The organism is Candidatus Protochlamydia sp. R18, from assembly GCF_000648255.1.
Classification (GTDB): Bacteria; Chlamydiota; Chlamydiia; order Chlamydiales; family Parachlamydiaceae; genus Protochlamydia; species Protochlamydia amoebophila.
In genome coordinates this window covers 1-115343 of record NZ_BASL01000611.1, presented here as the reverse complement: position 1 = coordinate 115343, position 115343 = coordinate 1, and the positions used below count along the sequence as shown (strand labels likewise).

Sequence of the window (115343 nt, the reverse complement as noted above, 5' to 3'; positions counted from 1 at the left end):
ACCTTGGCTGTTTTTTTATGCAACTATAAAACTTCTTAAAAAACCTTAATTTTCAAAGTCCGTCATCCCAGATTATTAACTTTTCAACAGACAGGGTTTAATAATTTTCAAATATTACCCATGAACGGCTTTTCCCAGAGCTTGCAGAGCAGCCTCTTTGATAGTTTCACTGAGAGTCGGATGAGCTTGCACGGTTTCGGCTAAATCTTTTAAATTGATTTGCTTTTGAATGGCAAGAGTTCCTACTGCGATGAGCTCAGATGCATGAGCCCCTATGATATGCATTCCCAATAGACGGCCCGATTTTTTTTCGCCAATCAATTTCACAAATCCTTCTATTTCATCCGTGCAACGAGCCCGAGAATTACCTCTAAAATAGGTTGTTCCTGTTAAAAGAGTGAGTCCTAATTCGCTAGCTTCTTGCTCTGTCAGTCCCACAGAAGCAACTTCTGGATTCGTATAGACTACATTTGGAATAGCTAGATAATTGATGCTTTGCCTTTCTCCTTTTAGCCATTCCACAACAGTGATTCCTTCTTGAGAAGCTCGATGAGCAAGCATCACACCTTCAATAAGGTCTCCAATCGCAAAGATATGTGGTTGAGATGTACGAAAAAATCCATCAACGGGAATAAATCCTTTTTTATCTATTTGAATTCCAACTTTATCTAAAGATAATCCTTGGGTATAGGGTCTTCGACCAACAGCAACTAATACCACTTCCCCGCTAATATTTTGCAATTGTTCGTTTTGTTCAATGGTTAAAATCGTTTCATTAGGTTGCAAAACAGCTGTCATCATTTTCGTCGACAACTTAATTTCAATCCCCTGCTTTTTGAGAATTTGGAATAGGTATTTTGATAATGCGATGTCCATGGCAGGACAAAGGCGATCTGACATTTCAATAATTGTCACTGAAGACCCCAGACGATTATAAACAGAAGCGAGTTCTACCCCAATCACTCCACCTCCAATGACGAGTAAGCGTGGAGGGACAGTAGCGAGATTTAAGGCCCCTGTTGAAGAAACAATATTTTTTTCGTCAAAAGGCAAATGAGGTAATGAAGTAGACTCCGATCCTGTTGCCAATAAAATATAATTAGCTTTAATTTCATCTATATGAGTTCCATTTTTCACTTGAAGCGTATGAGCATCCAAAAATTGCGCTTCTCCTTTTAAATAAATCACCCCATTTTTTTTAAAAAGTAAAGCAATCCCTTCAATCAATCCTTTGACAACATTTCTTTTACGTTCCATTAATTTTGTAAAATTGACTTTTAAATCAGATACTTCAATGGCTTGTTCGAGTCCATGTTGTTTCAGTGTTGAGTAAAGATCTGTAGAATGAAGAAGAGTTTTAGAGGGAATACATCCCACATTTAAACACGTTCCTCCTAGCGTTTCTCGTTTATCAATACAAATCGTTTTTAAACCCATTTGAGCGGCTCGAATAGCTGCCACATACCCACCTGGTCCAGCTCCAACAACTGCTAAATCATAGTGTTCAACCATATTTGTGATTTCCTTACATTTTAAAGATTTAACAATAAGCGAGAAGGATCTTCTAAAGCATTTTTAATATGAACTAAAAATGCGACAGACTCTTTTCCATCAATCAAACGATGATCATAGCTTAAAGCAAGGTACATCATCGGCCGAATCACAATTTGATCTTCCATGACAACCGGCCTTTTTTCAATCTTATGCATGCCTAAAATTGCGCACTGAGGTGGATTTAAAATGGGAGTGGAAAGAAGAGAACCATATACACCTCCATTCGTAATCGTAAAACCACCTCCTTGAAGATCATCCATAGCAATTTTTCCATCTCTTGCTTTTTTAGCAAAAAGATCAATCGCTAATTCAATTTGAGCAAAGCTTTGTTGATCACATTGTCTGACCACAGGCACAAATGTTCCTCTATCTGTTCCAACTGCAATTCCTATATCGTAGTAATGTCTTTCTACAATATCCTGATGATCGAGGTAGGAATTGACTGTGGGAAAAGCTTTTAAAGCAGAGACAACAGCTTTTACAAAAAAAGACATAAATCCTAATTTTATTCCATATTTTTTTATAAAAATCTCTTGATGCTTTTCTCTTAGAGAAATGATTTCTGACAAATCTACTTCATTAAACGTTGTCAACATCGCCATAGTTTGCTGAGCTTCTATTAAACGATTTGCAATCACTTGTCGAATTTTAGACAATGGTTGCCTTGTTTCTTGACGTTCAAAAGTTTTTGCAGTTTGCTCCAAATCTTGAGATATTTGCGAGGGTGAAAGCTCTTCTATTTGTAAATCAGAAAGATAAGATTCTTTCGTTAGCCGCAAAGTTCCCAACGCATCCTTTTCTACAGTTTCAAAAGAGGGTTTACTAGATGTTATACTATCTTTTTGTTCAAGAATTTCAGCAGAAATTTCTTTGTCCTCTTTTTGAGGGACGTTCTTTTCTATTTGAGACTCTTCCTCAATAAATCCAATCAAAGCTCCAATTTTAACGCGATCTCCAGTTTGTACAGATAAGGTTATTACTCCCGTTTTTGGGGCAAATAACACTTGATTAACCTTATCGGTTTCTAGCTCTAAAATTTCGGCGTCAGTTTTAACGAAAGTTTCATTAGTCACTAAAATTTGACCAATCATTACTTCTGTAATCGACTCGCCCATAGAGGGGACTTTAATGTCAGTTCTCATGTTTTGAAGACCTGTTTTAAAATATTTGTATGTTCCTGATTGTGAAGGCAATAAGATCCGGTTGCTGGAGTGGCACTTCGCTCCCGACCTACGTAACTTAGCTGAATAGAAGATGAAATTAACTCGTTAAGATAAGGAAACATAAAGCTCCATGCCCCCATATTTTGAGGTTCTTCTTGAGCCCAAACAACCTCTTGAATATGAGGATATTGAAAAATTAATTTTTTTAGCTCTTCCATATGCAAAGGATACAATTGCTCAATCCGAATAAAACCTATCTCTTTTCGATTCAATTTCTCTCTTTCAGCTAATAAATCATAATAAATTCTTCCCGAACATAAAACCAGACGTTTAATTTCTGATTGATTGACAAAAACATCATCAATAATTTCTCGAAATGTACCTTGTGTGAATTCATGCAATGCACTGACACATTTCGGATAGCGAAGGAGACCTTTAGGGGTAAATACAATCAAAGGTTTTTCAAATTGATGTTTCACCTGTCTACGGAGTAAGTGAAAGAACTGAGCGGGAGTTGTTGTATTAACGATTTGAAGATTGTCATGTCCTGCAAGAGTTAAAAATCGCTCAAGTCGACCTGAAGAATGCTCAGGCCCTTGCCCTTCAAGTCCATGAGGAAGAAAGAGAATTAATCCTGACTTTTGTCCCCATTTTTGTTCGGCACTTGCAATAAATTGATCAATAATTATTTGTGCTCCATTATTAAAGTCACCAAATTGAGCTTCCCATATATTTAGACCTTTTACACAAACGACACTATATCCATATTCGAAGCCCAAGACTGCCATTTCCGAGAGAGGAGAATTAACGATCTCAAACTTTCCTTGTCCTTGTTTTAGATGAGCAAGTGGATAATAATCCTTTTCTGTATGTTGATCGACCCAAATCGCATGACGATGACTGAAAGTGCCACGACAACAATCTTGACCAGATATGCGTATTGATACTCCTTCTTCTAAGAGAGAGGCATAAGCTAGATGCTCAGCAAGTCCCCAGTCAATAAGTTTATTTTCTTTCACTTGACGAAGTCTTTCTTTTACCAAATAGTCAACTTTGGGGTGAAGGGTAAATCCTTGAGGAATTTGACTAAAACGCTCTGCCAATGATATGAGTTTTCCCAAGTTAACACCAGTTTCAACAGATTGAAAAAAACTTTGGGGAATTGAGAAGGGCTGTTTAACGACAGAAGAAATTGCCTGTGGCTGATTTATTTTTTCATGTACTTCCCGCAATCCTGCTTTATAAGTTGCTTCCAGCTGATCCATCACTTGAAGATCCAAAATTCCCTGAGCTAACAGTTGATCGTAATAGATTTTCCGAATCGATTGTTTACCTTTGATTAAACGACATTCTAGAGGCTGGGTATAAGCAGGTTCATCTCCTTCATTATGCCCATATTTTCGATATCCATTCAAATCAATGAAAACGTCACAATGAAATCGTTGCCGAACTTCTAAGGCTAGCAAAGTTACCTGAACGCAGCTATCGGGATCCTCGGCATTTACATGAAAAATAGGCAATCCGAATGCGCGAGCAATATCTGTACAATATCTTGTTGAACGCAAATCGCGTGGGATAGTGGTAAATCCAATCTGGTTGTTAATCACAAAATGAATGGTTCCACCTGTTTCATAGCCTTTTAACTGGGAGAGCTGTAGAGTCTCATAAACGACACCTTGCCCAGATACGGCAGCATCTCCATGAATTAAAATGGGAATAATTTTCTTCCGGGCTTTTTCACCACCAGCTAAAAATTGTTTAGCTCGTGTTTTTCCTTCAACAACTGCATTGACAGACTCTAAATGGCTAGGATTTGGACTTAATGAAATCTTGACTGATTTACCCAATCGGGTTTTAATTTTTTCCCCAGTATATCCTTTGTGATATTTCACATCTCCCATTCCTTCTAAAGAAGTCGGAATGTATTCTTCCCCAAATTCGGAAAAAATAGTATCTAAAGATTTGTTAAGAATATTCGCCAAAACGTTTAATCGTCCTCGATGGGCCATTCCAACTAGAAACTCTTGAACCCCTTGTTCAGCTCCTGCTTCGATCAACAGATCTAGCATAGGAATTAAGGTCTCTGCCCCTTCCAAAGAAAACCTTTTTTGCCCAATATATTTAGTGTGTAAAAAAGTTTCAAAAAGTTCGGATCGACTTAAACACGCTAAAACATGTTGTTTTTGCTCTTTGGTCAAGGTTTGCTTAAAAAATTGCTGTTCTATAAAGTCTTGTATCCATACTTCCATTTTTTTATCATTAAGATGTTTATACTCGAATCCGATGCGGTCGCAATAAATCTTACGTAAATATTCAATCTTGGAAGTTTGAATAATAGCTTGTGTATCAACACATGACTTTAGATATTCTGTTAGAGAAAATGTAAATGAAGAAGGATTTAATGATATGGGATTTACTGAAGATATTAAGTGACCATCCCGGCGCAATACATCAATTACATGATCCACATGATTGGAAGAAGAGGATTGTTTATTAGTAGTTGTGAAAGAAGAAGCTGTTTCTAATTCCTGAAAATAACGATGCCAAGAAGGATCTAAGCTGTCATATTTTTTTTGATAATCTTGATATAAATTTTCAAGCAGCTCTATATTTGCAAGCTCCCCTTCAACGATTGGATGGCCATCCATTCATCATCCCCTATCTAAATCCTTGTATTCGCCCAATCTGATCAGTTTTTTGAAATATCTCTGATTATTTAAAGATTTAGCTTAGTGATAAATATTTTGAAAGAATAAACTCTGAGTCCTAAATATAACGATTAAAAACAATGGCTAACTTTTTTCAACCACGCACTTGGATTTTATTTTTTTTAATTTTCTTTTGTAGTTGTTCTCGATCAACTTCGCATTTACCTTCTTCTTACTTTTGGCAAACGTTTTGTGCCCGTGAAGAGATGAAAGACCAAGAAAGAATTCTTCTTTATAGAGCGCTTATTCCTCAATCTTGGATACGTCAAGACCCTTCTTTAAAAGACTCCTTAATCGATACGACTTTGCCTATTTGCGAGTTTTATGCTAAAGAAGGCAATGATCAAGCACGTATCACAATTCATACATTTCCTATTAATGAACAACAATTAAGAATTCCTCCCCTGGCCCAAATTGAACGCTGGAAAAAACAATTTGAAGATTTAGACCTTTTGTCTGTCAAAGTGACAACCCAATCACATGGAGGATTTATTGGACTTTGCTTAGAAGCAGAAGGAACTTATCAAGGACAATTGCAAAAAATGTTGGCTTGGAGTATGCATTTATCTCCTGAATATGACAGGCAATTAAATAATCGAAAAGATCAATTAAAATACCGCTTGATGAGAGCAGATTATACCATAAAAATTGTTGGCCCGGCTTCTTTGATTAATAAACAACGTAAAGCTTTTCTTCAGTTTGCTAATAGTTTTGAACTTATTGAAGAACTTCCTTCCCCATGAACAATTGGACTAGACGTTGTTTTCATTTTTTAGGCGGCGTCTATCTGGCGATTTTTTTGATTAGTGCTCTCGCCTTAATTGTGATTGCCGGTACATTTTTAGAATCTTATACTAATTCTCACCTCTTCGCCGCTGAATGGACTTATCATAGCCCTTTCTTTTTAAGTTTACTGGGTTTGATGTTTGTCAATATCCTTATTTCTGCTCTTCGCCGATGGCCTTTTCAAAAAAAGCATATTCCTTTTCTCATTACGCATCTTGGATTATTAATGGTCATTGGAGGAACAATAATTAAACAACAAATGGGAATACAAGGAAATCTAAGTTTAACAGAAGGAAGTGGAAGTCAAACGCTTTTGATTCCCCATACTTTCGCACTGAAAGTAGAACAATTAAATCCTCCTTTTGAAACATCTCGTCAAGAGATTCGCAAAGTGGCTTTAGAAGGAGGACCCCATCTCCATCAATTCGAGCAATTTCCCAATTTAAAATTAAAAATTTTAGGACATGCTCCTCATGTCAATGAACAATGGGAAACCTGGATTAAAGGAGAAAAAGCTTATTTTTCAGGTATTCCTCCTTTTCCTATTCAAAGCTGGCAGACAGACATTCCTTTTCCCAAAGGGATTCTCCTTCCTTTATCAACCTCTACTTCTGCGTGGCTAGCCTTAGCTTTACGAACAGATCATTTAAAAGAAAGTTTAAAGAATTTTTATTTGGAAAATTTAACAGTTCGACTCACTTCCAAAACCCAACCAGACATTGAATTAGAGATTCCTTTGCAACTTGCTTTAGAAAAAGGAATTTTATTTGAACAAAGAAAGATTCACTTTGATTTAAATTTGAACTTTTCTTCCATTCAAGGATTGGCGCCTCCGACGCTTAATTTATCTTGGAAAACACCTTCCGATATAGAACAATCTATTCAAATTGCGCTTCAAGGCAATCACTCACTTTATATGCAATATAAAAACTCATGGACTCTTTCCGCTCCTTTCAATGTTGACTTGATTCGCCCAACCCCTGCCCTTCTCATCGTAGAAGATCGGCAAAAAAATACCTATTTATTTGCATTTGATAAATATGGGAGAGTTCATGAAGAATCGTTTAAACAAAATCAATTTTATAACTTGATTGCTTATGCACAAGGGCATGGAGGTTATGTTGTTCAAGCAGAAATTCCATTTCCTTCTTTCCCGGCAAGTCGCCTAGACAAAGAAAAAGCTGATGAATATTTTTTACAGAACCAACTTCAACAAGTTTTTTCTTCAACAAACACGCTTATTCCTCCTTTAAAATTATTTCAACAAGCTTGCCAACGGTCTGGGCATAACTTTGTTAATGCCTTTGTGGAATTTTTGCATGTCTGGAATGACAGCCACACCCCTCTTTTTTCTTCTTTATCGCTAGCGTCTCCCACTTTACAGGAGTCACTTTCTCATTTAAATTGGGAATTAATTCCAAAAGAGGATTATCATGGATGTCGATGGACGTGTCTTTTTTTTGAAGATCTTCAAAAAACTTTACAAGCTGATCAAGATTTGCTTGTTATTCTGCATGAAAAATCATGGCCTGGTTTGAAAACTTTAGTGACAAAAGAAAGCAAAAAGGAAATTTTATTAACTCATCTTACCCAACAAATTTTTTCTGCTTCCCCTTATTTACCCCCTCCCCTCATTGAAGAAAAAAGTGTGCTCTATCAAGCCCAGCTACTCTCGGCTTATTTTAAAGCCTATGACATTGATTATCATACTTTAATTCAAAGAGGAGAAGTTGGTGAAGAAAATTATGAACGTTTATACGCGATGCATCCTACAGCGAAAGAAAAAATTTTATTAGAGACACCCCTGACTTACTACCATCAAACAAAAGAACCCCTGCAAAAAAAAGAGAATAATCGCCCGGCTCTTTTCTTAGAGGCTATAGAAAATGAAAAAAAACAAATTATTTCCCTCGCCTACGATGAGTCAGCAACAGGATTGAAATGGCCCATTTTAAATGGACAGTATCTTATTCGTTTTCAACCTCAACAAATTTCGCTTCCTTATCGCTTAAGGCTTCGACAAGCAAGGCAAATTAATTATCCTCATACGCAACAAACTTATAGTTATGAGGGGGATGTTTTAATCACTAATAATAATCAAGAAGAAATAGCCTTAACCTTGAGCATGAATAAGGTTTATGAAACCTGGGACGGATTTCGCTTTTACTTGGCGGGAATGAAAACAGCTTCTCCACAAACGGCTAATCATGTGCAAATCATTGTCAATCAAGATCCAGCTAAATATCTTTTAACTTATCCAGGTGGATTAATCGTGACCATAGGGACAATTCTTCTATTTTGGCTGAAACCTTACCGGAAAAGGGATTAAAAAATTTCCTCAAAAAAATTTTTCATGGCAAGCCAAGCTCGATCACACGTTTTAGGCTCATAAAACTTCCCACCTTTTTTATCGTTCTCTTCAGGATTTGTAAAAGAATGCCCAGCATTTCCATAAGTAATAAATTGCCAGTCTACATTGGCATCGGTCATTTCCTTTTGCAAATGGAGCACATTATCTACAGGTACATAGGGATCGTGGTATCCATGCAACACTAATAAGGAACCTTTTATAGATTTTGCAATCGAAACGGTTTTCACATTATTCCCCTCTTTTTGACTTCCTAATATACCATGAAAACTGACAACACCCTTCACATCAGCCCCACTACGTAATAGTTCTATCACTGTCAACCCTCCAAAACAAAATCCAATTGCGCCAATCTTTCCTGCATCAACTTCCGGTTGTTGGACTAAAGCCTGCATAGCACCAAAAATACGCTTTTGCAGAAGTTGTCGATCCATGAAAAGAGGCTTCATCAATGCGCCAGCTTCTTTCCCATTTTGCGCTACTCTTCCCTCACCATATAAATCCACTGCAAAACCGATATATCCTAATTTAGCTAATTCTTGAGCTTTTTCGCACACAAACGCATTTCTTCCCATCCATGTATGTGCAATTAAAATAGCCGGTTTTTTTTGTTTTGTTTCAGAAAAATTAACAAAATATCCTTTGAATATTTGATTATCTACCTCATAAACGATTTCACGATCTTTCATGGCAAATCCTTTTTCATTAAATAAAAATTAATACTTGTTATTTTTTTAATGTACCTAAAGAGAATTAGCTTTCTTAAGCTCTTTAAATATTCACTTTTTATTGCTATTTCAGCAATACTTGTTTAAATATATTTTAAAATTATTTTCGAAGCTCTTTTTCTAACTAGAATCCAAAAATTTAAACAGAAATAAATTTTTATTTTTCTCCACGAGCTTTATCGAGTCTTTGATCAAAAATTAGCCATATGATAAGGATAAGTTTGTATATTTCGATTATTAAAAATAAATTTACATTTTTTTTTCAAAATTTTCCTAACTCGCTAAAAATAGGCTTATTGTGGCTAATTCTAATAAGTGGAATGAGCCTATATGGAGATCTTAAAGGGGAAATAGAAGATTTTCCAGTCCTTTATAAAGGGCGTTTTCGGCCTGCTGATGTTTACGCCAGGCTATGGTTATACGATTTTTATCATTCGCAATCGATTAAAAATGAAGATCTAAAAACTTTCCGTACTCCTTGCTCTTCCGCATTAACTTTTCTTTGGCAGTTAGATCGCTTAGGACATCAATCGTTTATTTGTACCCCTCTTTTTTGGGTTTCTTCAGCAGAAATTAAACAACTAGCGAATTTAGATATCTTAAGTAATCGATTTAATTATCAAGAACTGAACTCTCTTACTCCTACTCCCTCTTTAAATCTGACAAATAAAGAAGGGGCAGAGTTTTCTCAACTAGCTCAAAAGCTCAAACAATTTAGTTTGATTGAGCAAGAAAACCCACAAGAACAGCTATTTCAAGAACGATTAAAATCTTTGCAAATACAAAAGTTATCCCCTCAACAAATTGAAGCTACTTTAGAACAAGAATTTCCATTGGTTGAACGTTTAAAACAAGCAGGAACGCTGTTTAAAGCCCTTCCAGGAAAATATGAAGAGGGAGACTGGATCTCTTTAAAAGCTTTTAAAATTAAAATTTTTGACAAACGAACCAACTGCTTAAAACCTATTGGTAATTTTACTCTTTATTCTAACGAAAACTTTGAGAGAATTCGCGATGCCTATTTTGCATGGGAAAAAGCTGTCAGCCATGAAAATCTCGATGATCAAAAAAAAACATACCATTATCTTGGCTTTTCTTTAAAAAAAGCGTATGCAACAATTGCGGGACACCCTTATCAGGAAGCTGCGGGTAAGGCGCTCTATTATCCGACATTGAATCAACTTTATGCCGAATATGCGTATTATCAATTTCCTTGGATTAAACTTCTTATTGTTTTGTACGGTTTTTCAGCTATTTTTTTGATGTGCTTTAAAAATATTTTAAATCCAAAAGTAAAACAAAGCATTCTTATGCTTTTAATTGTTACTTTTATGCTTCATACGGGCTTACTACTATGTCGTTGCTATATTCTAAATCGCCCTCCCGTGACAAATATGTTTGAAACAGTCATTTACATTCCTTGGGTGGCAACTCTCTTTAGCCTTACTTTAGCTTTTTTACGACGAAATACATTTGTTTTATTTAGCGCTTCACTTTCCTCATTTGTTTTATTAGTTATCCTTGAAGTTACCGATCTCAATCAAAGTTTGGACCAAGTACAAGCTGTTTTAGACTCACAGTTTTGGCTTCTTATTCATGTTTTAATTGTTGTAGGAAGTTACGGTATCTTTATTTTAGGTTCTGTATTAGGCCATTTTTATCTCTGTTTAGCTTTGATGCATTCTTCCAAAACTTCAACCATGCGCACTTTAGCACAGTTAATTTTACAAACTTTATATGTGGGAACAGCTTTTTTAATTACAGGTACAATTTTAGGAGGTGTTTGGGCAGCTGAGAGTTGGGGCCGTTTTTGGGACTGGGATCCCAAAGAATCTTGGGCATTTATTTCGATTTGTTTATATCTCATCTGTATTCATGCCTATCGTTTTCATCAGATTAGAGAGTTTGGTCTAGCGTTTGGGGCTGTCATTGGATTTTTAGCGATTAGCTTTACTTGGTATGGAGTCAATTACATTTTAGGGACAGGACTTCATAGCTATGGATTTGGTTCTGGAGGAGAGAAATATTACTACAGTTTCTTGCTAAGTGAAATTCTTTTCTTAATTTCACTATCCATTCTCAAAATTAGATTAATTCATTTGAATAAAAAGGAGGATAAGCCTTGATTTTTTTCCTCTCTAGTTTCTCCTGGAATTTTTTTTAAAAAAGAGAAGCCTTTCTTTTAATTCCTTCATTATTTATTTAAAAAGATTGAAAAAAGTTGCCAAAAACCCTACTATTTCCGTTCCACGTCATTTCGTTATCTGCATAAATTGGTTTTTTGAGATTAATGGCTATCTCTTTAAACAATGTGGAAACGTGGACAGATTTTAATTAATGGAAGTATCATGAAACATATCAAAAGTGAAAGATTAAAAAAACTCGAGACAGAGCTTAATGATCTCGAACAATGGTTAAAACTTGGACTAGTTCCCAAAAAAGATGTAGATAAACATAAAGAAGAAATTTTAGCTGTTAGGACAAAAATCGAAGAAGAAAAAGAAAGGCTGCAATTTCTTAAAGAAAGTGGAGAAGCGGAAGAATATATCACTCCCAAGCGAATCCCTGGTCGAGCCGGTTACAATGATATGCCTACAATCCCAGATATTGACATTGGGGAAACGATGGGTGGAAATGAAACTGGCTTCGATATGGAAACAGATGCCATCGAAGTTGAAAATACAATTGGTGCAAGGGAAGATGATGAAGATGGCGAAAATGAGGAAGAGGATGATGAAGATGACGAATCCTATTTCAGTGATCGCAATCGATGGCGACGTGGAGGAATCGTAGACCCAGATGCTAACGATTGGTAACCCTACTCCATCGGAAATCAGTCTGTATTTTCATATCCCTTTTTGTACAAAAAAGTGTAATTACTGCCACTTTTATGTCCTTCCTGATCAAGAGCCTTTAAAAAATCAATTACTGATTGCTTTAAAATTAGAGTGGAAGCGTATGCTTCCTCTCTTAATAAATAAAAGTATTATCTCTATTTATTTTGGCGGGGGAACCCCTTCCTTATTCAGCCCAGATCGCATTCAGGCTGTACTAGAAACGATACATCGTGATCTCCCCTTTGACTACTCAACAACTGAAATTACTTTGGAGGTAAACCCTGAAAATGGTTGTTTCTCCCTTATGCGAGCTTACGCTCAGGCAGGAATTAATCGAGTCAGCATCGGCATTCAAACTCTAGATCAAGAACTTCTTCACCTATTAGGCCGCTTGCATAGTCCTTCCTTAGCAAAACGATCTGTTTTAGAAACATATGAAGCAGGCATCACCAATCTTTCTATCGATCTCATGTACGATTTACCGCGTCAGTCCCTTAAACATTGGGAAACTACTTTACAAGAGATTGGTACCCTTCCTCTATCTCATCTCTCTTTATACAATCTCACAATCGAACCTTTTACAGTCTTTTTTAAAAAACAAAATTTTGTACGTCCCCTATTACCCGATGAAGAGACCAGTTTAGCCATGTATAATGCTGCCATCGAACACTTAACTAGTTTTGGATTAGAACAATATGAAATCTCCGCTTTTGCAAAGCCAGGATTCTATTCTAAACACAATACAGGCTACTGGTTAGCACGCCCCTTCATAGGATTTGGTCCCTCTGCATTTAGTTATTGGGAAGGAAAACGTTTTCGTAATGTCGCTAACTTAAAAAAATATCATCAATCATTAATTCTTAATCAATCCCCAATTGATTTTAATGAGCAATTAGATCCCATTGCCCATTTAAAGGAATTGTTTGTCATTCAAATTCGGCTCTGCCAAGGAATTTCTATCGCAGATTTCGAGCAAAGGCACGGGAAACTCTCACAAGAAACGTTAGAAACAATAGAACAATTCATTTTGGATGGTTTTCTCACCCAATCGAATCAAATTTTAAGCTTAACAAAAAAAGGTGTCCTTTTTTATGACACAGTGGCTTCTGAATTGATTTAGGATTTATGAAAATTTGTTGTTTTACTTAAGCACAATTTACCAATTCAGGGCTCAATAAAGAGCGTCTAAACCATTTTCACTAGCTTCAATTCAATCGATTTTTAAGTTAAAAATGTAAAAGAAAAAATCCCTGCTTATTCTAGTATCAGCAAATTTTACAAAATGGCATGCAACTTGCATTTCTGAATAAGAAATAAAAGAGGCAAACAACCATGATAAAAAACGATTCTAGTTTTTCAGATGTCCCTCGTAGTTATCAGATTAACCGCGAGCAAGTGATTCAAAATAAAATTCAACTCGACAAGATTTACGAACAACTTAAAACATCAAAAAACAGTAAAGAATTTGTTGTCATGCATGATGCATTAACAAACTTAAACCATAGCATGGCAAAGCTTAAAGAAGATATCGAAAAAATTAAAATAATTTCTAAAGATGACGAATTATCTAAAAAAGTTTGGAATACTGCGAATTCTCAAGATATTTTCACAGCATTAGATTCTAGCAGGTTACTCATTCAAAATGCACAAGAAAGTTATCAATTATCTCTACAAATTCTTCAAAACCATATGCCTTCTTCATTGCATACAACTGAACCAAAAAACGAATTCAGCATTAGCTATGTTCTTTTTGATAAACTATGGCAAAAAGAGAACGTCCTTCCTGAATCTTTTCTAGAAATGGGCCAATCTTTAGTTGAATTATATCAAAAAAATCCCACACAGCTAGAGCTTCTCACTAGAGCGCACCAATGCTGGGAAAAAGCTGCTGAATTATACGAAAAAAATAAGAATTATAGCCAAGCTTTTGAAATTCGCGCAAAAATTGCAAACGAAATAACAATCCCCCATACCCACCCTCTTTATGAATTAGAATCTAAAGTTGATGACTATGTAAAAAACGCTAATATTGCTCCGGATGATGGGGCTAAATTTGATCATTTAGATTCAGGTATATTAAAGCGTGGAATGTTATCCATTAGAAAACGTAATTTGGATGGAAAAGAAAAATTAGTGGCTAATTTCCATATCAGTCATTTTGCTAAGGAAAAACTACTCAGCACGATAAAAGCTATTCGCGAAAACAAAGAAGAATTTATTAAAAACTTGCCAGAACATTTGAAAAGCCAGTTAACGATACGCGATGTTGATAATGGATATTTTAAAAAAATAAGCGATGTCTACAGCAGTGATATCAGCCAAGGGATGAGGCTAGGAAAAGCAATAGAAATTGAATTCAAAGATATTGGAGTGATTCGCGTTGCTGCAGATAATGAATTTCACTCTATGCGTGATCGTATCGTAATTGAAGTTAATAAAAACACCTCTTCAGGATTAGAACAAATGAGCGCAATCTCCACCGTGATGGGATTAGGGCCTATTTTTGGAGTTGAAAGTTTTGAAGAAGAAGAAAGAAAAAAAATTATGTTGCTCTTTCGTACATTTTATCCTCAAGAGGCCTATCCGTTAGAGAATTTGCAAGACACATACGAAATTTCTATCGAAAGCCTTAAACAAATGATAATTGACCGACAACCAGATATGAAGGAAGTCTTTAAAGATTATTTATCAGGTGAAGGAAAAATGAAAAAAGTAGAAATTGCTCCAAATGCTTCTGTATGGAGCGTGCCTAATTTAGCAGATTTATTGCGTCATGAAGGAGCAATAGGCTTAATGGCTGGTTTTACAGGTGATCCAGAAGTTTTAGTATCTGTACTGACCCAAGGTTCTTTATGTTCTCAGGAAAGATTTGAGAAAGGCCATAACTTTGATGGAACAAGTGCTGGACAAGATCATAGACATGGAGGAGCAGGTTTTGTTTTTAGTCGGTTAATTAATCAAAAAATGGTAAATACACTTCGGGAAGAATTGATAGAATCGACTGGAAGTTATGAAGAGAGGCCTAGCAGTCTTGTCCAACGCTATCCACATTACGGAGAATATCAGTTACTTTATGATCTTTCAGTTATTAATACTGGAGCTTATGCCTATAATCAAGATCGCTATGGAAGTAAGTCTATAGAACACTATGGTAAACGAAATAACCTCATTGAATTTACAAAATCATTAGACGAAAATAGTATAAAAAATGAAGTGATGATTCGGGATCGGCTCCCACCTGATAAACTTCATAAAATACTTTTTTCAAGCGAAAGTAAAAAACAAATGCTTATTGATGACTTAAAAGAGAAAAATCTTATTATAGAAGAAAAAGGAAAACATTACATAAAAGGTTATAAGAGTAAAAGTATTGAGGAACTATTTGTTGTGGGGAAATATTTTACCAGTGATATGTGGAAATAAATAAGGAATGGTGCTTTATGAATAAAATATTTGATGCTGTCTATTATGTAGAGTCTTCCGATCTTGGAAAAGCCTATAATCCTGTTGCCATTAAACCTAAGTTTTTTTCCTATAAAACTAGAAACTATTCTGAGCAACGTTGCGAATGGCTTGATACAGATCGCGGAGCTTATTTTTATTATGAAACAGCCAATTTTATAGACGAGGATTCTGAGAAAGTCCCTCCTCGACAATTTAAATTGATTGGAGAAAATGAAGAAGAGATTACTTTTACTTACCTCACAACAAAATTATTCAAAGAAAAAGTTGCTGACAAAGTTGGAGGCTCTCTCAAATTTTCACAGGACAGTGAACTTCAAAATTATTATTTAGAAAAATTTTCTAAAAAAATGCATGAAGAATAATAGCTTTACTTTGTTGACAAGATTTTTGAATGAATACTTAAAAAAACGAAACAAGGGTTATTAAATGGTAGCATTTGTACATAGATCAATATTGGTTTTCATAAGTATTTTCCATAAAGAAAAAAGAGAAAAAAATCAAAGGTTTTGAAAAATCATGGGTAACAAAAAGCACAGCCATATTGAATAAATAAGGCATGCTATGATTGACACTAAAAAGTTTAAAAAATCGTAACTTTTCTTTTTCTCTTAAACCTACCATAGTCGATTAATCAGTTTATTAAAAAATCAAAAATAGATTAAACATACACAAGAAAAATTGCTGGTTTTTTTTCTAGATTAGGAAGAGTGCTTTTTTTCCAACTTTCAATCGTTTGGCAAATGACTCCTTGTGTAGGCATAGTTAAATCCCAGGCAATACATAACCAAGCCTGATCAGGCAAGGATTTTAAAGTCGATTCTAGTGTATGGGCATTTCGATAAGGGGCTTCCATAAAAATCTGAGTTGCCTGATCTTGTTGTGCTCTGTGAACAAGGTTTTTTAACTGAATTTGCCTTTTAGTAGGTTCTTTGTCTAAGTAACCATGAAAGAAAAACTTTTGACCTGGTAACCCAGATAGCATAAGCGCCATTAATAAAGAAGAAGGCCCTACAAATGTTTGAATATGTATTCCTTGTTGGCGGGCACGATGCACCAATTTTGAACCAGGATCTGCAATACAAGGAAGTCCTGCATCAGAAACTAATCCCCATCGTTCCCCTTTTAAAATTGGTTCTAAAAAAAAGTCTATATGTTCATCGGGAGTATGTTCATTAAACAAAGCAATCGGAATTTCGACTGCTGGTTTTTTGGTTGCAAATCGTTTTAAATAACGTCTTCCCTCTGTTTCGCTTTCAGCAATTAAGCCATCAATGGATTGAACGGCTTTCGAAACACTAGCTGGTAAAAAAACTTCAGCATGACGATGCTCACCTAAAAGGTTAGGTAATAGAAGTAAAGCAGGTTTATCACTCATAAATATCACTAAATTGTGCGGGTTAATTGAATCATTAATAGTTCCATCAATAATTTTTCATCAGCATGCGAATTTTTTACACGCATTTCGGTATTATCAATAAATAAAATTCCTTGTCTCAGTGAATCCAATCCATATCTTTGGGCTTGCTGAATGGTTCGATCTAAAAGATTTCCTTTTAAATAAGGAAATTCGTGAGAGATTTCCTGGGCAGCTTTCCCATTAGCTAACATAACGCAAATATGAAATTGCGTTTGAAACTGAGAGCGAATTTGTCGAAGTAAAGGTAAAAGTGATTGTCCCTCTGTCAAAAGCGATTGTGCAATCAAAATCGCTGCCAAACCATCCCGTTTAAAAAGAGCTTCTCCTAACTGCCAAATAGTATCGGAAGGTTGATAATTGCAGATTTTAATGATATCTTGCTGAGTAATTTCATTTCGATCTCCAATATAGCAAAGCAATTTTTCTATTTCTTGTATAAGGAGAGAGGAATCTAAGCCTGTTTGTTTAACCAAAAGCTGGCAGACCTGATACGGGATAATTTTTCGTTTAGCTGATAATTGTTTAGACGCCCATTCAATTAATTTCTTCTCTTTTTCCCAGGGTTTTGGTTCCGTTAATTCTAAAATAATCCCTTCTTTTTCCGCAGCCTTATAAAAACTAGTTTGCTTATTCCAGCTAGGAGCACTCAAAATTAAATATTGTGAGGAAGGAATTTGGGGAAAATATTTTTCTAAAGCCTCAATAAGATTTTTCTTTAACTTATCTGCGTTTTGAATCCAAAAAAGGCGTTTATCTGCAAATAAATTATGCGAGTAGAGCTCTGAAAACAATATATCTAACGTAGCTTGCGTTCCATCTATTATCTCAATTGATTCTTCTAAAACATTTGGAGAGGGGTGTAAGGCATGAAGAGTATGTTCAACGGCTTCCTGCTGCTCAACAGGATCTTTGCTTAAAATAAAATATAACCGACTAAAATGGTGGGGAGCCGCTCCTTCTAAATGTTTTTCAAAAGCACGGCTATTATCGTATTTCACAATAAATGAGAGATCCTTACTCTACGCTATCTATAAATTTACAATAGCTGATCTGTTAACAAATTAAGAAGAATAAGGATAGCTCATTAGGGAAAAACTTTCAACCTCAGACCTTTCGCTTTTCTAATCGTCGGCGAAGTTGCTCTCTTTTCCATCCTTCAGCTGTTTGAATGCGATGGGATCTAGAAAGATTTTTTGAAGCATCTTGTTCTTTTATTTCCAAAACTTCATTCACTTGTTCTTCAATAGGCGCTTCTATACCTATTTCATTTTTGGAAGTAAGTTTTGTGATCTGTTTATTTTCTGTTGACGCCTGAACAAAATTTTTGACAACCATCATACACCTCCTAAATGAGCTCATCTTACTGATGGACGATTGTTGAAGGTGAGTCAGATAAAAAAAATTAATTAGCTTTCTAATTTCTCTTTCTTAAATTTTTCTGACTCCTGTTTTCCACTTACCTTTTAAGTAATCTTTTCAACCTAGTTTTCTTTTAGCCATCTGGCACCTCCTTGTGCGATGTCTAAAACTTAGGTTTTAAAAGAAATTCAAGGACCTGGATTTAGCAATGCAAAGCGTGTGCCAACAAAAGCAACGTAAAAAAGAAATTTATATGTATTTGAAAACAAAATGATTATGATTTAAGACCAGTAAACCCAGCCTTTTTTAACAAGAAGCTCGGCATTGAGTAGAGCCGATCCTGCTGCTCCTCGAGTCATATTGTGAGAAAGCAGGGTAAATTTATAATCCATTAGAGAACAAGGACGTAAACGACCAATAGAAACAGCCATTTCTTTATCTAAAAGTCGATGAAATTTGGGTTGAGGATAAAAAGGATCATCAAAATAATAAATGGGATGTAAGGGAGCTGAAGGCAACTGAAATTTTTGTGGCTCACCAGAAAATTCACGCCACGCTTGAATGATATTTTCAGGAGATGTCGAGCCATTTAATTTGATAGATAAGCATGCAACATGCCCATCTATGATAGGTACACGATTACATTGAGCACTAATTTTAATCGAAGCAGGCTGAAGAGTAGTGCCCTGTAAATCCCCTAAAATTTTTAAAGGTTCGCTTTCAAGCTTGCCTTCCTCCCCCTTAATAAAAGGAATAATATTATCATTAATATCCAAACTTGCCACACCAGGATATCCAGCCCCAGAAATTGCTTGCATGGTGACAACATGAACAGCGCCTATCCCCAAAGGCATTAAAGGTTTTAAAGCCATAACCATTCCGATAACGGAGCAATTAGGGTTGGTAATAATCATGCCTCGTTGAAAAGGTTGGGATTTGGCTAATTCTAAATGTTCTGCGTTGACTTCTCCAATCACTAGAGGCACATTCGCTTCCATTCGATGATTGCGAGAATTAGAAATAACAAGATGGCCAGCTTCAGCAAAGCGCGTTTCAATAAATCCGGCAATCGATGAGTCTAGAGCAGAAAAAACTAGCTGACAATCTAAAGAAGTTTCGCAAGTAAGCACCTGCATTTGTTTGACTTCGTCTGGAATTGGAGTAGGCAAAGTCCAATGAACAGCTTCTTGATAAGTTTTTCCAGCTGATTTTTCTGAAGCACATAGAGCAAAAATTTCAAACCACGGATGCCTGCTTAAAAGTTGCACGAACTTTTGCCCTACACAACCTGTGGCCCCTAAAATCGCAACAGGAATTTTGTTACGAAAGAAGAAATCTCCGCTCATCATAAAAATTAATTTTTTACCATTGAAAGCTGCTTTAAAAACTCCACAAGTAATCTCACACCAACTCCAGATGCATATTTCGGCATGTATTTTTTAGGTTCTGTCACATAAGCTGTTCCTGCAATATCTAAGTGTGCCCAAGGAATATCTTTTCCAACAAAATTTTTGAGAAACATTGCTGCTACGCAGGAACTTCCTGAACGGCCATTCCAACTTTTAAGATCGGCAATATCTGATTTAAGTTTTTCTTGATATCCTTCATAAAGAGGCATACGCCAGAGACGCTCATATGTATTTTCTCCTGCCTGAATCAAACTTTTCGCTAACTGGTCATCTGTACTCATCAATCCCGAAGCTTCTGAACCTAGCGAAATTTCAATAGCACCTGTTAATGTAGCGATATCAATTAAACGAGAAGGCTTCAAATTTTGGCTCGCATAAGCTAAGGCGTCAGCTAATATTAAACGTCCTTCTGCATCTGAATTGGTCATTTCAACAGTTTTACCTAAATAGCTTCGATAAACATCACCAGGTTTAAAACTCGCAGCATCCACGCTATTTTCTGTTGCTGGAATAATGGCTGTTAAATTCACCTTTAAATCTAAATGACAGGCAGCTAGCATAGTCCCAAAACAAGCAGCACCGCCCGACATATCGCATTTCATGGTTTCTATTCCTCCCGTTGGCTTAATATTAAGCCCACCAGTATCATAAGTAACTCCTTTTCCAATAATTACGGTATGATCTTTTGATTTAGGATTTCCTTTATACTCCATAATAATCAAAGCTGGATCTAAATTTGATCCTCGATTAACAGCAAGGAGAAGGCCCATTTGCTCTTTTTCCAATCGTTTCTTATCAAACACGGTGGTCTTAATTTGGGAATACTCTTGAGATAAACCCTGAGCACATTTGGCCAAGTATTGAGGAGTAATTTCATCCGCATTCCCATTAATTAAATCTCTCGTATAATAAACACCATCACAAATTGCAGCAACTTCTTCAGCAAGAGCTAAAACGTGTTTATTCGAACTGATAAAGTTAATTTTCTGTAATAAAGTCTCTTCATCATCCTCTTCTTGCTTACTTTTCAGTCGATCGTAAACGTAGTTAGGTAATAAAAGACCTTCTGTTATCGCTTTAATAAATGCGTTCTCTTCTGTTTTATTAAACTCAGGCATTAAAATATTAAGCGTTTTTAACTTCTTTCCCAAACAAGCTTTTGCTAGACATCCATAGCTTTTTCTTAAAGCTTCGGTTGATACTTTATTTTTCTCACCAAGACCGAGCAAAGCCACTCGCATTTCTACTAATCCTTCTACATATAAAAATAAGGTCTCCCCTTCCTTTCCCTTAAAATCTCCTGTGTTAAACACAGAATCTAATGATAACTTTAAAGGATGCAAAGCAATCGCTGCTTCCGGCTGAGATGTGCCTTTCCAAAAAGGAAGTACTAAAACATCAGCTTTTTTTCTTTTTTCAATGTGTAAAGTTAAGGCAAATTCCATGAAATACTCCAAAGGTTAAAGAAAAATCTATATCGCATACTAAAAGTAAATTTGCAAACTCGAACCATTTATAAGGTGAATTTTCCTGTATCATTTCTTAACAATCTGCCTGCAAAATGATCTTAAAAAACAAACTAGCTCAACTTTAAAATTTATTTTTATTAATGAGAAAATCAGTAAGATGAATTTTATTTATAGATTATATGCGAATGATACAAATTTTTTTGTCATCATTCGCAATGTTTGCAAAAACCTTTTAAAAAGGTAAAGCATCATCATCAATAGTCGCGTGTTGACTATGTCCTTGCCCTGTAGCTGAGTAAGATCCATAATTAGGTTGTGGTCGGTTATAAGCGTTTTGATCATAAGGCATTTGCTCAGAGCCTTGCGTAGCAACATTACCTTGTTCAGCACGATCAGGATTTCCAAAAGGACTAAACTCAATCATATCAGCTGTTACTTCTAAGCTAATTTGTGTGCGCCCTTCTTTATCTGTATAGCTAGAAGGAGGATTCATTTTACCAACAACAATAACAGCACTTCCTTTTTTCAAATAAGAAATGATTTTATCTAATCGATCCCCCCAAACAGTAACACGTACCCAGATCGTAATGTCCTCTTTTCCCTTTCTATGATTGGTTGCAATGGTAAAAGCAGTCACTTTTTGTCCACTGGGCGTAAAACGTGCTTCAGGATCTTTACCTAAACGACCGGCAATATTTACAATAAACATATCTCATTCCCTCATTATTTATATGTTCAAATAATAGACTTCGTCCTTGAGATAATAAAGATATCACAAATCTTAATTTCGAGTATTTAAAAACTCAAAACTTTAAATGAGAAAATAGGAATAAAATGGGGAAATAGAGAATAATCTAAGTTTACTAACCGTGCTGCGGTCAAGTATCAAAGGGTGTTGGAAAGAAAAATTCTTAGGAATAAATTTAAAGTAAACCTTTCTTAAAAAAAAGAGCTGCTTTTAACTAAATAGTTAATAGCAACTCCTCGAGGTTTCATGTCATTTGGAGTAAGTACCCCTTTTTAGGATTAAATCTTGATAAATCCTTGACCTTGTTTTCCGCCACCTGTAATTTGTGGAGGGAGGGCTTTGGAAGCATTTGCGCCCTCATCACGACCTTCAGAAACTTCGCTACAAATTTTGCGCCATTTTTCGACTGTTTCAACATAAAGGGGAGCAAAAGCTCTTAATGCAGAAGAAACTGCATGTTCCATATCCAATGTGCAGTGCATAAGAATGAGTTCTTCTTTTACTGCTACTCCAACTCCGCCACCAGCCATTTGACCACCTAGCATAGAACCTTCTAATAAACGCTCATATAGCCTTAATTTCGTTTTTTCATCTCTTGGGAGACCATCAAGAAGAGGGGAGTAAAGGTATAGACGTTTAGAATTTGGTTCATAAGTTAAGTGTAGCGAAAACTCATCATCGATTCCCAAAATACACGTATTATTTTCATCAAATTCTAACCCCTCTAAGCCAAGTTCTTTCCCGAATTCTTTAAGATTTTCTTTTGCATTTTCAAACGACATAATAACCTCCTCAGGTTAGATAACACACTGATTTTTTCTACGGGTTATCTAATTTTAACTTACTATTTGACTCTTTATCATATTAAATTCACAACCATTTACAACAATGTTTATCAGGTTAAACAATCATCACGTCATCTATTGCTAGATTTTTGATGAATATTTAATGACAAAAGCAATGCTTTACCTATTCTTCTTCTAGGTTGGCGCTTTATAACGGAAATCCGGATAAAGAGTCTGAATGAATAATCTTAAGATGCTTGACTGTTCTTTAAAAGTAAATAAAAAATAATCCAAATTTTGTTATTTTTATTTTTATTTTACTCAACTGTGCACACCAAGCAAATCAATATTAATCATTCTTTCTGTAATTATATAAATAAATAAAAATTTGAATCAAACTCTTTTATAATTTAAAATTTAGAAAATTAAACTAAATATTTTTAAATATTTAAAAACCAATAATATAAACAAACAAGATAAGCACAAATTTAATTTATTAATTATTAATTTTAACAATTTTTATAATTTAGCTTAAATTCATCATCTTTAATCTGTTGGAATAAATTTTTTGATCCTGTATGAAAAGGATAGTCAATAAATATTTTAATTCTTTCCCCCTAAAACTCAGATGAATATACAAATAACACCTGGATCCCCCTTTCCTTTTGGTGCAAATATACAAGAAGGAAAGGTTAATTTTGCTCTTTATGCTAAAAATATTGAGAAAATTTTTCTCTGTTTATTCAACGAAAATGATTCTTTAAACCCTTTTAAAGAAATAGAACTGGAGCCTTCATTAAATAAAACAGGGAACGTTTGGCATATAGCAATTGAATCGCTTCCTCCTTACACATTGTATGCTTTTAGAGTACCTGCAGAAAACTCAAGCTATTTATTAATAGACCCTTACGCAAAATCTATTTATAGCTCTCCTGATTGGGGAAGTGCGAAACCGTACTCCCCTCTTGGTAGAATTATTCCGTTAACAACTTTTGATTGGGAAGGCATACCATCTCCTAAACTTCCTTCAAAAGATTTAATTATTTATGAAATGCATATACGGGGGCTAACACAGGATCAGTCGAGTCAAGTTTCTCACCCAGGAACTTATTTGGGAGTGATTGAGAAAATCCCTTATCTTAAAGAGTTAGGAATAAATGCTGTTGAATTAATGCCTATTTACGAATTTAACGAATCAGAAGCCTTACAAATTAATCCCAAAACTCAGCAAAAATTAGTGAATTACTTTGGATATTCTACAGTAAATTTTTTTTCTCCAATGAATAGGTATGCAAGTGAAATCCAAGAAAACAAAACGTTAGTTGAATTTAAAACAATGGTTAAAGAACTTCACCGTCATGGAATTGAAGTCATTTTAGATGTAGTTTATAACCATACATTTGAAGGAAATCAAATGGGGCCCATCCAATCCTTTCGAGGGTTAGATAAACATGCTTATTATATGATCGATGAACAAGGAAATTATTTAAACTTTTCAGGTTGTGGAAATACTTTTAATGCCAATCATCCGATCGTCAAAGAATTTATTATCCAATCGCTTCGCTACTGGGTGACAGAAATGCGAGTGGATGGATTTCGTTTTGATTTAGCTTCCATCTTATGCCGGTCTGAAAATGGCACACCACTCAATCCATCCCCACTCATCGAAGCAATTTCGCACGATCCCATTTTATCACAAACCAAATTGATCGCTGAAGCCTGGGATGCAGGTGGCTTATACCAAGTCGGTGGATTTTATCCCGGCCAACGTTGGGCAGAGTGGAACGGTCATTATCGAGATATCGTGAGGCGTTTTATTAAAGGAACTTCAGGCCATAAAACAGCTTTTGCGACAGCATTAAGCGGATCACAAGATCTTTATGGTTGGCGAGGAACTCCTTGTTGTAGCATTAATTTCATCACAGCTCATGATGGATTTAGCCTGGCAGATTTAGTAACATACAATGACAAGCACAATTTAGATAATGGCGAAGAAAATAGAGACGGATTTGATCACAATGATAGCTGGAACTGTGGAATAGAGGGGCATTCTAATAATAAAAAAATTGTCGCTTTACGAGAAAGACAAATTCGCAATTTCTTATTAGCCTTAATGGTTTCACAAGGAATCCCCATGATATTAATGGGTGATGAATACGCGCATACAAGAGATGGAAATAATAACACCTGGTGTCAAGACAATAAATTGAATTGGTTTTTATGGGATAAACTTCAGGAGAAACAAAGTGTTTTCCGATTTTTTAAATCATTAATCACGTTTAGAAAAAATTATTCTCTTCTTAAACGTGATACATTTTTAGAAGAAACGGATGTCACTTGGCATGGGCAAGTGCCTTTCAACCCCGATTGGGAAAATGACAATAAATTCATTGCTTTTTCACTTAATATTCCACATGAAGGCCCTGATCTCTATGTTGCTTTCAATGCCTCACACGTTGTTTTAACAGTTACTATCCCTCCTGCAAGGCAAGGAATGCATTGGGTTTGGTTAGTCAATACCCATAACGTGGCTCCAGGAGATTTTTTTGAAGAAAGTTGTCGTAAATGTGTCAATTCAAACACACTTAAAATTCCTTCATATACTTCTATTGCGCTAAAAGCAGAAGTAGATAGATAGAAAGGAAAGTCGATGCTGGTTACCAAACCAACATCGACAAAAAAAATTAGTTGGCATATTCGATTAACATAATCGTGGTACCAGGAAATGCTTTGGCAAGAATCTGGGCAGCATGGGATCCATTTTCAGCCATTTTATTAGCTTCTTCTAAAGAAATTTTGGCTGATTCAATTTCTTTGGCTGCCTGTGCGCCAAATAACTGTCCGTTTATTTGAGCTGCAAAAGGGGTAGCAATTCCTTCGTAAACGCCTGTGCGGCTCATGATCATATAACGTGTTAAACGAACAGCATCTTCCACTTCAGCCGGCACAAAAGCTGTTCCCTCATAACCTACTTTTTGAGCGTCCACCGCCCAATAAGTATTTTTAGGGTTTACTGCTTGAAAGTAGGCATTAGTCCGAGCTATAATCGCCAGTGCAGATAAGGCTTCCGGATGGATTTGATTATTTTCATAAACAGATAAAATCTGACAAATATAATCTTCTACTGGAACTTGATTCACAATACTGATACTCCCTCCAATATCATAGATGTAGATCGAACCTTTATATTCTTTATTGTTAATGATTATGCGAGTAGCGGTATCGTCTGGCCTAATTTTAATTTGATATAAACCCGGAAAAGATTCCCCCCATTTTAGCCCATCTCTTAATGCTTCTACCACTCGATTTTTTCCAATAAAGCGAGAGCTAATAAAAGAATCTGTGTAGGGGTCAAATAAACTATATTTCCCTTTGACTTCTAAATTAACCCTTTCCACATCATGCGTAATTAAGATGCGTGTTGTGGGAGCAGTAGATTTATTTTTCCCTTTAAAAGTCTCGACAACATCACTCCAAATTCCCGCTTGTAACTGATCAGTTAACGGTAAAACCGTTAAAGCAAGCAGAAGAAATCTCATTAATACCATCTTCTTTCTCCTATTTATTTGTCATTTATTTTATCTTTGTGAAGATCCTACAATATGTTGATAGCCTAAGGAAGTCACTTCTCGTCCTCTGGGAGTTCGTTTTAACAACCCTTGCAAAATTAAATAAGGTTCATAAACTTCTTCAACAGTTGAAGGCTCTTCCCCAATTGATGCGGCGATAGCGTTAATTCCTACAGGCCCTCCACTGTAATGATCGATCATTGTCTGTAACATTTTTTTATCCATTTCATCCAGTCCCTTTTCATCAATGGAAAGCATGGTCAAAGCTCGATTGGCAACAGAAAGATCAATGTAGTTGTTAGCTTTTATTTGAGCAAAATCACGAACCCAGCGAAGCAGATGATTAGCCACGCGAGGAGTTCCTCGAGATCTTTTGGCAATTTCCAAAGCAGCTTCCGAATCAATTTTGACATTTAAAATTCGGCTTGTTCTCAACAAAATTTTTTGTAAAATCATGGGATCATAATATTCAAGACGACATGTAAAAGCAAATCGGGAACGAAGAGGTTCTGAAAGCAATCCTAAACGAGTTGTAGCGCCTGCTAAGGTAAATTGGTTAAGTTTTACCTGAATACTGCGTGCATTGGGACCACTATCAATCATTAAATCTAACGCAAAATCTTCCATTGCCTGATATAAATATTCTTCAACAGATCGATTTAAACGATGGATTTCATCAATAAATAATACATCCCCAGTTTTTAGACTGGTTAGAATACCGGCTAAATCTCCTGCCTTCTCAATAACAGGCCCAGAAGTTAAAACTAAATTTGATTCCATTGCTTTAGAAAGAATAGAAGCAAGAGTCGTTTTACCAAGCCCAGGAGGACCGCTAAATAAACAATGCCCTAGAACTTCTCCTCGTTGCCTAGCGGCTCCAATATGAACCTCTAATCGATCACGAATTGAATCTTGACCGACAAAGTCAGTTAAACACTGAGGGCGTAAAGGAACTTCAAAAGAGAGCTCTTGCTTATTTAGGTTAGATTCAATAAAATTTTTATTCATGAATGGAGTTGCCTTCAAGCTTTAAAACTTTTCAATTCTGATTGTCTATGCAAAGCTTTCAAATAAGAATTGAATTTGACCTGGATGAGAATAAGATACAAAATTGAAGGGATTATACACAAGTATACTCAACTCACTTAATTAATTAGGATTAGATTAAAAATTTTTTTATCTCTTTTATTAATGGAGATTAGGCTTTAAAAAACTATCCACTCAATAAGAAACTTATAGTGATTGGAAATGTTTTAATTAAAATTTAAAATTAATGTTAAATATTTACCTAATTAGACGGATGTGATATAATTAACCTTAATTATAATAATACTAACCTTTTAAGTTAAAATTTTTCAAAATGGAGGTTTTATGACCCAACAAACCAAAATGATCGAAGAAGATTTGGCTATTCGACTTCCCAACCATGATATTTTATCCACCCCAGTCACTTTAGAAGCCGTTGTATTCTACGCTTCTGAAAGTGAAAAAATCAAAAAGAAAATTGATCAACTTGCAGCAGAAGTTAGCCAAAAACAAGATAGAATCAAGTTCGTTAATGAAATTATTCAAGAAATTAATAACGCCATAGATCCGATGACGGGGAAAGTGGACTTAAGAAATAAAGCCGAATTTCTAGAAAAATTAAACACTGCAAAAGAAATGGGCATCAATATACCGATGGATTCCAAAACTGAGCATCCCAAAGCCCATTTTAATGCCGAAGAAAGGGAGCGTTTTTTGCAAAATCTAGGTTTATCTGCTGATGCATGGGATAAAGAAAACAAGCAACATACCCAAAAAATGCAAATGTATCTAGATGAATCTAATCGTTATTTGACTTTAGCGACACAAGCGATGAAGTACGAAGACAAACCCAAGAGGGCGGCCCTCGCTGCAATGGGAAGATAAGATGACCACATCTAATTACCGCTTGGTCGACCTTCAAGAAAAAGAGATAATGGCAAAAACTAAAAATTTGCATTATATGGCCTATCATCTTTATCGAGACCGGCAATATGAAGAAGCCTCACTTTTCTTTCGTTTGCTGACGGTGGTAAATCATGATGAACCAAAATATTGGAAAGGCTTAGGTGCTTGCTTACAAATGAAGCAAGATTATTCTGAAGCCTTAAATTGTTATATTCACACGCAATCTCTTTACAATAAGCAATTAGATCCTTATCTTTACATTTATGCAGCTGATTGTTATTTTGCTCTCAATCAAATTGATGATGGCTTAAAAGCGTTAGAAGCGGCTCGTTTGAGTGCTCCTCAAAATGCACAAATATTAAAACATGTCGCTCTCATGAAAACTCAATGGGAAAGCAGCCCTAAAAACAATTAGGATTTTATTATGTCAGTTAAAAAATCTGAGCTTCTATCATCTGTTTATGTGACTCACTCTACTGAAATTGAGTCTGGTGAATCCCAGACTAACCACAGAAAAAGCAAAACTATTCATGAATTATTTCATTCAGATACTTTGGAGATCGGCGAAAACACAGATTCTTTGAAGGCAACTGAACAAGTTAGCTATCAATGTTTTTTTTCAAAAGCCATGAACATTCAATCGGCCCATACTCCATCTGATGAGGATATTCGTAGAGCTGCCCCCATCCATCCTATTCCTGAAATAGATAAACCTGCTTTTTTTCAGGAAGCAAGTTTGGAGGGATTTGTGCCTAAAATAACGAGTCATTCTCAAATATCAAATCTTCCTTCCAAAGACTTACTTAGAAACTTGGCACAAATGGAAAGTAAAACAATTGATCAAGTGATGGCAATTGTTTTAAAAGCTCAACTAGAACTTGAAAGAGATCAAGCAGAAATTTCGCAAAACTCTTTTGACCAATTACAAAACCTACGCAAGATTCAAGAACGGACGTTAGAGGAAATTAAAGAAGCACTTAAAAAAGATGAAAAACTTGCGGGTTATTTAGATACAGCAGAAAAAATAGCGATTGCAGCGACTTTTATCTGTGGGGTGGCAGCGATGGTTATCACTCTGAGTTTTAGCATGCCCATCTTGACCGGAGCCGCAACAGCTTTGGCTATACCCGCTAAAATGGGAGCATTCTTCACAGGTTTGCTGACTGCTTTTTCAGCTGGTGGAAAAGGCTATATCAATGTAAGGAGCAACCAAACAAAAGGAGTATTAACTTCTCATAAACATGATATTGAATTAACAAAAGGTTGGACGGATGACTACCGTGAAAAAATGGGCACTATCGCCGAGACTGACGCCTATTTCAAAGAAATGTTGATTAAACTTATCAAAAGTCTGGAAAGAATGAGAAGAAATGTTTCTGCAACTTAAAATTAATTAATTTAATGATAAAATAAGGAGTCTTTATGACTATTAAAGTTGAAAGTATTACAAGGACGACTGAAGTAGGTCAAGGAACAAACCTCCCAAGTCAATACCAACACTTAATCACCTTAAGCCCTGCTTTAATTAACGAAATGGGAAAGAAAAGCATTGACATCCTTTTTTTAGATTTTGGTATGGCTGAAGGTCAACTACGCCTCCAAAATAAAAGGCTGTCTTATCAACTACGTTTGATTGAAAAAGATCGTCAAACAGAAAAAGTGGAAAAAAAATTAGCTGAATATGACCGCAGCGCTCCTATCGTAACTGCAGCTTTTGCGGGTGTGGCAGCGATTGCTGGAGCATTTGCTGGGGGAGCAGGAGCTCAAATTGGACAAGGAATCAGTCAGACTATTAGTACAACACGTGAACATCTTGATAATAAGTCTAGGGGAAGAGTTGAACACCATGATCACCAATATCAGACAATGGGTGCTTTAATTCAAGACCATTCTCAAGAACTTCAGCGGGAAAATCAAGAGTTTGATCGCGCTCTTTCTACTGCTGATCGTGCTCATCAAGCTTCTCAGCGTGTAATTGAACAATTAGCTAACGCGGCTTAAGCAGTTAGTAAACCTCTTTTAAAATAGTTTTTAAAAGAGGTTTACTTTTTAATTTGTAAATAAACTTCAGCAACTCCCCAAGTGAATTTGGCCGGAAATTGCTTGAGCAACTTAAATGAAGGTTTTTTTTGATAATTGGTCAAAGGATAACTCACCGTCACGACTTTTGTTCCTAGGGGAAGTGTTTCCAAATGAGAAACCAGTTGTTTAATAAATGAAGTAGAATAACAAGATCCATAGAGATAAATAATAGTTGCGCGAGAAAAGTTAGTTTCCAAAAAATTTTCTAAACGAAATTCGATACCAGAAAGATGGAATAAAGCTTTAACCTCATTTGCTCGCTCAATAAATTGCGGTACATAATCAATTCCAACGACTTGGCAACCGATGAAATGATGAAGCCAGAAACAGGTACGTCCTCTTCCACATCCCAGCTCAAACACAGTGTCTCTTACAGATAATTGGCATTCTTTAGCGATTAACTCTAAAGTTGTCAAAGGAGTTTCCCCATAAGCATAAAGATTTTTAGATCTTTTGGAACTTAAAAATTGTTTGCTCACTTGATAAGGATTGTTAAAAAAGTAAGATATGATAAGCTTGAGATCTATTTTTAAAAAATTGAGATCACCGTAATAATGGAAAATCACACGCATAAATTCAATAAAATTAATCACTATAACTTTTAGTTTAATCCAAGTAAGATACACTATCTCATCTAACGATTTGAATGGCTGAAACATCTGGAATCTCAAAGAAATTTTAATTTAATGAATCATGCATTTTCATTTTTGTCATAAATAGGTGAACAAAAAGAACAATTTTTATCATAAATTAGAAATAAATGGTATTGGTGTTTAACAACTTTATTACAAGAGAAAAATAATGACAGTCCCATCTTTAATTAGTCAAACGCAAACAAATGTACAATATGGATTACAAACTGCGTATACATTTGTAAGGAATTATACAATAATTTCTAAACAGTGGATTCAAAAGACATTTAACTCCTTACAAACTTGGATCCAAGATGATGTGTGGCCTAAACATTTTAAGGGATGGTATGATAGAAATATTATCGCCCTAAATAAGCATGATGTTACGTTTTTAACAACCTCTACCAGTTTAGCATTAGCAATTGCCGTGTTAATACCGCTTATATTTGGTAAAGCCATGGCGGCTCTTTCGACTATTACCGGTTTTACACTCTTTTTAGGGGCTTGTACCTTTGCTAAGCATCGCATTGATAAATATTACGATGAAAAAGCTTGGTACGTCGTTGAGAATTTAAGGTTTTTGGGCAATGGAACAACATGTCGAAAAGAGTATTTTATTCAAATGAAGGATGAATTAAAAAAACTTGATGGACCGGAATTTAGTCATCTAAAAAAAGATATTGAACAATTACGTGAAATAATGGATTGTTTTCGAGAAGCAACCCTATCTCCTTATTTTGGAGATATTCGAAGAAGTTTTAACGATTACTTAAACCATTATCGAAGTCTTTGCCAGGGAGAAGCTGATGTTAATCTTTTTACTGATTTCGCTAATGAGGCTAGGAAAATCGGCACTCCAAAACAAGATCTAGCCAATGTAGACGCTAATTTTTTGATTTTAAAGGAATTGCAAACAAATATTGCAAAAAGAAACTTAAAAAATTTGCAAAAAGAGCTAAAAAAATTCAAAAAAGCTGCTTTGAATAACCATTTTGAAGAACGAAAAAACGATTTTTTAAATCATCTTTCTACTTTTCAAAAGAAATTAGCTTCTTACAAAACACCCGTGACTTTGCCCAACTACCACCCGACTACTATCACAGATATCCAACTCAATCAAGCTTAAATTGATAGATAAAAATATGCTTTTTTTCTAAGCGAAAACATCATTTTCGCTTAGTTTCGAATTCATCATTTTCTAATCAACACTAATTTAATTACATTGTTGGAAGAAAAAATGTACTAATCATTTTGGCAATGAAGATGTACATCAGAGTAGATAAAACGTCATTAAAGGCCGTAACAATAGGTCCAGAAGCAACGGCTGGATCTATGCGAAAACGAGCAAAGAAAAACGGTGATAATGAACCTAATAGTGTCGCCATCAAACAGGCTCCGAGTAATCCACAACTGACGATTGCGCCTAACACAAGCGGACTTGAGCCAGCATAATGAACATCGAAACGGTTAAGCAAGTAAACAAATACCCCACAAACTAAACCGAAAATAATCCCAATTAAGACACCGATACTAAGTTCTTCAAGAATGGCTTCTCGGCGAGAGCCATGCGAAAGTTCTCCAGTAGACATTCCCCTAACTAAAATTGTGCTACACTGAATGCCCACATTGCCAGACATTCCGGCAATTAAAGGGACAAAGAGAGCAACAAAAGTAAACCAATTCCGATCTTTAAAGTGTGATAAAGCTGTTGCTGTGACAAGCCCTGCACACAATGTTACAATTAACCAAGGAGCGCGCCACAAAAATCTTTTAAAAATGGGTTCATGTTCACTGAAATCTTCGGCTGTACCAGCAAAACTAGCAATGGTTTCATCAGCAATATCTTTTAAAGCTTCTAAAACGTTTTCATAGGTAATCACGCCGAGCAAATGATTTTGTTCATCCACAACAGGTAAAGCAGAAATTTTATAGCGCTCCACAATATCAACGGCTTCATCACGAGAATCTTCTACGTTGATTTGATGAAGGATTGGACGCATGACCTGTCGAATTGGAATGTAAGGAGGATTGACAATCAAATTACGAGCTGGGACAAAACCGACTAGTTCCTCATCATCTGCTAATACAAAAATTCGACGTGTTAAATCAATTCCTGGATTATCTCTGATGACTGCAGCAACTTCTCCGATTGTGGTGTTCATATGAAATGAAAAAAATTCATTCGTCATCATACGACCAGCACTATTTCTTTCATGTTTATAGAGCTCTCGAATGCGCATTGCTTTTTTTGGTTCTAATAAATCCAATACCCGCTTCATTCGCCGATTCGACATATCGTCTAAAAGCCATGTCGCTTCATCAGGAGGCATCCTTTCTAAAAGTCGTTTAATTTCCTGATCATTAATTTGTGAAAAAATGGAGGTTCGGGTCGTACTGCCAACATTAATCATAAAAATGATCTTGGCATTTAAATCAGGTAGGTTTTCATACACAACAACACGTGCATTGGGAGGAAGCCTTGTGACAGCATATGCAAGGTCGATAGGATCATGTTCACTTGCAATTTTAGCAATATCATGCAGCATGAATTGAGAAGTGGGCTTATGAAAAGCTTGCTCAAGCTTTTCATTGAGGACATCGTCTAATTGGCTTCTTCGAGAATCCATTAGATTTCCTGAGACACTCGCCTCTTCAAATTTTTCATTTTCATTTGAGTGATTTAATTCCACATTCTTCCTTAAACAATTAATAAGCCTAGCACAACTATACATGGCTTTAACATTCTTATAAATGTTAATTCAATTAAAGAAATTGATGAGGATATATTGTTTACACAAATAAGTTAAAAATAAATTAGGGAATACCTCTAAAAGGAATTTTAAACTTGATTTTTACATTCTGAAAGCTTATCATTTATGATTTATACAAAATGTTTGAATTATTAACCTGGCTGAAAAGTTTAGCCTCATAAACTAAAAGATCACTTTATGTATTCTCCTGAAAAAATCCGTAATATTGCGATCATTGCGCACATTGACCACGGTAAAACAACATTGTTAGATGCTTTGCTTAAACAGTCTAAAATTTTTCGCGATAATCAACAAGTTCGCGAACGCGTTATGGACTCATATGATCAAGAACAAGAACGTGGAATTACTATTTTTGCTAAACATACGTCTGTTTACTTTGATGATTTCAAAATTAATATTATTGACACTCCAGGACACGCTGATTTCTCAGGTGAAGTCGAACGTATTTTAGGAATGGTAGATTCAGTCCTACTACTTGTAGATGCCCAAGAGGGACCGATGCCTCAAACCCGTTTTGTTCTTTCTAAATCATTAAAAATGGGCATTAAACCTATTGTCGTCTTAAATAAAATTGACCGACCTCATGCCAACCCAGATAGAGTATTGGACTTAACATTTGATCTATTTAGTGAACTTGGTGCAACAGACGAACAACTTGATTTCCGCTATTGCTATGCATCAGGGTTATCAGGATTTGCGATGCACCACATGCACGATATACATAAAGATATGCGTCCTCTATTTGAGCTTATTACTTACGCCGTACAACAGCCTAAAGGAAGCCTCGAAAACCCTTTCTTAATGCATGTATCTACAATTACTTATGATGATTATGTTGGCCGTCAAGCTTGTGGAAAAATTTTAGAAGGGACTGTCAAAAAAGGTCAGCAGCTCATTCATATCGATGAAAATGGAGTGGAAACCAAATGCACAATTACCCGTATTGAAGGGCATTTAGGAATTGAAAAAGTTGAAATGGAAGAAGCTGGCGTAGGCGACATTGTCATCTTATCAGGTATCCCAGAAGTGACAATTGGTGACACGATTTGCGATCCTAAAAAAATTGTTCGACTCCCTCGTATTAAGCTAGACGAACCTACAGTTTCCGTGGATATGACAGTTAATAATAGTCCTTTTGTTGGTCGTAGCGGTAAACACGTTACAATGAATAAAATTCGCGATCGCTTAGAAAAAGAAAAACGCGCTAATATTTCCCTCAGAATCGAAGATGAGAGTGGAGATCAAGATAAAATTACTGTATCTGGTCGCGGAGAGCTTCACTTAGCCGTTTTAGTAGAAGCTATGCGCCGTGAACAATATGAGTTCAGCATTTCTAAACCTCGGGTTATTATTAAAGAAGTCAATGGCGAGAAATATGAACCGATTGAACGTGTACATATTGAGGTTCCACAAGACTACTCAGGAACAGTGATTGAAGAACTTTCCAGACGCAAAGGAGAACTTCAACTACTAGACACAGACGAAAATGGAATTACTGCTATAGACTTTTTGATTCCTACAAGAGGGCTCATGGGTTATCGCAATGACTTTTTAACCGCGACTAGAGGTCTCGGAATTTTAACGTCTGTATTTGAAAACTTTTCTCCTTGGAAAGGAACTATTCCTGGTCGTACAAGGGGTGTCTTACTCTCTAATGGACCAGGTAAAACCAGCGGTTACGCTTGCTTTAATTTACAAGATCGTGGAGTCATGTTTGTTGCTCCCGGGGATGAGGTTTACGAAGGAATGGTCGTTGGAGAGAATAGTCGCGATAATGACTTAGTGGTCAACGTAACTAAAGGAAAACAATTGACAAACGTCAGAGCTTCTGGAAGTGATGAAAACATTATCTTAATCCCTGCTCGCCGATTTACTCTTGAACAAGCAATTGATTATATCCAAGATGATGAGTTAATCGAAGTCACTCCTGACAGCATCCGTATGCGAAAACGTCATCTTTTAGAGAATGACCGCAAACGAGCTGGTGGAAAAGCCTAACTTTTTTTTAACTCATCTTACCATGTTAAGATGAGTTAAAATCTTAAATAAAAGGCTTACTTTCTTTTTTTAGGCTAATGGCTCAAAGAAACTCGTGATGAAATTGGGCTCTTGCTTCATTAAAAACTGAAATAAACCTAGATCAACTAACAAATCTGCCCTATCTTTTCTAGATTATTAACTAATTTTAAGGATAATTAAAAGCAATAGAAATGATTTTCTAATAATAAAGATAAAAAGTAAGGTTTTTTCACGAAAAACCTTTAAAAAAACATGAGCAGTATCATTTATCTTCTATTAAGTTTAAGAAATGTAAACTCATTTATTTGTCATCATTAAAATGCTGACTGGAAAGTTGATTAATAAATTGTTTGAAAGCGGGAGTTTGTCTAACACCTTCTAACCATTCATCATGAAGTAAATCTTCCAATGGAGGAAGAGCCCCGGAATTTAACGCTTTCTCAAGATAATGCATGGCATGCTGCGAATGCCCTGTCAATGAATATAAACCAGCAATCTGATAATAAGCTTGTGTATTGCCTAATGCAATCGATTGCATTAAATGACTTTCAGCTTGCCTATAAAAGCCATGAGATTTTTCAATATGATGAATGTCATGAACTAAGATCGCTAAATTAATCAGAGAAACACCGAAATCCATATGAATGATTTCATCCTCAGAATCTTGTTCAAGGATTAATTGAAAATGTTCAATCGCTTTAAAGTAAGGCTCGATATCGCACAAAGCTTCTCCCAAGTGGGAATAAGCCATTGCAAGGTTGTATCGAGCTTGAACATAATCGGGGTCAAGTTCTAAAATTTGTAATAAAATTTGAATAGACTTTTCAAAATATTGAGGCTCTTCAGTGATATCACCCAATAAATCGTAGGCACAACCATAGTTATAGACCCATTCTAAATCTAAATCAGTCATGTCTAGATCAACAAGAGGCTGTTTAAGTGCTCGTTCAAATTTTTCAATTGCTTGTTCGACTAAATGTCGTTGACCTGTCATTTCTGCTAATTTCATGAGAGAGACGCCCCAGTCATTCCAAAATTGAGCAAAAACTCCTCCGCCACACTCGATGACACGAGAACAGTAATGAACTGCCTTTTCAAAAAATAATTGATCTTCACTCAACTCTCCAATCGCAAAGTGAGCCAGAGCGAGCCCATACCAAAGAAGTGGGTTTTGTCGTGTCAGGGACAAACCATACTGAAATTTTTCAATTGCTTGACGATAGTAAACCTCCTCACCAAAATAGCGGCCCAACTCATTTAAACAAGAGCCGTAAAGATACCACCCATCTGGAGACTCAGGATTAATCTCCAAACTTTTTGTAATTTTTGTTTTGGCAGATTGAATCCAATCTAATTTTTCATGCTGAGCTCCTAAAAAGAGTTCTGTTTCAGCCCAACTACTTAAAACATGAGGATGATTCGGATCGATGTCATTTGCTTTTTGAAATTTATTCAAACTTTCTTCCACTTTCTTTAAATCTCGAGTTGCTTTTCCAAAAAGCATTTCCATTTGACCCCATTTCAGCCATAGCAAACTATTTAGCGCGTCTAATTCAGAAGCTTTTGCAAAGCATTCATCCGCTTGTTCGATAAAAAAAGGTTCTAAAGAAGTTTCACTAAGACGAAGTAAACAACAGGCTTGCTGATACCAGCCCTCAAAATTCAAAGGATTTATTTGAGTGGAGCGATTAAAACATTGCAATGCTTCATGATAGTAGGTGGTCTGATCTAATAAAGAAGCTAAATCGGCTAAAGCATGCCCATAATCAATATAAAATTCCTCGCTAGCAGATCCCACTTCTTCTGCTTTTCGATATTTTTCGACCGAACGGTAAAAATCATTTGGTTCGCCACAGCAACGACCCAAAACAGCTAAGCAGAGACCCCATTTCCAATAAAATTCTTTTTCTACAGATGAATTCTCAATAAGCATATTAGAAGCTTTTTGAAATTTTTGCTGGGCTTCCGTTAAGTGATAAAAATCATTTTCAAACATACCTATTTTTAACAAAACTAAGGCACCTTGATACCAAGCATCAAATAAAGACGAATCCTTTTGAGTTGCTTGATCAAAAGCTTGATGAGCATAATTTAGGCAGCGTAAATTGTCTGGATAAGCAGCAAAAACGAGTCCTTGTTGATAAAGAATAGCCGGAGAATAATTAGTTACTTGATTAGCAATTTCAAAATTGCCCAAGACTTGATGATTGCCTTCAGCAAGTTGTGAGGCTCCTTGTAAGACTAATAAACGGGCAAATAAAGACCGCTCATCAGTCGTCATTGTAGTCCACATTTGTGAATCTTTGAAATAATCCAAGTGGTCAAATGTCTGAGTATCTTGAATTTCCAAAAGTTTTTTATAAATTGCTGTCATTATCCGCCATGGTTAAAGAAGCCTATTATACTAATTCTGCGGTTTTTATAGAAACGTTTAATTATAAACTCTTAAAGCAAGAAATATAAATATTTTTCTGTGGAGTACCCTCTCTTGGAAAAAAGTTTAAGGCGTGTTTCAAAGTTTTTCAATAGCTTCTTTCATCTGCTTTAAATCTATGATAGGTTGTTGACATGCACCCTCGTAACAAATATATAAAGTTGTTTGGTCATCACGCGCTTCTTGCTCTTTTACATAAGGAATAATTTCTTCCAACTGTAAATCTTGTGTTTGCCAAATGATTGCTTTATGAGGAATAAAATTTTGATAAAGTAATTGTTTAATAGCTTGTTCATGTTCTCTTGTAGAATTTAATGCAATGACTATTGTAGGGCTTGTATCATCATAATAACGTAGCAAATTCATGACGTGATAACAATACCCCGGGGCATAATTTTCTAAATATTCTTTAACACCTTTAAAGATATCTTCAGCTTGTACTAAATAATCTTCTTCATTCGTTAATTGATAAAGCCTTAATAAATTCTCACAGTGAACAGCATTTCCAGAAGGCTCGGCTCCATCAGAAAATTGACATTTTCTTAGTAAGAGATTTTTATCACCTCCATCAGTTTGATAAAAAGCCCCTTCTTCTGCCTTGTATTGATCCTTCAATAAAGTCGCCATTTCTATTGCCCATTCTAACCATTCCGTTCCAGCGTTAGCTTCAAATAAAGATAGTGCCCCTTTAATCATAAAAGCATATTCATCTAAACCAGCTTGAAACATCGCTTGTCCTTCTCTCCACCGGCGTAATAATTTCTGGTTTTTCCAAAGATTGTTCTTTATGAAGCGGGCCGCTTTAACTGCAGCTTCTAGATAAAGGGGGCAGTCGAATGTAAATGCTGCTTCAGCAAAAGAATAAATCATCAGTCCATTCCAAGAACTCAATATTTTATCATCTTTTAGAGGATGGATTCGCTTTTCTCTGGCAGACCACAACTTTTTCCGTTGATTGTCAAACATAATTCTTAATTGATCAATATCTTGCTGATGTTTAGAAGCAAATTCTTCTAAATTTAAAGGAGTATGAAGAATATTTCTTCCTTCAAAATTGCCCTCTGCGGTGATATCATAATATTCGCAAAATAATTGGCTATGATCCCCTAGAATTTCTTTTACCTCTTCCTCTTTCCACGTATAAAAAAATCCTTCATGTCCTTCCGAATCTGCATCTTCAGCGGAATAAAATCCTCCATCTGAATAAGTCATGCCACGCAATATGTAGTTCAGAATTTCCTGAGCAACCTCTTTATAAAGATTTTTTTTAGTCAATTGCCAAGCTTCTAAATAGCTCTGAGCTAAAATTGCATTATCATAAAGCATTTTCTCAAAATGAGGAACAAGCCATTTTTCATCAATACTATAACGAGAAAAACCTCCCCCTAAATGATCATAAATCCCGCCCCGATGAAGCATATCCAGGGTTCTTTCAACAAGAAAAAGGGCACGACTATCTTTCATATTTGCATAATATCGCAACATAAAACTATACTGATAACCTATTGGAAATTTCGGAGCTCCTTTAATTCCACCATAAGTTGGATCAGCCATTTTATATAATAAATCTGCTGTGATAGAAATTTGTTCTTCATCAGGAACATCTTCTCCTGTGGTATGAACAGCCTTCGAAAACACTTCAACAATCTTCTCTGCTTGTGTGATGATTTTTTCTCTTTCCTCACTTGACCAAAGCTCCGCAATTCGTTGAATTAAATCGATCAACCCCATCATTCCATGACTACTATGAGATGGCAAATAAGTAGTCGCGAAAAAGGGTTCAAGATCAGGTGTTAAAATAACGTTCAGTGGCCATCCCGCCGCCCCAGCCATCATACTCTGAGAAAATTCCATATATAAACTATCTACTTCTGGTAGCTCTTCTCGATCGACTTTAATGCTCACAAAAGTTTGGTTCATTGAATCGGCCACTTCTATATCTTCAAAAGACTCTCGTTCCATTACGTGGCACCAATGACAAGTCGCATAACCAATCGAAAGAAATATAGGTTTATCTTGAGTTTTCGCAATATGAAAGGCTTCTTCTCCCCATGGATACCAGTCAACAGGATTATGTGCATGTTGTAGTAAGTAGGGGGATTTCTCATGAATTAAACGATTAGTATAAAGAGGTTTATCTGACATATGCCGACATCTATTATAAGAGAGTTTAGGAAATAAATGAGCCTGTTTTTTGATATTTTTTAAAGCTTTTTAATAAACGATTATATCCCATCTATCCAATATCATGTCTCTCACAATTGTGCGAGATGTCATAACAAAAATGAGATGCATTTAATTTAAGCCATAAACCTCGAAAAAAGACTCTCTATAAAGTGAATTTTTTTTTATAGCTTGTTCTTTCAATAAACTCAACAATGGGTTACTTAATTAATTTTTTTTGTTTCAAAAATGGTCTTAAGAAACTTTTGAGTAGGCTTATATATTAAAAATCTGTGCTGCTAGCAATCATTATCAATTTTGTGAGGGTGAGGTAGGGATTAAAAAAATTTACTTTTTTATTGCTATTTTCAATCTTGAAACATACCTTAAAATAGTCTCATCACGATCAACGTTTAAATCTTTTAAAAATAAGTGAATTTGAGCCTCTGTATCACCCCATGCCAAGCGTCGAGGTTTTTTATATTGAGTAAAAAAATGTTCATCACGAGTCCAGTAATGGTTAATTCTAATTTGGTTAAGTTTAACAGTTTGACTTAAAGGACCTTCTTGAGGAAACTTATCTACATCTACAGCATAATAACCTGGTACATAAACTGGATTATGCGGACAACAAAACTGAACGACCAACTCTGGGCGCACGATACTTTTAACATGAACATTTGCAGAATAGTCAGGGAGCGAACACATGACTAATTGACTAATCATAAGCTCATCTTCCTTTAAATTAGCAATTTGAGACGTTCCAAAACAGCGCCAATTTAAAGCGACTCCTGCATAATTTATATAATGAGAAAGAAGCCAAGCTAAATCTACATTTAAAGCTGGTAAAATGAATTCATCGATATCAATAAAAGCAACCCATGTAGAAACTCCTCTGCTTTTAATCAAACATCTATTATAACAATCAACTTGTGTTCCATTAAAATCAGGATAATTAATGGCATTTTCAAGCTCAACTATCCCTAACTGAATATAAGGCTCTAAAATACAATCATAGTGGTCTGTACTGTCATGATTATATAAATAAAAATGCTTCACACCTATTAAACGATGATATTCTATCCATTCTTTTAAATAAGGGGCTTCGTTTTTGAAAATAGCGCAGACAGAAAGATCGTAAATGTAACCTTCACAAGTATTTATAAAAAATAGAAAAATAATACTTAAAAAGTAATTCATATACGCCATTAGAGTTTTACTAAACTGATTAACATAGAGAAACTTTTTTATTTGTTTCAACAAATTAATCTCAAAAATCTTCATTGACTGACTTAAGCAATTTAAATCTTTCAATCCATCTTCTTTACAGAGGAAGAGTAATTATGGTATCAAAATATACAATCTATATAATAGGCATTAAAAAAGCCTATTACTCTGGATCATCCATCTAAGTTAGTTAATACTGGTTTCTAAACAAACAATAAAATTTGAGGATTAGCAAATTGTTAAATTTTCGTAGATTGTAAAATTTAAGTTTTTTTCTGAAGCTCTAATTTTTCAATTTCTATGCTTTTTAACAATCGAAATAATAATCATGGCAGCTCTAATATTCTATTTCGTCTTTTCTCATTCTGTTTCATTTACTTGTTCCATTTTAGAGGCAGTCTTACTCTGTTGCACGAATGGTTACATTGGACTTTTAAAGAAAAAAAAACCCAAAGCTGGAAAAATTCTAGAAGAACTTAAACATCGAATTGATCGCCCCCTAGCAGCCATTTTGACTTTAAATACGTCTGCCCACACATTTGGGGCGGCGGGAGTAGGTGCGAAAGTGGTAGAAATTTTTGGCGATCATACTTTAGCCTTTGCTTCTATTGTATTGACTTTAACAATGCTAATTGCAACTGAAATGATCCCAAAAACTTTTGGGGCTCTTTACTGGAAAAAACTTGCTCCTGTAAGTGCTTACTGCATACAATTTTTAATTTGGGTTACCTATCCATTTGTAGTTTCGTTCGAGTACATTGCGAAATTGCTTGCTAGAGGTAAAACTCATGACAAAATTACTGAAGAAGAAATTAAGCTTATCTTAGAAGAAGGCTCTCAAGCAGGTGTGATTAGAGAAGCAGAACATGATATGGTTGAAAGCATTTTTCGACTTGGAAATAGACGCGTGGGAATTCTTATGATTCCTCGAATGGATATCGAATGGCTAGACTTAAATCATCATACAGAAGAACTTCTCAAACAAATCAACATTTCTCCGCATAATCGCTTTCCTGTTTGCGATGGAGAATTAGATAAAGTTATTGGTCTAGTTACCACAAAAGATGTTCTCAATGAAATTTTAAAAACAGGAAAATTTGATTTAAAAACTCTTGTTAAAGCTCCTTTGTTTGTACCTGAAAATATGCGCGTGGTTCAATTATTGGACTTATTTAAAAAAACCCCTGATCATATAGCACTTGTCACTGATGAGTATGGAGGAGTACAAGGACTTATTACATTGCATGATGTGTTAGAATCCATTGTTGGCGATGTACCCTCTACTTCTATTTTACCAGAAACACAAATCATTCAACGAAAAGATGGCTCTTGGTTAGTTGATGGAATGCTACCCATAGATGAACTAAAAGAACAATTTGATTTTGATAATCTTCCTGAAGAAGAAAAAGGAACTTATCGAACACTAGGTGGGTTTTGTATGCGACAAATCGGAAGCATTCCTAATATTGGAGATACTTTTACGTGGCAAAAATTCCGCTTTCGAGTTGTAAAAATGAATGGAAGGCGTGTAGAAAAAGTACTCATTCATTATCTTTCTTAAAAAATTATAGATATGGAGAAAATTCAACAACTAATAAAAATTCTTCAAAAAATTGATCAGCAGCCTTATCCAAGTCATTCACGCATTCATGCCTTGTCCTCGTTTAATTCTTCAAACTGCTGTTGCTTTGTCAAACGAGAAGACGAACTTGGATTCGGGATTTCAGGCTCCAAAATACGCAAATACCGAACCTTGATCCCTTTTCTTATTCACAACAAAATTGAAGAAGTTGTTGTCATTGGCAGTGCTTACTCTAACCATGTTCTTAGCTTTCTACAACTTCTTATTGAAAATAAAATTCAAGCTACCTTGTTTTTAAGAGGTGACCCCAAAAGAGAATTTAAAGGTAACTGCTTTTTCACATCGCTTCTAACCCCCGCTTCCTCTATTCATTGGTTTTCAAAAGAAGAATGGAGAAGTGTTCTGGAACAAGCTTATTTTTATGCTAAAGATAAAAAGAATATTTGTATTTTACCAGAAGGCGCTTGCATCCCTGAAGCTTTTCCAGGAGCTTTAACGCTTCCTCTAGATATCATTCAAAACGAAGCAGATACGCAACTAGAATTCAATCATCTTTTTATAGACTCAGGAACAGGGCTCTCTGCTATCGCTTTAATTCTAGCCTATTATTGGATCGGCAAAAAAACACAAATTCATGTGGTCTTAATGGCTGAAAATGAAGCTTATTTTCTCAAACAGTTGGCAAGCTTTCATCGTTATTTTGAGCAATTGATAGGGACATCTCAACTTCCATTTCCCTCAAATTTTCAACTCTATAGACCCAAACAAGGTAAAAAATTTGGGCAACTTTATTCTCATTCCTTTAAAGATATTATCCAATTAGCTAGAGTTGAAGGTTTTTTTACTGATCCTATTTACACAGGAAAACTTTTTCACGAATCCAAAAAAATCATTAACTCTTCTGCTTTAGAAGGCCGTATTTTGATCATTCATTCGGGAGGTACGCTTAGCCTACTAGCAGGTTTTCAAGATCAATTAAGAGAGGCTTTTCAAGAATAAAAATTTGTATTGAAAAAAGCATTTATTTTTTAGTTAAAAATAAATTTAAAAGTAAATTTTATTTAAAATTTGCTAACTCAGCTAATGCAAAAAAATAACAATATTATATATATAATAAAAATGTTCTTGGTCAAATTATATTTACAAGCTTGGATCCTTGGGATTTAAACAAGACAATATAGACATACTTTCTATCCCTCAATGCTTAAGATTTTTAAAAAATAATTTAACGAAATTTGATGAAATATTACCTGCGGATTTCCCAAAAAACTTATTTTGTCTCTTCAAATAATTGATACCGAACGTCAAGAACTAGAGAGCTTAATTCATTGCAGAATTTTTCAAAATACTCAGGATGAAAGGCCCATTTAAGGGCAAGAATTTATTAATGCCACTGCTTTCATTATAAAAGGCTTTCCTCTCTCATTGATACGCAACTTATTGCTTTAAATGAGAAAGATTTTAGCCATTTTGTTCAAAATCCCGCGATTTTGGAACAGCAAGCTGGATGATTAATTTAAAAAGATATTCACATTTTTTTAATCTATGGTCTAATCTTTTTTTGATGATAAAATAGGATCATATTCAACATTCATAGCTGCTTCAAAAGCAATTGGCTCTTCCCCTCCCTCAAAAAACTTAAATCTTCGGGCAATTTTAACTTGATAAAAAAATTCCTTATCACGAGACCAGTAATGATTAATGCGAAGCTTATTGACCGAAAAAGAATTCCAATCAGAAAATGCTTTTGGCTGGTGATTTTCGTCAACAGCATTTTTTCCATTATGAAATATAAACCCATGAGGATTAAAACAATTTTTAATTTCTTCTGGTTTTGCGATCGTTTTAAAATGAAGGTTTGCTGGAAAATCAAGAGGAGCTCTCCAAATTAGAAGATCGAGCATTTTTTCGCTTTCAGAAATTTTTTCAACGTGGGAGGTTCCATACATAACCCAATTAACCACTACACCAGGAGCATATTTATATTCTTTTAATACTTCACACAAAGATAATCCTTCGACTGAAAAAAGAAATTCATCACTATCGAGAAAAGCACACCATTGATATTTTCCTTTCGATCTAAGTGCTGCATCCATATAGGCTCGACATTGAATGCGTGTCCAATCAGCTGCGGTGGCATATTCATAAGGCCAATTAATAACTTCGACTAAACCTCTATCTATGTATTTTTTAAGGATGTCTTGCCAATTTTCAGTACAGAAATGATTGTAAAGGAAAAAATGAGATGCCCCTTGGTTTTCGTGAAACTCGATCCATTCAGGAAGATATTTAGATTCATTTTGAAAGAGAGTACATATAGCTAAACTTTTTTGTGCCTCGATCCCTTCAATTTTTTGAAAGGCACACAAAATAAATATAAATATTAATTTTAATTTTGAATATTTACGATTTATATTATTAAACATAAAATTTAAATTTATTAATTTAAATATATGCATCTCATTGAAATAAAAAAATATTAATTTTTTATTTTAATTATTTAATGGTGCAATAAGGTTTGACTTTTTTAATTTAGTCGCTTATTTGATAAATATTCAAAATAAACTCTAAATCAGTCCCTGCTCAACTCTTGCTATTACTCGAACACTAAATTTTAGTCAAAAGGATCTATGTATGCAAATGCGGAATTGTTTATCAATGCCTTTAATGAATTATCGAAATAATTGCACAAGCTCTTCTTACACAGATCTTTCAAGCGAAAGCTCAACATTTTCTTTTTGTTCTATTGATAGTAAGGATTCCAGCTCTGATTTAGAAACTTTAACAAAAATAAAAGATTTAGCTCCATTGATTGTTAACGAATTCTCGGTAACTCAATCAACTTGGAAAAGTTCAAGGAATCATATTATTCAAGTTATTACATCTGCGATTACCGTAAAAAATGTGCAATTACACGCTTCAAAAACTTTGACTCCTTTTCTAAAGTTTTCTAACATTGATTTGTTACTTCAACTGCAAATTCCTTTAACAAAAACTCAACTTACCTCAACTTTTGAATTTCTTTCAGAAAATCTGCCTTTATTAAAACCAGCTACTATAACCGGTCCTATTTGGCATCAAATCGCGTTAACCGCACTCAATTCCTACTTCGATACAAATTTTTGTTTAGAAATTCACAATCATGCCATTTTTATTTTATTTTTATCTCATCCATCCACATTTATTAGTCAAGGAAGACACAAAAATGTTTATAAAATCTTTCAACTAACTGGGATACCTAAACTATATGCTGCGGCAATTACTACAATTTTAAAAAGGGATTCTGAGGCAAAAAAATTAAAAGAAATGCAAATCAATGAAGAACGTTTTCTTACAAATTTAGCTAGTAATCCACAAGTCGTTAAAACGTATTCCATTCATTACTATCCAGCAAATCTATCTTTTGATGAAAGGCAAGTCATTATCATGGAATATTGCCCTAAAGATTTAAGGGGACTACTTAACAATTTAATCGATGAAAGAGAAAAGCTCACAAGCAATCAAAAATATAATTGTATGTTCCAACTTTTACAATTTTTAAACGATTTTCATTCTAATGGTTATCTCCATCGTGATATTAAACCTGATAATATTCTTATTAAGAATTTACAACTTAAATTTATAGACTTTGGATATTCCTGTCATATAACGGAGAAAGAAAAATTAATGAGACGCTGCGGTACATTTCAATATTTACCTATAGAAATATTTGAAGATTTGGAAAGGCCATTTGGCCAGGAAAAAGACATGTGGGGAGCCGCTTGTATTATTTGGTTGCTCTTTTATAAAAGTTTATATCCTTGGTATAAAGCAATCTCATCTGACGAGAAATATTTAGACTTTTTAAAAAAAGAAATTTGTGATTTTAGACAAACGATTACTTCTTTAAAATCTCCAACGCCTCTTGACCATTTGTTGTTTAACTTATTGGATCCCGATCCTAGGACGCGTTGGACAGCAAGTCAAGCTTTTAAATACATATTGAAATACAAAAAAGCTTTCTGTGAAGAAGAATCTATTTGCATTTAAAAATAAAGGTTAAAAAACTAAGCTTAAATTTTTAGAGAAATAAAATTGCAAAAAAATGACATATACTTCCTCCCAACACAAAAAGATGCCAAATGGCATGAAAAAAGCGAATACGGTCTAATACATAGAAAATGACTCCGACCGTATAAAATCCTCCTCCAATAAAAAGCCAATATAAACCTTCGGAGGAGACGGAATTGAATAATGGCTCAAAAGCAATGATGATTAACCATCCCATTCCAAGATAAAGCCAGGTTGAGGCTGTCTTAAATCGCTGAATAAAAAAAGCTTTAGTAATGACACCAAAGCAGGCTAAAATCCAAACAATACTAAATAATAACCACCCCCAAAATCCCTGTAAGGCTATTAGTGTAAAAGGCGTATAAGATCCGGCAATAAGTAAATAAATTGCACAATGATCGACTTTTCTAAATAATTTTTTTAAAGAAGGATCTTTAAAAAAATGATAAAGAGTAGAAGCTAAATAAAGTAGAACTAATGTAGATCCGTAAATCAAAAAGTTTAAAGCTTTCCAATAATCTTCCATTGAAAATGACTTTATCATTAGGAAAATTAAGCCAAATAAACTTAACATTAAGCCCAGTCCATGGGTCAAATAATTCGCCCATTCATCTTTGAGAATAAGTCCTTGAGCCCATAAATAATCTTCGTTTTCAATGGTTTGTTCACTTTGTTTCATTAATCTCTTCAATTTAAATTTGATATAAATTTTTATAAAAAAACATTTTACAAAACAACCCAATATGAAGAAGAGAAAGGGCTTGAATTTTTTCTTTATTTGCTTTGCTTCACAAATGTCAAAAACGAAACAACAAGCATGTCAGACATGCAAATGCTGAAGAGTTGGAGCAAATAAATTCCTATTTTCTATAGTAAGAGTAAGTACAATTTATTAGAAAGAAGTGTTCTTATAGTTTCTTTTTTATTATTAAGGATATCAGAAAATTGTGAATCATGTTAACAAAAAAGCTTTGAAAAGAATAAAATAGGCAAAATGTTGAAAGTTTTGCCAAAATGATTGAGTATAGCCAGTCGATACCGTATGCAACAGCGAAAAATATCGACCGAGTACTCTGAGAAGCGCTTCCATAGAAATTTTATGGTATTTGTCTTTAACTAAACAGGATTCCTTTTTGCCCGCTTTATCCTGCCCCATTCTTCCACCAAAATCATTACAGTTGCAGGTCTTCCGACAAGTGACGCCTTCAAAAAAGCTCAAATGTTTAGAACTGGCAGAAGCCAATGAAAAAGAGCGGATAAAATCGACTTTGTTATGAATTTGGGTTGGCTAGAAGAAAAAAATTGAAGCAAAATTCAACTATCTTGTAGAACTTACTTTTCCTATTCGCCTTAAATTAATCAACTTAGAAACCTGCTATCTAAATAATGGAAAAAACTAACGGCTTGTAAAATAGCTTTGGATAAAGGAATTTCATTTGTCAAAATTTCTATAGGATTCGGTCCAGCCCTAGCAACAGCTGATGTTTAATTTATAAAAAATTTATTTTCACTAATTACATCTTCTGGAGACAGCTACGACTTGAAGTGTACTTTAAAATTTATTGAAGTTGGCGCTTCTTGATCGGCACTACTTCTGGGAGTTAAAATTATGCAATCTCTATCAAACTCCTAATAAAAATTTGTAAATCTTATAAAAGACCTGCAAATTTTTATCTTCTATCAAATCCATTTCAAATACTTAGCAAAAATAGGCTAAATAAAGTGAATTAATATGCTCCTTCTTTAAGGTGTGAACTTTGCTAGATAATTGAATAAAGACCTCTCTCAAAAAGATGTAGATTTGATTCACCCATGACACAAGCATATCAAAGGCTTCGGGGAAAAATAAATAGATGAGATAAAACAAAATCCCAAATAAAATAAAATTAAAAATAAAACGTATCATGTCAATTCTCCAAAAAGGTGCATGCTACTCAAAATTTCAAAAAAAATCATTAAATAAATTTTTTTATCCCTACTGACACTTTAAAAAACCTATTGATAAAAACAAGTATTTTTATATGGATATATCAAATATTAAAAACAATTAAAATTTAAATTTTTAAATAGAAATTATTATGCAATGATTTCTTATTCCTTTGATCGCAATTTAGAATAAAATGACATAAGCTGAGTTAATTATGCCAGGGAAATTGATTTGAAAATAAATTTAAAGGAAATGATGCATTAAATAGAAAGATTGTCAATTAAGGTGTTTTTTTCTCATTTGCTCCTAAAAGCATTCTTTTAGTATCGAAGTAAATGGATAATGAAAAAACAAACCCTCTTGATTAATAATCCTAAATGGCTTGTAATAAATTTTTTATCTTCTTCAAAAGGTTTGGTTTATGCAGTTTTCAACGATTTTTCAACACGTCGATCATTTGTTATTAGAGGCACCCAAGTTCTTAATAAAAAACGAAGAAAATAAAAAAACTTTTGCAGTTTTTTTAACGACACTATTACAAAATCCATGTTTAGATAATCGGCTCAATTTATCACCTATGATCATAGGAAAAGTAACCAAAAATATTAACCATACAAAAGAATTTATTTCTTATATTCAAAAATCTCTCAATATTGCTGCAACAAATAAATTAATAACAATCGAGGATGGTCTGCGATCTTTTAACAGCCTCCTTAAGCAAATCATCAAAGAAAGCATTTCTCTTAGCTTTTTTGAAATGTTGTCTGACCTCTCTCTTTCGTCCACTGATATGTATGAAATATTGAATGTGTGGAATGATATACATCCTCAACAATTTCTTGAGTTAGTGGAAAAGTATCAAAATCAAATTGTCAAGTCGCATATAAGTTCGGAACAAATGATTTCTTTGCTTAAAAAAAATAGCCAAATCCATCCCGAAACTTTGATAGCTATCATTGAACATCTTAAAATTGATGATCCTCGTCATCAAATTGAAATAATTCGCTATTTATTAGCTATTTATCCAGAGGAAATGCTTTATAAAATTGAAAATGTCAAATCTATTTCGTCGTTACAAAAGCTAGAATGTTATCTTAACGCAGTTTCTTTATATCCAAGATTGATTTCAAACTGGAAAGCTACTTTTTTCGCTAAAACAAGAGAAGAATTAGCTAAACAATCAAGCTTTATCTCGATTCTTAAGACATATGATCAAATCAAAATGGAAAGTGAAGCGGAAGAACTCGTTATTTCAAAACTTGAAAGTCAATGGGAAAAATGTTTTAAAGAAAAAGAATCTTTAAGTTCTCTTTTGTCTCAATGCAATTTTATGAATGAATTTTTCTATTCGAGGAAAGAATTGTGTATTTGGCTAGGATTTCTTTTGGAACATATTTCAACGTGCAATTTTTCACAAAAAGAATTAGCTTACGTTGCATCGATTGTTCCTCTCATTGCATCATCTGAATATTCTTTAAGATATCAACTCACAGCATATCTAATGGATCCTGAAATTATTCAAAAGCTCTTAAATCAATATCCCCTCAACCACTCCCCTTCTTTATTTCTCATAATTTACGACCTTTTTAAAATTCCTCAAGATTTATATGCTTCTTTTCAAAAGCAAAACCATCTCGTAAGCTTATCAACTTTACTATCATTACAACTATCGACCTGCTATACAACAAAGACTAAAAACCAACTTTTTGGCATTTTACAAGCTAGTGCAACTGCGCGGTTTTTCCTTTTTAATGTATATGCTTTGCGAGACTTACTGAGCCTCCAAGAACCAAAACTTTTTGAAAACAACTGCTTATCCTCCTTAAATTTGAAAGAGCTATTTTTTTCCATTTTTAATAATTATCTCCAGATAAAGGAATTAGATTTAGATGATTTTTTCGACCATTACATACGTACATTTGGGTCATTTCGAATTCCAGAAGCTTTAATTGTCTACGCAAAAACTTTACAAAACCTACCTAAAGCTAAAGAAAAAAAGATTGTTTTAAATTCCCTTAAGGAGCTCGTTTTAGATGTTTTTTCTGGAGAGTATGCAAAAAAAAGATATCGAGGAAATCTGAGCCCTCACCTTCACAATTTGCATAAGATCGATTCAAACTTGATGAATCTTTGGCAAGAAAATCAAATTAAGGGTTTAATTACCGATTTTTTAAATGCATCCCCGAGATTAACACTAAAGGGATGCGTTGTAGAAGAAACGGATCAAATCGAAGAAATTTTTATTTGCACAACAGAAGTTGCTGGAAGCTGCTTATCTGTCAGAGGTAATCCAGAAGACAATCAAAGTTTTTTAGCTATCCCTCTTGATGGGAAAAATAAAATATTTTGCATCAAAGAAAAGAGTGGAAAGAATGGCAAAATGATTGCCAGAGCTAAACTTAGTTTTTTAATAGACGATCAAGAAAATTGTGTTCTTTTACTAGATACTTTATTTAGTTCCCTTCCTTATGAAGAAAGTAAAACATCTTCCACTCCATATGAACAAATGGAAAAGGCGATTATGACTGCCGCCATTCAAAAAGCTAAAAAGATGAATTGCCCTCTTTTGAAAACCTACTCCTCTTCAGATCAAACCTATCCAACTTATCCTCGACCTATTCTTTCTCTAGGAGGAAGAGCTCCTATTGAATGTTGTAATGCTGTAGGAGCTCTAGGAGAGGATGAGCTTTGCCAAAGTAGCAAATTTACAATTTCAAAGACTCAAATCCTTTGGTCACCGAACTAATGTTGTAACTCAAGAGAGCTTATCTAAAGCTTCCTTAAGGCTTCCATATTGTGTTTGTCTTTTTGAGTATATATAAACCGGACAATTCTTCTGGGGTTCTTTCAATCGCTCCCTCTCCTTGTTCCTCAAGAGGATCAAATTTCTCTGATGGGGATCTATTGGGAGCCAAAGATTGCACTTGATGAGGATATTGTTCATAATCAACATCAAGCTGAGGTTTAACAGTAAATCCGCAAATCAAAGGAACCTCCAGCTTTTCAGCAACTTGAATTGAAGCTTCTAGTAATGCCTGATCGACAATTTGAGCTTCCTCTTGGTCTCCTGGCTTGCGAGTTCGAATTCCTTCCATGATAATCACAGGAGTTTTACCTTCCTCATCCCACAAAAGTCTTAGCATCACGCGTCCTTGCAAAGGTTGTTGAGGATCTTGAGTTGTTTTTACTGCCAACATTCTCGTTTTCCCATCAATCGCATTCCCTAGAATTGTCATCACGTCTATTGATTTACCTGTTTTAATATTTAAACAACTTCCAACAACCTCAGTTCCCATTTGCGCAAGATCTAAAAAGTCATCAGTAAAGAACACTTCATACTTGGCCACTTGCTGTTCATTAAGTACTTTACTTCCTGTTTTAGCAGTTTCTCCAAGCAGTTGTGAGACGGTTAAAGGTTTTTCTGAAAGGGGTTTTTTCCACTCTTCGATAAAATTATTTTGTTTTTTTTCTTCTAATTTTTTAGCTAAAGCTAATAAATGAGGACTTTTATTGAATCTTTCTTCAACAAATTGCCCTTCTACATCTTCTTTAAGAGCTTCAGCAAACATTTTGAGATGAGCATCTTTTTTATCAGAATCTAACATGTTTAATTTCACAGCAATATTTAAAACCCAACTGAAATCTCTAGACTTATTGATTTTTTCAATAAGCTGTAAAGAAATTGTATCGGATAAATGTCCCTTCATCAATTCAGATAAGCACTGCCCTCCTAGTCGATTTAATAATGTTTCATGATCTCCTTCGAATGCTTTTTCTAAACTTGCTTGACATAAATAATTAGCTCCTCCTAAGCGTAAAATTGCCTTTACACTGCTTAAATTTTTTTTTATTTGTGCTGGATTGAGCTCTACTTGGGAAGGAACTTTTCCTATGATAAAATCTACTAGGTATTTCTTTTCGCTTCCCGTTAAAAGAGAATCTCGATGAATGTCTTGTAAAGTTTCTAAAATGTTCGGTAAGTAATCCGTATCACTAATAAAGTCTTTATTTGTACCGAATAACTCCCCTAAATCTTTTTGGAAAGGATGATAAAATGAGGATACTTGTAACTTTATTAGTTTATGAGCTTCAACTTGTTTTTGTGTTGCCTTTAAATCTTCGATTAACTCGCATGCATCATCATCAGAAGATGGCTTCGATATATTTTCCATAAAGCGATTCATCAAAAAAAATCGAGCTTCGTCCGGTTTCCTCATAGTGGCAATTTGGATAATTAATGCTTGTATTTCTTTTTTTTCTAATAATTCCCGAAATTTGTTTTGATCACCTTTTTTTGGTATATTGTCTATCAAATAAGCAATCGAAAATAAGCTTTTTGCTAAAGCATAATCATTCTTGGTCTCTTTCAGCTTTTCTAAAATTGAAGCTAAATTAGGATATTCTTCTTCGAAGATGTCTAAAGTTTTTTTATTCGTTTCTTCATTCACACCTTTGATCGCATTTAAATTGAAATTTGTTAGAATTTTAACCAATAAAGAATCACTAACGTCGGAAAATTTTTCAAAATCTTTTTTGATTGCTTCAATTGCCTCATCAAAAGGAATTTTATCGAGATTCTCTAAAATATATTCAATCCTTTCGCTAGGTTTTTGTTGGTTACCAGTATCAATACGTGTCAAAGCAAGCTGCTGTGTAGAGGGATCGCTCAATAACGCATCTAAATATTCTTCTTTCTTTTCTTTTCTCCAACTTGACGAAATATCAGAGTAAGTAGTTGCTTCCGCACGTCCTTCTTCTCTTTGCAAAGCTAGCAAACGTGGGGTGTCTATTTTGTAAGTAACTTCCGTTATAGAGTACATATTTTCAATAAAATAAGTGTGATCTCTTTTGTTGATAGCTACTAAACAAGAAAACGCATTTTCGTCTAGCGATTCCTCAAATCCTTGGTCTATCAGGTTAAACATTAAATCCTGTAATTGTGTTTCTTCAAATTCCTTAAAATCTTTCGTTTGAGCCACCACATTTCTTACAACTTCTAATTGTTTATCAATCTTGAAGTTATCCTTGTGAGACCCATGTTCTCCAAATAGGGTCAATAATAACTGTGGTTTGACGATGCACAGATGCGAAGCAAAATGGCAATTTACTTGAGGGTTGGTTAAAGCTTCTTTAATCTTTACGTTTGCAAGATAATCATTTTTTTCCATATCGCAAGTTTTTAACAACAAAGGAAGTTGTTTTGCTAAATCTTCTAAGGATAAGCCTAATTTTTCGTGAAACTCCAGAGCTTCCTCTAATTTCACTTCTTCTTTAGTACTCAAAAAATTTTGAAAGAGAATAGATCTGTTTTCTGAAGGTAAAGTACATTCTTCGGCAATTTTTATTCCTTCTTCTGGACTAGCTGGCTTAAACTGCTGAATAACATCGTCTATTATACCTTTGCTATTATTATACTTATTTATGATAGATATTTTATCATCAATATCGGAAGTGTTTGTTATTTTAAATTTAACAATTTCATCTAAATCTTCTTTTTTTAATTGCCTGTATCCGGATAATTTATTTGCGATTTTTAAGAATTCTTTTGTATTTAAAGTATTTATTTCTTTAATCAATTCTTTGTTAATACCAGATCTATCTTTAATTGTAATTTTTTTATCAATTATTTTTTCAATTGACTCAAAGTCTAATTTTTCTTCTTTTAATTTTTCTTCGATAATTTTATTAAATAAATCTGAATCCGAAATATTCTTTACGATATCTTCAATTGAACAGTTAGCTAATATTGTTGAAATTTTTTCTATAAACTCTTTACAATTTTTTCCTTCTGTTTTATCATCACTAATAACCTTTTCTCTTATAGCTATTCTACTTATACAAACTAACCTATTACAAACTAATAAAACATTTTCCTTTCTTCCCTCTTTATTTTTTATATATTTCTCAATACGATCAACATCTTTAGACGTTATACTTCCTTCTAAAATATATTTATTTAATTTACCTACCCATTTTTCTGATTGTGGCTCTAATAATGTTTGATGTTCTTCTAACTTACCTATATTTGTAGATTCTTTGTTCCATAAATTCAATGACTCTTTTGAAAAATAACTTTCTGTATTCATAAATATACCACTTGTTAATAGTGTTATATTTTAATTATAATCTATTATTTATTTAATTATTAAATAAATAATAGATTAAAAAGCATTATTTATTTAAAACATTAATTATCAAATTGTTTATTCATATTTTTTAATATTATAATTTTTTATAAATTATAAAATAAAATAGCTTCAATACAAATGAAATTTGTTTACTCATTGATTATGGAAAGTTATGAAAATAGAAGACTTTATGGACAGATTTCCTATCGAACTTTTTTAATTAAAAGTTGCTATAGAAAACAAATAGGTAAACAAAATAAATAGAGGAAAAGAATTCTATCTAAAAAATTAGAAATGGCTAAAAAGATGATAAATTAAAGGGACTAATTTTTTGCGAATTTTTATTATTTTTCCTATATACATCGCCAAAAATTGTCTTGTTGCAGCGCGGAAAACAAAGCCATAACGCTTAGTTTTTTTTGTTACAGCTTCATTATCGTTCATCAAGCTCAACTTCAGTTACTTCAATCTCTTCCATATAAATTACATTTGCATTTAAAGACTTTGAGTGTGCTTTAATGATTTTATTTATAAACTTTAACAACCATGACATGGGAGCATCAAAAATTCTGCCAATTTCCTCTAATAAAACTCTTCCAAATAATTCTTACCGCATTCGCCCTGATTTTTTTCTGAAATTATTTTGTTTTGTAGATGGATCGCGAACTGTCTTGCACGAGAAAGACATAAATGATTTTATTTTCCCTTATAGATGAACCCATTCTTTTTGCCTGTTATGGATTGGCAATTGAAGCATGTCAATGTGTCATTGAGACTTCCTTCGCAAAAAAATAAGTAAGAAACTTCATTTAGCGCGCAAAGTCAAACCAATTTTCCTAATGTATTAGTTTTTTAAAATTATTCTATATTGATTGAGGCATTAAATATTAAAATATTAAACAAAATTATTTTAATTAAAATAAATCCAATAAAAATTTTTAAATAAGTTGTTAGGCTGTCAATTTTTTTTCAAAGGATTGGTGTTTTTTTTGGAAATATTATACATACAATTTTAGGCTTGAATAGAGTAGAATCTTGTTTCTTTGTTACACTCTAAACCTTATTTAATACGAGTTTGAAAATCTCTTGATCTAAGTTTGCACTCTTTGTCGAAAGTGAAATCGCAAGAAAGGCTTTATCCGATTTAGCCACCCTAAGTATGATTAACTAAAGTTTTTTGTTTGTGAGCATAAAATGAGAAAATTTCTTTATCGTTTCATTTTTCCAAGTTTTACTATTTTGGCAGTGTTATTTACCTTGTACTTTTTTACAGCTATTTCCTTGTTGGAAGCGGAAAAACAAGACGAGCTAAAAAAAGGAAAATTATTTTGGGAATGGCAAACTCCGCAAGGAAATTGGCAAGTCCATTACACTGAACATGGATCTGGCTCTAAACATCTTTTACTTATTCACGGTTTTCGTGCTCATTCTTTTACTTGGAGGTACCTAATAGAGCCTCTAACACAAGCTGGTTATCATGTTTGGACAATTGATCTAATCGGATATGGATTAAGTGATAAACCCTTAAATGCTGCGTATGATGCCGATTTCTTTATCGACCAGTTAAAATCTTTTATGGATGCAAAACAAATTTCTTCCGCTCATTTAATTGGAAGTTCAATGGGAGGTGGCTTAGCTTTAAATTTAACATTAGATTATCCCGAAAAAGTGAGCTCTTTAACATTGATTAATGCTTTAGGATATCCTCTTGATCTTCCTTTTTATCTTTATTTAACAAGGCACCTTGACCCCTTATGGTTTTCCTTTGTTTCTCCGCCAGTCATCAGGATTGGATTGAAGCAAATTGTATTTGATCCAGATACTGTCTCTGAGGAACAAGTTTTAGCTTATTCTTTCCCGTATCAATTTCCAGGCGGAACACAGGCGTCCTTAACAACCTTAAAACAATTTGACAAACAAAAGTTAGTCGATTTAAGCCAACGGTACAATTCTCTCAAACATCCTTTGTTAATTATTTGGGGAGATAAAGACAAATTAATTCCCCTTACCCATTATGAAAGATTTGTTAAAGAATTTCCACAAGCCGATTGTCTTTTAATTCCTAACTGTGGCCATATCCCTCATGAAGAAAAACCCATTTTGGTAACAGAAACGATTTTAGAGTTTCTTGGCAAACATATTGATCGTTCAAATTAGCGATTAAAACCTTTCTATTTGCTGAGTTATTTCCCAAACTTAATCATAGAAGTTTTATTTCACTAATAAAAAAGGCATGTTGAATGTGTCCATTCAATAAATGTTTGATACAGAATGACTGACTTGAGAATGTAACATCATTTCATTAGCTAAATCTCCAAACTTTTTTGTTAATTCTTTAATGAAAGAGTCTAAATTTTTTCTTTTAAACTAAATGTTTTTGCAACTGGCAAGACCGATATAACTAGTCACTCCTGTAACAAAAACACGCATGGTTACCTCTCCGAAAATTTTAATGATCTTAATTTTAGATATTGGTATGTTGTGTGACAATTTGCTATTCATACAATGTTTTTTTTAAACTTTTTTTCACCTCTCATAAAATCATCGATGTTTACCAAAATGACTTTTAACTAATTACTTTGCAAATGTCCATTAAGATTGAGGAGACAAAAATGCATATCACAATTATTGGCTGTGGAAATATGGGTTCTGGAATTGCCAAAAGGTTGTCTATGAATCATCAAATTTCTTTATATGATCATTATCCTGCCACCGCAGAATCTTTAACTAAACAAATACAAGCAACCGCTTATGCAGATCTTTTTTCAGCTATTGAAGAAGCGGACTTAATTCTTGTGGCTGTCAAACCTCAAAATTTAGACGATTTAGCAGAACGATTAGCTCCCCTACTCAAACCCCATCAAACTATTGTAAGTATTTTAGCTGGAATAAATTATAAAACATTAAAACATCGTTTCTCTCAATCGATTGTTGTAAGAATGATGCCTAATCTAGCTTTAATTCACGGAAAAGGAGTCATTGGATTAGTTGAGAATGATCAATTAACTGATAAGCTAAAAATGCAGTTAAAAGCTCTTTTTGATCCATTAGGTTCAGTTTATTGGTTTCCAGAATCTAAAATTGATGCATTAACGGCTCTAACTGGATCTGGACCAGCTTTTATATTTGCTCTTGTTGAATCCATGATTGAAGCTGGAATTTATATGGGATTTCAAATGACGGACGCGAAGTCCCTCATTTTCCAAATGCTTAAAGGAAGCCTAGCACTCTTAGAAACAACTGATAAACATCCAGCAGATTTAAAATGGCAAATTACTTCACCTGCAGGAATGACAATTGAAGGATTAAAAACTTTTGAAGATTACGGTGTTAGAAGTGGGATCATCCATACTTTTCTTGCTTCTTTCAATAAAATAAAACAAGTTTCTGATTCTTTAAAGAATTAGAATAACAATTTAAAAATGAGGGAAAATGAATTTATTCACTTTTACTTTTTTTACACTTTCAACTTTTCTTATTCATACCTTAACTCCCCTACAAGCTAAAGAGGAATCTATGCCTAATCAACCTATTGCTCAAATTGAAACTACTCAAGGAACAATTGAAGTCGCTTTAAGACCTGATGTTGCTCCTAAAGCAACAGAAAATTTTATTAAGCACGCGAAAGACGGTTATTACAATGGAGTTATTTTTCATCGAGTAATCAAAAGTTTTATGATTCAAGGAGGAGATCCAACAGGAACCGGCCGTGGAGGGGAATCGATTTGGAATAAACCTTTTGAAGATGAGGTTTCTGATAACGTAAAGTTTGATCGCCCAGGCTTATTAGCAATGGCAAATGCTGGCCCAAAAACTAATGGAAGCCAGTTTTTTATTACCACAGCTGCTACACCTTGGTTGAATAAAAAACATACGATTTTTGGAGAGATCATTAAAGGTTATGATGTCGTTCAAAAAATCGAAAACACTCAAACAGGTCCTGGAGATCGTCCAGTGGAAGAACAAAAAATTATCAATATTACTATTAAAGAGTAAACTTTGTAAAAGGATTCAGCATCGCTTAAATTCTGAGTCGATGCTGAATTAGAATGAATTTTCAACTCATTGATCATGAAATTATCTTAAGTTAAGAAATTTATTTTCAATTTTAACAAGTCTTTACACTTTTATGCTTCAAAATAGACATTTTTTGATCAAACAGAATGTTATCAAAAGAACAGAAGATTAGCTAAAAATAATTATTTATTAAATCTAGGAATTTGCTAACGTCAACGTATTGAAGAAGGGTTTTTACAAACTCAACGCTAACTTCAATAAAAATCTGAAGCTTTAGAGTATATTTTAAGTTTATTGTATAACTCTTGGAAAAGATTGCCATTTATGCAAATATAAACCATATATTACAAATTTGAGTTATCAAAATTGTCATCATTATTTTTGATGATTACGATTGAATTAATTCTCAGGAGGTTATATGAATTTTCACACATTCAAGTCTATCGCCCTTCATTTTATATTCAGTTTCTTTCTTCTCATGAGTATAGACTTAACAGCAAAGGAAGAAATTTGTGAAAAAAACTTAAAACAACGTGTTGTCCTCGGTAAAAGTGATAGCCCTATCGAAATTTATATTGTCTCAGACTGGTTTTGCAGGTCTTGTAAAAAATTAGAACCTAGATTAGAAAATCTGTATGATAAATTTAAAAATAAAGCGGCATTTTATTTCATTGATTATCCAATCAATCGTCAAAGCTCTAATTTTTCTCCTTATCACCTCTCATTTTTGATTTTTGAAAAGAAAAACTATCTCAAAGCTCGCCAAGCCTTAATCTGTTTAACAAAAGAAAATCAAAAACCCACAGATTCTGACGTTGAAAAAATAGCTAAATGTAATAAGTTAAATTTTCAAGAACTTGCCTACGAAGATATTAGTAAGGGGATTGATTTTTTTGATTCAATTGTCAAAAAGTATCAAATCAACGCAACTCCCTCAGTGATCGTTGTCAATAAAAATAATAAGCAATTTGAAATTTTTAAAGGTGGACAAGCAAAAGAAGAAGCAATTTCTGAAGCAATCGATGTTTTGGAAGGTAAAGCCAAACCAAAAAAGAAGTCCTGGTTTAAAAGTATTTTTGGATTTTCAAACTAATGTTGATAAGACCATGAGAAGCTAATCATGGTTGATTTTGTTAACATCTTGATGAATAATCTTTTGTAATTGTTGCAATTCATCCAAAATCGATTTCAAATTATAGAAAAAAACAAAATAAGTCTCCACTCGATCAAGACTGTATTTTTTTGTGTTTTTTGTTTCTCTAAAACGAACAAGTTGGTTGTTCAACGCCTCTTGTAACAAGGGAATTTGAGAATAGTTATACTGCGTATCGCCTGTTTTCAAATTCTCCGACAAATCTTTCAATATGAAATCAATTTGTTCATTCAAATGACAAACTTCTCTTTTTAATTCTTCATCAAAAATCTCTTCCAACACAGAATTAAAAACTTTTTTTAAATCTTTTACATTTCCCCAAAGTCTCTCCAAAGCTCTTAACAAGTCCACCCAAAGAGTAACAGGTGAAAATCCAACAAATAATTCAATTTTTGATTCTTCCAAATTTACATGAATTTGGTTAAATGTTTGGTCAACATCGTTTAAAAGACTTTTTAAAATTGCATCACTTTTATTTAAATGATCAGCCGAAACTACAATGTATTCATAAGCTTGTCTAATTTGATTGAGAACATCTGACATTTGTTTTTGCATAACTGTGAATGCTTGTGATGGCCAAACAGCTTTAGCAATAAAGACCGCTACCCCCAATCCAATGCAAGTATCTAAAAAACGGTAAAAAGCATAAGCCCAAGGACTTAAGGTAGGATGCATTCCCCAAGGAATGATAATAACTGCCACTGATAAACAAGCCATTCGATAGCTCTCTTTTAACCCGCATAAAAAACTGATTATCGAGGTAGTAAAAACAGCCATTCCTAAAACAAAAGGATGAGCTCCCCATTGAGAGGCGAAAAAAGCCCCTATCGCTGATCCCACTAAGACTCCAAAAAATCGATTCCAAATTGCTTTATATGTCCCTCCTAAAGTGGGCAACGAAGCGAAAATAGAGGCGATGACACACCATAGCCCGCTTGTAAAAATATCAGGATGTTTAATATATCGATCTAACTCATGGCAAACATATAAACTGGTTAAAGCAGCTAAGCTGATTTTAAAAGATAATTTAAAATTGATCTGATTTAAATGGGTTTTCCAGCTATTTTGAATTTTTTGCATGATTTATCTCAAAAGTTTAAAAAGGTTAAGCTTGCTTCGCTATGATATGAAGTTTATTTGAAATAAAAATTCCCTATTTACTTACTTCCTGTTTTTTCTTACAGCTTTTCTAATTTCCTCAAAATATTAGATTCAGCTCAAATACAATGTAACTGAGGATGACTTATTTGTTTTTTTATTCCCCAATAAATTGTAATTTGTATAATTGAAAGTAGATCTCTCTTTCTTTTTAGGTATCAAATGGATAATCCAAACAATTTTAAGCAAAAACTTTTGGCCCTAAAAAAATCTAAAAAAATTCCTGTAGTAAATCAATCTAGCCAGGCAGAGTTGACAATAGAAGAGATGGGTAAAAGAATCGCTAAATCCAAAAAGCCCAAAGTACACTCTTTTTCCAATCCTGTAAACGGCAACACATTATATTAACGCCAGTTTAACGTAAGCTACCTTCGGGCTATATTCTGAAGGATCTTTGTTGAAAAAAGGCCTCTTTTCTGTTAGAAGATTTTGTTTTCCAGAACAAAAACTAAGGAAAGAGGTCAAAATGAACGAGATAGAGATGATCAAACTGTTTTGTCTTGTTGATGATTTTTCTAATAGATTTCACCAAATGTGTTCCCAAAAACAAATGGAGTATACGAAAAGAAACATCCGCAAAAAAACTTTTAAAACATCCTTAAGTGAAGTGCTAACGATTTTGCTTCTCTTTCATCGTTCCAATGACAGAACATTTAAACACTTCTACTTAAACCATGTAAAAACAACTTTAAAATATTTATTCCCTCATCTTGTTGGGTACCCAAGATTTGTTCAACTCACCTCTGAAGCATTTTTTCCTATGTTTTGCTTTACCCAAGAACACCAAAGGTAATTGACAGAAGTGGCGAAGAATTTAGGAAAACAGCTGATAGATGGGTACAAAAAATACAGAAATTTGAACCCTTTAACTCCACTGAAGAGAGCTTAATCGAATTAAAAGAACTTTTAAATTTTGCACATCGCTGTCAATTAAATACATTGAAGAATTATTTAGAATTCACCGTTGTGAGCAAATTATTAAACCAGACTTCTCAGCTAACGGAATTTGAAAAAATTTTAAATCATTTCTCAAATGAGATAGAAGCACTCAATTTTTCGGAGAATACTTATTTAACAGATGCCCATCTTTTAGCATTAAAAGGTTGTAAAAATTTAAAAATACTTCATTTAGAGAAATGTTGGGATCTCACCGATGATGGATTAGCGCATTTAACACCCTTAACGTCTTTGCAGCATCTAGATTTAAGCTCTTGTAAGAAACTCACTGATGAGGGATTAGCCCATTTGACAACCTTAAGGTTTTACAGCGTTTAATTTGAGCTACTGTGAGAATCTCACTAAGGATGGATTAGCCTATTTGACAACTTTAACAGGTTTGCAGGGTTAGCGCATTTAACACCCTTAATTGCTTTACAACATTTAGAGCTGATAACGGCTTTGCAGTATCTAGATCTAAGCCATTGCTGGAATCTCACTGATGCAGGATTAGTCCATTTGAAACTCTTAACGGGTTTGCAGCATCTAAATCTAAGCCTATGCTATAATCTCACTGACGATGGATTAGCCCATTTGGCACCCTTAACGGGTTTACAGCATCTAAATCTGAATGGTTGCTATCAACTTACTGATGAAGGATTAGACCATTTTAAAACTTTAGCAACTTCACTCAATTTAGAAATTGTTAAGTAAAAAAACCTTAATAAAAAGCAGGAATTCTAGCGCCGAAAATAAAAGAGTACTTTGTCCTAAGAAAATAAAGGATAAAATTTCATTAAAGTTTATCGACTCTCAACGAGACGCTTCTCTAAGAAAAATATCCACGATAAGATGTATTATAGGATGGAAATTGAGCTTACAGACCAATTTTATTAGCGGCAATTTTCGTCCACATATTTCCTGATCAAATATGCCCTTTAATTGTATCAGAGATTTTATAAGTTGCTTATTTCCTAATCCTATCATCTCGCAGGCTTAAGGCACTTTCAAATCAAAAACTAAGGAGTTTATGTTTGAACCATATTGATCCTTATTTAGTTTTTAATAGTTCTTTATTGATAAAATGAAACTTTCTCTTTAAATGTGGCTGCCTATTTTAACTTATTAATATTGCAATAATTTTTATCTATCCATCATATTGTTAAAACATCTATAAATTAAAATTTATTTCACTTACTTGGATGGTCATTTTGAATATTTCTAATTTTGGGTTTAACCCTAGTCTTCTTGCCAATACAACGATTCCATCTTACTATCCCCCTCAAGACATTAATGATCAACTTGAGAATGAAAATACTCCCTTAGACAATCCTTTGCCTAATCTAGAAGAAACTAATGCACCAACGATTCCAACTCCTGCTCTTTCACCTTCATCTGAACAAGTTCAACTAAGCTTTCAAGAGGGAACTTCTCTAACTATTTCTCATTCTCAGCTAGCTTTGTTAAAGGAAAAATCACACTACTTTAACAATCTGTGGTCGGGGCAATTTCAAGAAACCCTGCAACATCCTTTGGCTTTGACACAAAAAGACTTTACGCTTTTGCTTAATTGCCTAACGAATCCTAAGTTTGAAATTCCCTTGGAAGAGATCTCTTCTTCTATTCAATTCGCCGATTATTATGGACTGACAGAAGTGGTAAAAAATTTAGAAGAACAACTGATAGAGGGATATAAATCTCAAAGATTTGAATCCTTTAACTCCACTGAAGAAAGTTTAATCAGATTAAAAGAGATTTTAAATTTCGCGCAGCAATGTCGATTAAGCACTTTGAAAAACTATTTAGAATTGACCGTTGTGAGCGCCTTATTAAACCAGACCATTCAGTTATCGGAGTTTGAAAGAATTATAAATCATTTGTCAAATGAGATAGAAGCACTCAATTTTTTGGAGAATACTCATTTAACAAATGCTCACCTTTTAGCATTAAAAGATTGTAAAAATGTAAAAGTCCTTTATTTTAAGAAATGTCGGGATGTCACTGATGCAGGGTTAGCCCATTTGACAACCTTAACGGCTTTGCAGCATCTAGGTTTAAGCGATTGCGAAAATCTCACTGATACAGGGTTAGCCCATTTGACAACCTTAACGGCTTTGCAGCATCTAGATCTAAGCGGATGCTGGAATCTCACCGATTCAGGATTAGTCCATTTGACACCTTTAGTGGATTTGCAGCATCTAGGTTTAAGCGATTGCGAGAATCTCACCGTTGCAGGATTAGCGCATTTGACATCTTTAACGGCTTTGCAACATCTAGATCTAAGGAATTGCTATAACCTTACCGATGCAGGATTGGCGCATTTAACACCCTTAACAGCTTTGCAGCATCTAGATTTAAGCTGTTGCTATAACCTTACTGATGCTGGATTAGCCCATTTGACACCCTTAACAGCTTTGCAGCATCTAAATCTATGCTGCTGTAGAAAACTTACCGATGCAGGATTAGCGCATTTAACACCCTTAACAGCTTTGCAGCATCTAGATTTAAGCTATTGCTATAACCTTACTGATGCAGGATTAGCCCATTTGACACCCTTAACAGCTTTGCAGCATCTAAATCTAAGCGAATGCTGGAAACTTACTGGTGCAGGATTAGCGCATTTAACACCTTTAGTGGCTTTGCAACATCTAAATCTAAGCAAGTGCAATAACCTCACCGATGCAGGATTAGTTCATTTGGCACCTTTAACCGCTTTGCAGCATCTAAATCTAAGCTGGTGCAAGAATTTCACCGATGCAGGGTTAGCCCATTTAACACTCTTAACGGCTTTGCAATCTCTAGATCTAATTGGCTGTAATAACCTCACCGATGCAGGATTAGTCCATTTGACACCCTTAACGGCTTTGCAATATCTAGATCTAATTGGCTGTAAGAATCTCACCGATGCAGGATTAGAACGTTTTAAAACTTTAGCAGCTTTACCCAATCTAACAATAAAACTAGAAACCTGGCGTCGAAAATAAAAGAGTACTTTGTCCTAAAAAGATAGTAGATATAAGAATAAAATTTCATTAAAGTTTATCGACTCTCAACGAGACGCTTCTCTAAGCGAAATATCCGCTATAAGATTTATTATAGGATGGAAATTAAGCTTATAAACCAATTTTAGTGGCGGCATTTTCCGTCCACATGTTTCCCAATCGAATATACCTTCTAATGGTATCAGAGCTTTTATGGCCTGTTTGCTTCATGATCAGGTGCTCAGGAACACCAAAGATGGCAGCAGTTGTAGCAAATCCAGCTCGTAAGCTATGCCCTGAGAATGAATGTTTCTGATTTTCTAAATGCTTGTTCCGCTTAATAATCAATGCGACGGATTTGGAAGTTAGAGCTTTATCCATGATTTGACCATGCCGATTGATCCGTCGAAATAATGGCCCTTCGCTAATTTTAGAACAATTAAGCCAATCATTTAAGGCCCTGACAGGGCAAGTGAGAATGTTTGATCCATAAGGAATAGCAATGATTCTCCCCTTCCCTTCTTGGTCGGTTTTCGATTTCCTAAGCGTAATTTGCAAGCCTTCTCTGACAAATTTAATGTCATCAATCGTTAAAGAAACTAATTCTGATCTTCGAAATGCGCCTACAAATCCCAGTAACAATAAAGCCTTTTCACGCATTCCTGACAATGAATTTGCTTTACTATTGTCATTATTGATTGATTCGATCATCTTGCGTAAATCATCTATTAAAATCGGGTCTTTACAGATTTGGGGCAGGTCCTAATTTATTTTTTATTCCTTTCCAGACTTCTGTATTTCAGGACAATTTTTGTTGAAAGACTGTTTAGCTAATTTGTGAGCTTGGCTAATGGAGGTAAGCCTACGGCTTAAACTAGAAATTTTGAGAGGTTTTTGTAATTTCCCTTTTTGATTGATCCATGCGTTATTTGCTCGACTAATCAAATAGACGACAATCGTTTGAGGTAAAGCTGGTAATGGCCTTAATTTTTTTTCCTGACACCAAAAAACAAAATCATTCCAATCAGATCGATACGATTTGTTGGTATTAAACGACCTTGCAAAAGCCGCATATTCTTTTGCTGTTTTGACCAAATCAAGATATTCGCCAACTTCGAAATTTTCAATTTTTTGTATTGCTAACTGATTTTCCATATTGACCATATCTACCGACCTAAATTTTGCTAACACTTTGTTTTTTTCATTGTCTATTTTTCTATTTTTTCTAACTACCGATATAATAATGCGTTATCGGAACTTAGGACTATTTTTTAGAGATTGCTAAATGTGTACACTACTCTGATTAATTAAATCGTTATCCTATCACCAAATGTAATTTATATCATTTGGAATATGATGACCTATTTATCAATGCAATTATTTACTATATTTTATAGTCATAAACGTGTTATCTAATAAATAGTTAAAATTATTTAAAAAATATATAGGTTAATGATATGGAAAAAGCAAAAGTAATGAGCTTCGTGAAATTCCGCCAAAACTTGTCAGAATGTGTTAATTTAGCAAAATATAAAGGCGAGAGATTTTTGATTACTCGTAATGGAAAACCGTAGGTGCTTTTGTCCCTGTAGAAGATTTAGAAAAAATTAATGCATTTAATGATGTAACTACTGATACAGCCACTGATGAGATAAGTTCAGAATTTGAATCCTAAATCAACAAAAGGATTTAAGTTATCTCTTAAAAAAACAAATTTATCCGTGAGAGGGTTTAAGGATGCTAGCTAACTTATCTGGTTTGCTGGATAAACATTTAGTTGGAGATCCAAATAACCAACCGCCTTATTATTAAAAACTTAAATCTTATATCTTTTGTGTATTTGAAATTTTAAATTCGTAATTGGCTTAAAGACGCATATTGGTAGAATTGGCGAGCAGGTAATCGAATTTAGTTTCGTATTCTTTTGGGATTGAAATAACATAGAATTCTGGCAAAATTTCTATAAACTTAGGGATTAGCTCCACTTTTATCTATTTTTTTTGATATTTTTTACTTTTATGGAGCTCTCTTCTTTTGTCCTCCTCCTTATTCTTGATAAAATAGCGCCTTATTTAAGAGTATTTTTGGCGTTTACAAGTATAAAATTGTTTGTATAGTGCCTACAAAAACAGCGAGTATCTCTCTTAGAGAAGCGCCTCGATAAAAATTGATCTCATTTATAACCAAATAAGAGATAAGGGAGCAGAAGCAATTGCTTATTATCTTGTTTCCAATACGACTATTAAGTCACTCTACCTTAACAGAACCCACATCAGCGATAAGGGAATGGAAGCTTTTGCTCAGGCTCTTGCTTCCAATACTACTCTTAAAATAATTGATCTCAGTAATAACCAAATAAGCGATGAGGGAGCGAAAAGCAATTGCTCAGGCTCTGGCTTCCAATACTGTTCTTGAAACACTCTATCTCATCAATAACCAAATAGGCGAGAGGGGAAAGAAAGCTCTTTATGGTTTAGGTCTTAGGTATGGTTGTAAAATAAGGCGCTAAAGCATGCAGAAGAAGATACTCATCAAATTGATCCATCAGCAGAACATAGTGCTTATTAGGTTTAATACATCTTGGAAGGCATGATTCAAAAATGCATTATCTGCATTACACTACTCTTTCGAAACATTGAGGGTATATTTCAGTAAAACTGACTAATACTTTAATGCAAAAGGGAATTCAACTTTTCACAAAAGTAAAGAAGAAGATGAAAAATAAATTGATCACGTTAGTGGATAAACTCATGCTAAAAAAGAGGGCTATGATTGAAAGTGTGAACAATCTGTTAAAAAGTAGCTGTCAGATAGAACATCATCGGCTCCGAAATCGATGGAACTTTCTTAGCAATCTGATGGCAGGTCTTGCTAATTATTGCTTGAATCCATTCCAACCTCGACGTTCTTTTCAAATACAGAAATCGAAGCTGCTAAGCTCCTAGAATATTTTTGAGGATTTCTTACGTTAAACTGGCATTATATTAGATTATTTATAAAGAGAATAGCTCTGTATCCATTCCCAAAGCCTTTAGTAGCTTCTTCTATATTTTTAAAATTCATTGCATTTTGCCTATTAAAAATCCTTTTTTCTAAAAAATACAAACTTTATATAAAAAAATTTTAAGCTTTTTAAGGGGATTTTATTGCCTCAATCCCCTCATTCAATTAGTATAGAAATAATAAACATATAAATTATTTAAATAGTTGATTTAATCATTTAAATATTAGGATGATAAACTCCAATGTTGATAAGGAGATAATCATGAGAAATTCTTTATTTGAAGTCTTTACGACTGTATTAAGAGACCTCTTTGATGTTGAAAATCAACTTATCGCCTTATTACCTAAAATGATCAAAGAGTCTCTACATCCTGAATTAAAATCAGCCTTAACAACACATCTTAATGAAACTCAAAATCAAAAGAAAAGGCTTCAGTTTATTTTAGAATCTTTGAATGCAAATACCTCAGAAAGCATTTGTAAATCTATGCGGGAGCTAATAAATGAGGTCGAAGAAATTATCACTCGTTTTCCTACTCCCTCTTCATTAAAAGATGTTTATTTAATTATTCTTTGCCAAAAAATAAAGCACTATGAAATCGCAAGTTATGGCTCCGCACGAGCCCTTGCTAGACATCTAAGTAACTTTTCTACCGAGCAAATCTACTTTGAAGAAATTGCGGATACTTTACAATACTCTTTAGATGAAGAAACTCGCTTTGATGAAACGTTGATTGATCTCGCTGAAGGCGGTTTTTTCAGCCGCGGAATTAATGATGAAGCAGAATTAGAATCTACTCAATAATTGTATTTTTTAAACATGTCCATCTATTTTTAATCAGAGGTATAAAATGACTCGAATCAGCCCTATTACAAAAGAAGAAGCTAATCAAAACATTACCCAAATTTACATTGGTTTAGAAAAAAAAATGGGTCGCGTTCTGAATATTTTCCAAAATATGGGAAATTCTGAAGCAGCCTTAAAAGGGTATTTAGGATTAAGTGAAGCAGCATCGCAGACAAGCTTAAGTCCTAAACTACGAGAACAACTTGCTCTAGTGGTAGGTCAAACAAATGATTGTCAATATTGCTTATCAGCACATACTGTGAGTGCTAAATTAGCCGGTCTACAAGAGAAAGATATTTTAGAATCACGACTAGGGCATTCTCAAGATAAAAAAACAGAAGCCATTTTAACTTTTGCCAAAACTATTGTGGAAAGACGAGCTCAAGTTTCAGATCAAGATATAGAGAAACTAAAATCCGCTGGCATTTCAGATCAAGAAATTGTGGAAATTATTCTAGTTGTTGTTTTGAATATTTTTACTAATTATTTTAATCATATTACAGATCCTCAAATTGATTTTCCTTCTGCTCCAAAAATTAATTAAACAAATAAGGAGTATTTATGACTATTAATCTCAATTTAGATCAAAGTGTCAGACAGCAAATTGCTCAGTTTTTAAGTTTGATATTGTCTGATACCTATGTGTTATATGTAAAAACTCAAAATTTTCATTGGAACCTTATCGATTCTCGTTTTTATGCTTTGCATAATTTTTTAGAAAAGCAATATAAAGAACTTGCTGAAGCGATAGATGAGCTTGCCGAACGCATTCGTATGCTAGGTGAACAGGCACCTGGGAGTTTGAAACAATTTTTAGAAATGACCTCATTAAAAGAATCTGATGGAGATTTGGGTGGAGATGATATGCTCCAAAAGCTTTTAAAAGACCACGAGTCTATTTGCGGTCACTTAAGAGAAAGAATTGATCAATCTTCTGAACTTGGCGATGAAGGAACAGCTGATTTATTAATTCAACGCTTAAGGGCTCATGAAAAAGCTGCTTGGATGCTGCGTAGTCATTTTTAAATTTTATGCGTAATGCCAAATAGCTGAAATGTTAAAAGTGATGGCTGTAGAAAAGTTTAGAGAATCAAACGAATTAGCAATTAAGGGATTTTCCCAACCAATGCTAGATGCTCTAAAGAAGTATAAATTTAAATTGTTTACACAGCAGTCAATCCCTTTAATTGGAAGATTTGTGAGGGGGTTATTAACAGATCAACTTCCTCATGAATTTTCTTTTATAATGGGCAATTTACGTTGAATATATTTGCTGTAAGGCCAATCATATTGTTTTTAAAACCCTAAAAATTCTCTTTTAGCCTATTTGCAGCTACTCTTTTAGTTAGTCTAACAGCTTATAGCCAAGCCTTAGCAGAGTTAAAATCAAAGTAAGCTATCTCCTTGTTAATCCAAATGGAAAAAAGTTATACTTATTTCGAGTTTGATTTGCATAAGTAAAAATTCCCATTAATTAACTTGAAGAAATGAATTTAAAACAAGCAGCAGCCGTTCAAAGAAAAAATTAAGAAATGCATGTTCAACAAAAATTGCTTTGAAAGTAAGGAGATTAATTCGATTTTATTGCTTTGCTTTAAAGGCTATTTGGGTCGAAACTTAGGCTGCATGGTCCAGTAAGCGGGACCAATAATTTCTTTTAGCTGAGCTTCTAAAAAAGAAGCAAGTTCAGGATAATTTTCGCTTAACCAAATTTTAAATTTGTAAGTTTTCGTAAATAATTCCTGATGATAAACAGCAGGATCTTTAATGACTTCATTTTTTACAAACTGTCCAACATCAATATGTATGGGCATTTCATTGACAACACCAGTATTTTGCATGAGAGCATGATCATTATCTGCAAGCCCTCGATGATATTCTGATAAAATCAATTTTAAAAGGTTGACAATTAAAAATTTTGCTTGTTGATCTTGTTTTTGTGATTTAAATTCTAATAATTTATCACAAAGCATAGTAGCTCGACACTGTACGCAAAATTCCATTTGATCAAGCTCTATTTGATGCCTTCTACCAATTTTATCGTAAATAACAAGTTGCTTTTGCAGATTTTCAGTTTTATTGAGATGGACAAAGATAAGTCCAGTTTCTTTTTTTAAATTTTCAAAAGCAACTTTCCAACTTTTGACAAATCCATCCAATTTGTCCCACTTCTTCTTTTCTTTTTCCTTTCGATATTGAATGATTGCAGGAAGCGGAGGTGCATAAAGAAGCCAAGGCTGTAAGCGAAATCTTTGATATTTAAAAAATTTAATGACATATCGTCCATCTTCGCTTAAAAAAACATACGACTGGCATCCTTTACCCAGATAATGATAGGGTTGATCAAAGATCGGTAAAAATTGGATTTGTTCTTCTGCAGGAAAGGATTTTACTTCCCATTGAGGATTAAAAGGAAAATTTGAGGTGATATTTGCTAGAGTGAATCCTCCTGTTAAATAAAAATAACCTCTCCCTAAACCGTAAACAGCCATTACCATTAAAAAAATTAAACTCAAACGAATAAAAAAAACTCTCAAACGCATTTCTCTATCTCTCATGCTTGTGTTGAATAAGTAAAGTAACTATTGTGCCTACCATTTTGAAAATAGCTATTGGCCATTTTTTAAGTTGTTTTTTTCAATAAGCAATAAAATCTTTGATTTTTAAGGGGATAAAACAAAATTTAGCATGTATAATAAGGTTTTATGCTGAAATATGCAAGCAATGAGAAAAATCATTATTTGCTTAAGAAAAAAAATTAATTTTGAATCCTTCAGGCCAGTAACTTCCTCACAGAGACTTCATCAGCATTAATTTTAAGAGATAACCTGCTTTTCTTCATGACATCTAAAAATGATTTCAACAATATTTAAACGATAGCGAATCAACTCGGGTACCCTACCAAATTAAATGCTTAATGCTAGTTTATCTTTAAAAGAAATTTTATAAAAAAAATTTATTTTTTCTCTGAACAATATGTCCAAATTGATGGAATTGACTAGCAATCATATTTAACCAATTTGCCCATATACAAGCATCAGGATAACAAATTTCATTCGTATTTACATAAACTCCAATAAAAATTTTAGGCGACTTATAATTAGTCACTAAATAGCAATAAATTTTTAAACTTTATATTTTTGATATTGAATCAAAGGAAAATCGATTAATGAAAAAATCGAGGTAATTTATCAAGCTGACTTTATCTTTAATAAATATCAAATTACAAAATTTTTATTAAAAATTTAATAGAATCCGAAATTTAAAATTAATTATTAGAAGAGTTTTTTTTATTCGAAACATTAAACAATAAATAATTCGATAAACACCTTTGTAGCTCTAAAAAAAACTTCGACAAACTTATAAGTAAAATCTTACAATGGAGCCCACTTAAAATTTTCTATAATAAGGAGTTTGTCAAATGCAAATCAATTTAAAGGGAAAAAAAGCTTTTATTGCTGGAGTAGGAGATGATCAAGGCTTTGGATGGGCCATTGCTAAAGCCCTTGCCGAAGCAGGAGCAGAAATCATTATCGGAACTTGGACTCCTATTTTGAAGATTTTTACTTCTAGCTTGCAGGCGGGAAAATTTGATGCTTCACGCCGTTTACCTAATGGATCCTTACTTACTTTTGCTAAAATTTATCCCCTAGATGCTTCTTTTGATAAACCCGAAGATGTTCCAGAAGAAATTAGAGAAAACAAAAGATATAAAGGTGTTGGAGGCTATACCATTTCTGAGGTCTGCGAAGCAATTGGAAAGGATTTTGGAAAGATAGATATTTTCGTCCATTCCCTTGCCAACGCACCCGAAGTACAAAAACCTTTATTAGAAACAAGTCGAAAAGGTTATCTAGCAGCTCTCAGCTCTTCCTCTTATTCATTTGTGAGTTTATTGTCTCATCTTGGACCTTATCTCAATTCTCAAGGGTCAGCCTTAACTCTGACTTACCTCGCCTCAGAAAAAATTATTCCAGGCTATGGAGGCGGTATGAGCTCTGCGAAAGCAGCTTTAGAGAGTGATACCAGGACTTTAGCCTGGGAAGCCGGCAGAAAATGGAATATTCGCGTAAATACCATTTCGGCTGGCCCCCTACGAAGTCGTGCAGCTAGAGCAATTGGTTTTATTGATCGTATGATTAATTATTCTCAAGTGAATGCCCCCCTTCAAGAAGAGCTTAAAGCTTGTGAAGTGGCAAATGTTGCGGCTTTTTTAGGATCAGATTTAGCCTGTGCAATTACTGGATCTACAATTTATGTAGATTACGGCCTTCATGCGATGGGAGTAGGAATGGATAGCCCAACTTTAAAAGAAGCAGAACAAGAAGTTTAATTTTTTTAATGAAAAATATGCTTTCAACGAATGAAATTTTTCGAAAGAAAAATTTCATTCGGACTATATGTAATAGAAAGAAATTTAAATAAAATATTTTTAAATCAAAGCATTATTGAAACTAAAAATATTCAAAAATTAAAGGTGAATAATTAATCCGATTAATTGCTATTTTTTGATGATTAAAGTTTTAGTTACGTGATTTATTGTTTAAGTACCAATCTAAAGCATATTCTGCATCACCTTTTTGTACAGCCTTCATTAGTGATTTTTCAAGGATATCAGGTGTTGCAAGTTTGATGACTGAATATTGAGGATCTTCCCAAAGCCGGACCATTTGCCCTCTATACCATACAGAAGGATAAATAGGCATAGCAATTTCTGATTCTAATTTTAAACCGGCTAGTTCACTTATTTTCGAAACAAAATTTGAACATTGCTGTTGCGTCAATGAATAATGGTGATAAGGATAAGCATCGATTTTGATGGCTTGAATAATTGCATTGAATTGTTGTTTAGTTAATGAAATTTTTGCAGCGTAGGTAGGTTTATGCCCTCCTGTTCCTTGTTGAAAATAACCATCGTTTAAAGTTGCCCATAAATATTTAGCAGGATTGGGTTCATAACAAGGATGTTTCCTTTGTTCTAAAGTAGGATTTACATATCCCCAATCATTATAATTCATGATGCCATCAAAATAACGAACATCTGTCATTCCTCTTTCTCCAGAATGTCCTCCTTCAATAACGACTATTCTTCCATTGATATTTCCTTGTAAATAGATCCAAGCATGTCCCAAATCTCCATTTTTAGTGGCATCACGAGGATGCTTGGCCACTGTATGAAAAAATGAACGGGTATCCGTATAATCTAAATGACGTGCATTGACTAAAATAATCAAAAAATAATTCTCTTCCTTCATTGGCACGCGCGTTTTTTTATATTGACGTAAATGGGAGTACAACTCTCTGTAAGCACTAGAAGAGGGGCAACAGCTTGTTAGAGTTAAAAAAATACAGATGATTATCAAAAATAAAAAATAACTTCGAACTTTAAAATCCATAGCTTAACTTTGAGAAAAATGCAAAACTGCCCTCAATGTGGAAGGGCCTGTCCGTCTAATTGTTCGAATAAATAAGATACGGTCGTAAGCTTGGCAATGCTTTTCTTCACTAATTAATTTAAATTGTGAAGGTCGATTTCCTTTTGCTAAATGTCCTAAAAATTGCCCTTTCCCCTCCAAAAGCTCAAATACCATCGTAAAAGCTGGGCGAGATTGACAACTCCATTGGATAGTTTGGCCAAGCTCAAAAGTATTAGATTGCTGATTATTAACTCGAACTTGCCACTCGGCATGATCATTCCAATAAAAACAAATATCCCTAGTTTTGTCCCGATCTTCTTTATCCCCCCCTGCATCATTAAAATGAAATAAAAACTCCAAAGAATGAGAAGATAACATTTTAAATTCTAACTGAGAAAATCTTCCTCCTTGACAAACAAAAGTATGGAGGAAGTTTTGGCCAGTAAAAAAGCAAAATGGAGTAAATGTTTTTTCTCCCATCAAACCAGCAGATACTTTCTTTTCGAGAGCTACCCAAGTGTGTTCATAAGATTTATTTAATAACCATTTTTGACCTTTATAAACTCCATCTAGTTGATAAAAAGAGTCATTTTGGATTAATTTTAAATCTTCTGAAAACGGACTGTGAATTAAAACGGCCTCTAGATGAATTATTTCATGCGATTTAAAGCGAGGCAATGCAAGAGAAAACCAGCATTTCATGATAAGATCATAAAAATAATTTAAAGGTTCATCTTTGTTTTGCCATTCTCTCACATGAGGACCTGTATAACAACACAACTGCGAATTCCATGTTTGTTTGAGATAAGCCCAAAATAATTCCCAGTCTTTAATTTCTTGACCTACCACCATCTGATGAGAAATCAACAGATCAGATAAATAAGCTGTTGCATACCAACTGATAGATGGGCGAGCAAGTTGTTTCCATAAATCAATTCCCTCTTCTTGCCAATCTTGCCGATTCAATAATTTTCCAACAGCCATTAATCCTGCAGCTAATCTTACGGCAATCGAATAAGGGAAAGGATTTTTTTGATGTGCAGTTCTACCATAGTCAATTAAACGAGATAAGGAGTTTTCTAAATCAAATTTCAATTCTTGTCCTAAAACATGTCCGAAATTTTTTAAGATCCAATAAAAGGGAGCTATTAACGAAATTCCAGTTTCACCCTGATGGCAAAGAGGATACTGATGTAAATAAACAGGAAAATTACCTTGAGTTTCCTCCGACACCTGTGATTGAAATGCTAAAATATTTTGTAATAGCTGTTTCGCTTCATGAATATTTTCAATCAATCGCGATCTCAATAAAGCTAAAACAAATAAAACATTTTCATAAATTGGAATTGTTTGATGTGTAGCCGGAATGGGCATCCCATGATAATAATGAAGATAGCCCGTTTGCGAACTTTGATAGAAACGGCCTACCATAATAGCATTTTCAATGAAAAGCTTCATTCGATTAGAAAAATCGTTGTCTTGGTCATACATGTATTTAACTTCCTCCGGCTATTTCAATATTTTGACCTGTGATATAAACGCTATCGGGATGAAGAAGGAAAGTGATGACTCGACTAATTTCTCTACACTCACAAGGCCTATTCATTGGTAATTTATGCTTTTGATGTTGCAAGTCTACGGAAAGATCCGTTTGACCCGGGGAAACCATATTAACTCTCACTCCTTTAGAAGCCAATTCAGCCGACAAAGATTTTGTTAACATCCACAAACATGATTTAGTCATACGATAGGCTGTTGAATAAATTCCAGCAGGGTTTTCGTACAAACCGCTTACCCCTAAATTAATAATTTGACCTTTAGATTCTATCAAAGATGGGATCAATTTTTGGATAAGGATAAATGGAGCGTGTAAATTTATTTGAAAAAGGGCCATCCAATCTGATAAAGGTGTTTGCAATCCAGATCGAACAAAATAATTTCCTACATTATTAATTAAATTTGTTGTTTCTTTAAACTCGAGTAAGTATCGTTTAGTAAAGTCAAGGATAGCTTCGTTACTCGAAAAATCCCCTTGAATTGCAGCAGCTTCCACCCCTATTTCTTGACATTTCTTAACAACATCTTTAGCTTCTTGTTCACTTTTATTATAATGAACAACGACAGAATATCCTTGTTCAGCAAGCGCATAACACAGGTGAGCCCCAAGCCTTTTCGCCCCTCCAGTCACTAATGTCCAAGCCATCAACAACTCCTCTCTTGCTCAATTTCAACTAAAGCGAAATTTGCACTAGAAATTGCGCCGGGTTTTTTAATACGCAAGTGGACCCATTGAACATCAAACTGACTAAACAAGTAATCTAAAATAGCGCAAGAAAGAGTTTCTAATAATTGATAAGAGTCTCTTTTTGCTATCATAGTACAAACATGTGCAAGTTTCGTATAATCTAAAGTATCTTTTATACAATCACTTGTGGAACATTTATTAAAATCTATTTTTGCTTTTACATCGAAATAAAGGGTTTGTTCTTGTGCTTTCTCCTGAGGATAAATCCCGATTTTACAAAAAACTTTATGATTTTTAAATCCAATGAATCCCCAGCGATTGAAGGGCTTTTGTTGTGTCAAATATCTTTCAATGAGAAGTCGACATGCTTTGTGAAGGGGCAATTTAAGTGCTTGTTCAGGTTTTATCCATAAATATTCATAAGCCTCATCATTTAAAAGAACTTTATCTTTAGAAGAGCTAGGATCAAGTTCTGCCACAAAATCATTCATGACAAAATGTCCTTTATCCCAAAATTCTTCTGAAAAAATGCTCTCTTGCACCATTTCGAATTTAATTTTACAGATTTTTAAACCTGTTTCTTCAAATACTTCCCTTTTGAAAGCCTCAAGACGAGTTTCTCCCCACTCTACTTTCCCCCCCGGTAATGAATACAGGTCTTTCCATTTTTTGGACCGCACTAAAAAAATATCTCCATCTGGAGCAAAAATCAATCCTCCAACAGTAACAAAAGGCCTATTAACCATTATTCGTTTTACCTATTTTTGCGAGATAATCGATCGCTTTCGTTAATCCTTCAATAATTCCTTGTTGATGCGCCGGAGGTGCGATTACATGCGCGATTGCTAGCAACGCGTCAGGGGCATCTGACATAGCAACTTTAACCGTTGCTTCTTGAAGTAATGATAAATCATTGAAGTCATTTCCCGCTGCAATTGAGGAATAAAGCGAATGGGATAATTGAGAATAAGTTTTCAGTGCGCTCCCTTTATTTGCTTCAGGATGGGTGACTTGTACAACAAAATATTCTTTGTTAAAAGGATCGCGAATAGTAGGGGCATGTAAACCTAATTTTTTTTCTATATCTTGACTGATTAAAACGGCCTCTTTTTCTTTTGCGAAAAATTTGAGCGAAGCAAATTCTTTAACAGGTAAGTCATTAAAATTTTTGATGATAGACCAATTTTCTTTTAAATGTTCTTTCCGTTCCCAGAGATAATTCAAAACTGATGGAGCAAATTTGTCTGATCGATAGTAGCATAAATCTTTATTTTCTAGTCCCGTGTAAATAATGAAATCTGTGTGATGTTTTGTACAAACAACTTCCATTTCATGAAGCAAATTTTGTGACAAGTATTTGCGTGCAAGAATTTTTTTTGAAGGCATATCCACAATAAGGGCCCCATTTTGTACCGCCAAAGCATAAGGAAAGGATAGCACGTTTAATGATCGTGCTCCCCACTGAAAAGGTCTACCCGTAATAAAGACGAATTGCCAGCCAGTTTGATAAAGATCTTCAAAAAATTGAACAACTTCTGAAGGAATGCTTTCGGTTTCTGCCGTGACAGTTCCATCTATATCTAATGCAAATATTCCTTTTATTTTGCGAAAAAACATAGGAAAAAAACTGTTGAGAATGTAGTGTTATTTTTTAACATGATACCCATTATAGCTATGAAATATTATCTTCTCATCCCTTTCTTTTATTTGCTTATTTTTTCACCTCTTTATCCTGTCCAGGGGCAAGAAACAGCATACGGGGAACAACTCGGTGAAATAGATTCTTCCCCAGAGTCACAAAACCATTTACCACAAAAAAGTATTTCTCTTGAAGAAAACTTGCACGATCCTTTAATAGATCCAGAGTTGACGGAAACAGATCATTTTCAAGCAAAATTTATGAATATGTTATTCATCCTAGGACTATTAATTAGCTTTATGCTCTTGGCTTCTTGGATGCTCAAACGCATGACTAAATCAAAAGTCACTCAAATGAACCAAGCCAGCTCCATTAAGATCCTAGAAACTAGGCACTTAACACCACGATCTACTATTTATTTGATTGAAGTGAAAGGACAGCATCTTTTAATTGGCGAATCTGTAGCCGGGGTTTCCCATCTCGCAACCATCGGATTTTTGGAAGAAGGGGACGACACTAATTACAAGCGCCCTGCGATTCCCCCTTATTTTTCCAATCCGACTAAGCTATCCTGAGATGAAATTTCAGATTTAGAAATTGAAAATTTTTTGAATCTAGCCTATTTTTTATACGCCAACTTAAGTGGCTATTGCGAGAATTTAATGAAACAGTTAAATTACAATCCAATTTTATGTTTAATTGGATGTAAAGATGAAAAAAATTGCGACCGTTTTGAGTTTATGCTCTCTTTTGTTAATTCTTTCTAGCTGCTATCGCATGCCAGGAGAAAATGAATTTTCTGTTGTTCCGACGACCAACAATCCTTCTGTGACCTGCGAAAAACCCAATAGTTTTTTACCTGGGCTAGGAAATTAATATGACAACTCCCATTGAAATGAGCCTCAAGGCTTTATTAACTGCGATGCAGAGAAATCATTACGAAGCTGATATTCAACTCGAAACCGACCAGGTTTATACAATCCTTAAGATTGCAAATAAAGAGTATCCTTTATTTTTGAGAATTTTTGATGAGGGAAACCTACTTCAATTACTTTTGTTTATTCCCTGCCAAATAGCAAAACCAGTTATTTCTGATATGGCTAGACTTCTGCATCTTCTCAATAAAGAGCTTGACGTTCCAGGTTTTGGAATGGACGAAATTGCAGGTGTTATATTTTATAGACTCATGCTCCCAACACCAAACAAAAACATCGACGAGGAACTCTTATTGGCTTTTCTTAAAACAATTGAGCAAGTTTGTAAAATGTTTGCGACACCCATCGAAGCTGTCGGTTTTGGCCAAACAACACTTGATGAAATATTGGAAAAAACACGTGAAATGGAGAATGAAAGCTAATCCATGTCTTTAAGAGCGATTTACTATGATACAGAGACGACAGGCATAAAACCTGAAAAAGATCGGGTAATTGAAATTGCTGCCTATGACCCTGTTCAAAATCGACGGTTTGAGAAATTCGTTCATCCTGGTTTTCCGATTCCTCCAGAATCCACCGCTATTCATCATATTACTGATGAAATGGTTGCAAACGCAGGTTCTTTTGCAGATGTCGGGGCAGAATTTGTCGAATTTTGTGCCGGTGAAGTTGTTTTAATCGCGCATAATAATGACAATTTTGACCTTCATTTTCTACGGCACGAATTTGAGAGGAATCAACTTATTCTTCCAACTCATTGGAAGTTTCTTGATTCTTTAAAATGGGCACGACGGTACCGATCAGATCTCCCTCGGCATACATTACAGTTTTTAAGAGAAATTTATGGAATAACTGCTAACAATGCGCACAGAGCATTAGATGACGTGATTGTTTTAGAAAGAGTTTTTCGCTCAATGGTTGATGATTTAGAAATTCAAGATGTATTTGATTTATTAAATCGCCCAAGAGCTATCCAACATATGCCTTTTGGCAAACACCAAGGGCAGCCCTTAAATAAAATTCCAAAAAATTATATCTCATGGCTAGCAACGACAGGGGCTTTTGATAAACCTGAAAATCAAGAACTGAAAGCAAGTTTTGTAAAGCTTGGTTTACTAGAAATGGCAGAGTCCATGTGAGAATCGGGATTTTAGGATGTGGATATGTTGGTCAAGCTGCCGCAGTTTTCTGGAAAAATCAATCTCATTTTTTAACTGTTACCACACGGCAGATAGAAAAAATCAACTTTCTTCAAACGTTTGCTCATCAAGTCCACCAATTAACAGATGATAACATTCTTCCTTTTCTAGCTAATCAAGACATTTTATTAGTTTCTGTTGCCGCTGCCTCTTCAAGAGATTATCAGAATACTTACTTAGAAACAGCACGGCGCATTATTGAGTTATTACCCCAAACTCCTTCTTTAAAGCAAATAATTTATACTGGAAGTACTTCTGTTTATGGAGATTTTCAAGGAAACTGGGTTGATGAAAACACGTTACTTAACCCTCTTAATGAACAAAGTTATTGCTTGAGCCAAACAGAACAATTTTTTTTGAAGGCTCCTAGCTCTGTTAATGTCACAATATTTAGACTTGGCGAAATCTACGGACCTGGTCGGTGGATTACTGATCGCGTGATTAGAATGCACCAACATTCATTTCCAGGGACGGGAAATCAATTGACTAATGTAATTCATCTCACAGATATTGTCCGAGCATTAGATTTTGCTTTGCAAAATAAATTGCACGGAATTTTTAATCTCTGTAACGATTTTCATATTCCCCGAAAGCTTTTTTATGAGCAATTGCTACAATCAGCCCATCTTCCTTCCATTCAATGGGATGCTAATAAACCAAGTTTACATGGAGGAAACAAAAAAGTTTCTTCCTTAAAATTAAAGAAACTTGGCTTTTCTTTTCTCGAGAATGGCCCAGCTAGATAGCTTACACGGATAATTCAACGAATTCTTTAATGTGTCTGTACTGGCTTTTCACTCCTTTGTGTATACATCACGTCCCACATTTTTCTGAAAGAGGGGCAACAATGCAGCAATTCATCTTTTGTTCCCTCTGCAATCTTTTCTCCATTTTCTAAATAGATGATCTTATCTGCGTCTTCAATTGTCGATAATCGATGCGCAATAATAATTTGTGTTATTTTGCCACGTTGTTGGTTTAAAGCAGATTTGATATGTGCTTCACTTAATGCATCTAAAGCAGAAGTTGCTTCGTCCATAATCAAAATAGGGGCTTTTTTGACAAGAGCTCTGGCAATAGCTAATCGTTGCTGTTGCCCTCCCGATAAATTCTTTCCCGCCTCCGAAAGTTCTGTTTGATAGCCTTCTGACAATTGTTGAATAAATTCATCGGCATGTGCAAGCTTCGCAGCTTCTTGAATATCTAGTGGACTAAAAGGTCTACCAAAAGAAATATTTTCAGCAACAGTATCTAAAAATAAAAAAGGTTTTTGAGGGACAAAGGCCATTTGTTCTCGAAGTGACTTCTGCGTATAGGCAGTTAAGGAGTGACCATCAATTCGTATTTCTCCTTTCTCAATATCATATAGACGAGGTAAAAGCTGCGCAATAGTCGATTTTCCAGAACCTGTCGGGCCTACTAATGCAACAGTCTGCCCTTTTTGAATAGTAAAGCTTACTCCTCTTAGAACCCATTTTGAATCATACCGAAACCAAACTTGGTCAAACTCTATGGTTTCTTCCACATGATTAAGCTCTAACGCTCCATCCTGATTCTTAATCTGCGGTTGTACATGTAAAACCTCTTGCATTCTTTCTGCGGCAGCAATTCCTTTTTGAATGTGAGTATTTTCTTCTGCAAATTTTTTGATAGGTTCATAAAAAACGTAAAGTAAACCACAATAAACAAGAACGTCGGAAACATTTAATTGTAAAATATACAATCCATAAAGAAGCGCCGTCGCTAAAAAAAACATTCCAATTGTGTGAACAATAGGTCTAGAAGAAAGGTCATAACGAGCACTTTTCTGCTCGAGAGCGGCCATTTTTCCATTTTGTTCACGGTATTTTTTCAATGAGAATTCTTCCATAGCAAAGACTTTGACAGTTTGGATTCCTGCTAAAAAATCAATCAAAACAGAACTGAATATTTCTTGATTCTTTTGAATTTGTTTAGAAATTTTCTTTACTTTTTTAGCTAAAAAAATAATCGGAAATACAATGAGAGGAAAACCAAAAAAAATAATGAGCGATAATTGCCAAGAAGTGTAAAAACACAAAGTCAGTGTTGTAAATACTGTAAAAGGAGTTTGTAAATAATTCACTAAACATGCATTCAAAGCTTCGGCAACTAAAGAGGCATCGCCTACGACGCGAGAAGATAAACTTCCAATATGATGTTTTTGATAAAATGTCATGGGAAGAGATTGAATATGTTCAAAATAAGCTTGACGTAAATCTCGGCTGACTCGAATTGCAACAAGTCTTGCGGTAAAGCGTTGACTAAAAAGCGAGAGGGCTTTAAACAAGGCAACTATAACGATAAAAAAAGCTAAGGCTTTCAAACTAGAAGACACAGGAATAAAATAATCTAAACTTTTTATGACTTTTTCAACGAGATTTTGATTCGTTCCTGTATGTTGATTAAGAAAATGGATTGTATCTTGCAGAGTTATAGTATCTCGTTCAGGTCCTTCGATTTCTACCCATCTATCTTGCATTTGATTCCAGCTTACCTCTGTCTGACGTTGTAATTTTCCATCTTTCATAGGGGCAAATAGTTCAAAAAAATCTGGTCCTTTTCTTGTAATGACCCCAAGCGCGATAACTTCTAACTGAGAGGCAATCGTTAAAAAGATCATCGATAAAATTGTTAGGATAATCAGAAAACGGTGTTGCTTTCCCATTAATGCTGTTTTCATTAACAAACGCATAAAACTTTTAACCCTCTAAAAATTCTCCCATTTGACGAAATTTCAAATAACGTTGTTCAAGTAAAATTTGAGAAGGAATTCGTCTAAGGATATGTAACTGTTCAACTAAAAATTGTTTGACATTTTGGTAAGTTATGTGAGGATCATGATGAGCTCCACCAAGGGGTTCTTTAATAATACTATCAATGATTTTAAGATTCAAAAGATCTTCAGCATTCAATTTGAGGGCAGAGGCGGCTTCGACGTTTTTAGAGGCATCCTTCCAAAGAATTGACGCACATCCTTCTGGAGAAATAACGGAATAATAGGCATGTTCTAACATTCCAATGACGTCTCCTATTCCCATTCCAAGGGCCCCTCCCGAACATCCTTCCCCGATGATTGTTATAATGATTGGAGTATTAATACGCATCATTTCACGAAGATTTCGAGCAATCGCCCATCCTTGGCCACGTTCTTCTGCTTCAAGGCCTGGATATGCCCCTGGTGTATCTAAAAGGGAAATAATAGGTAATTGAAATTTCTCAGCCATTTGCATTAAACGTAAAGCTTTACGAAAACCCTCAGGATTTAACATTCCAAAGTTTCGATAAACTCGACTCTCTGTATCAAAACCTTTTTCTTGTCCAATAACAACGCATTTGATCCCTCCAATTTTGGCCAAACCTCCGACAATCGCATGATCTTCTCTGTAACTGCGATCACCAGCCAGTTCTACAAAACTTTCTGAAAGATGGCGAATAAAATCGACAGCATGCGGTCGAGAGGGATGGCGACAAATCATAATTCTTTGCCAAGGGGTCAATTCGGAATAGACATGTTGCTTGAGACTATCTAATTTCTGCTCTAATTTTTGAATTTCAACATCAAAAATTGGATTGTCTTGACTCTGTTTTTTGAGGTGCTCAATCGTTTTGATATACTCATGAATTTGCTTTTCATGGGGTAAAATATCCAACGGAGTACTCCTTCCTTTAAAGGTTCTATCTATTTAATTTTTAATAAATTAGGATTTAATCCAGTATTCCTGGTAAGGTCGCCTCAGAAAAATCTCTAACAATTTCAATTGTTGTTGGCTTAGTCACAATAATTGAAAATAACTCTTCCATATCAGGAGTCGTTAAACGGATGCATCCGTCACTCTGATATTTCCCTACACTATCAATTTGATCCACTGCTAATCCAGATTGATATTCCCAGGGTGTACCATGAATACCGAATCCTTTAGCAGGAGCAGTTGTATGACCAATTTCTTGCTCGAAAGGAATCCACCTAGTGCCAAAAACAGTAATCATTTCCGTTTTCTTTCCTTGATAAATGCCCATGGATTTCGGTTTATAGGTCACAATGCGATCTCCTAAAGAATATTTTCCTAGAGGTGTTAATAAGCCCGAACTACTAGAAGAATCCAATCTTCCTAATCCCACCGGATACGTTTTGATTAAAACAGGTTTTTTTTCATCATCAGCTAAATAATAAAACCACATTTTACAACGAGAGGTATCAACGATGAGGTAAAATTGAATATTTTTATCTTTGCGAAGAACGTTAAAACGCTCTCCTTCTGCCAAATCTTGTTTTAAATAATCAGGTTTACCATTAAGACTTCGAGCAATAAAATGTCTTGAGGTTTCAAAATGAGCAGCATAATCAGATAACCAAGCAGGGCGACCTTTTTGCCAATTGACGCGACTTTTATACGTAATTGTTTCTACAATGGGTAACTTTGAATCTTTAACGAACAATTCTTCAATTCGATTAGCTTCAGGAAGCTCGAACGTTGATAATGAAAAATCGGGAGAACGTGATTGCTGAGCAACTGCCAAAGCAGGGGTAATTACTTGTATATTTTGGTCTAAATCAATTTCAAGAGGAATTTGATTTAACGGTCTTGTAGATACCGGAGTAGAGGAACTCTTAAAAATTGCAGCTATTCCAATCGCTCCAAAAAGAATAATACAGAGAAAGGCAAGCAATTTGGGTAATGTCATGTATTTAACCTTTTTTCGTCAAATGTAGGCTTAAGAACCTATATTTCTCATTCATGTTATGAAGTTAAAATCTTTTTGCCAAAAAAGATAAAACCTCTAAGCAAATAAAAAACTTGAGTATTTATTATCTCTATTATTATTCTTTAACACAATAATAAAACAAAGTGGGTAAATTTAGATTGTACTGCTGGCACTGTGGAACAAAATTACCTGAGTTTTTCCGAGGTAAACTATCTTTTAGAGAAACATGCGATAAGTGTGGTTCTGCTTTACATTGTTGCCAAAATTGTAAGTATTATCAACCAGGTCGCTCTAACAATTGTGCCATACCTAGAACAGAATTCGTTTCAGATCGACAACTCAATAATTTTTGTGATGAATTTGCTATTCAAAATCTCCTACCTACTTCATCGCCTAATCAGCAATCTAAAAACAAGTTTGAGGATCTCTTTAATCCATGAGATTTTCTTTTGAAAATTCAATTTGCCAATGATAGTTTTTTTGATCTGAGTGAAGAATGTAAGCAATCAAAAAATTAGCTCCCCAAAAATCATGTTTCCCCGCTAAAGGAATGACTTGTACCGTTCCTCCAAAAGAAGGAATATTCAGATTCAAAGAGGCTGCTTTACTTTCTAAAGAAATCTGTTGTGCATTTCCCTCATAACGATCAAGTGTCCCTGGTAAAAGTGTTTTTACTCCTTTGATTCGACATTTTTCAGCTTTTGCAAAAAAGCTAAATGCTGTTCCTTCCCAACCATCTAAACCTAAAAAAGTGGTTTTTAAATTTAATCGATCTTGCACCAATTCTTGTGTAACCTCAAGCCAGATTCCTCTAAATAATCCGATTTGAAAGGGAGAAGAAGAAGGTTGATCGACAAGTCTGGTACAACCTTTTAAACTGAATCCTTGTTTTTTTAATTCAATAATAGATTTACGAAGACCATGATCAGACAAATGATTTCCTTCGATTCCAAAACCTAAACACTCGCTTAAGGGTAAATATTGAGGGCCAAAATTAACGATTTCTACATCTTTTAATTTGATGCAGCCGAGACCAGTACGCCCTCCATGCAAAGTACAAACTGTGCATCCATTTGAGGAACGATACCCAACAAGAGATGTCGAAGGATCATAAATATGTTCTGGAAGGGTAAAAAAAGTAGTTTTCTCCGGCAATCTTTTGAAAAAACTTTCGATCAAAATCCATAATGGATGAATTTTTTTCGAGTAATTTCTGTTTTTTAATTGCTTAGATAAAGCTTCTAGAGCACTTATAAATTCATTTTCTTCCGTAATAGCAGCTAGGCAATGAAAAAAAAGGTAATAAAGCAATAAATTTTCTTCCGGATCCCCATTCTGCTCTCTAACAAAAAGTGCTGTAAGAGGTTTATAATTTGCATCTAAAGTATTTAGTTGCCATTTGCCTAAACGAATAAGAGACTTTTTAAGATCATCTCTTTTTGTCAGATAAACTAAGATACTAAGATAAATACCAAATTCTAGATGATGAGGAATATAAGGAAATGCTTGCCAAGAAGAATACTCTTGCAAGTCAATCAAAGCTGCCCCACTTTCAAGCAGACTAATACCGACCTCAGGCACAGACATTTTGGTTAGGGCATGATTGAGAGCAACCAAAATTCTAAAATACTGGGAATCTTGATTCCATGGTTTCTGCTCAAATAAACGGACTTTTGCCGCCAATTCTTTCCCTGAATTGGAAATACAATAGTTAAGAAGAGTGAGTGTGAGTAAATATTTCCAATTTTCTACTGTTTTTTCTGCCGACATTAAGGTCTCATGCCAAGCGCATGTATCAATAAGGTTTTTCAAACAAATAGATTGGTTACTCAGGTATTTATGAATAGCTAATTCCAATTCAGAAGGATTTTCTAAATCTTCAACCCTTGCTTCATAATGAGATTGAAGAGGAAGCTTGTCAATCATGAGTGCCGTACCCCTTAAATCCTGTGAACAAGTCGGGAATGATTCAAATTTCATGTGATCTGGTTAATTAAGCGGATCATGATTCATGTAAACCATGATACATTAGCTATGCATAATTTTAACTTGTTTAAATAAAATTGTGTTATTGAAACTCAAAGTTTCAATTACTCAATTTTTAAACAAATCCTGTTAATGGAGTTTAATCAAGAATATCTACTAGGAACTAATTTCTGCCAGATAACTTTCTTCCATTTCAACTACCTGTCGCATTTTTTTCCCAGGAGTAAACTTAACAGCTTGGCGAGCAGGAATGACAATAGGCACTGCAGCGTTTTTTGGATTACGGCCGATTTTTTGCTTTCTTTCAACAACTTCAAATACCCCAAATTCTCGAAACTCTAGTCGCTCTCCTTGTGATAAGCAATCTGTGATTTTATCGAGAAAAGCTTGAATCACATGACGAACATCATTAGGATGAATCCCTTTGTCCTGGGATATTGAATTAATCAATTTCTTTTTTGTCATTGTGCTCTTCTTTGTACTGGTTGCCATAAGGCCACACTCCTTCATTTTTTTTCACTGTTTGCTTAATTTAAGTTTCTTGATATTTTCTTATCCTTTTGATTTTCAATCAAGTTCTTTTTGCCGTTATTCTCAGCAAAGTATAGGAAAATATCTATATTAGAAACTCATTGAAATATAAAATTTACACTTAATACTTTATCATCATTATTGAACGAGTTATTTTTTTTTATCATTCAATATTGACGACTTCTTTAAATTATTCTTAAACAAAAAACTCGCTTTTTTATTCTTCCATCAGCCGAATGATCATTTTATTTTTTTTACCCGCAGCTAATAATATTAATCGACTAGAGATCAAACATTCAACGCTAATAATATGATTCTCATCTTCAATTTTTTTATTATTGATGTATACACCACCATTTCGCAATAAACGTCTTGCTTCACTTTTGCTCGTTTGTAACTTTGTTTCTGCAAGTAAATCAATTAGTTTTTTATTTAAAACATTTTCTAATTTCATCTCACAACTCGGCATATCAGCTGCAAGTTTTTCCAATATATCAGCATTTAAGCTAGTTTGAGAACCTGGTGCAACACCTTCTGTGACTTTAATTGCTATTTTAAGTCCTTCTTCTCCATGCACTAAACGTGTAATTTCCTCGGCCAATCTTTTTTGAGCTGTTCGCGGAACATAATCTGCTTCTTTCATCATTTGCTCATAATGGCGAATTTCTCCCATATCTAAGAAAGTCAACATACGCATTAAATTAATGACGTCGGCATCCTCTACTCGAATCAAATGTTGATAAAATTCATAAGAAGATAATTTATCTGGAGATAACCAAACAGCTCCTTTTTCCGATTTACCAAATTTCTGTCCATCACTTTTAGTCAGAAGAGGAAATGTAATTCCATAAGCTGGTTTGGCATGCACTTTACGAATTAAATCTGTTCCTGCAGTAATATTTCCCCATTGATCGCTTCCTCCTAACTCGACAGTCACGCCATAATTTTCGAATAAATGTAAAAAGTCATAACCTTGCAAAATCTGGTAGCAAAATTCTGTAAAACTCATTCCTTCTTCAGAATTTAATCGTGTCTTTACACTGTCTTTAGCAAGCATAGGACTCAATCGAAATAATTTACCTACATCACGCAAAAAAGAAATAAAAGTAAAATTTTTAAACCAATCAAGATTATTCAAAATGATTGCCGGGACAGTTGGATGATTAAAATCTAAGATAGCTTCTAGATTTTTACTTATACTTTTTAGATTGTGTTGAATCTTTTTTTCATCTAATAGTTGTCTCTCAGCGTTTTTTCCTGATGGATCGCCAATCATTCCAGTTGCTCCTCCCACAATAGCTACTGGTGTATGACCAAACCTTTGAAACCAAGCAAGACCCATAATAGCAACCAAATTTCCTAAATGTAAGCTATCGGCAGTCGGATCAAATCCACAGTAAACTTTAATAGGTTGATTTGTCAGCTGACGAATTTCTTCGCTTGTCACAGCATCTATAAATCCGCGCTCTCGTAAAACATCAATTACATTTGTCATATTTAAATCCTTGCCTAAGTGTCGAAAGTGCCATATCTAAAGTTCAATAATTAAGGGTTAACGCTTATTTTTCCATGTCTATGACTAAGTTTTGTATCCCTCAGTTTATTATCTCAATGCGCTTTAGTCAAATTGGTTTCGACATTTTTCTAGATATGTCCTTTTCTGTCAATGCTTTGATATCGAAATTCTCACTCCTTTTTTTCATCAAAGTTATTTTCCATTAAAAATATCGCTTTGAAAAACTCTCCTGATGATTATAAAAAATGCCATATGGTAGACTTGATAAATGAATAGAGATTTTTGACTTTTAATTTGAATTAAAAACTTTATTTATTTGATTTTTTTTTTAAATCCTCTATTCTCCGAACTAAGTCCTATTTTGAGCATTTTAATCAAATCTACAATGAAAACTTAAATACTTGGACTAATAGGAGTTTAAATATCTTTAAAAAAATAAAACGTTTCAACTGACGTTAAAGACTTACATTTGTTATTAAATTTGTATATAAACACCGTAAGGAGGATTTTAAAATGAAAAAACATTTATTTGCTTTGACCGCTCTTTCTTTAGCTTTAACAGCCTGTGAAAATACACATCAAACTAATGCTGACAATACTGCTCGTAATGCTCGTGATCGTAATGGTCATACTTTAACACCTATAGACCAATCTGAAACCGAAGCAGATCGCGCTATCACTCAAAAAATCCGCCAAGCTTTAGTTGAAGAAGAAGCCTTATCTACAAACGGGAAAAATGTTAAAATTATCACAATTAATGGCGTTGTTACTTTACGTGGGCCCGTTAATAGTGAAGATGAAAAAAATCAAATTAGTAAAAAAGCTAAGTCTATTAATGGCGTAAAGAATGTTGATAATCAACTTGAAGTTATACGCGAAATACCTGTTAAAGCTGAAAATCGCTAATAAATTTTTATCCAAAGATTGATTTTTTAAGTTAAATCTTTGTATAAAGAATTTGTGTTTTAATGATTTTCAACATCTAGCCTGGTTATCAAACAAGCTAGATGTTGAATAGTTTTGTTAAAGGGTTCTATTTTAATTCATCTTTCCTATTAGTGTGATGAGAGAAAAATTTTAAATTATTTGAATACTTTTCAAGTCATTAATCTCTTCCTCTTCTCATAGGTTATAAGATGAGAATTCCAACAAAAGGAGAATTTATGACTAATCAAGCAGTTTACGGAATTTTGTCTACACGTGCTCAGGCAGAGAAAGCGATTAAAGAAATTGTCGATGCCGGAGTTAGTAAAGCAGACATTTCATTTCTTTCTCCTCAAAATGAAAATTTCCATGAATTCGATAATCTTTCTGGCGTCCGTAATTGGAGAACAGAAGAACGTCTACCAAATTCTTTAGAACAAACAGCTTCTGAGAAAACAAAAGAGTCGACACCAGGCAGCCTAGGTCACGAAAAAAATACTAAAGCACCAGAAGGAGCAACAACTGGAGCTACTGCGGGTGGTATTGCGGGTGGTATCCTTGGACTTTTAGCTGGAATTGGAGCCTTAGCAATTCCGGGAGCTGGGCCATTCATCGCAGCAGGACCTATCATGGCCGCTTTAAGTGGGCTTGGTGCTGGAGGAACAATTGGTGGAATTATTGGCGCTTTAGTTGGTGGTGGTATTCCTGAATATGAAGCTAAACGTTATGAAAACCGTTTAAAATCCGGTGGAATTTTGCTAGCGGTTCGTGCAAATTCAGATGATTTAGTTAAACGCGTTAAAGAAATCATGAAGCAAAACAGTGCTGAAGATATCACCGCTTCTTCAGAAGCTTCTTCTCCATAACAGTAGATAGAACAGTTGTTGCTGAATGTTTTCAGCAACAACTGGAAATCAGAAAACTCATATTTAAAAGGGGTTAAACGCGTCTAAAAATAGACAAGGCGTTTTTAATTGTTCTTCTAAATATTTGGCTAATGTCTGCGGACCTACACGTTCGGTCGCAGAATGCCCTAATGCATAAAAATTAATTTTTTCTTCAAATGCCTGATGCCAAGTAGGCTCATCAAAGCTTCCCGTGATGAAAGCATCTACCTGATCTCGACTTGCGTCCAAAATAGATTTATGAGCTCCCCCCGACACTAAAGCTAAAGTTTGAATAAGCTCTGGCCCTCCCAAAGCACAATTAGCAGAATGTTGATAATACCTTTCCAGGTTTGTTTTAACAATCTCTCGTTTTGTTGGTTTAATTTTTCCTTTGACGCCAATTGGAACTCCATTCATAAAGGCGAAGGGTTCTAATTTTTCCCATCCCAAGTCACGAGCTGCCTTCCAATTATTGCCTAATGTGAGATGCTTATCCAAGGGCAAATGGTATGCGAAAAGAGAAACCCCTGATCTCAGTAAAGTAAAAAGCTTTTCCCTTTTAGTTCCTTCAATCACATAACTATCTCTTTGCCAAAAAATTCCATGGTGAACAATAAGTGCGTCCACATTTCTTTCTATGGCCATTTGAATCGTATTTAAACTTGCTGAGACAGCTGTTGCTAAAATTTTTATTTCGCTTTTTCCCTCCACTTGTAAACCATTCGAACAATAATCTATCAAACCTTCTTCCGGAAAAATTTGAGTCAATAACTCTTTCAAATTTCTTAATTTTATCATCACAAGTTTTCCTGTTGTGGAGATGCGGCGCTACTATAAGTTTTGAGTCTGCTTCTGCGCGATTAGTCCCCATTTAGCTTAGACAAAAAGATTAAAAACTGCATTAAAGTTAATATAATAACCACTAAATTTTTATACATCCAAATCAAAAAAAATGCTGACCCTAAAACCTTTTCCTAATATAAAGCTTTAACATATGATGAATCGCATAGACCATCATTCCAAATTTACTTTTACACAACTTTTTCGCCAATTTTATAAATTTCTCAAATTAGACGATGGATAGACCACGTAAAAAAAGATTTTTGAATGAATAGTAAGAAAATAAAAAAGCTCATTTATTTTTCTCTAGGCTGGTTAAGCTTAATAAACAGCGATATTATTTCTTTAGAACAAAAAAAATCTTTTTATCGCTTTCCTAAAAAAAATCCAAAGCCTCCCGAAGATACTCCTTTATCACATGACGACTTCGTTAGATTATTTTTATCTCCATTTTTTATATCTCCTCATCATCCTACAGCAGTTTTGTTGAAATCATTTGAAAAACAATTGATGGAGGGAATATGTCAACCTGATTTATTGACTACTTACGGATTTGAAATCTTAAAAGATCATTATTTACGTACTGTTGTTAAACATCCAGCAATCCCTGGTTACATCTTTAAAATTGCTTGCCAAGGACATATTCCTCATGAAACGCATTACAATGAATGGACAATGCGTTTCACTGGATCACAAACGATTGAGGCTAGTATCAAAGCATTTAGTTTTGAGGATATATTTAACGTACCAAAAAAATGGCTTTATCCTTTACCAAAGTCAAACTCTTTGAATGAAACCTGGTACATTTTAATTGCTGAAGATATGTATCCACTATCTGACAAAGAAAATGTTAAACAATGGAAACAAATGGATGCTCCTACACTCGATAAAATTTTTAAAATGGTTTGTCTTTTAAAATTATGGGATACCCATTTTCAAAATTTAGTATTTACTGAAACAGGAAAATTAGCTTTTGTAGATACCAAACATTGGGGAACATACAAACCTTTGTTTGCAAGTAATGAGTGGTTATGGAATAGAATTTATCCTGCTTTAAATACAGAGATGCAAGCCTATTGGTTGTCCCTTTGGGGCATAAATTTCTCTGATTAATAAGCTTATTTTTTGACAAGGGATTTTATATGACACAAACAAACGATTCGCCATCCATTAAAGCAAAAAAGGCAGCTGCCCTTAAAGCTGTAGAATTTGTTCAAGATCAAATGATTATTGGTTTAGGAACAGGTTCCACAATAGCCTACTTCATTGAAGCTTTGGGTAAGCGCTGTCAAGCAGGCCTAAAAATAACTGCAATTGCCTCTTCAGAACGATCCATGCGGCAAGCTCGGTTGGTTGGCATTCCTATTGTCGATTCAGACACTATTTTAGAATTAGATTTAACAATCGATGGAGCGGACGAAATAGATCCTTTCAAACAGATGATTAAAGGAGGAGGAGGTGCTCTTTTACGAGAAAAACTCATTGCCTCAGCAAGTAAAGAAATGATCGTTGTGATCGATGAGACTAAACTTGTGAATAAGTTAGGAAAATTTCCCGTAGCTACCGAGATTTCAACATTTACATTTCATCATATAGTAAAAAAACTTAAGGATCACGGTTATTGCGGATCATTACGAGTTAATCAAGATCAGAGCTTGTATCGTACAGATAATGGAAATTATATTTTTGACATTTGTTTTCCTGAACCCATTGACAATCCTATTCTTGAACATAATCGGCTTAAAAGTTTTGCCGGGGTTTTAGAAACTGGGCTTTTTTTTAATTTAGCAGGGCGTGTTATCATTGGATACCAAAATGGAATGACTAAAATTGTTGCATGACTTATAAAAAAAATGCTTATTTATTAAAATAATAGATTTTTTCTTCAAAAAAATTAGGATAGTATAAAGAAATCTCATTAAATATGATTAATTAGACTAATCAGACAAAAAGGCTTATATGCAATCTGAACTCATTCAACTTAACTTTGATAAAATCATGCAAACGCGATCTTATACAGTTGTTATTTTAGGAACCGCCGAAAAACGATTTGCCGTTTATACGGACCCTCAAATTGGTAAAACTCTACAGATGTTTTTGACTGAAGCAGAAAGACCAAGGCCTCTAACACATGATTTAATAGATAAAATTTTTAACGGTTTAGATATTTCAGTTAAACAAGTAGTTATCAATGACGTTCAAGATACAATTTACTTCGCAAGACTTTTTTTAGAACAAAATATTGGAGAAATGAAACATATTCTAGAAATCGATGCTCGTCCTAGTGATTGCTTAACTTTAGCTTTGATGAATAATGCACCCGTCTATTGTACAAAAGAAGTGTTAGAAAAAACAATTGCAGTTGAAGAATAACTTTAACAAAGATTTTTGCAAAGCTAAGCAAAAACCTTTGTTTTTAAAAACGATTAATATTTAATATAAAAATTATTGTTAGCAAGTTCAATAATAGATTCTACAGCTTCTTGAGCATCCACTCCTTCTGCTTCAATCCCAATTTTAGCCCCTTTTGAAGCAGCTAACATTAAAACGCCAAGTAATGATTTTGCATTAACAGCAAGCTTTTGATATTTCAAGAAAACTTGAGATCTAAAACTATTTGCGCACTTTACAAGTTCTGTTGAAGGTCTTGTATGAAGTCCTCGATCGTTACTAACAATAAATTTTCCCTTAACAACAGACTTTTCAGTTGTTTTCAGCATATTTACCTCCTCAACACTTTACTTTTTTGCTTTTTCTTAATCAGTTAATGGGAAAAATTAAAATTTATATTTTTTAATTCGCTGAATTAAAGAAGAAACAGACCAGTAAAGCTTATTATTATTCAACTTAAGAAACTAATTATCAAAAATTTGAATTTTTTAAAAACAGATTCTCAAACCATTTAATTATGTATAATCCAAATTATCTAATGAAATTCACTTGAAAACTAACGAATTTCTTAAAAAAAACCAAGTTTTTATTAATGATCTTTAAAACTTATTCATCAATCATCTTTTTTTTGAAATTTTAGCTTTTATTTTCATCAAAATATTCCCTTTAAACTAAAAAACTAATACTATCACCAGTTTTAAAAAACTTTATCGAAAATAAAGCATTATTGATATTTCTTGAAACAAAGGAAGCTAAATATGACTAAATCTCGCGAAGAAGTTTCATTAAGTGATCGTTGGAATGTAGAAGAACTTTATCTTTCTCATGAAGCTTGGGAACAAGCTTTTCAAACATTTTCTAATGCTGGAAGCCAGCAAACATCACTTTGCCCTGCTATCCAAGCTTTACAAGGTTCACTTCACCGAGGCCCTGAATATGTTAAAAATACTCTAGATTTAATGATGAGCATAGATCGAGAGCTTTCTAAGCTTTATACATATGCTCATTTACGCCATGACGAGGATATTGCGAATCCAATATTTAAAAAATCTTATGAGCAAATTCTGACTATTGCTCACAAGTTTTCTCAAGAAATTTCTTGGTTTCAACCTGAATTGCTTGCTCTATCTAATGAACAATTAGAAGAATATTTAAACTCTCCTGCTTTAGTTGCTTATAAATTTCATTTAGAAAAAATTATCCGCACCAAAAAGCATACCTTATCGTTCGAAAATGAAAAATTACTAGCTTTTGCCGGTCAGGCTTTGCAAACATCTTATAAAGCGTTTAATGCAATTAGTGATGCGGATTTTAAATTTGCTCCTATCAAAGATGATAAAGGAAGCGAACATGCCCTGTCTCATGCTACTTATAGTCTATATATTCGAGACCAAGATCGTTTTTTGAGAGAAAAAGCCTTTAACCAGTATCATCATCAGTATTTAGCTTATGAAAATACTCTTTGTGAACTCCTTTCGGGTCAAGTGCAAAACCATCTTTTTCAAGCACGTTCTAGACATTATACTTCCTGCTTAGAATCAGCCTTATTCCCTAAAAATATACCCACATCTGTTTACCATGCTTTAATTGAGGCTGTAACAGAAAAAATCTCGGTTTTACATCGGTATATGGGCTTGCGCAAAAGAATCTTGAAATTAGACCAACTCCATCTTTACGATATTTACGTCCCTCTAACTAGTGCCGTGGATATTCGTTTATCTTATAAAGAGGCAGAAGATATTGTCATTGAATCTGTCGCTCCTCTCGGTTCCGAATATCAATCTTTATTGGCGAAAGGATTAAAAGAAGAGCGTTGGGTAGATCGCTACGAAAACCGAAATAAGCGTTCGGGTGCTTATTCTAGTGGATGTTTTGACAGTATGCCTTATATTCTTATGAATTATAAGAATCTTTTAAGAGATGTATTTACATTAGCTCATGAAGCTGGCCATAGCATGCACAGCCTTTATAGTCGCCGCACACAACCCTATCAATATAGCGACTATCCTATTTTCTTAGCAGAAGTGGCTTCAACTTTTAATGAAGATCTTTTGAGTCGTTTACTTATTAATCGCTGTCAAGATCCTATTGAGAAAATTTTCTTAGTCAATCAGAAAATTGAGGATATTCGAGCCACTTTATTTAGACAAACAATGTTTGCTGAATTTGAACTTTTAATCCATGAACAAGTAGAACAAGATATTCCTCTCACACCTCAGCTTCTTAAACAAGAATATCGTAAACTCAATCATAAATATTTTGGCCCCGACGTTGTAATTGATGAAGCAATCGATATTGAATGGGCTCGTATTCCTCATTTTTATTATAATTTTTATGTATTTCAGTATGCAACTGGGATTAGTGCAGCTCTTGCCATAGCAGACAAAGTTGTTAATGGTCAACAACAAGATCGTGAAAACTATCTGAACTTTCTAAAAGGAGGCTGCAGCCAATACCCTATCGAAATGTTAAAGATGGCAGGTATTGACATGGAATCTCCCCTTCCTGTCAAATCTACTATTCAAAAATTTGATCAACTTCTGAATGAACTTGAATCTTTATTGGCGGACGTCAAAGTCTAACCTACCTAATTGCCGACAGAAAAATAGGTTTCTTGTCGGCATGTAACTTTAGTTAGAAACTAAAAAAATTAGCAATTAAGTTGATTCACTGCTAATTCACTTGCTAAAAAAAACTTAGCCGGCTATATTGACTACCTCAATCACCATTAGATAGTTAGTGCGGAATCTAACATTAACTTTTAACTTAATAAATATAGGAGATCCCTATGACACAAACTCAAACAGTCTCTCAAATCACGAAACTAAAACCTTTAGGAAATCGCGTTCTTGTTCGCCGCTTAGCCGCCGAAGAGAAGTTAAAAGGAGGAATCATTCTCCCCGATACTGCAAAAAAGAAACAAGAACAGGCAGAAGTCATAGCAATTGGAACAGGTAAAAAAGATAAAAACGGTACCTTAGTTCCCATGCCTGTCAAAATCGGTGATGTGATCCTTATGGAAAAATATTCGGGTCAAGAAATAACTCTAAATGATGAAGAGTTAGTGATTCTTCGTGCCGATGATATCATTGCCATTGTAGAAAAATAATTAATTATTCACATTCACAGGAGATTTCAAATGGCCGCTAAAATTATTAAATTTAAAGAAGATGCCAGACAAAAAATTTTAAAAGGTGTCCGTACTTTAGCTGACGCTGTTAAAGTTACCCTCGGTCCTAAAGGACGTAATGTCGTTATTGACAAATCTTATGGAACTCCCCATATCACAAAAGACGGAGTCACTGTTGCTAAAGAAATCGAACTGGAAGATAAGTTCGAAAATATGGGCGCACAAATGGTTAAAGAAGTTGCTAGTAAAACAGCTGATAAAGCTGGCGATGGAACTACGACTGCAACAGTGTTAGCCGAAGCAATCTACTCTGAAGGACTTAGAAATGTAGCAGCAGGTGCTAACCCCCTTGATCTAAAACGTGGAATGGAAAAAGCTGTTAAAGTTATTGTTCAAGAGCTCAAAAAAAGAAGCAAAACAGTTGATGATCGCAATGAAATCGCACAAGTAGCCACTATTTCTGCTAATAACGATGCTGAAATCGGAGAAATGATTGCTCAAGCGATTGAAAAAGTTGGCCGTGATGGAACAATCACTGTTGAAGAAGGCAAAGGATTTGAAACTGAACTTGATGTCGTCAAAGGAATGAAATTTGATCGAGGTTATTTATCCGCTTATTTCATGACAAATTCGGAATCTCAAGAATGTATCTTAGAAGATGCCTATGTCTTAATTTATGAGAAAAAAATCAGTGCGATTAAAGAAATTATTCCGCTTCTACAAGCCGTTGTGGAAACAGGCCGCCCTCTTCTTATTATCGCTGAAGATATTGAAGGTGAAGCTCTTGCAACGCTTGTTGTCAACCGCCTACGTGCAGGTTTAAAAGTTTGTGCTGTTAAAGCACCCGGCTTTGGTGATCGTCGTAAAGCCATGTTACAAGATATTGCCATTCTTACTGGTGGAGAACTCATCAGTGAAGAAATCGGTTTAAAATTGGAAACAACAACAATCGAACAGTTAGGTCGTGTTAAAAAAGCTGTTTTAACAAAAGATGAAACAACCCTTGTTGAAGGGGCTGGAACAAAAGCGGCTATTCTTGATCGCGCTTCACAAATCAAACGTCAAATTGAAGAAAGCACTTCAGACTATGATAAAGAGAAACTTCAAGAACGACTTGCTAAGCTCGTCGGTGGAGTTGCTGTGATTCATGTCGGAGCTGCTACAGAAATCGAAATGAAAGAAAAGAAAGACCGTGTAGATGATGCACAAAGAGCTACCGCTGCAGCCGTAGAAGAAGGGATTCTTCCTGGCGGTGGAACAGCCTTTATTCGTTGCATTCCAGCTGTTAATAGTTTAGCTGACAGTTTAGAAGGCGATGAAAAAACAGGTGCTAAAATCATGGCGCGCTCGTTAAGTGCTCCCCTTCGTCAAATTGCTGAAAATGCAGGACAAGAAGGTGCCATCATTTTGCAAGCTGTAGAAAAAATGAAAGAAAAAGAAGGATATAACGCATTAACAGGCGAATATGTAGACATGATCACAGCCGGTATCTTAGATCCTACTAAAGTTGTTCGCTGCGCGTTAGAGAACGCCGTTTCTGTTGCTGCTATGTTACTAACAACAGAGGCTATTGTTGCAGACATCCCAGAAGAGAAACCTGCTCCTGCGGCACCTGTCGGCATGGATTATTAATCCATTCTTGCTTTTCTTAAGAGTAAAGGGAAGAACATGTTGTTCTTCCCTTTTTTATTTTGATCGGATTTTAAAATCTCTCAAAATATCCTTAAATTTATTTTAAGAATAAAATTAAAAAGATGTTGTCTTTAAATGACGATTTTTCTAAGATAAGCACTTCTTAAATATTCCGGATTAGCTCAGCGGTAGAGCAGTGGACTGTTAATCCATTGGTCGCTAGTTCGAATCTAGCATCCGGAGTTTCATCAAATGTTGTGATGCTTGCATGAGTATCAAAAAAAACTCACGCAGCATCAATAACAGTTTTTCTTCCATTCAGTCCTCTAAAAAATATTCTTCTAAACCTCCTTATTCTATCCCTACATCCAGTTGAACAGAAAAACATTTGAACCCTTAGGCTATTAATCACAAAAGCTTTCCTTGTCAACGCGGTCGTTTCTAGAAGCTAGTTCGTAATATTTTTGTCGTATTTTTACCAGGAAGAATTCGCATGTTTTTGCAAAAAAGTTTTCAGATTCTTAAGAAATGGATAGCGAGGATTGAAAACTAAAATGAGATTTTTTTGCTTAATGACTCATATTAGTTATCACGCTGATCAAATAGTTCAAAAAGGAACTAAAAAGGAACTTTTCCTAAATTTATCTCATTTAAGAGAAAGAAGGCAGCAAACTAAGTATCTCCAAATCGATGAAAAATTCGAAAAACAACAATTGCTTCAACGATTAAAAATAGAATAGATTAGGATGATTGGGAATTAGCAAAATTTGATATTTAAATCTTTATTTCCGGGCAAAAGCAAACTAGATCTCTAGTCTAGCCAATTTTTTTATGATAGTATTGTACATGTATAAACGATAGATGATCACGACAAGGGAATATCCAATGCATAAAATTAGATGGGGACTGTGTTGTATTTTTAAAGAAGCTCCAATTAAGTTTCGCACGACAACTGTGGCGTATATTGCAAGATTAAATAATCGAGGCGAACCTTATTTAAATTTTTTAAGTACATTAATCTTAAGTAATTTAAATACGTTGATAGCTGCTATTGAATATTGTAAACAATTTAATATTGGGAGTTTTCGAATTCACAGTGAATTTCTTCCTTTATTTAAACATTTTCAATATGGTTATCACCTTGAGCAATTACCAGAAGCTGCGCTTATTTTCCAAAAATTTGAATACTGCAAAAAATTAGCTCAAACAAATGCTGTTCGGCTAACCTTTCATCCTGATCAATTTGTCGTTCTTAACTCCCCTCACGAGCATGTCGTCAAAAATTCTATTCAAGAACTAGAATACCATGGAGAAATAGCAGAATTATTAGGAGCAGATGTAATCAACATTCATGCAGGAGGAACATACGGAAATAAAGCAAAGGCTCTAACTAATTTTGCAGAGCGATTTGAACGTTTATCAAAACGCGTTCGCACACGTTTAACAATAGAAAATGATGATCGGTGTTTTACTCCCCAAGATCTGCTTTCCCTTTGTCAACAACTCAAAATCCCCCTAGTTTATGATGTTCATCACCATCGTTGTTTACCCGATGAATTGTCCATAGAACAAGCAAGCATTCAGGCTTATAAAACATGGGATCGAGAACCCCTTTTCCATATATCTTCTCCTTTAGAGGGCTGGAATGGACCAAAACGAGAAAGGCATCATGACTATATTGATATTCAAGATTTCCCTACCTGTTGGTTCGATTTTCCGGCAATGACAATTGAAATTGAGGCTAAAGCGAAGGAGCTAGCCATTTTCAAACTACAAACTGAGCTTGATCTTATATTTAAAAAAAATTAAACAGGGGTTCGATTGACTTATAATTTTTTTAGTTTATTTCTTAAAAAAATTATATAGCCATACATTAAAAATACTAGCTTTAAAAAATAAACTAGCCTTGCTTAAAATTAGACTCTTCTAAAAAAATTAAAAGTTTGAGCAACTATGTCAAAAACATGTTATGTTTGCTTCTATCTAAAAAGTTAAAATCCAAGCCAAATCAATATTTTTTTACTAAATCTGATGAAGATTTTAATTTCTAAATCGATTTCTCTTAATTTGGTAAAGTGATTACAAATTAATTTGCTTAACTTCTAGGCAAAAGATATCTTATCATTTTTATCTCCCTATTAAAGCAACTCAAATCCAAATTTTTTATAGGGCAGGATAAGCGATGGTTTAGCAACTAAAATTAGATTTACGATGAAGAAAATTAAAATAAAGCCCGAAGCTTGCACAGAAATTGATCCGAAAAAATTAGCTGAAGTCGCTAATTTAACTTACGTGAACAATTTCAAACATGGAATTACGCGAGAGCGTAAAGGCAAACAGTTTATATATAAAGATAGCAATGGCAAAATTATTATCGATTCTAATGAAATTAAACGTATTCAAGCTTTAGCTATTCCTCCTGCCTATACAGATGTTTGGATCTGTCCGAGTCTTAATGGTCATATCCAAGCTACCGGACGGGATGCGAAGGGTCGTAAACAATACCGTTACCATGCACTTTGGAAAGAAGTTAGCGATGAAACCAAATATGGCAAGATGATCGCTTTTGCTCAAGCACTCCCTACAATCAGAAAACGAATCAAACGAGATTTATCTTTAACTGAGATGTCAAAAGAAAAAATTTTGGCTGTAGTCGTTTATTTATTAGAAATGACGCTCATCCGTGTAGGAAATGAAGCATATGCAAAAGAAAATAATTCTTTTGGATTAACAACCCTACAAAATCGTCATGTTTCGATTGAAGGAACAAAAATGACTTTTAAATTTTTTGGTAAAAGTGGAAAGCAGCATACCATCACTCTATACGATAAACGTCTAGCAAAAATTGTCAAGCGTTGTAAAGATTTGCCGGGACAAGAGCTTTTTGAATACATGGATGAAAATGCCATGCCTGTATCCATCAGTTCTACAGATGTTAATGAATATTTACGTATGATCACAAACGATCATTTTACAGCTAAAGATTTCCGTACATGGGCAGGAACAGTGTTGACTGTCTTTGCTTTGCAAGAATTCGAACACTTTGACTCACATGCGCAAGCAAAGCGCAACATTGTCCAAGCCATAGAAAAAGTGGCTAAAAAGTTAGGCAATACCCCAGCCATTTGCCGCAAAAGTTATGTCCATCCAGAAGTCTTTAATGCTTACTTAGATCAAACTTTATTTAAGAGGACAAAGCGCCCAAGCAAAAAATCTGTAGATTTAGTCATGGAACTTAGTTTTGAAGAAACGTATGTTCTCAATTTTTTAAAAAAGCGAATGAAATGAGAAATTTCAAAGGAAATTCTAAATTATCGAGATTACATAACAAAATTTTTTGCTTGAAATTTACCTATGAGGAAAAAATTTTGTAAGCGCAAGAATTTGCCAAATATTGAACTCTAAGTTTCAAAAAATCCACACATCGTAAGATCATATCAATAATAGTGCTAGCTAAGTTGACGGCAAAGAAAAATTTGAACTTATAGGAGCATCTAAGAGATCTTCATCTCCATCCAAACTAGCGCCATGTCAAGGAGAATCCCAAATTTTTCCCCTTTATTCCGGCGAACACTTCCTTCCAAATGAGAGCACATGGCATTGAGACTAGTGGATAAAGTCAGTTCAATCTTTTTTTTAAAGCTTAAATACAGTTGCTAATTAGCGATTAATTTTAAACGATTTAAAGCTTGTTCAGCCGCTTTTTTCCAAGTCCAATGCTCTTTAACATACTGACTCGCAGCCGCACCTTTAGATTTTGCAATAGAGGGATGATTAGCAATCCAACGCATTTGCATTGACAAAGCCTCTATGTCTGGTTCCATTAACCAACCTTCCCCTGCAAGCGTGTAACCACTAAAATGTAAGCCTATCGATTTTTTAAAAGAAGGAATTAGCCACCCATAGGCATTTGTCACAAAATCATCTGTTGCTCCCCCTTTAGTCACAAGAACTGGCAAACCACAAGCCATCGCTTCTAAAACTGGGAGACCAAATCCCTCTCCTCTATAGGGGTGTACTAAACAATCACAGGCTTTATAAATACTTGCAATTTGATTCGCGGTTAAATTTTCATCAAGATAAATAATTTCGGGCGCATTAGGATTGTTTTGAAACTCTTTAAACATTTTTTCATATGTTTGTCCTGCATACGCCTCTTTAACTCCCACATCTTTGACAACCAAACAGACATCATCGAAGTTAGTAAAAGTTTTTAAATAACTTTTCAGAAGTAAATCAGGACCTTTTCGATAAATTGTGCCTCCTAAAAAAAGGAATTTAAATTTTTTATTTGTTTTGAGAGGAAAAGGTTCAATTTGAGGATTAAATGTCAGACAGTCAACCCCATTGGGTATCACAACAACTTTACTTTCTGGAACACCAGACTCTACAAATTCACGCTTAACAAAATGCGTGGGAACCCAAACTTCATCAACTTTTTTAATATTTTCAACCCATTCTAAAGGGATATACCCATACTCCCAAGGCTGCATTAAAACCCATTTTCCTTTTTTAGGTACTTGCCAATTAGGAGGCCAACTATGTCGCACTGTAATTTGAGCTTCTTGGGTAGATTCTATTTTTACAATGTGAGCCCAATTTTTCAATTCATCAATTACTCTGGGATCTGCTAAAGTTTGCAAGGAACTTAAATTTTTATTTGATACGCAAGTTAATTTAACTTCCGGTACCTGCATTAATTGTTTTGAAAAACTTTGATTGACAAGAGACAAACTTCCCAAGTCTAAAAAAGACCCTTCCCAAACAATAGATAACGGAGCTGGCTCCTGGTTAATAGCAGGTGTTGGATTTTGTGCTGATAAAATAGAAGTAAAGAAGAATAAACAATAATGGAAATATTTGAATGTTATTTTCATGAGTAATTAGATATCATTTTAATTTGGTTCTTCTAGCAATCCTAACTGTTCTAACGGGATAAATAAATAATCATTACCGGATAAATTTGAACTGGCATATCCAAAACTTTCAATGGTTTGAATTTTATTTTGTTTTTGCTCATTGTTAGAGATTTTGACGATCATGACAGGTTTATTTCTTTGGATTGTTTCCCATCCTCCGGCTAAAATTTCCATCACAAATCCTTCTACATTGATTTTAATCAATGAAATATTGTGTAAATGAAAATTATCTAGCTCGACAATTTGGACTTTATTTTTATTGTCTAAATAAAAAGGAGAAGAAACCATTTCATATCCTTCTTTAAGAATATGCATTGCTTTCCACTCCTTTTTTACCCCTAAAGCTTTGTGAAAAAGCTCTACTTGATGACAATTATTTAAATACATATTGATGGCGAGTTCACAAAATATTTTGGCTTGTGGTTCGAATGAATAAACCTTTCCTTTTTCTCCCACTAATTTTGAGAGAGCTAAGGTGTGTGTACCTATATGTGCACCCACATCGATCGCAATTGTGTCCGGTTTTACATATTTTTGAAACTGAGAATAAAAATGTTCTTCCCAATTAGCACCTTGCTTAATGGTATGACTTTTAATGCGATCATTGTTTTCGTCTAGTAAAAAAAGGTCTCGATTGTAAACACGATAAATTTGGTATTGATCCAGATTAAAATCTTTTGCAATTTCACTCAAATAAAAGTCATTTGCAAAATAAGGAGAAAGAATGGAATGAAAAATTGCAGGTGTAATTTCTTTTTCTGCATTCACTAATTTAAAGTTTTTCTGTTGATCTAATGTTGCATCATCGCTTAAATGCATGAGAAAGCCAAATTCCCTTTCATTGCAAATGAATTGACCCATATTTTTTTTTCGAGCATATGTAGAAAATGCTAAAAATTCATAATTTTTAAATCCTTCGGTAAAGCTCAGCTGACTTAAGAATGAAGCTTGAATCAAATAAACACCATGCACACAAGGGACTCGAAAAGTTCCAAGTTTTTGTCGATTTGCAATTGCTAGATAGTCTTCATGGTGTTTGTAATATCCCTCTTCCGTTACATCGCAAAAAAAATTACGGTAAGGATCATGAGGTTGTGGAAAAGGCCTTAAAAGCGGACTAATAATGGGCTTATCTTTTTCTATTAGATATTTTAACGTATGAGGAGCAATAAGCATATCGGAAGATAAAATCAAACAATAATTGCAGCTTTGCTGTTGACAATTAGCCAAATACCCATTTTTAATATTTGCAAGCACTTTATTTTTTTCAATAAAATGTTTTTTTTCATCTATGCTTGAAGTATGATCCACAAAAACAAGACTCTGATAAAATTTCCTATTTTTTTCCACCCACTGCATCACATTTTTTCTTACATGCTTATTTTGGTTACAACTATCTATTTGCAAATGCATTTTTGCTTTATCATAATACAATTTTTCGATCGTTTGTAGAAAAGAAGGAATCAATTGATCATGATTGTCGATAATAGCCCCTACCCAAACAAGGTTTTGATCTTCTTCAAAAATATCTTTTTGCATCCAAGCTCTAACAAGAAAAAATAAAAGTAAGATACTGAGACTTATAAAAAGTAAGCTAAAAAAGAGAGATCGAAGTTTCATAAAGCCTTATTTTTGGATGCTAAATTAATTGAGAAATTTGTGATGGCCGAAAAATTTTATGCAAAAAGAAAAAAATTTAGAGTTCACCTAAAATTCGATATGTTTTCTCATAATAAAATAATCTGTTAAGAAACATAAAATTTTATTGAAGATTTATTATCAATAAATTTTTAATAACCAAAAGATTTTATAATAAATATTATTAATCCAATTTATCATTCTATGACAAACACAGCCACTAATTAGATTAATCCAATACAAAAAAACACTCTCGTAAATCGAGTCCTATAAAAAAACTCAAAGCTTTAACAGACTTTGGGGTTATTTTTGGCAAAATACTTCATTTAAACATAATTTGTTGAAGTTATTATTATATACTTATACATAGGCGAATTCACCAATCCATTATTTTGAAACCTTGCAAGTAATGAGGATTGTTTAAAGTGGGCAGATGAACAGCAAAAAAATAACATGCCAATATTTATTAATAATTTGTTAGTAAGTTATTTAGGTAAAAAACCTATCTAAATAGTCACATCTTTGAATTAACCTTGATGAATGCAAAAATTCTCTTAAATCTCATCAAATTGATCAAAAATCACGCAGGATGTTTTAATATTTTGAAAAACACAATCTCCTCTTAACTCACCTTTTTTATAGTGCGCGTTTTACCATTAAATAGGAGCCGCACAATTTCACCCATCCTGTAAAATCCACAGATATGGATGCTAGGTTAATCACTGCTTCCCTGACACAAGAAGCAATAATCTCTTGTTTCAAAAATTTCGATATGATTTCTATTAGTTAATTTTTGGAAAGAAGGCTTTGCATTCACAGCTTCTTTAGGCTACCACTTCCCTCAAAAAGCCTATCTATAGTGGTTGCTACTAATTTCTTACTAAATTTATTTAGTCTAGCTAAAGTTAATCAAACAATTATCGTACTCCCCCCCTAACACCATACTTTAAAACGAAGGAGTTACTGTGCTTCCTTTTTCAACCTAACTTTTATTTGTTATATTCATTCTAATCTCTTGATTGCCAATAAATCTTAATTTATAGTACTTATTGACTACAAAAATCAAATTGTTAACATTAAATTTATAATTTATTAACATAGGTTTTTTATTATAAAAGGGTTCAACAAAAAAAAAGGAAAATTTTCATGAGTATTCAATCTATCTATCATTCAACATCAAACGCTATTTCTAATTATGCTAGCAACATACCAAAAAATACTGTTAAAGCGGCTGCTATTTCGGGAGCTTTCAGTTATGCTGTTAGTTTCTTAATCCTCAATAATGCAAAAGCATCCTCTGTATATGGTGTTATTGCAATCACTGCTACCTTGATTCATGGAGCGGTTAGTCCTCTATTTCAAAAACTTGAAAAAGATGGGCAGGAGCTAAGTTTTGTAGGAGAAGCTTTGAGAACTAGTATTTCCTATGCAGGAAGTTTTGCCCTCGCAGCTTCATTAGGTTACCGCTTCCCTCTAAAAAGTATATCTATAGTCGTTGCTGCTAATCTCTTCCCATATCTTCTTGGCACACCTTGCACAAGTAAATTGACACATCGTATGATCGCTTAAATTTTAAAATGAGGGGGATAATTACCCCCTCATTTTTCAAATTATCTTTCTTTTTTACCTTCTATTTACTTAAATTTTGTGACAAACTTCTTTGAATATTTGCTGATAATAAAAAATAAGTATTTAAGTTTAAATTTATCATCTATTAATGCAGTTCTCCTACCATAAGAGAGTTTAACACACAAAAAAGGAAAATTTTTATGAGTATGCAATCTATCTATCATTCAACGGCAAACACTATTTCTAATTATGCTAGCCACATACCAGAAAATACTGCTAAAGCGGCTTGTATTTCGGGAGCTTTCAATTTTGCAGTTGGTTTCTTAATCCTCAACAATGAAAAAGCATCCTCTTTACGTGGTGCTATGGCAATCACTGCTACCTTGATTCATGGAGCGATTAGTCCTCTATTTCAAAAATTTGGAAATAATCGGCAGGAGCTAAGTTTTGTAGGAGAAGCTTTGAGAACTAGCATTTCCTATGCAGGAAGTTTTGCCCTCGCAGCTTCTTTAGGTTACCGCTTCCCTCTAACAAGTATATCTCTAGTCATTGCTGCTAATCTCTTCCCAAAACTTTTTGCATCTAGCAGAACTGATTATGCACATTCCCTGTTTGTTTAATTTTTAAAATAAGAGGAGGAATAATTATCCCTTCTCTTTTTCGATTGATCTTTCCTTTATTTGTCCTATTCATCCTGCTTAATCGCCTTATTTCCCTGGAAGCTTCTTCTTTAACGCATATTAATTATAAAAAACAATAAATGCATTTAAGTACCAAGCGAAACTTATCCAAATCCAATAAGGCCATAAAAGTTGGCTAGCCAGCTTAGAGTGTTGATAAAACACGTTTATTGTGTTTAAAACCAATCCCCATAAAATCATCAAATTCAATAAAGCTATAAAAGGGAGTTGTAAATAGAAAAAAATCCACGACCAAAGAAAATTACAAATAAGTTGCACACCAAAAATAAAAAAAGCAGGCTTTTTATTTTTTGTAGGACTGATCCAAATCAAATATAATGCAATAGCCATAAATACATAAAGGAAGGTCCAAACAATAGGAAAGACAATATTAGGAGGAGTAAGAGATGATTTTATAAGCGTTGGATACCACTGATGAACACTAGAGGAAGTGATCCAGCCACATGCCCAACCTCCTCCGACGCAAATCAACAAACAAATCACTAATTTTAAAATATGACTCATCCTTCCATCCTCTTATTACTTCACGCATAAAACCCCTTTAAATAGTCTGTATACGTATTTTTCCATCAATTCATCTTCTTTTTGTAAGTTTTAATAGCCATAAAACCGCAGATATGATTATTTTGAAAATTTATACCATTCAAAAATAAATGTATAATAGTTAGAGATAAATCGATGCGTGATAGCAAATCTTAAACGCGTCGATTAAACCAGATAATTAATTCTTATTGGCAAATCATTTAGTTATTGAGTGGAAATTCTCCATAAATCTCGCTCTAATTAAAGGAATAAACTTAAAGATGAAAGCAGCTAGAAAATCTGTCTTCTACATGCTATTTTTTACCGGCTTAATCTTGTTTTTGATTTTGATTATGCAGGTTCTAGAGATTTTACATTTCAAAGAATTTATCGCCATTTTATTTCCAGAAGGGTGGATTGCTGTCAAAGAACGAAATCTTCTTCTGATAATTCAAGCCTTAATGCTTTTGGTGGTTGTTCCTGTCTACATTTTAACATTTGTTTTTTCATGGAAATATAGTGCAGATAACCCCAAGGGGAAATATGATCCAGATTTAGTTGATAACAAATTTGCAGAATTTATTTGGTGGGGCATTCCCTTAGTCTTAATAATATTTCTGAGCGTTTTAACATGGGTAAAAACAGCTGAACTCGATCCTTATAAGCCCATTATCTCAGATAAAAAAGAAATCACTATTCAAGTCATCGCTTTGCAATGGAAATGGCTTTTTATCTATCCTGAAGAAAAAATTGCTACTATCAATTTTCTACAAATCCCCCAAAACACCCCGATTCATTTTGAAATTACTGCCGATGCCCCCATGAACTCATTTTGGATCCCTGAACTTGGAGGACAAATTTACGCAATGCCGAGTATGCAGACCGAACTTTACTTAATTGCTAATCACACAGGAGATTATCGAGGATCTTCTGCAAATTTAAGTGGAGAAGGATTTTCAGGGATGAATTTCATTACAAGATCTTCAACAGAAGAAGAGTACCAACAATGGTTAACTTCTGCGAAACAATCGAACAATATTCTAAATCAAAACGAATATAATCTAATCGCAAAACCCAGTAAAAACAATCCAGTAGAAATTTATCGATTAGAAGAAAATTCTCTTTTTGAACTAACAATTGATAAATACATGTACCCTCAAAAGAAATAATTAAAATATGTTTGGTAAACTTACTTTAGAATCTTTTAAACATGAATCTAGTCAAAATTTTGCCGTGGTGATGATGCTTATCAGCGGTATCGCTTTGATTGGCCTGATTTTTTATCTTAAAAGATGGAAATGGCTTTGGAATGAATGGATCACGACAGTTGACCACAAACGCATCGGAATTATGTATATTATTGTTGTATTGATCATGTTTTTTAAAGGATTTACAGATGCTTTAATGATTAGATTGCAACAAGCCTTATCTGTCGGAGATTCTCAAGGGTTTATTTCTTCTACACATTTTCAAGAAGTTTTTTCTGCCCATGGAACAACAATGATCTTTTTTGTAGCCATGGGAGCAGTCTTCGGACTTTTAAATTTAATTATTCCTTTGCAAATCGGCGCTAGAGACGTTGCTTTCCCCTTCTTAAATGCGGTTAGCTTCTGGCTTTTTACAGCCGGGGCAATGCTAACACTCATTTCACTTGCCATTGGTCAATTTTCAATAGCCGGATGGTTAGCCTATCCTCCTCTTTCGGCTCTAGAATACAGTCCCGGCGAAGGAGTTGATTACTGGATTTGGATGTTACAAATTTCAGGAATCGGAAGCACACTTTCCGGGATTAATTTTCTCGTAACCATCCTAAAAATGCGCTGTCCTGGAATGACTTTAATGAAGATGCCTATCTTTGTTTGGAGTAGTTTGTGCTCGATGGTTTTAATTATCTTTGCCTTCCCAATTTTAACTGCAACTTTATTTATGTTTTCGCTAGATCGTTACCTAGACATGCACTTTTTTACGACTGGTGGTGGGGGAAACCCGATGATGTATGTGAACTTGATTTGGGCATGGGGGCATCCGGAGGTCTATATTCTGATTTTACCCATTTTTGGAGTTTTCTCTGAAATTGTTCCCACTTTTTCAGAAAAAAGGTTATTTGGGTATGTCTCCATGGTTTGGGCTCTCGTTTTAATTGCTTTTTTCTCTTTTGTCGTTTGGGTCCACCATTTCTTTACAATGGGAGCTAGCCCACATGTCAATGCCCTTTTCGGGATTTTGACGATGATTATCGCTATTCCAACAGGTGTTAAAATCTTTAATTGGCTCTTCACAAAATTTCGAGGGCGGGTTCATTTTACCTCTCCCATGCTTTGGTTCTTCGCTTTCTTGTTAAATTTTACAATTGCTGGAATGACAGGTATTTTACTAGCTTCCCCTCCCGTTGATTACCAAGTTCATAATAGTTTATTTTTAATTGCCCATTTTCATGGAATGGTAATTGGCGGTGTTCTATTTGGATTTTTTGCAGGATTTACTTATTGGTTTCCCAAGTTTACGGGTTTTATGTTGGATGAAAAACTAAATAGATATGCTTTTTGGTGTTGGCTAAGTGGATTTTTGCTAGCCTTTATGCCTCTTTATATGCTTGGTTTCATGGGAGCGACAAGACGATTAGATCACTATGATGTTTCGACAGGATGGCACCCTCTCTTCTTGATTGTTGCTTTTGGAGCTTTTATCATAGCATGTGGAGCATTTATTCAATTTTTTGGATTATTTTGGAGTATTAAAAATCGCAAAAAGAATTGGGATAGTACAGGTGGCGATCCATGGAATGGAAGAACTCTAGAATGGTCTATTCCTTCTCCTGTTCCCATTTATAATTTTGCCATTATCCCCACAGTCGATCAAATCGATCCTCTTTGGGCAATTAAAAGAGGTGTCGCACCCGAACAGAAAAAAAATTATGAAGATATCTATTTACCTAAAAACACCCCTATGGCTTTTTATATAGGAACTTTAAGTTTGATTTTCGGATTTGCAATGACATGGCATATTTGGTGGCTTGCTTTAGGAAGTTTTGTCGGAATTCTAGCTTGTCTGATTGTTCGATTATCTCACGATGATCCTCATGAAGTCATTACTGCTGCTGAAATCAAAAAAATAGAAGCTTCCTATTCAAAGAGGTAATAAAACCAATGAGTTCATCTTTAATAGTTCATCATCAAGATACCCTTGATCGGCAACCCGATATTCGTGCTCCAGATCCACATCAAGATACGTTTTCTAAAACGTATTTCGGATTTTGGATGTATTTAATGACAGATTGTTTACTTTTTGCCACTCTTTTTTGTACCTATGCAGTTTTACATAAAAGTACGTTTGGAGGCCCTTCTTCACACGAACTATTCCAACTGCCAACAGCATTTATAGAAACATTGATCTTACTATTGAGTAGTATGACATGTGGATTAAGCATGCTCGCTGCCGTTAAAGATCAAAAAAAATATGTGATCGGATGGTTGATTATTACATTCTGTTTAGGAAGTAGCTTTCTTTTCTTAGAAATTCAAGAGCTCTCTCTTCTGATTCGAGAAGGGAATGGCTTTGATAGAAGCGCCTTTTTGTCCTCTTTTTTTACTCTCGTAGGAACGCATGGGTTGCACATTACATTTGGATTATTATGGATGATCGTGATGATTGCTCAAGTCATTTATCAAGGTATTACGCTTTCCACCTTTCGCCGTCTAGCCCTGTTTAGCTTATTTTGGCATTTTCTTGATTTAATTTGGATTTCGATATTTACATTTGTTTATTTACTGGGAGTAGCTTAAATGTGTCATGAACTAAATTTAGATGATGTAAAGAAAGAATGGCATGGAACAATTAAATCTTATGTCATAGGCTTTACAGCCTCGTTAATCTTAACACTCCTTTCCTTTTCTTTTGTTTTTTTTAAAATTTTAAACGGACAAGATTTAGTTTATACCTTGATAGGTTTCGCCCTAACACAAACATTTGTTCAGCTAGTCTTCTTTTTGCATATTGGGCAAGAACCTAAACCCCGGTGGGAAAGCATTGCTTTAGGCTTTACAATATTAATTTTACTCATCGTCGTTATCGGATCACTTTGGATTATGCATGATTTGAATGAACGCATGATGGGGTATATGACACAAGAAATGACACATGATTAACTACTATTTATTATTGACTAAGCCAGGAATTATTTTTGGCAACCTCGTCACAGTGATGGCTGGTTTTTTATTAGCTTCAAAAGGGCAATTTCAATTCGGACTTTTTCTTTCAACAATCCTGGGTTTAGCTTTCATCATGGCTTCTGGATGTGTATTTAATAACTACATTGATCTTGAAAAAGATCGACTCATGAAGCGAACTCAGAACAGACCCCTTGTGATAGGAGTAATTTTTGAAAAGCAAGCTATTATATTTGGATTAGCCTTAGCAATCGTTGGAGCTATTATTTTATATTTCTATACCAATCTTTTAACGCTAGTTATCGCTGAATTGGGATTTATTATTTATGTTTTCTTTTATAGTATTTGGAAAAGTCGGACAGTTTACGGAACGGCGATAGGAAGCCTAGCAGGAGCTGTTCCACCTCTTGTTGGTTATTGTGCAGTCAGCAATCAATTAGATTTAGGGGCTTTTATTTTATTTGCCATGATGGTGTTTTGGCAAATGCCCCATTTTTTTTCTATTGCTATCTATCGTCTGCAAGACTATTCGGCAGCTAATATTCCTGTTTTACCCCTGAAAAAAGGAATTCAAATAACAAAAATTCGCATCCTTTTGTATATTATTATCTTCACATTGACATCCAGCTTATTAACATTTTTCCATTTTACCGGATCTCTTTATTTGATTCTGACAATCGGATTAGGTCTGACATGGCTACTCATGGGATTGAGGGGTTTAAAAACTTCTAATGATCAACAATGGGCACAACAGATGTTTCGTTTTTCTCTTGTTATCATCAGTGTTCTTTCTCTAACCATCCCATTCGATTTGGTAAACTAAAAGATGCAATTCACTTTAACTGGCTTTAAAGGGCTTTTCTTGCCACTCTATTTTAGAAAGCTGGCGAAGAGGAATAGACGAGAGATAATGTTCTGCCGAATGAAGAAATCCAGGCAAATACGTCCTTAAAATTTTTAGAGGGTCTATTTAAAAGACAGGAAGGACGCATCAAGCATCATCTTTAATAAGAATTACGGAATGACTCAAATGACATTTGTCATTTTTGAATTAAATCTTTAAAAATTACGCTTAACTTCAAACGGTATCAATTTCCCCGTAATTTGATTTTTCATCTGTAAAAAGTTGCCTTTATCACTTTATCTTGTAGGAAATTTTCTAAAACTGGACGCTTAACTTTTGCCCATTTTTATTAAGGCTATCTGTTCCTTATAAATTGACATTTTAAAAGCGAAAATTTGTATTAAATAAACATTTAAAATGATTCAGCTTCAGGGAATAGAATAACAAGCCCAATAGCAGAAAAATCTATGGCTAAATCGACCTTTTTTAAAGTTTAGATCCAATACATTTAAAGCTTCTGCCATTCACAAACAAAAAATACCCATTAAACAGTTTATAGTAGGATATAATTTTAATTTGCAGTAAAAAAGAATTATTTATTTCGATGGAAAACTTTATTCAAATAATCAAACTTTTTCGGAAATAGTTTTATAAGATAAACGACTATTATTTTTAATAGAAGGCCAACATCTATGTTAAGAATCATAAATGATGCTATGATTGAGTACAACACCGATTTATTCGATAGGATTCTTAAACATCTGGATTTAAAAAACATAATAGCTTTTTCGAGCATGCGTAAAAGCTCCATGAGTGCGATTGAGCAGGTATTCTCAGAAAAATGCAGCGCTACTCCAAAGCTTTATCCTACTTACAGAAAATTACTGCTAAGAAATAGGAGTGATGTAGACTCATCGCATGCACAAATACAAGTAACAAAGCTTAATAGTTTTCATATCCCCAAAAAATGGAAGCTCGCAGAGATCGCGCAAGAGCTATGGCTTGATTCTGAAGCCCCACTGTCAGAAGATATGATTGATAAAGTAAATGAAGTCGATACGCATTTACAATCTGAGGTGACAAAAAATGTTCGAGAATTAGCCTTCAAAGGCCTTGCAGATCTTTTCGTTCTCAGAGATCGCGATAGAGTTTCAAGACTTACAGAATTAGCTCTAAAAAAATATCCAAATTCCAAATTTCTCCAAAAAATTGTAAAAAAAGCAGATCGTTATTGGGAAACCCACTCTTTAATTATGCAAAGTCTAGAAGAGTTAGCTAAAAATTCAGATTATAAAGAGTACATTAATGAAATTGTTGATAGCTTAGTTAAAATTCAAAATGAAACTATCCATATAGAAGAACAAAACACAATTCAGGAAAGTCTTAAAGTCTTAGAAGAAGAAAATAAAAGGCTTCAGGAAGCCATTGAAGAAGAGGAATTAATATTAGCAACTAAAAAAAGAGACAAGCAGCGAAAAAGAAGCAATATTCAAACACCTTTTATTGCACACGACATGGCAAATTTACAGTTAGAAGAGTTTGAGGCTTCACCTATAAATTTATCTGATTTTATGATAGGA

Annotated in this window: 97 protein-coding genes, 1 tRNA gene and 2 pseudogenes; 59 read left to right on the top strand and 41 right to left on the bottom strand. The window is 34.3% G+C overall.

From position 1 onward, the window contains the following. Window positions 1–114: 114 nt before the first annotated feature. Genes lpdA through TY19_RS01535 form a run of 3 tightly spaced genes read right to left on the bottom strand, consistent with a single transcriptional unit; the run spans window position 115 to window position 5365 of the window. A complete protein-coding gene (gene lpdA / locus TY19_RS01545) occupies window positions 115–1512 on the bottom strand; it encodes a dihydrolipoyl dehydrogenase (RefSeq protein WP_042279418.1) in 1398 nt (465 codons plus the stop codon). Between the two features lie 20 nt (window positions 1513–1532). After that, complete coding sequence (gene odhB / locus TY19_RS01540; RefSeq protein ID WP_042279417.1) at window positions 1533–2696, bottom strand: 2-oxoglutarate dehydrogenase complex dihydrolipoyllysine-residue succinyltransferase; 1164 nt, start codon at window positions 2694–2696, stop codon at window positions 1533–1535. Further along, complete coding sequence (locus TY19_RS01535; protein WP_042279415.1) at window positions 2693–5365, bottom strand: 2-oxoglutarate dehydrogenase E1 component; 2673 nt, start codon at window positions 5363–5365, stop codon at window positions 2693–2695. The genes odhB and TY19_RS01535 overlap by 4 nt, the downstream gene beginning before the upstream one ends. A 140-nt stretch (window positions 5366–5505) precedes the next feature. Between TY19_RS01535 and TY19_RS01530 the strand changes: the two genes are divergently transcribed. Both TY19_RS01530 and TY19_RS01525 read left to right on the top strand, forming a co-directional pair. Next, entirely contained in the window at window positions 5506–6168 is a 663-nt protein-coding gene (locus TY19_RS01530; RefSeq protein ID WP_052354721.1) for a hypothetical protein, read from the top strand. Then, the gene (locus TY19_RS01525) at window positions 6165–8540 is read left to right on the top strand and encodes a hypothetical protein (RefSeq protein WP_042279413.1); all 2376 of its coding nucleotides are present in this window, start codon (window positions 6165–6167) and stop codon (window positions 8538–8540) included. Before TY19_RS01530 ends, TY19_RS01525 begins: the two co-directional genes overlap by 4 nt. On the opposite strand, the gene TY19_RS01520 is transcribed toward TY19_RS01525, so the two are convergent. Beyond that, window positions 8537–9268, bottom strand: coding sequence for a dienelactone hydrolase family protein (locus TY19_RS01520; RefSeq protein ID WP_042279411.1), 732 nt, complete (start codon window positions 9266–9268; stop codon window positions 8537–8539). The two genes, TY19_RS01525 and TY19_RS01520, sit on opposite strands and share 4 nt — an antisense overlap. A 260-nt stretch (window positions 9269–9528) precedes the next feature. On the opposite strand from TY19_RS01520, the gene TY19_RS11480 reads away from it, so the two are divergent. From TY19_RS11480 to TY19_RS01495, 5 genes are all read left to right on the top strand, one after another. After that, on the top strand, window positions 9529–11433 hold the full coding sequence (locus TY19_RS11480) for a cytochrome c biogenesis protein (protein WP_052354720.1): 1905 nt from the start codon (window positions 9529–9531) through the stop codon (window positions 11431–11433). 231 nt (window positions 11434–11664) lie between these two features. Next, complete coding sequence (locus TY19_RS01510) at window positions 11665–12123, top strand: hypothetical protein (protein ID WP_039359086.1); 459 nt, start codon at window positions 11665–11667, stop codon at window positions 12121–12123. Further along, the gene (gene hemW, locus TY19_RS01505; protein ID WP_042279409.1) at window positions 12107–13264 is read left to right on the top strand and encodes a radical SAM family heme chaperone HemW; all 1158 of its coding nucleotides are present in this window, start codon (window positions 12107–12109) and stop codon (window positions 13262–13264) included. The genes TY19_RS01510 and hemW overlap by 17 nt, the downstream gene beginning before the upstream one ends. A gap of 212 nt (window positions 13265–13476) precedes the next feature. Further along, window positions 13477–15567 carry a hypothetical protein gene (locus TY19_RS01500; RefSeq protein ID WP_042279407.1) on the top strand — a complete coding sequence of 697 codons (2091 nt, stop codon included), beginning with the start codon at window positions 13477–13479 and terminating at the stop codon, window positions 15565–15567. A gap of 17 nt (window positions 15568–15584) precedes the next feature. After that, window positions 15585–15971, top strand: a complete 387-nt coding sequence (locus TY19_RS01495; protein WP_042279405.1) for a hypothetical protein — start codon at window positions 15585–15587, stop codon at window positions 15969–15971. A gap of 296 nt (window positions 15972–16267) precedes the next feature. Here the strand turns inward: TY19_RS01495 and TY19_RS01490 are convergent, their stop codons facing one another. The 7 genes from TY19_RS01490 to TY19_RS01460 form a co-directional block, all read right to left on the bottom strand. Next, complete coding sequence (locus tag TY19_RS01490; RefSeq protein ID WP_042279404.1) at window positions 16268–16984, bottom strand: SAM-dependent methyltransferase; 717 nt, start codon at window positions 16982–16984, stop codon at window positions 16268–16270. Between the two features lie 8 nt (window positions 16985–16992). Beyond that, complete coding sequence (holA, locus tag TY19_RS01485) at window positions 16993–18024, bottom strand: DNA polymerase III subunit delta (protein ID WP_042279402.1); 1032 nt, start codon at window positions 18022–18024, stop codon at window positions 16993–16995. A 106-nt stretch (window positions 18025–18130) separates the two neighbouring features. Beyond that, on the bottom strand, window positions 18131–18364 hold the full coding sequence (locus tag TY19_RS01480) for a hypothetical protein (protein ID WP_148300613.1): 234 nt from the start codon (window positions 18362–18364) through the stop codon (window positions 18131–18133). A gap of 302 nt (window positions 18365–18666) precedes the next feature. After that, window positions 18667–19734 carry an aspartate-semialdehyde dehydrogenase gene (gene asd / locus TY19_RS01475; protein WP_042279398.1) on the bottom strand — a complete coding sequence of 356 codons (1068 nt, stop codon included), beginning with the start codon at window positions 19732–19734 and terminating at the stop codon, window positions 18667–18669. Window positions 19735–19739: 5 nt separating this feature from the next. Next, window positions 19740–21239 (bottom strand): leucyl aminopeptidase, encoded by a 1500-nt coding sequence (locus TY19_RS01470; RefSeq protein WP_042279396.1) that lies wholly within the window; start codon window positions 21237–21239, stop codon window positions 19740–19742. Window positions 21240–21495: 256 nt separating this feature from the next. After that, complete coding sequence (locus TY19_RS01465) at window positions 21496–21972, bottom strand: single-stranded DNA-binding protein (RefSeq protein WP_042279392.1); 477 nt, start codon at window positions 21970–21972, stop codon at window positions 21496–21498. 317 nt (window positions 21973–22289) lie between these two features. Then, the gene (locus TY19_RS01460) at window positions 22290–22793 is read right to left on the bottom strand and encodes a CesT family type III secretion system chaperone (protein WP_039359057.1); all 504 of its coding nucleotides are present in this window, start codon (window positions 22791–22793) and stop codon (window positions 22290–22292) included. Between the two features lie 631 nt (window positions 22794–23424). On the opposite strand from TY19_RS01460, the gene TY19_RS01455 reads away from it, so the two are divergent. Continuing rightward, window positions 23425–25434: a glycogen debranching protein gene (locus TY19_RS01455; RefSeq protein ID WP_042279389.1), complete on the top strand. Its 2010-nt coding sequence runs from the start codon at window positions 23425–23427 to the stop codon at window positions 25432–25434. A gap of 46 nt (window positions 25435–25480) precedes the next feature. Here TY19_RS01455 and TY19_RS01450 read toward each other — a convergent pair whose 3' ends face one another. Continuing rightward, window positions 25481–26344 (bottom strand): SpoIID/LytB domain-containing protein, encoded by an 864-nt coding sequence (locus tag TY19_RS01450; protein ID WP_042279387.1) that lies wholly within the window; start codon window positions 26342–26344, stop codon window positions 25481–25483. Window positions 26345–26374: 30 nt separating this feature from the next. Further along, window positions 26375–27373: a Holliday junction branch migration DNA helicase RuvB gene (ruvB, locus tag TY19_RS01445; RefSeq protein WP_011175658.1), complete on the bottom strand. Its 999-nt coding sequence runs from the start codon at window positions 27371–27373 to the stop codon at window positions 26375–26377. A 363-nt stretch (window positions 27374–27736) separates the two neighbouring features. Between ruvB and TY19_RS01440 the strand changes: the two genes are divergently transcribed. From TY19_RS01440 to TY19_RS01425, 4 genes are read left to right on the top strand one after another with little or no spacing between them, the layout of a single operon-like run. Beyond that, the gene (locus TY19_RS01440) at window positions 27737–28276 is read left to right on the top strand and encodes a hypothetical protein (RefSeq protein WP_039359062.1); all 540 of its coding nucleotides are present in this window, start codon (window positions 27737–27739) and stop codon (window positions 28274–28276) included. 1 nt (window position 28277) lies between these two features. Beyond that, complete coding sequence (locus TY19_RS11475; protein ID WP_052236421.1) at window positions 28278–28712, top strand: tetratricopeptide repeat protein; 435 nt, start codon at window positions 28278–28280, stop codon at window positions 28710–28712. 9 nt (window positions 28713–28721) lie between these two features. After that, on the top strand, window positions 28722–29684 hold the full coding sequence (locus TY19_RS01430) for a hypothetical protein (protein WP_042279384.1): 963 nt from the start codon (window positions 28722–28724) through the stop codon (window positions 29682–29684). Window positions 29685–29719: 35 nt separating this feature from the next. Next, window positions 29720–30298: a hypothetical protein gene (locus tag TY19_RS01425; RefSeq protein WP_042279382.1), complete on the top strand. Its 579-nt coding sequence runs from the start codon at window positions 29720–29722 to the stop codon at window positions 30296–30298. Window positions 30299–30339: 41 nt separating this feature from the next. Here TY19_RS01425 and TY19_RS01420 read toward each other — a convergent pair whose 3' ends face one another. Continuing rightward, window positions 30340–30951: an SAM-dependent methyltransferase gene (locus tag TY19_RS01420; RefSeq protein ID WP_226988456.1), complete on the bottom strand. Its 612-nt coding sequence runs from the start codon at window positions 30949–30951 to the stop codon at window positions 30340–30342. 229 nt (window positions 30952–31180) lie between these two features. Here TY19_RS01420 and TY19_RS01415 point away from each other — a divergent pair, with 229 nt between their 5' ends. Next, window positions 31181–32137, top strand: coding sequence for a hypothetical protein (locus tag TY19_RS01415; RefSeq protein WP_042279378.1), 957 nt, complete (start codon window positions 31181–31183; stop codon window positions 32135–32137). 91 nt (window positions 32138–32228) lie between these two features. Here the strand turns inward: TY19_RS01415 and mgtE are convergent, their stop codons facing one another. Next, window positions 32229–33638, bottom strand: coding sequence for a magnesium transporter (gene mgtE, locus TY19_RS01410; RefSeq protein WP_039359094.1), 1410 nt, complete (start codon window positions 33636–33638; stop codon window positions 32229–32231). Window positions 33639–33959: 321 nt separating this feature from the next. On the opposite strand from mgtE, the gene typA reads away from it, so the two are divergent. Next, a complete protein-coding gene (typA, locus tag TY19_RS01405) occupies window positions 33960–35780 on the top strand; it encodes a translational GTPase TypA (protein WP_039359071.1) in 1821 nt (606 codons plus the stop codon). Window positions 35781–36102: 322 nt separating this feature from the next. Here the strand turns inward: typA and TY19_RS01400 are convergent, their stop codons facing one another. From TY19_RS01400 to TY19_RS11470, 3 genes are all read right to left on the bottom strand, one after another. Then, complete coding sequence (locus tag TY19_RS01400; RefSeq protein WP_042279376.1) at window positions 36103–38175, bottom strand: tetratricopeptide repeat protein; 2073 nt, start codon at window positions 38173–38175, stop codon at window positions 36103–36105. A gap of 138 nt (window positions 38176–38313) precedes the next feature. Continuing rightward, window positions 38314–40380: a thioredoxin domain-containing protein gene (locus TY19_RS01395; RefSeq protein WP_042279375.1), complete on the bottom strand. Its 2067-nt coding sequence runs from the start codon at window positions 40378–40380 to the stop codon at window positions 38314–38316. 366 nt (window positions 40381–40746) lie between these two features. Further along, on the bottom strand, window positions 40747–41598 hold the full coding sequence (locus TY19_RS11470; RefSeq protein ID WP_052354719.1) for a glycosyltransferase family 92 protein: 852 nt from the start codon (window positions 41596–41598) through the stop codon (window positions 40747–40749). 355 nt (window positions 41599–41953) lie between these two features. Between TY19_RS11470 and TY19_RS01385 the strand changes: the two genes are divergently transcribed. After that, entirely contained in the window at window positions 41954–43186 is a 1233-nt protein-coding gene (locus TY19_RS01385; RefSeq protein ID WP_052354718.1) for a hemolysin family protein, read from the top strand. A 12-nt stretch (window positions 43187–43198) separates the two neighbouring features. Next, on the top strand, window positions 43199–44206 hold the full coding sequence (locus TY19_RS01380; protein WP_052354717.1) for a hypothetical protein: 1008 nt from the start codon (window positions 43199–43201) through the stop codon (window positions 44204–44206). A 551-nt stretch (window positions 44207–44757) separates the two neighbouring features. On the opposite strand, the gene TY19_RS01375 is transcribed toward TY19_RS01380, so the two are convergent. After that, complete coding sequence (locus TY19_RS01375; protein WP_226988455.1) at window positions 44758–45576, bottom strand: glycosyltransferase family 92 protein; 819 nt, start codon at window positions 45574–45576, stop codon at window positions 44758–44760. A 265-nt stretch (window positions 45577–45841) separates the two neighbouring features. Here TY19_RS01375 and TY19_RS01370 point away from each other — a divergent pair, with 265 nt between their 5' ends. Next, window positions 45842–47236 carry a protein kinase domain-containing protein gene (locus TY19_RS01370; RefSeq protein ID WP_042279371.1) on the top strand — a complete coding sequence of 465 codons (1395 nt, stop codon included), beginning with the start codon at window positions 45842–45844 and terminating at the stop codon, window positions 47234–47236. A 31-nt stretch (window positions 47237–47267) separates the two neighbouring features. Here the strand turns inward: TY19_RS01370 and trhA are convergent, their stop codons facing one another. Beyond that, entirely contained in the window at window positions 47268–47936 is a 669-nt protein-coding gene (trhA, locus tag TY19_RS01365) for a PAQR family membrane homeostasis protein TrhA (RefSeq protein WP_042279368.1), read from the bottom strand. Window positions 47937–48390: 454 nt separating this feature from the next. On the opposite strand from trhA, the gene TY19_RS16100 reads away from it, so the two are divergent. Together TY19_RS16100 and TY19_RS01350 are read left to right on the top strand one after the other, a co-directional pair. Continuing rightward, on the top strand, window positions 48391–48534 hold the full coding sequence (locus tag TY19_RS16100) for a hypothetical protein (RefSeq protein ID WP_158383095.1): 144 nt from the start codon (window positions 48391–48393) through the stop codon (window positions 48532–48534). Between the two features lie 1071 nt (window positions 48535–49605). Beyond that, entirely contained in the window at window positions 49606–51930 is a 2325-nt protein-coding gene (locus TY19_RS01350; protein ID WP_042279363.1) for a hypothetical protein, read from the top strand. A 34-nt stretch (window positions 51931–51964) separates the two neighbouring features. On the opposite strand, the gene TY19_RS01345 is transcribed toward TY19_RS01350, so the two are convergent. Further along, the gene (locus TY19_RS01345) at window positions 51965–55270 is read right to left on the bottom strand and encodes a hypothetical protein (protein ID WP_042279360.1); all 3306 of its coding nucleotides are present in this window, start codon (window positions 55268–55270) and stop codon (window positions 51965–51967) included. Window positions 55271–56506: 1236 nt separating this feature from the next. On the opposite strand from TY19_RS01345, the gene TY19_RS01340 reads away from it, so the two are divergent. From TY19_RS01340 to TY19_RS01325, 4 genes are all read left to right on the top strand, one after another. Continuing rightward, complete coding sequence (locus tag TY19_RS01340; protein WP_042279357.1) at window positions 56507–57469, top strand: alpha/beta fold hydrolase; 963 nt, start codon at window positions 56507–56509, stop codon at window positions 57467–57469. Between the two features lie 455 nt (window positions 57470–57924). Then, on the top strand, window positions 57925–58719 hold the full coding sequence (proC, locus tag TY19_RS01335) for a pyrroline-5-carboxylate reductase (protein ID WP_042279353.1): 795 nt from the start codon (window positions 57925–57927) through the stop codon (window positions 58717–58719). A 109-nt stretch (window positions 58720–58828) separates the two neighbouring features. Further along, window positions 58829–59308: a peptidylprolyl isomerase gene (locus TY19_RS01330; RefSeq protein WP_042279514.1), complete on the top strand. Its 480-nt coding sequence runs from the start codon at window positions 58829–58831 to the stop codon at window positions 59306–59308. A gap of 439 nt (window positions 59309–59747) precedes the next feature. Then, on the top strand, window positions 59748–60422 hold the full coding sequence (locus tag TY19_RS01325) for a DsbA family protein (RefSeq protein ID WP_042279350.1): 675 nt from the start codon (window positions 59748–59750) through the stop codon (window positions 60420–60422). A 21-nt stretch (window positions 60423–60443) separates the two neighbouring features. Here TY19_RS01325 and TY19_RS01320 read toward each other — a convergent pair whose 3' ends face one another. Then, window positions 60444–61562 (bottom strand): FUSC family protein, encoded by a 1119-nt coding sequence (locus TY19_RS01320; RefSeq protein ID WP_042279347.1) that lies wholly within the window; start codon window positions 61560–61562, stop codon window positions 60444–60446. A gap of 240 nt (window positions 61563–61802) precedes the next feature. Between TY19_RS01320 and TY19_RS19455 the strand changes: the two genes are divergently transcribed. The 4 genes and pseudogenes from TY19_RS19455 (at window position 61803) to TY19_RS11465 (ending at window position 65560) form a co-directional block, all read left to right on the top strand. Continuing rightward, window positions 61803–61988, top strand: coding sequence for a hypothetical protein (locus TY19_RS19455; protein WP_042279345.1), 186 nt, complete (start codon window positions 61803–61805; stop codon window positions 61986–61988). 118 nt (window positions 61989–62106) lie between these two features. Further along, window positions 62107–62433: a hypothetical protein gene (locus tag TY19_RS26685; RefSeq protein ID WP_162831830.1), complete on the top strand. Its 327-nt coding sequence runs from the start codon at window positions 62107–62109 to the stop codon at window positions 62431–62433. Further along, a pseudogene (locus tag TY19_RS12560) lies at window positions 62434–63281 on the top strand (hypothetical protein); the annotation flags it as partial. Window positions 63282–63787: 506 nt separating this feature from the next. Then, the gene (locus TY19_RS11465; RefSeq protein ID WP_052354715.1) at window positions 63788–65560 is read left to right on the top strand and encodes a leucine-rich repeat domain-containing protein; all 1773 of its coding nucleotides are present in this window, start codon (window positions 63788–63790) and stop codon (window positions 65558–65560) included. Window positions 65561–65689: 129 nt separating this feature from the next. Here the strand turns inward: TY19_RS11465 and TY19_RS01290 are convergent, their stop codons facing one another. Continuing rightward, on the bottom strand, window positions 65690–66268 hold the full coding sequence (locus tag TY19_RS01290; RefSeq protein ID WP_193354006.1) for a site-specific integrase: 579 nt from the start codon (window positions 66266–66268) through the stop codon (window positions 65690–65692). 63 nt (window positions 66269–66331) lie between these two features. Further along, window positions 66332–66721, bottom strand: coding sequence for a hypothetical protein (locus TY19_RS18545; RefSeq protein WP_193354005.1), 390 nt, complete (start codon window positions 66719–66721; stop codon window positions 66332–66334). A gap of 996 nt (window positions 66722–67717) precedes the next feature. Here TY19_RS18545 and TY19_RS26680 point away from each other — a divergent pair. From TY19_RS26680 to TY19_RS01270, 5 genes are all read left to right on the top strand, one after another. Further along, window positions 67718–67972: a hypothetical protein gene (locus TY19_RS26680; protein WP_079979186.1), complete on the top strand. Its 255-nt coding sequence runs from the start codon at window positions 67718–67720 to the stop codon at window positions 67970–67972. A 230-nt stretch (window positions 67973–68202) separates the two neighbouring features. Beyond that, window positions 68203–68502, top strand: coding sequence for a transposase (locus tag TY19_RS26675; protein ID WP_042279335.1), 300 nt, complete (start codon window positions 68203–68205; stop codon window positions 68500–68502). 320 nt (window positions 68503–68822) lie between these two features. Beyond that, entirely contained in the window at window positions 68823–69365 is a 543-nt protein-coding gene (locus TY19_RS01280) for a ferritin-like domain-containing protein (RefSeq protein WP_042279333.1), read from the top strand. 46 nt (window positions 69366–69411) lie between these two features. Next, window positions 69412–69951: a carboxymuconolactone decarboxylase family protein gene (locus tag TY19_RS01275; protein WP_042279331.1), complete on the top strand. Its 540-nt coding sequence runs from the start codon at window positions 69412–69414 to the stop codon at window positions 69949–69951. Between the two features lie 17 nt (window positions 69952–69968). Beyond that, window positions 69969–70433 carry a Dps family protein gene (locus TY19_RS01270; RefSeq protein WP_042279328.1) on the top strand — a complete coding sequence of 155 codons (465 nt, stop codon included), beginning with the start codon at window positions 69969–69971 and terminating at the stop codon, window positions 70431–70433. A gap of 575 nt (window positions 70434–71008) precedes the next feature. On the opposite strand, the gene TY19_RS01260 is transcribed toward TY19_RS01270, so the two are convergent. Continuing rightward, window positions 71009–71950: a hypothetical protein gene (locus TY19_RS01260; RefSeq protein ID WP_042279510.1), complete on the bottom strand. Its 942-nt coding sequence runs from the start codon at window positions 71948–71950 to the stop codon at window positions 71009–71011. An 878-nt stretch (window positions 71951–72828) separates the two neighbouring features. Here TY19_RS01260 and TY19_RS01255 point away from each other — a divergent pair. Next, on the top strand, window positions 72829–73740 hold the full coding sequence (locus tag TY19_RS01255; protein WP_011175702.1) for an enoyl-[acyl-carrier-protein] reductase: 912 nt from the start codon (window positions 72829–72831) through the stop codon (window positions 73738–73740). A gap of 190 nt (window positions 73741–73930) precedes the next feature. Here the strand turns inward: TY19_RS01255 and TY19_RS01250 are convergent, their stop codons facing one another. The 5 genes from TY19_RS01250 to TY19_RS01230 are packed head-to-tail and all read right to left on the bottom strand — an operon-like array spanning window position 73931 to window position 78686. After that, window positions 73931–74803 (bottom strand): hypothetical protein, encoded by an 873-nt coding sequence (locus TY19_RS01250; protein ID WP_052354713.1) that lies wholly within the window; start codon window positions 74801–74803, stop codon window positions 73931–73933. A 3-nt stretch (window positions 74804–74806) separates the two neighbouring features. Beyond that, window positions 74807–76315, bottom strand: a complete 1509-nt coding sequence (locus TY19_RS01245; RefSeq protein WP_042279322.1) for a hypothetical protein — start codon at window positions 76313–76315, stop codon at window positions 74807–74809. 4 nt (window positions 76316–76319) lie between these two features. Continuing rightward, window positions 76320–77027 (bottom strand): SDR family NAD(P)-dependent oxidoreductase, encoded by a 708-nt coding sequence (locus TY19_RS01240; RefSeq protein ID WP_042279320.1) that lies wholly within the window; start codon window positions 77025–77027, stop codon window positions 76320–76322. Then, window positions 77027–77815, bottom strand: a complete 789-nt coding sequence (gene folB, locus TY19_RS01235; RefSeq protein ID WP_042279318.1) for a dihydroneopterin aldolase — start codon at window positions 77813–77815, stop codon at window positions 77027–77029. The genes TY19_RS01240 and folB overlap by 1 nt, the downstream gene beginning before the upstream one ends. Further along, a complete protein-coding gene (locus TY19_RS01230; protein WP_052354712.1) occupies window positions 77808–78686 on the bottom strand; it encodes an HAD-IIB family hydrolase in 879 nt (292 codons plus the stop codon). Before TY19_RS01230 ends, folB begins: the two co-directional genes overlap by 8 nt. Window positions 78687–78725: 39 nt before the next feature. Here TY19_RS01230 and TY19_RS01225 point away from each other — a divergent pair, with 39 nt between their 5' ends. From TY19_RS01225 to TY19_RS01210, 5 genes are all read left to right on the top strand, one after another. Continuing rightward, the gene (locus TY19_RS01225; RefSeq protein WP_042279315.1) at window positions 78726–79283 is read left to right on the top strand and encodes a FliO/MopB family protein; all 558 of its coding nucleotides are present in this window, start codon (window positions 78726–78728) and stop codon (window positions 79281–79283) included. Between the two features lie 136 nt (window positions 79284–79419). Beyond that, window positions 79420–79584: a hypothetical protein gene (locus tag TY19_RS16090; protein ID WP_155117172.1), complete on the top strand. Its 165-nt coding sequence runs from the start codon at window positions 79420–79422 to the stop codon at window positions 79582–79584. Between the two features lies 1 nt (window position 79585). After that, a complete protein-coding gene (locus tag TY19_RS01220; protein WP_042279313.1) occupies window positions 79586–80065 on the top strand; it encodes a YbjN domain-containing protein in 480 nt (159 codons plus the stop codon). Window positions 80066–80068: 3 nt separating this feature from the next. Further along, the gene (locus TY19_RS01215) at window positions 80069–80782 is read left to right on the top strand and encodes a putative quorum-sensing-regulated virulence factor (protein ID WP_042279310.1); all 714 of its coding nucleotides are present in this window, start codon (window positions 80069–80071) and stop codon (window positions 80780–80782) included. Continuing rightward, the gene (locus TY19_RS01210; RefSeq protein ID WP_042279308.1) at window positions 80779–81588 is read left to right on the top strand and encodes an SDR family oxidoreductase; all 810 of its coding nucleotides are present in this window, start codon (window positions 80779–80781) and stop codon (window positions 81586–81588) included. The genes TY19_RS01215 and TY19_RS01210 overlap by 4 nt, the downstream gene beginning before the upstream one ends. Before the next feature lie 26 nt (window positions 81589–81614). On the opposite strand, the gene TY19_RS01205 is transcribed toward TY19_RS01210, so the two are convergent. The 3 genes from TY19_RS01205 to TY19_RS01195 are packed head-to-tail and all read right to left on the bottom strand — an operon-like array spanning window position 81615 to window position 85546. After that, a complete protein-coding gene (locus TY19_RS01205) occupies window positions 81615–83555 on the bottom strand; it encodes an ABC transporter ATP-binding protein (protein WP_042279304.1) in 1941 nt (646 codons plus the stop codon). A gap of 7 nt (window positions 83556–83562) precedes the next feature. After that, on the bottom strand, window positions 83563–84513 hold the full coding sequence (locus tag TY19_RS01200) for an acetyl-CoA carboxylase carboxyltransferase subunit alpha (RefSeq protein ID WP_011175714.1): 951 nt from the start codon (window positions 84511–84513) through the stop codon (window positions 83563–83565). 55 nt (window positions 84514–84568) lie between these two features. Beyond that, the gene (locus tag TY19_RS01195; RefSeq protein ID WP_042279302.1) at window positions 84569–85546 is read right to left on the bottom strand and encodes a L,D-transpeptidase; all 978 of its coding nucleotides are present in this window, start codon (window positions 85544–85546) and stop codon (window positions 84569–84571) included. A gap of 164 nt (window positions 85547–85710) precedes the next feature. On the opposite strand from TY19_RS01195, the gene TY19_RS16085 reads away from it, so the two are divergent. Beyond that, window positions 85711–86007, top strand: coding sequence for a hypothetical protein (locus TY19_RS16085; RefSeq protein WP_158383093.1), 297 nt, complete (start codon window positions 85711–85713; stop codon window positions 86005–86007). Here the strand turns inward: TY19_RS16085 and TY19_RS01190 are convergent. The 3 genes from TY19_RS01190 to tyrS all read right to left on the bottom strand — a co-directional run bounded on the left by TY19_RS01190 (window position 85997) and on the right by tyrS (window position 89579). After that, the gene (locus TY19_RS01190; RefSeq protein ID WP_042279299.1) at window positions 85997–87493 is read right to left on the bottom strand and encodes a hypothetical protein; all 1497 of its coding nucleotides are present in this window, start codon (window positions 87491–87493) and stop codon (window positions 85997–85999) included. The two genes, TY19_RS16085 and TY19_RS01190, sit on opposite strands and share 11 nt — an antisense overlap. A gap of 216 nt (window positions 87494–87709) precedes the next feature. Further along, window positions 87710–88045 (bottom strand): HU family DNA-binding protein, encoded by a 336-nt coding sequence (locus TY19_RS01185; RefSeq protein ID WP_039359278.1) that lies wholly within the window; start codon window positions 88043–88045, stop codon window positions 87710–87712. A gap of 256 nt (window positions 88046–88301) precedes the next feature. Continuing rightward, on the bottom strand, window positions 88302–89579 hold the full coding sequence (gene tyrS, locus TY19_RS01180; protein WP_042279297.1) for a tyrosine--tRNA ligase: 1278 nt from the start codon (window positions 89577–89579) through the stop codon (window positions 88302–88304). Window positions 89580–90113: 534 nt separating this feature from the next. Here tyrS and TY19_RS01175 point away from each other — a divergent pair. Further along, entirely contained in the window at window positions 90114–90506 is a 393-nt protein-coding gene (locus TY19_RS01175) for a BON domain-containing protein (protein ID WP_039359284.1), read from the top strand. 230 nt (window positions 90507–90736) lie between these two features. Next, on the top strand, window positions 90737–91390 hold the full coding sequence (locus TY19_RS01170) for a DUF3341 domain-containing protein (RefSeq protein WP_226988453.1): 654 nt from the start codon (window positions 90737–90739) through the stop codon (window positions 91388–91390). 63 nt (window positions 91391–91453) lie between these two features. On the opposite strand, the gene TY19_RS01165 is transcribed toward TY19_RS01170, so the two are convergent. Next, window positions 91454–92209, bottom strand: a complete 756-nt coding sequence (locus TY19_RS01165) for a Nif3-like dinuclear metal center hexameric protein (protein ID WP_052354711.1) — start codon at window positions 92207–92209, stop codon at window positions 91454–91456. A gap of 309 nt (window positions 92210–92518) precedes the next feature. On the opposite strand from TY19_RS01165, the gene TY19_RS01160 reads away from it, so the two are divergent. From TY19_RS01160 to TY19_RS01150, 3 genes are all read left to right on the top strand, one after another. After that, window positions 92519–93364, top strand: a complete 846-nt coding sequence (locus tag TY19_RS01160) for a hypothetical protein (protein WP_042279291.1) — start codon at window positions 92519–92521, stop codon at window positions 93362–93364. A gap of 29 nt (window positions 93365–93393) precedes the next feature. Beyond that, the gene (gene rpiA / locus TY19_RS01155; protein WP_042279290.1) at window positions 93394–94092 is read left to right on the top strand and encodes a ribose 5-phosphate isomerase A; all 699 of its coding nucleotides are present in this window, start codon (window positions 93394–93396) and stop codon (window positions 94090–94092) included. A 118-nt stretch (window positions 94093–94210) separates the two neighbouring features. Beyond that, window positions 94211–94624 carry a bifunctional nuclease family protein gene (locus TY19_RS01150; RefSeq protein WP_042279288.1) on the top strand — a complete coding sequence of 138 codons (414 nt, stop codon included), beginning with the start codon at window positions 94211–94213 and terminating at the stop codon, window positions 94622–94624. Between the two features lie 53 nt (window positions 94625–94677). Here the strand turns inward: TY19_RS01150 and TY19_RS01145 are convergent, their stop codons facing one another. Then, on the bottom strand, window positions 94678–94971 hold the full coding sequence (locus tag TY19_RS01145) for an HPr family phosphocarrier protein (RefSeq protein ID WP_011175727.1): 294 nt from the start codon (window positions 94969–94971) through the stop codon (window positions 94678–94680). Between the two features lie 429 nt (window positions 94972–95400). Between TY19_RS01145 and pepF the strand changes: the two genes are divergently transcribed. From pepF to TY19_RS01110, 7 genes are all read left to right on the top strand, one after another. After that, window positions 95401–97224 (top strand): oligoendopeptidase F, encoded by a 1824-nt coding sequence (gene pepF, locus TY19_RS01140; protein ID WP_042279285.1) that lies wholly within the window; start codon window positions 95401–95403, stop codon window positions 97222–97224. Between the two features lie 206 nt (window positions 97225–97430). Further along, a complete protein-coding gene (locus tag TY19_RS01135; protein WP_011175729.1) occupies window positions 97431–97751 on the top strand; it encodes a co-chaperone GroES in 321 nt (106 codons plus the stop codon). A 30-nt stretch (window positions 97752–97781) separates the two neighbouring features. Next, window positions 97782–99404 carry a chaperonin GroEL gene (gene groL / locus TY19_RS01130; RefSeq protein WP_039359294.1) on the top strand — a complete coding sequence of 541 codons (1623 nt, stop codon included), beginning with the start codon at window positions 97782–97784 and terminating at the stop codon, window positions 99402–99404. A 171-nt stretch (window positions 99405–99575) separates the two neighbouring features. Next, window positions 99576–99647: transfer RNA gene (locus tag TY19_RS01125), tRNA-Asn, on the top strand. A gap of 311 nt (window positions 99648–99958) precedes the next feature. Further along, window positions 99959–100144 carry a hypothetical protein gene (locus tag TY19_RS01120; RefSeq protein ID WP_042279282.1) on the top strand — a complete coding sequence of 62 codons (186 nt, stop codon included), beginning with the start codon at window positions 99959–99961 and terminating at the stop codon, window positions 100142–100144. Between the two features lie 145 nt (window positions 100145–100289). Then, window positions 100290–101213: a UV DNA damage repair endonuclease UvsE gene (gene uvsE, locus TY19_RS01115; protein ID WP_226988452.1), complete on the top strand. Its 924-nt coding sequence runs from the start codon at window positions 100290–100292 to the stop codon at window positions 101211–101213. A 402-nt stretch (window positions 101214–101615) separates the two neighbouring features. After that, window positions 101616–102692, top strand: a complete 1077-nt coding sequence (locus TY19_RS01110; protein WP_042279278.1) for a DNA topoisomerase IB — start codon at window positions 101616–101618, stop codon at window positions 102690–102692. A gap of 368 nt (window positions 102693–103060) precedes the next feature. Here the strand turns inward: TY19_RS01110 and TY19_RS01105 are convergent, their stop codons facing one another. Together TY19_RS01105 and TY19_RS01100 are read right to left on the bottom strand one after the other, a co-directional pair. Next, window positions 103061–104281, bottom strand: a complete 1221-nt coding sequence (locus tag TY19_RS01105; protein ID WP_042279276.1) for a glycosyltransferase family 4 protein — start codon at window positions 104279–104281, stop codon at window positions 103061–103063. 18 nt (window positions 104282–104299) lie between these two features. Further along, entirely contained in the window at window positions 104300–105862 is a 1563-nt protein-coding gene (locus TY19_RS01100) for an FkbM family methyltransferase (protein WP_158383091.1), read from the bottom strand. A gap of 1245 nt (window positions 105863–107107) precedes the next feature. Here TY19_RS01100 and TY19_RS01095 point away from each other — a divergent pair. Together TY19_RS01095 and TY19_RS01090 are read left to right on the top strand one after the other, a co-directional pair. Further along, entirely contained in the window at window positions 107108–107530 is a 423-nt protein-coding gene (locus TY19_RS01095; RefSeq protein WP_042279273.1) for a hypothetical protein, read from the top strand. Window positions 107531–107730: 200 nt separating this feature from the next. Then, window positions 107731–108150: a hypothetical protein gene (locus tag TY19_RS01090; RefSeq protein ID WP_042279271.1), complete on the top strand. Its 420-nt coding sequence runs from the start codon at window positions 107731–107733 to the stop codon at window positions 108148–108150. 120 nt (window positions 108151–108270) lie between these two features. Here TY19_RS01090 and TY19_RS01085 read toward each other — a convergent pair whose 3' ends face one another. Beyond that, complete coding sequence (locus TY19_RS01085) at window positions 108271–108735, bottom strand: TspO/MBR family protein (protein WP_011175738.1); 465 nt, start codon at window positions 108733–108735, stop codon at window positions 108271–108273. 371 nt (window positions 108736–109106) lie between these two features. Here TY19_RS01085 and cyoA point away from each other — a divergent pair, with 371 nt between their 5' ends. From cyoA to TY19_RS01055, 6 genes and pseudogenes are all read left to right on the top strand, one after another. After that, window positions 109107–109922, top strand: coding sequence for a ubiquinol oxidase subunit II (gene cyoA, locus TY19_RS01080; protein WP_042279503.1), 816 nt, complete (start codon window positions 109107–109109; stop codon window positions 109920–109922). Between the two features lie 7 nt (window positions 109923–109929). Then, entirely contained in the window at window positions 109930–111891 is a 1962-nt protein-coding gene (gene cyoB / locus TY19_RS01075; RefSeq protein WP_042279267.1) for a cytochrome o ubiquinol oxidase subunit I, read from the top strand. 8 nt (window positions 111892–111899) lie between these two features. Beyond that, window positions 111900–112535, top strand: a complete 636-nt coding sequence (gene cyoC / locus TY19_RS01070) for a cytochrome o ubiquinol oxidase subunit III (RefSeq protein ID WP_193354004.1) — start codon at window positions 111900–111902, stop codon at window positions 112533–112535. After that, on the top strand, window positions 112536–112898 hold the full coding sequence (gene cyoD, locus TY19_RS01065; RefSeq protein ID WP_042279265.1) for a cytochrome o ubiquinol oxidase subunit IV: 363 nt from the start codon (window positions 112536–112538) through the stop codon (window positions 112896–112898). Then, the gene (gene cyoE / locus TY19_RS01060; protein WP_042279263.1) at window positions 112891–113742 is read left to right on the top strand and encodes a heme o synthase; all 852 of its coding nucleotides are present in this window, start codon (window positions 112891–112893) and stop codon (window positions 113740–113742) included. Before cyoD ends, cyoE begins: the two co-directional genes overlap by 8 nt. 713 nt (window positions 113743–114455) lie before the next feature. After that, window positions 114456–115343: pseudogene (locus TY19_RS01055) on the top strand (hypothetical protein); the annotation flags it as partial.

Bases quoted from the DNA above. Each gene is read 5' to 3' on its own strand.
- lpdA (WP_042279418.1), bottom strand. From the start codon at position 1,512: ATGGTTGAACACTATGATTTAGCAGTTGTTGGAGCTGGACCAGGTGGG.
- odhB (WP_042279417.1), bottom strand. From the start codon at position 2,696: ATGAGAACTGACATTAAAGTCCCCTCTATGGGCGAGTCGATTACAGAA.
- TY19_RS01535 (WP_042279415.1), bottom strand. From the start codon at position 5,365: ATGGATGGCCATCCAATCGTTGAAGGGGAGCTTGCAAATATAGAGCTG.
- TY19_RS01530 (WP_052354721.1), top strand. From the start codon at position 5,506: ATGGCTAACTTTTTTCAACCACGCACTTGGATTTTATTTTTTTTAATT.
- TY19_RS01525 (WP_042279413.1), top strand. From the start codon at position 6,165: ATGAACAATTGGACTAGACGTTGTTTTCATTTTTTAGGCGGCGTCTAT.
- TY19_RS01520 (WP_042279411.1), bottom strand. From the start codon at position 9,268: ATGAAAGATCGTGAAATCGTTTATGAGGTAGATAATCAAATATTCAAA.
- hemW (WP_042279409.1), top strand. From the start codon at position 12,107: ATGCTAACGATTGGTAACCCTACTCCATCGGAAATCAGTCTGTATTTT.
- TY19_RS01500 (WP_042279407.1), top strand. From the start codon at position 13,477: ATGATAAAAAACGATTCTAGTTTTTCAGATGTCCCTCGTAGTTATCAG.
- TY19_RS01495 (WP_042279405.1), top strand. From the start codon at position 15,585: ATGAATAAAATATTTGATGCTGTCTATTATGTAGAGTCTTCCGATCTT.
- TY19_RS01490 (WP_042279404.1), bottom strand. From the start codon at position 16,984: ATGAGTGATAAACCTGCTTTACTTCTATTACCTAACCTTTTAGGTGAG.
- TY19_RS01480 (WP_148300613.1), bottom strand. From the start codon at position 18,364: ATGATGGTTGTCAAAAATTTTGTTCAGGCGTCAACAGAAAATAAACAG.
- asd (WP_042279398.1), bottom strand. From the start codon at position 19,734: ATGATGAGCGGAGATTTCTTCTTTCGTAACAAAATTCCTGTTGCGATT.
- TY19_RS01470 (WP_042279396.1), bottom strand. From the start codon at position 21,239: ATGGAATTTGCCTTAACTTTACACATTGAAAAAAGAAAAAAAGCTGAT.
- TY19_RS01465 (WP_042279392.1), bottom strand. From the start codon at position 21,972: ATGTTTATTGTAAATATTGCCGGTCGTTTAGGTAAAGATCCTGAAGCA.
- TY19_RS01460 (WP_039359057.1), bottom strand. From the start codon at position 22,793: ATGTCGTTTGAAAATGCAAAAGAAAATCTTAAAGAATTCGGGAAAGAA.
- TY19_RS01455 (WP_042279389.1), top strand. From the start codon at position 23,425: ATGAATATACAAATAACACCTGGATCCCCCTTTCCTTTTGGTGCAAAT.
- TY19_RS01450 (WP_042279387.1), bottom strand. From the start codon at position 26,344: ATGGTATTAATGAGATTTCTTCTGCTTGCTTTAACGGTTTTACCGTTA.
- ruvB (WP_011175658.1), bottom strand. From the start codon at position 27,373: ATGAATAAAAATTTTATTGAATCTAACCTAAATAAGCAAGAGCTCTCT.
- TY19_RS01440 (WP_039359062.1), top strand. From the start codon at position 27,737: ATGACCCAACAAACCAAAATGATCGAAGAAGATTTGGCTATTCGACTT.
- TY19_RS11475 (WP_052236421.1), top strand. From the start codon at position 28,278: ATGACCACATCTAATTACCGCTTGGTCGACCTTCAAGAAAAAGAGATA.
- TY19_RS01430 (WP_042279384.1), top strand. From the start codon at position 28,722: ATGTCAGTTAAAAAATCTGAGCTTCTATCATCTGTTTATGTGACTCAC.
- TY19_RS01425 (WP_042279382.1), top strand. From the start codon at position 29,720: ATGACTATTAAAGTTGAAAGTATTACAAGGACGACTGAAGTAGGTCAA.
- TY19_RS01420 (WP_226988456.1), bottom strand. From the start codon at position 30,951: ATGCGTGTGATTTTCCATTATTACGGTGATCTCAATTTTTTAAAAATA.
- TY19_RS01415 (WP_042279378.1), top strand. From the start codon at position 31,181: ATGACAGTCCCATCTTTAATTAGTCAAACGCAAACAAATGTACAATAT.
- mgtE (WP_039359094.1), bottom strand. From the start codon at position 33,638: ATGGATTCTCGAAGAAGCCAATTAGACGATGTCCTCAATGAAAAGCTT.
- typA (WP_039359071.1), top strand. From the start codon at position 33,960: ATGTATTCTCCTGAAAAAATCCGTAATATTGCGATCATTGCGCACATT.
- TY19_RS01400 (WP_042279376.1), bottom strand. From the start codon at position 38,175: ATGACAGCAATTTATAAAAAACTTTTGGAAATTCAAGATACTCAGACA.
- TY19_RS01395 (WP_042279375.1), bottom strand. From the start codon at position 40,380: ATGTCAGATAAACCTCTTTATACTAATCGTTTAATTCATGAGAAATCC.
- TY19_RS11470 (WP_052354719.1), bottom strand. From the start codon at position 41,598: ATGAATTACTTTTTAAGTATTATTTTTCTATTTTTTATAAATACTTGT.
- TY19_RS01385 (WP_052354718.1), top strand. From the start codon at position 41,954: ATGGCAGCTCTAATATTCTATTTCGTCTTTTCTCATTCTGTTTCATTT.
- TY19_RS01380 (WP_052354717.1), top strand. From the start codon at position 43,199: ATGGAGAAAATTCAACAACTAATAAAAATTCTTCAAAAAATTGATCAG.
- TY19_RS01370 (WP_042279371.1), top strand. From the start codon at position 45,842: ATGCAAATGCGGAATTGTTTATCAATGCCTTTAATGAATTATCGAAAT.
- trhA (WP_042279368.1), bottom strand. From the start codon at position 47,936: ATGAAACAAAGTGAACAAACCATTGAAAACGAAGATTATTTATGGGCT.
- TY19_RS01350 (WP_042279363.1), top strand. From the start codon at position 49,606: ATGCAGTTTTCAACGATTTTTCAACACGTCGATCATTTGTTATTAGAG.
- TY19_RS01345 (WP_042279360.1), bottom strand. From the start codon at position 55,270: ATGAATACAGAAAGTTATTTTTCAAAAGAGTCATTGAATTTATGGAAC.
- TY19_RS01340 (WP_042279357.1), top strand. From the start codon at position 56,507: ATGAGAAAATTTCTTTATCGTTTCATTTTTCCAAGTTTTACTATTTTG.
- proC (WP_042279353.1), top strand. From the start codon at position 57,925: ATGCATATCACAATTATTGGCTGTGGAAATATGGGTTCTGGAATTGCC.
- TY19_RS01330 (WP_042279514.1), top strand. From the start codon at position 58,829: ATGCCTAATCAACCTATTGCTCAAATTGAAACTACTCAAGGAACAATT.
- TY19_RS01325 (WP_042279350.1), top strand. From the start codon at position 59,748: ATGAATTTTCACACATTCAAGTCTATCGCCCTTCATTTTATATTCAGT.
- TY19_RS01320 (WP_042279347.1), bottom strand. From the start codon at position 61,562: ATGCAAAAAATTCAAAATAGCTGGAAAACCCATTTAAATCAGATCAAT.
- TY19_RS19455 (WP_042279345.1), top strand. From the start codon at position 61,803: ATGGATAATCCAAACAATTTTAAGCAAAAACTTTTGGCCCTAAAAAAA.
- TY19_RS26685 (WP_162831830.1), top strand. From the start codon at position 62,107: ATGAACGAGATAGAGATGATCAAACTGTTTTGTCTTGTTGATGATTTT.
- TY19_RS01290 (WP_193354006.1), bottom strand. From the start codon at position 66,268: ATGATCGAATCAATCAATAATGACAATAGTAAAGCAAATTCATTGTCA.
- TY19_RS18545 (WP_193354005.1), bottom strand. From the start codon at position 66,721: ATGGTCAATATGGAAAATCAGTTAGCAATACAAAAAATTGAAAATTTC.
- TY19_RS01280 (WP_042279333.1), top strand. From the start codon at position 68,823: ATGAGAAATTCTTTATTTGAAGTCTTTACGACTGTATTAAGAGACCTC.
- TY19_RS01275 (WP_042279331.1), top strand. From the start codon at position 69,412: ATGACTCGAATCAGCCCTATTACAAAAGAAGAAGCTAATCAAAACATT.
- TY19_RS01270 (WP_042279328.1), top strand. From the start codon at position 69,969: ATGACTATTAATCTCAATTTAGATCAAAGTGTCAGACAGCAAATTGCT.
- TY19_RS01260 (WP_042279510.1), bottom strand. From the start codon at position 71,950: ATGCGTTTGAGAGTTTTTTTTATTCGTTTGAGTTTAATTTTTTTAATG.
- TY19_RS01255 (WP_011175702.1), top strand. From the start codon at position 72,829: ATGCAAATCAATTTAAAGGGAAAAAAAGCTTTTATTGCTGGAGTAGGA.
- TY19_RS01250 (WP_052354713.1), bottom strand. From the start codon at position 74,803: ATGGATTTTAAAGTTCGAAGTTATTTTTTATTTTTGATAATCATCTGT.
- TY19_RS01245 (WP_042279322.1), bottom strand. From the start codon at position 76,315: ATGTATGACCAAGACAACGATTTTTCTAATCGAATGAAGCTTTTCATT.
- TY19_RS01240 (WP_042279320.1), bottom strand. From the start codon at position 77,027: ATGGCTTGGACATTAGTGACTGGAGGGGCGAAAAGGCTTGGGGCTCAC.
- folB (WP_042279318.1), bottom strand. From the start codon at position 77,815: ATGGTTAATAGGCCTTTTGTTACTGTTGGAGGATTGATTTTTGCTCCA.
- TY19_RS01230 (WP_052354712.1), bottom strand. From the start codon at position 78,686: ATGTTTTTTCGCAAAATAAAAGGAATATTTGCATTAGATATAGATGGA.
- TY19_RS01225 (WP_042279315.1), top strand. From the start codon at position 78,726: ATGATACCCATTATAGCTATGAAATATTATCTTCTCATCCCTTTCTTT.
- TY19_RS16090 (WP_155117172.1), top strand. From the start codon at position 79,420: ATGAAAAAAATTGCGACCGTTTTGAGTTTATGCTCTCTTTTGTTAATT.
- TY19_RS01220 (WP_042279313.1), top strand. From the start codon at position 79,586: ATGACAACTCCCATTGAAATGAGCCTCAAGGCTTTATTAACTGCGATG.
- TY19_RS01215 (WP_042279310.1), top strand. From the start codon at position 80,069: ATGTCTTTAAGAGCGATTTACTATGATACAGAGACGACAGGCATAAAA.
- TY19_RS01205 (WP_042279304.1), bottom strand. From the start codon at position 83,555: ATGCGTTTGTTAATGAAAACAGCATTAATGGGAAAGCAACACCGTTTT.
- TY19_RS01195 (WP_042279302.1), bottom strand. From the start codon at position 85,546: ATGACATTACCCAAATTGCTTGCCTTTCTCTGTATTATTCTTTTTGGA.
- TY19_RS01190 (WP_042279299.1), bottom strand. From the start codon at position 87,493: ATGATTGACAAGCTTCCTCTTCAATCTCATTATGAAGCAAGGGTTGAA.
- TY19_RS01185 (WP_039359278.1), bottom strand. From the start codon at position 88,045: ATGGCAACCAGTACAAAGAAGAGCACAATGACAAAAAAGAAATTGATT.
- tyrS (WP_042279297.1), bottom strand. From the start codon at position 89,579: ATGACAAATGTAATTGATGTTTTACGAGAGCGCGGATTTATAGATGCT.
- TY19_RS01175 (WP_039359284.1), top strand. From the start codon at position 90,114: ATGAAAAAACATTTATTTGCTTTGACCGCTCTTTCTTTAGCTTTAACA.
- TY19_RS01170 (WP_226988453.1), top strand. From the start codon at position 90,737: ATGAGAATTCCAACAAAAGGAGAATTTATGACTAATCAAGCAGTTTAC.
- TY19_RS01165 (WP_052354711.1), bottom strand. From the start codon at position 92,209: ATGATAAAATTAAGAAATTTGAAAGAGTTATTGACTCAAATTTTTCCG.
- TY19_RS01160 (WP_042279291.1), top strand. From the start codon at position 92,519: ATGAATAGTAAGAAAATAAAAAAGCTCATTTATTTTTCTCTAGGCTGG.
- rpiA (WP_042279290.1), top strand. From the start codon at position 93,394: ATGACACAAACAAACGATTCGCCATCCATTAAAGCAAAAAAGGCAGCT.
- TY19_RS01150 (WP_042279288.1), top strand. From the start codon at position 94,211: ATGCAATCTGAACTCATTCAACTTAACTTTGATAAAATCATGCAAACG.
- TY19_RS01145 (WP_011175727.1), bottom strand. From the start codon at position 94,971: ATGCTGAAAACAACTGAAAAGTCTGTTGTTAAGGGAAAATTTATTGTT.
- pepF (WP_042279285.1), top strand. From the start codon at position 95,401: ATGACTAAATCTCGCGAAGAAGTTTCATTAAGTGATCGTTGGAATGTA.
- TY19_RS01135 (WP_011175729.1), top strand. From the start codon at position 97,431: ATGACACAAACTCAAACAGTCTCTCAAATCACGAAACTAAAACCTTTA.
- groL (WP_039359294.1), top strand. From the start codon at position 97,782: ATGGCCGCTAAAATTATTAAATTTAAAGAAGATGCCAGACAAAAAATT.
- TY19_RS01120 (WP_042279282.1), top strand. From the start codon at position 99,959: ATGAGATTTTTTTGCTTAATGACTCATATTAGTTATCACGCTGATCAA.
- uvsE (WP_226988452.1), top strand. From the start codon at position 100,290: ATGCATAAAATTAGATGGGGACTGTGTTGTATTTTTAAAGAAGCTCCA.
- TY19_RS01110 (WP_042279278.1), top strand. From the start codon at position 101,616: ATGAAGAAAATTAAAATAAAGCCCGAAGCTTGCACAGAAATTGATCCG.
- TY19_RS01105 (WP_042279276.1), bottom strand. From the start codon at position 104,281: ATGAAAATAACATTCAAATATTTCCATTATTGTTTATTCTTCTTTACT.
- TY19_RS01100 (WP_158383091.1), bottom strand. From the start codon at position 105,862: ATGCAAAAAGATATTTTTGAAGAAGATCAAAACCTTGTTTGGGTAGGG.
- TY19_RS01095 (WP_042279273.1), top strand. From the start codon at position 107,108: ATGAGTATTCAATCTATCTATCATTCAACATCAAACGCTATTTCTAAT.
- TY19_RS01090 (WP_042279271.1), top strand. From the start codon at position 107,731: ATGAGTATGCAATCTATCTATCATTCAACGGCAAACACTATTTCTAAT.
- TY19_RS01085 (WP_011175738.1), bottom strand. From the start codon at position 108,735: ATGAGTCATATTTTAAAATTAGTGATTTGTTTGTTGATTTGCGTCGGA.
- cyoA (WP_042279503.1), top strand. From the start codon at position 109,107: ATGCAGGTTCTAGAGATTTTACATTTCAAAGAATTTATCGCCATTTTA.
- cyoB (WP_042279267.1), top strand. From the start codon at position 109,930: ATGTTTGGTAAACTTACTTTAGAATCTTTTAAACATGAATCTAGTCAA.
- cyoC (WP_193354004.1), top strand. From the start codon at position 111,900: ATGAGTTCATCTTTAATAGTTCATCATCAAGATACCCTTGATCGGCAA.
- cyoD (WP_042279265.1), top strand. From the start codon at position 112,536: ATGTGTCATGAACTAAATTTAGATGATGTAAAGAAAGAATGGCATGGA.
- cyoE (WP_042279263.1), top strand. From the start codon at position 112,891: ATGATTAACTACTATTTATTATTGACTAAGCCAGGAATTATTTTTGGC.